The sequence below is a fragment of the Halalkalibacter krulwichiae genome, assembly GCF_002109385.1.
In the GTDB taxonomy this organism is placed as follows: Bacteria; Bacillota; Bacilli; order Bacillales; family Bacillaceae_D; genus Halalkalibacter; species Halalkalibacter krulwichiae.
In genome coordinates, this window is the sequence record NZ_CP020814.1 from 2,424,151 (window position 1) to 2,537,493 (window position 113,343).

A 113,343-nucleotide genomic window follows, 5' to 3' on the forward strand; every position below is an offset into this window, starting at 1 on the left:
GCGCGTTTCATTTCGGTTAGATTGTTCTATAAGAAATGTTTGAGTTCTGACATCTTGAGGACTAAATAGGAGAATACATTCACTTTCTTCACCATCACGGCCGGCCCGTCCTGCTTCTTGATAATATGCTTCAATAGTACGAGGGATATTGTAATGAAGCACATATCGTACGTTCGATTTATCAATCCCCATTCCAAAAGCATTTGTCGCAACAATGATTTTAATCTCATCATGAATAAATGCTTCTTGACTTCTTGACCGTTCTACTTCACTCATTCCGCCATGGTAAGCCGCAACGTCCAATCCTTGCTCTTTTAATTGTTGATAAATTTGCTCAACTTCCTTACGTGTTGAAGCATAAATGATTCCTGAATCTTTATTTTTTTTCGAGATGTAGGTATTAATAAATTGCTTTTTATTAATACCTTTCCTCACTTTGAACGTTAAGTTTGCTCTTTCAAATCCTGTTTTAACAACTTGCTCCTTATTGATTTGTAAATATTCTTGTAAATCTTGGCATACTTGTTCAGTTGCTGTTGCTGTTAAGGCAAGAACCGTTGGGCTTTGTTTTAGTTCCTGTAACCAACTGGTTATGGATAGGTAACTCGGGCGAAAATCATGTCCCCACTGTGACATACAGTGTGCTTCGTCAATTGCCACCAGAGAAATGTTCACTGAATTGATAAGTTGTTTAAATTGCATTTGATCAAGTCGTTCAGGTGCAACATAAATTAACTTATATTCTCCTTCTCGTATTTTAGTTTGTCTCTTTCGTTCTTCTTCTACACTAAGCGTACTATTTAAATAAGTAGCAGGAATATTCAACTCCATTAATGCATCAACCTGATCTTTCATCAATGAAATCAAAGGTGAAATAACAAGTGTAACACCTGGATTCACTAATGCTGGAACCTGGTAACAGAGCGACTTGCCACCACCAGTTGGCATGATACCAATTGTATCTTTCCCCTGAAGTACTAACTGGATGATGTTTAATTGTCCTTCTCTAAAAGAATGATATCCATATATTGAACGAAGCTTTTCTTGTGCTTGTTCAAGCAAATTCATACTCATTCCTACTCCCCCTTCTTGAATTGATACAGCAGGTCTTGGATAACTTATAAATAAAATTTAATTGAGGTGATATTATGAATATGACGTTAAAACAAAAGAACACGATTTGTTTAGTAATTGTTTCACTCATTATGTTAGCACCAATATTTATTACAATGTTTACTGATGTAAGATTTAATTCCGCGATTAGGATATTTCCACTGGATTTTTCCTTATATTTTGCCGTTTTATTAGGAGCCATTATTGTAAATTACTCCATGAGGTCGACAAAATTGTTAACAGTAACAATGCTAGCAACTGTTGGCGGACTAGCTGTCTATTTTTTTTGGTTCATCTAATTAAATGTCCATCGTAACATGTTCTCTATAGACGGTCGAGCTTTTTCACATGTTTGCAATAGCATCTTAACTATTAATTTGTTGCCCTTAGATCAACATAAATTTAGTTTAAAAAGTTCTTCTGAACAGACCACTTTTTAATATAACTATTTTTCTTCAATGGTTCGACGACAATTTGAAGGAAAATAGCTTAGAAAAAAGAAAAGAATGAAAAAAAGGTTAGAAAACTAGCCCCAATGTCCACAATGATGGTATAATTCATTCGATTATGGACTTTGGAGGCATACATATATATGATTACTGTTACGAGTGTCGGTTTACAATATGGCGACCGCAAATTATTCGAAGATGTTAACATTAAATTTACCCCTGGTAATTGCTATGGATTAATAGGTGCAAATGGGGCTGGTAAATCAACGTTTCTAAAGATTTTATCAGGAGAAATTGATCCTCAGCAAGGTGATGTGCATATGAAGCCAGGGCAAAGACTGGCCGTATTAAAGCAGAATCACTTTGAATACGAAGAGGAAGAAGTTTTAACAACCGTTATTATGGGGCATACTCGTCTTTTTCAAGTCATGCAAGAAAAGGATGCTATCTACATGAAGGAAGAGTTCTCCGATGAAGATGGCATTAAAGCAGCTGAATTAGAAGGTGAATTTGCTGAATTAAACGGTTGGGAAGCAGAGTCCGAAGCTGCTATTCTTTTAAAAGGTTTAGGCATTCCTGAAGAACTTCACACGAAAAAAATGGCTGATTTAGCGGGTGCAGAAAAAGTCAAAGTGTTGCTTGCTCAAGCTTTATTTGGAGAACCTGACGTTCTTTTACTAGATGAGCCTACCAACCACTTAGATATTAAAGCAATCGAGTGGTTAGAAGAATTCTTAATTAACTTTGAAAATACAGTTATTGTTGTCTCTCATGATCGTCATTTCTTGAACAAAGTGTGTACTCATATTGCAGACTTAGATTTTGGTAAAATTCAAATCTATGTTGGGAACTACGACTTCTGGTATGAATCAAGCCAGTTAGCTCAAAAAATGGCCCAAGACCAAAACAAGAAAAAAGAAGAGAAAATTAAAGAGTTGCAAGCTTTTATTGCTCGCTTTAGCGCAAATGCATCTAAATCAAAGCAAGCTACTTCTCGTAAGAAGTTACTTGATAAGATTGAGATTGATGACATTAAGCCTTCATCAAGAAAGTATCCTTATGTTCACTTTTCTCCTGAACGTGAAATCGGAAATGATGTCCTCCGTGTAGAAGGCATTTCAAAAACGATTGATGGAGAAAAAGTTCTAAACAATGTTAGCTTTGTAATGAATAAAGAAGATAAAATTTCCTTAGTTGGTGACAATGAGATTGCGAAAACAACATTATTTAAGATTTTAACTGGGGAAATGGAACCAGACAGTGGAACTTTCAAGTGGGGAATCACCACATCTCAAGCATACTTCCCTAAAGACAACTCCGAGTTTTTTGAGGGTTGTGATTTAAACCTAATAGATTGGTTACGTCAGTACTCTCCTCAAGATGACAGTGACACGTTTTTACGTGGATTCCTTGGGCGCATGCTTTTCTCTGGAGAAGAAGTAAAGAAAAAAGCGAACGTCCTTTCTGGAGGGGAAAAAGTTCGCTGTATGCTTTCTAAAATGATGTTAAGTGGTGCAAATGTTCTCCTTCTTGATGAACCAACAAACCACCTTGACTTAGAATCGATTACAGCTGTCAATAATGGCCTTATTAATTACAAAGGTGCAATGATCTTTACATCACATGATCACCAATTTAATGAGACAATTGCCAATCGCGTTATTGAAATTACCGCTGATGGAGTCATTGATAAGCAAATGAGCTTTAATGAATTTTTACAAACGACCAAGAAATAAATCCTCTTATTAACTGAGGCTGGGACATAACGAAAGTGTTTTATCGAAAATACGAACCATGACAACCTTTGTGTAGGAAATATACGCATGACTCCTGCTGATGATCAAAAGGCAAGGGTGAGCCCCACAGTGCGTGCGTTAGCACGAGCAAGCTCTCAACCGCCCGCAGAAAGAGGAGTATATTTAGAGCGGATGCTACGCTATTACGGTCGAATTGGTCGTCAATCAAAACTCTTTTGTCCCGGTCTCTTTTTTATTCACCTAACACCATTATAAATATGGTAGTAGAATAAACATGATATAGTTATTGGTTAGTGTATGAACTAAATAGTGAGGGTGGTCAATATGACTGTTCGGACAGCTTACTTGTTAGCAGCCTTAGGAGCTGCTTGTTGGGGCTTAATTGGGCTTTTTGTTCAGAATTTGTATAGTTTTGGATTGACCCCATGGGATGTTGTTGCGATTCGATCCATTTTCGCCGCTGTGATATTATTGATCTACATGCTTCTTGTAAAGAGACAACAACTCAAAATAAAAGTCAATCACCTTCCGCTTTTTATTGGTTCTGGAATTGTGAGTATTGTTTTTTTTAACTGGTGCTTTTTTACCGTAATGGAAGATGCTTCACTCTCATTGGCAGTTGTCTTGTTATATACGGGACCTTTATTTGTAACGATTTTATCAAGAATGTTGTTTAAAGAGCTTATCACTTTTAAAAAGATGTTAGCCATTCTTACGACATTAGCTGGCTGTGCGTTTGTCGTTGGTTTTTTGCCTTCTGCTAACACATTTATAACAGTATCAACTCTTTTAATTGGGTTAAGTTCAGGCTTCTTTTACGCACTTTACAGTATTTTCGCTAAATTAAGTAGCCGTTATTACGGTGCATTAACGATTACAGCATATACGTATTTTTGTGCTGCCTTATTTATGGTCTTCACTAGTGACTTCACTTACAATCTTTCTATTTTTCTCTCTTGGAGTGTCCTACTAAATAGTTTAGCTCTCGCTATAATTCCAACGATTATTGCGTTTCTGCTTTATACAAAAGGTTTAAGTTACATAGAATCAAGTCGTGCTTCGATTCTCTCGACAATTGAACCTGTTGTAGCTATTTATATAGGATTCATCGTATTTCAAGATGTTCTTACTCTGTGGCAATGGTTCGGGGTTATTCTTGTGATTGCATCAATTATTCTTGCTACTTCAACAAATAAAAAAGAAAATAAAAAAACAACGTCAGCTCATGCTTCTTAAAGCATTCGTCTCTGACGTTGTTTTCTTCTTTTTAACAATTGTAATGCGACCACTATCACAACAATCGCCACCAAACTATAGATCAAGTTCTGGACAAAACTAGTCCAGTCGGTAATGGACCTTCCATAATAAAATCCAATAAAAAAATAAATAGAAAGCCAAATGAAGGCAGAACTAAAGCTTATAATCGCAAAAAATCGATACGTAATACCTGACATTCCAATACTAAAAGGCACAGCATGACGAATAAATGGAAAGTAATAACTAAAACTAGCTGCCTTTAACCCATATTGATCTAGTAATTCTCTCCCTTTTTCAGCTCTAGAATACCAGATTGATTGTTTATTTTTATCTAGATTCGTAGAACTGTAAACTGCCTGACCAATGATATAAAGTAACGTTCCATGTAAAACAATGCTACTATACAAAACTAAAAATGTTGGAATTGGGTCTAATAATTTTGTAGTAGCCAATAATCCGCCACTCATTAAAAGTACTTCATTGGGCACCGGAAAGAAAAACAAACCAATTGCGACAATAAAGAATAAGGCAATGTACCCATATTGTCTAATAAAGTCTACAAAGATAAGTAGATCCACTTATTTTCCTCCCTTCAAATTAGAGGTTTCGTAGTTGATCTATTGTAAAAAATAAGACAGCATACTGCTGTCTTAACCTTTGAAATAATCTTTATAATAGCCACCGATTTTACCAGTGTTATCAATCACAAAATAAAATTCCTCGGTTTCATTTTTTAATTCATATGATTTTCCAGCTGTTAATGCGCGATTTACTAAGTACTTCTTTGCATCCGTGTGAATACACTCAACGGTGCGGAGTGTTTCACGCTCTGTCCACGTTTGATGAATCAAAACTTTCAGCTCACTTTCTAAAATAGATGTATAATTTCATTATAAAGACATTTCCTTAATTTGCAAACATTATCCCATCACGTAACGCAATTGTCATTTATATAGAAAAGAGACTAACGCAATTGTTAGTCTCTTCATTCTAATTAAATTAACCTTCTAACAAAAGATTTTCAGGATCTTCCAATAAATTCTTTACCGTCACTAAGAATCCAACAGCTTCTTTTCCATCAACAATACGATGGTCGTAAGAAAGTGCAATATACATCATTGGACGATTTTCAAAGCGCTCTTGATCAATTGCTACTGGACGCCATTGAATCTTATGCATTCCAAGAATTCCTACTTGAGGAGCATTCAAGATTGGAGTTGACATTAATGATCCGAACACTCCACCATTTGTAATCGTAAATGTTCCACCTTGCAGATCAGAGATTGATAATTTATTATCACGAGCTTTTTTACCCAATTCTCCAATTCCACGTTCAATACCAGCAAAACTTAGACGATCAGCATCACGTAATACTGGAACTACTAACCCTTCATCTGTTGAAACGGCACAACCAATATCATAGTACTTCTTAATTAGAAGTTCGTCGCCTTGAATTTCAGCATTTAATAACGGATATTCTTTTAAAGCAGCAACTACTGCTTTAGTGAAGAATGACATAAAACCAAGCTTCACACCATTTTTATCAACAAATGCATCTTTACGACGACTACGAACGTCCATAACTGCTGTCATATCAACTTCATTAAATGTTGTAAGCATAGCAGCTGTTTGCTGAGACTCAACAAGACGCTTGGCAATCGTTTGACGACGACGAGACATTTTCACACGTTCTACAGGCTTAGTTGGATCATCTGAAGTAACAGATGCTGCTGGAGCCTTTTTAGCTGGTGCTGGAGTAGAAGCAGCTGGTGCTGCATTATGTGATTCTACATCTTGCTTGCGTACTCGACCAAGTGGATCTTGAGTAGAGACTGCTTGTAAATCAATTCCTTTTTCGCGTGCTAATTTCCTAGCAGCTGGTGAAGCAAGTAGACGGCCAGCTTGAGGCGCTTCTTCTTTTTGTGGAGCAGGAACTGTTTCTTTTACTTCTTCCTTTTCAGGAGCTGGTGCAGCTGCTTCAGCAGGTGCGGCACCTTCATTTGCACTTGCACCTTCATCGATAACAGCAATTACTTCTCCAACTTCTACTGTATCGCCTGGCTCTCTTTTGAATTCTTTGATAACACCTGAATGTTCTGCAACAATCTCAACATTTACTTTGTCAGTTTCTAACTCAGCAATATATTCACCCTGGTTAACATGTTCTCCAACTTCTTTTAACCACTGAGCAATCGTTCCTTCTGTAATCGACTCTGCTAGTTCTGGTACTTTAATTTCAATCACGGAAAAGGCCTCCTCTTATTGTTTACGTGTCAACGATTCATTTACAATACGTTCTTGCTCTTTCTTATGAGCAACCGGATCTCCTTCAGCAGGGCTTGAACGGTGAGTTCGGCCAATATAACTTACAGCTGCCCCTTCTGGAGTGATCTCACGAATACGAGATTCAATATAAGGCCAAGCGCCCATATTTTTAGGTTCTTCTTGTACCCAAACAATCTCTTTTAAGTTTGTATAGCGTGCAAATAGTTCACGGATTTGTTTTTTCGGGAATGGGTAAAGTTCTTCCACTCTAGCGATATGCAGCCAATCCCAATCCTTATCTGTTTCTTTTTGAATACGATCAGATAAATCAATTGAAATTTTACCACTACTTAAAACAATACGCTCAACTTTATCCGTTTCGCTACCGAGTCCCGCCTGTTCAAAAACAGGTAAAAACTCACCTTCACTAAATTCAGAATGTGTTGATGCAACAACTTGATTACGTAATAAGCTCTTAGGTGTCATTATAATAAGTGGACGAACAGCATCCTTTTCAAGGATTTTCGCCTGTCTTCTTAAAATATGGAAATACTGCGCTGCAGAAGTACAATTTGCAATCGTCCAGTTATTTTCCGCTGCTAAAACTAGGAAACGTTCAACACGACCACTTGAATGTTCAGGACCTTGCCCTTCATATCCATGAGGCAATAGAATTACGATACCTGATTTTTGTCCCCATTTAGCACGACCTGCAGAAATCCATTGGTCAAATATTACTTGTGCACCGTTAGCAAAATCGCCAAATTGAGCTTCCCATAGTACTAATGTTTCAGGTGCTTGAACATTATAACCATACTCAAATCCCACTACTGCTTGCTCTGATAAAGGACTATTATACACAGCGAATGATGCATTTGCTTTTTCAAACGTATGAAGTGGAGTATGAAGCTCATTCGTTTTGCTGTCATGTAAAACTAAATGACGATGTGCAAATGTACCGCGCTCTGAATCTTGACCTGTTAAACGAATTGGTGTGCCATCGTGAAGGATTGTAGCAAATGCTAGTGTTTCGGCAAGTGCCCAATCGATTTTTCCGTTTTCATCAAATGATTGCAAGCGACGCTTTAAGATTTTTTCAAGCTTAGTGTTAGCTGAAAAACTTTCTGGCCACCTTAATAGATCTTCGTTGATGTCTTTTAATACATCTAGAGGAACACTTGTTTTCACTCTAGGTAGTCCGTTAACTACAACATCTGGTGGTGACATTTCTTTAATTTCTTTTGATTTGTTTTTAACAACATCATCATATTGAGATTGAAGATATTCTTGAATCTCTTTATCTAACTCATCACCGTATGTTTTTTCAATAACAGCTTTGTCTGCAAGTTGATTCGCATAAATTGCACGCGCTGTTGGATGCTTACGAATGATGCTATATGTGTGTGGCTGTGTTACAGCTGGTTCATCCATTTCATTATGACCTAGTCGTCTATAACCGATTAAGTCTATTAAGAAATCCTTTTTAAAACGCTTGCGATATTGTACTGCCAAATGAATTGCCGCAATACATGCTTCAGGATCATCTGCATTCACGTGAACAATTGGAATTTCAAACCCTTTTGCAGGATCACTAGCATATGTAGTAGAACGTGAGTCATACGTCTCCGTTGTAAAGCCAATATTGTTATTAGCAATGATATGAAGAGACCCGCCAGTCTGATAACCTTTCAATCTGCTAAGGTTTAATGTTTCTGTTACAATTCCTTGACCAGGAAAAGCTGCATCACCATGAATCAGAATTGAATAAGCTTTCGATACCGTTTGCTCAGGGAAACCTTTTGACGTTCGTACTTCTTGTGCTGCTCTAGCATATCCTTCAACAATTGGACTAACAAACTCAAGATGACTTGGGTTATTTGCTAGTGAAACAGTTGCTTCAGCCGTATTTTCTTCACGAATTTGACGATCTGCACCTAAGTGATACTTAACATCGCCCGTCCAGCCATTTATTCCTTTAGAACCTCCGGAAGGATCTTGATCCTTACTTGGTGCATGTAAGAATTCTGAAAAAATCATTTTATATGGTTTGCTCAAAGTATGTGCTAATACATTTAAACGACCGCGGTGTGCCATTCCAATTAGAACATTTTGAGTTCCTTCATGAACGACTTCACGAACAGCTTCATCTAACATCGGTACTAAAATGTCTAAACCTTCAATAGAGAAGCGTTTTTGTCCTACAAATGTACGATGAATAAATTTCTCAAATCCTTCAACTTGTGTTAAACGCTTTAACAGGTTAAGGCGTTGTTGTTTCGTCATGTTAGGCAGATACATTCCAGATTCAACCATTTTCATTAACCATTCGCGCTCTTCCATGTCGTGAACATGATTAAATTCAAAAGCTACCGTTTTTGTATAAACATCTTTCAGATAATTAATGGCATCTAAACCGTTTTTAACGTGTGCTGGTGCGTTCGTACAAAGCATATCTACAGGAACTTCCTTTAAGAATTCTTCTGTAAGATCATACTGACTAAGCTCCAACAAATGACTATTATTATCATTTTTAGTAATAGGATTAATATCTGATACTAAATGGCCTTTCCTACGTATCATATCAGCCAATTTCACAGCATTTACATATTTCCTTACCAAATCGGGTGAGGCAGCAGAAGCAATCGCATTGGCTACAGGTTGTGCCTGGTTTTGACTTTGAACTTGAACATCCGATGGTGGTGGACCCCAAATTTCAAATAACTCTCTTAGATCCTCTTCTACAGCTTCAGGGTTTTTTGAATACTCTTCATAAAGCTCAATTGCTACGCCAAGATTTGGACCATGAAACCCTTGCCATGGTTCTTCCGCTTTGTGCCCCTTGCTTGACATAATTTAATGACCTCCTAGTTTAACTTGAAGTTAAATCTATGAATTTTAAAATAATATAACGCTTTCATGAATATTTTAACATGTTTGACACAATTATTAAAGGTAATATTCATGAAAAATTCATTTTTTTTAGATCGATCTAACCCTCTTGATTCCTAAAATTTTAGAAAGTAGAATTAACTTCAGTACAATTGAAATTTTAAAACTTTTTATTCAGAAAATCTAGTTATTTCTGAGAAAAGCTTGAAAATTTTTCTACATTTAACCAAAACCTAACCAAAACCGTCTAAATTCAGGATGAAATCACAAAGGATGAAAAACTAATGATCGTAATCGACCAAACAAATAAGCAAATACTCTCAAGTTCATGTCTAAATTGCCAAGACCCGTCATTTCAGCCACCTAATCGTTCTTTTCCAACAATTGGATGTTGTTCACATAGCCCTAATTTCTACTTACTTGAAATAGCTAATATGTGCTGACAAGATCCAGTCTTTTTTTATTCAAAGATTCTGAATCATCCACAAGCAGAAATAGATCCCTTTTCAATCAAAATTCATGCGAATGTAAGCTCTCATTACATGCAAGAAAAGACTGAAGGACTTTCGGAAATGGAAAATGAGGATCTCAAGCTTTCTTATTCAACGTGCCAATTCTTTTATAATGGCTGTACTTTAAAACCATCATTTAAGAGTGCTGTATGTCGAACTTTTATTTGTATGACTATTGAAGAGTCACTTTCTGAGACTAAACAAGATGAACTTCAATACTGGAATCGAGTTTTTCAAAAGGAAGAAAAAGACTTCCAAGCCTTTCATGTAAAAGAATTACAAAAACGTAATATCAATCTATTAGATAATCCGCACAAGCTCATAAAGTATTTTCAAGAGGATGTATAAAGAATCTAAAACAATTAGGTGCTTTCTTTAACCCTAATTAGAAATGGGTAGCTATGACCTTGAGAGGAGTAAATCACTCTACTCAAGGCTTTTTAGCTATTCTCCATCATCTTGTTGAATAAACCAACCAATTAACTGCTTCTTTTCACTTTCTGTAAATTGATACAGTGGTGAATCGCAGCCCTCTTCTCTTAAAATGACTTGAAGCACCTCACCGGATTCTCCAACAATGATCAATGCTTCTGGTTCTTCAAGTTCATCCGGAACATCGCCATCAAATGTTACAACAAAGTGCTTCCACTGTTGTACAGAATAAGAATCAATTATCTCAAAATTCCGAAGCTTACATTCACTATATTTTTCAAAAGTTAAATCAATCATCCCTATATCTCACTTTCTACTTGATAATAATTGGTTTTCTCTCTTGTTACGTCCAAATAACCACCTATACTAGCTTCATTTTACCAGTTTGTCTCAACAATGCATAACTATTTTGTTTCGTTACATAATTGAATCATAAGATAAATAATGGAGTGATTAAAACAAATGGAAATGAACTTACCATCAAAAGAAAGTCAAATCCCTTGTTTAGTTAAAATTGAGCCTGAAAATGGAATCTATACATTACGAACCTTTGATACAAGCGGTCGTCAATTTTCAAATGGACATGAATTGGTTGCTTGGATCAAACGAAACTGGGAACCTATTCAATTTCAAAACCCTGATCAGTATATCCAGTTGTTACACGCAATTAAAGATGAATTAGCTGATTTATACGAGTAATAATCAGAAACGATTCTAGCATAGACAAGCAAAGCATATACTCTCAACACAACATTTGCTGAGGTGGGTATATGCTAGCTTTCATCCTTCTTCTACTCCTTTCTGTACTCGTAAGCATCGATGCTTTTGCAATTGGTTTCTTATTTGGATTAAAACGGATTCGGATACCACTCGTCATTATCGGACTCATTGCACTATTTTCAAGTTTCGTTATATTCTTTTCGATGGGAGTAGGACGGTTTATCGGGGAAATTATTCCTTCTTCTATCATTCAAACATTTGCTGGAATTTTGTTAATCGGCATCGGTTTATATAATCTTTTCTTTGATATGCCAGTATATCGCAAATCTTATTTTGTGATGATCGCTTTATTAATGAATGTTGATAGCTTAGGTTATGGAATTCAAGCCGGTCTCGCTGAACGCTCCTTTTGGTTTGCTCCTTTAGCTGGGATTATTATTTTTACTGCCTTTATTATTGGAATCATTTATGGGCATGAGACAAAAAGTCGCTTTATTCTACGTTATATGGCTGTTATTCCTAGTATGATCTTTGTTATTTTAGGGATCAGCAAACTCCTTGCATGAAACTACATAATACGCTTCATTGGCTTCCATTACTTCGAACGCTGTCTCATTTTATCAAAATATGCGCTTGCCTTGGAAATAATCGAGGATTGATATGCTGAAATGTTGCTTTTCCTAATATAATCATGCTAATAAATAAAAACAGATCCACTTAACAATCGTTAAATGGACCTGTTTTTATTTATAACTTTCACAATCAAATTCAAAAGGCTTGATCAACAGTTTTAACTCGATCGCTTCCATTTGGAATTGCTAAATCAGATGTTTGCGGAACTGCTAAAACGATTAAAGCAATGGCCACTATACCTAACATAGCTTTTTTCATAACCATCACCTCCTTCCCCCATTATTCAATTGTTCCAGAGGTAACTGTTGAAAGTAATAATCACCTGCTAATTCAAAATATTTACTTGATTTTTGAAAATAGAGATGTTCACCTGTCGCTAAGCCTCGATAATACTGTTCAAAACCATGAACATAATCGTTACCAATTCCAGCCTTTACTTCATCCAGTACAACCAAAGCTTTTTCTCTTTGATTCTTTTTAATCAAGTAAAAGACTAGCTCCAGTTTCTCGTCCATCCTTGTTTCATAATCTAAATTTAAATTAACTTTCTCTGACTCATTCCAATAACACAATGTAAAGTTCCTGTTCATTTGGGCCTGCGTCAATATTCTAGTATGTTGAATAAGTTGTGCAATTTGTATAGAAGCTTCAAAATGCTTGAGGGCCTGTTTTCGATCAGAAAGGATATAAGAATTTCCTAAATTGTTATAGGCGATTGCTTTCATAAGTGGTGTTAACGCAATTTCTAACAATTCTTTGCCGCAAGCTCTTGATTGTTCAAGCTCATTTTGATGAAGATGAATCGCTTGCATGATTAACTTTTGTCTACAAAGTAGTGATGTTTTCATAAATCCATCTTGGAGATTCGGAATTTCTACTTTAACAAGTTCACCCAACGAGGTCCTCATTTCAAAATTTTTCATATCATAATAATTATAAAGTTGAAAAACTTTAATCAAAGTCGATAATTCTTTTGATTGAACTCTCTTATAGGTTAATTGCTTAGTTACGTCAATTATATCTTTCTCTTGCTTATATACTAAATGATCAATTAAATATACCTCTGCCCACTCTCTGCTTTCTTCATTTGAACTCATTAAAAGCTTTTCCATTAACTTTTCAAGCAAATCTGATTTACCATTTATAACTAGATATTCCAAAGAAACTCTAGCTAGGTATGAATCTGGGTCAATATGAGCAACAAACAATTCTAGGTCATCAATCGAATTAAATAGATCTGCTGTTATTGTTTTATACATATACCAACCCCCTTAATTTTATTATTCAGAAACATAATGATGACTATTTCGGACACTTTACTTTTTTTTCCTTCTTTTTCTTCACCAAAATCTTTTTTAGGTCTTTGTACCCGACTATTTCATTATTCATTGTTTTCCTTTTTCTAGGTAATTAACTATACGAATCATTTCATAGTCGAATATGCTACTAAAGACTATACAGAAATGGGGGATCATAATGTCAGAACAACTCATTGTACCTTGGGATCTCGATGGTACTCTTGAAGATGACTTTTTTGTACCAGAATATATAGTTGATATGGCTCAAGTTGTCCTAACTCACTATGACTTAAAGGTCAGCCATCTCGAAGTTGTCACTACAAAAGCGGACAAAGGTGGCCTTATTTGGAAAATGGAAACTGATAAAGGTCCATTTAGTTTAAAAATCCTTCACAGGAGACCTGGACGAAGTCAATTTAGCCTTGGTGCACAAGAATATTTAGTAAAAGAGAAAGATGCTCGAGTTCCTCCTCTTTTCAAAACGAAAACAGGAGAAGATTATGTTGAAATGGGAGGAAAACTTTGGTTTGTAGCCGAATGGGTGGAACCTCTTTATCCAGTAGCAAATGATTTAGAGGGAGCTAAGTTACTCTGCCATGCACTCGGTGAATTTCATCGTCTTTCAAAAGGTTATGTTCCGCCAAAAGGAGCGGAAAAGCCAAGCCGCGTCCATCGTTGGCCAAAATCTTATGAGAAAGTCTTAAAGAAAATGGATTGGTTCCGCAAAATCGCCATCTCCTATCCTGAAATGCCGGCAAGTCAAGCTATCCTCAACCATGTCGATATGTTTGAACAACAAGCACATCAAGCACTTGAACAACTTAAACAATCTTCCTACTATGAGTTAGCAGCTAGAGGTAATACATCTTGGGGTCTCGTCCACCAAGATTACGGCTGGTCAAATGGTCAAATGGGGCCGAATGGAATGTGGATCATTGATTTGGATGGCGTTGCTTATGACCTTCCAATTCGAGACTTGCGTAAACTGATTACAGGCCAAATGGATGATATGGGTGTTTGGGATGTCAATTGGATGAAAGGTATGATTGAAGCGTATCATGAAGCGAACCCAATTGAAGAGGAACTATATGAGATTCTTCTAATTGATATGTCTTTACCAAACGAATTTTATAAAAACGTAAAAGAAATGGTCTATGAACCAACTGTTTTTCTAGACTCTGAAGTTGAAGCTCTTTGTAATCGAATTGCCGAGACAGATAAAACAAAATGGCCAGCAATTGAAGAGTTAAAAGAGTGGAAAGGAGTTCAGTCTAAATGAAAATTCTCATGATCTGTACCGAAAAACTGCCTGTTCCTGCAGTTAGAGGCGGAGCCATTCAGACTTATATTGACGGAGTCTCACCTACACTTGCTAAAAATCATGATCTAACGATTTTAGGAACAACAGATGACTCTTTGCCAAACGATGAGAAAGTTAACAACATCAGATATGTACGAACACCTGGTGGACTGTTAGAAGATTATCGTGATAATGTTAAGCAATTTCTTCAGTCATCAGAAGCTGAATCCTATGACCTAATTCACATTTTTAATAGACCTAGATTAGTGCTTGCTGTAAGAGAATGTGCCCCAAACGCCCGCATTGTTCTAAGTATGCATAACGATATGTTTAAACTAGAAAAAATCGACCCTGAAGAAGCTGAGGCTGCAATTGATCAACTTGATAAAATTATTACTGTTAGTGATTATATAGGGAAAACCATTTCAGACTTATTTCCAAAAGCAGCTGGTAAATTAAAGACCATTTATTCTGGTGTTGATATTGATCGTTTCGTCCCTCCTCATTCAAAAAAGGCATTAGAAATGCGTGAAGAGATTAGAAAAGAACACAATCTAAATGGCAAAAAAGTCATCTTATTTGCCGGTCGTCTTTCAGCCAATAAAGGAGCAGATATCCTCGTTCAAGCCATGCCACTTATCGCAAAGAAACACTCCGACATCGCTCTCGTACTCGTTGGAAGCAAATGGTTTAGCGTCAATGAAGTAAGTGACTATGTAGCCTATGTACGTTCATTAGCTGCTAGATTGCCAATACCAGTTGTTAATACTGGATTTGTTGCCCCAAGTGAAATACAAAAATGGTTTGCTGCAGCGGATGTTTTCGTCTGCCCTTCCCAATGGCAAGAACCTCTCGCAAGAGTTCATTATGAAGCGATGGCATCAGGACTACCTATTATTACGACGGCACGAGGTGGGAATCCTGAAGTTATTAACCCTAATGAGAATGGATATGTTGTTGAGAACCCTGAAGAACCACAAGCATTTGCCGACCTCTTAATTCCTTTACTATCCGACCCTAAACTAGGAAAGAAATTAGGACTGAATGGTAGAAAATTAGCCGAAGACAACTTCACTTGGAATCGTGTCATTAATGACATTTCGACTGTATGGGATGAAGTCGAACACAAAATAAAAAACAAAATTTCAATTACAGCTGAACAAGAAGCAGATGAAATCAAAGAAAAAATGATTGTAGATACTTTAGATGAGGAAAATAAGGTAACAACTAGTGAAATGAAAGAATTGGATGAACAGCCTACCATTATAGAAAGCGTAGAAGTAGTTGATGAGCTTGAAATGGTTGATGTTGAGACGAATGAACCTTCTACAGAACCTGAAGTTGAAGCTCCTGTAGGGTTTGAAGAGCTTGAATTAGTCGGAGAACCTAACAAAGAAGGAACGCTTGAAACCAAAGAGAAAGTAACGGAAACAGTCGATGATTCATTAGAAAAAGAAGAAGAACCTGTGGATATAAATGACTCATCACAAACAGAATATGATCAAGTGGTCGATCTTTCTAAGCATCGTGCAAAAACAAAAAAACCAAGAAAATTACAATTGTCAGACATTATAAACAACCCATTATTTATTGACTCGCTACTCTCAAATGTAAAAATGAAGACTGGAACAAGTCAAAACGATAATGAGACGGCGCAAAAGATTATCAGTGATTTCGAAAAGCTTCTAAAAGGTCAACTTGATTTGCAAAATCCTCAAACTACGAGAGAATATATTCAATCAATCAATGACATCACATCCGCTAAACTTTTTTACAAAATAGCCAATAAAAAAAGACGAAGAAGAAATAATTAATAGGATAAAACCTTTCCTTATCACTAAGGAAAGGTTTTATCCATTCATGAAACAATCTATTCTTTTATATTGCCTATTTGTTTTATATAATCAATTTCCCTCATCAAACCTTCTTTTAAACTAATACGCGGTTGATAGTTTAGCAATCGCTCTGCCTTAGTTATATCAGCCCACGTGTGCATTGGCTCTCCAATTGCTTTTTTCTCAAATTGGATTTTAATGTTCTTATTTAATAATTGCTCAAGTAATCTAATTACTTCTATTACAGAAGCCCTTTCTTTTCCCCCTATATTAATTGTTTCACCTACCACGTTATCAGCAAAGGCTACTGCCGCCGTAGCAGTTGCACAATCAGTAACAAAAGTGAAATCTCGTGATTGTTTTCCATTGCCAAAAATGTGTATTGGTTGATCTTCGAGGGCATGACGAATGAATTTATGAAAAGCCATATCACTTCTTTGTCTAGGTCCATAGACTGTAAAATACCTGAGAATAACAGTTGGTACTCCAAAGCTTTTCCGATAAACATGGCACAAATATTCGCCTGTTAATTTCGTAATACCATATGGGGAAAGTGGTTCAGGCTTTGCTTCTTCAGATACTTTCCCTTCTTTTTCACCATAAATGGATGAAGTAGATGAATAGATAAACTTGCTTAATGAAACATTTTTACACGCTTCCAATAATCGTTGGGTCACATCAATATTATTCCTTACATATTTTTTAAAATCTGTGCCCCAGCTAGAACGAACGCCCGGAATACCTGCTAAATGAAAGACATAATCTACTCCTTCTAAATACTTTTCCCAATCTATTGTCAAAAGGTCCTCTTGAATAAATTGAAATTGAGGGTTTGTTACGAGGCTTACAATATTTTTTTCAGTAATCAATTTCTTGGTAGGTCCAATGAAATAATCAATACCGATTACATTAACATTTTTCTGTTGAAGAAGTTGTTCACATAAATTTGAACCAATAAATCCAGCTGCACCTGTTACTAATATTTTCATGATCTAGCCACCCCTATATATGTTAACCCATGGTGTTTAATAACTCTTGGACTTAAACAATTACGGCAATCTAGTAATAGATCTCCTGCCATTCTATTTGTCACTTGATTCCAATCAGCCTGTAAAAAATGTGGCAAGTCTGTTGCGATGATTAATGCACTTGCATGTTCTACTGATTTATATAGATCGTCATGTAATGTAGCACTTTTAATATGTGTTACAACCGGATCATAGACATGAACTTCTGCTCCTTCTTCTACTAAACGTTCAATTAGTTTCATAGCTGGGGAATGACTATTATCATCGCTATTTGGATTGAAAGCCGCTCCCCATACCGTTATTTTCGTTGACTTTATTTGTTGTAGTTCTTTTAACTTGTCAAGATATACATCAACTAAACGATCATTAATTTTTTGGGCTGCTTGAAGGAGATAAGGAGGAGTGCCACGTTCTAAAGACTGGTTTCCAAGTGAAGCTAAGTCTAATGGAAGACAAGAACCACCATAACCTAAACCAGCTTGTAACAAATGAGGTCCAATTCTTGGGTCTGTCCCTAGTCCAAGGGCAACGTCATTAATATCGACTTTGTACGAATCACTAATTTGCGCTAGTTCATTAATAAAAGCCAATTTCACTGCTAAAAACGCATTAGATGCATATTTAATCATTTCTGCACCATTTAGATTTGTGATAATCATAGGGGCATCAATTTTCTGGTACAACTTCTGCAGGATCGTAATCGGTTTTGGATTATCGACACCTAATACAATTTTGTCAGGATGTAACATATCAGCAATCGCTGTTCCTTCCCTTACAAATTCCGGGTTCGAAACAACATCGAAATATTCTCTTCCAAGTCCCCCTTCTTCAAACATATTTATCATTTGTTCATTCGTTCCAATAGGTACTGTACACTTCGTTAGAATGACTTTATAAGAATCTATTAATGGAATAAGATCTTTTGCTACATCTAAATAAAAAGTTAGGTTTGTACTTTTATCCATGCCTCGTTCGGTTGTTACCGTGATAAAAACAATTGTACTTTTCTTCACCGCTTCCTTGAAATTTGTCGTAAATTTTAATGTCCCTCGTTCGGTATTTTTTAAAATAAGCGACTCTAAGCCAGGTTCGTAGATAGAGCTTTTACCATCTAGTAATCTCTTTATCTTTTCATTGTCATAATCTACACAAAACACTTTATGTCCAAAGTCGGCTAATACAGCTGAAGTCGTTAATCCAACATAATCTGCGCCAATCACACATACATTCATAGCTTCGACTCCTCACAATAAGATAAAACCCAATTTTTATATCTTATTAGAAGCCATAAAGATGAGTGTCGGCTAATAGCCTATATGTGTAAACGCCCTTTTAAAAATGGACTACTTCCAAATACTCATTTAAGAGAATAAGATATCAAGACTAATAAGCACTTTCAAAAAAGGGAGGGGAATCATGCATATTAAGAAGGCCATTATACCTGCTGCTGGTTACGGAACTAGAAGCCTCCCGATTACAAAAGTAATCCCAAAAGAAATGTTTCCGATTAAAGGAAAACCAGCTATACATTATATCGTCGAAGAAGCGATTACTGCTGGAATTGAAGAAATTTTGATTATCGTTTCCCGAAATAAAAATATGATTATTGATTACTTTGACCGATCACTTGAATTAGAATCGTTTCTAGAAAAGAGCAATAAGCTTCATCTATTAAAAAAGCTCTCCTTACCAAATATTCACATACAATATACACGTCAACCCTTTGCCCGTGGACTTGGTGATGCTATTTCATTAGGTGAGCCGTTTGTGAACAATGAACCGTTTGCTGTCCTGCTCCCCGATGACATCTTTTTAGGAGCTAGTTTAAATGAACTTATAGATGTATATAAAGAAACCCAAAAGAGTGTAATTGGAATACAATCTGTTGCTGAATCCGAGCTCCATCAATACGGCGTCATTGCTGGAAAACAACTAGGTACACATTTGTATCAAGTTACAGATCTTGTTGAAAAACCACAAACATCTCCTCCTTCGAAATTAGCAGTCGTCGGTCGCTATGTTCTAAATCCTGACATATTTACTTACTTACAAAAAGTAAAACCTGGTAGAGGTGGAGAGATTCAACTTACAGATGCATTGCAATTAATGGTTTCTGACCTCGACTGTTATGGCCGTGAATTAAATGGAAAACGCTATGATATCGGTAAGGATATTGACTATTTTGAGCTATTAAAAAAGGTATACAATCAGAATAATCATTAAAAAAACAGGTTCAACCACTTCCGTTGAACCTGTTTGCTATAAATTCTCTCGTCGCTTAAGAGTCCTTTTAATAAACTGCCAAGAGAAATATAATGCTATAACCATAAGCAACTTAATCGTAATCGCGAAAATGACCGTTTCTTTCGTCACTATTTTATCGCCTCTCTTTCTTAATAAGGATTGACGAGCTTTGTTTTTTCTATTCATCTAATAAATAAAAACACTAAAAGCAACAATCAAGCATAAATTGTCTAATTCTGAATATGATGCTAATTGTCATATACATTTGTTACGTTTACTTTTTTTAAAAATGGTTAAACTAGTAATGGAGGTTTCATTTACCTTAACATTAACTTAAACAGACACGTCAATATTCCTTTAAAGGAGCTGATTAGTATGAAGAGATTCCATGTTTTCGTAGAATTTATAAGCGGAATAAAAATTGATTTCACTACTAAGTCAGATATTAGAAAGGAAATGTTTCGCCAAAAGATTGACGGTGAGGATTGTATCGTAACAGATGACAATATTGTCTTAAATGTCTCTAAAATAAAGGCCTTAAAGATTCAAAAGGTTAACCGATATACAGCTTAATAACAAAGAAAGGCAGGAATCATTAGATTCCTGCCTTTCTACTTTTATCTATTATCTACCGTTTCCGGATACAAGTCATGGTTCATCATGCGGTATTCAGCCATTTTTTCATACTTTGTTCCAGGCTTGCCATAATTTGTATAAGGATCGATGCTAATACCACCACGCGGGGTAAACTTTCCCCATACTTCAATATATCGCGGATCCATTAACTCAATTAAATCATTCATAATAATATTCATACAATCTTCGTGGAAATCAAAGAACTGCAAACCTAGTTGTATCAACAGATTGAGAAATTACTGATTATGTTGGTTGCTTTTATGGTCACTTAATTTGAACAAATCATCAAATTTACTTATCGCTTCACGCTGCATAGATGGCAAAGCGTGGCTATAGACTCCTAGGGTAATATTCACATTTTTATGCCCCAGCCTCTCTTGAATTATCTTAGGGTTGACATTCTTAGAAAGTAAGTATGTTGAATGTGTATGCCTTAAATCATGCAATCTAATCTTTGGTAAATTTAATTGTTCAATTGTTACCTTAAAAGCCCTCCTGAAATTGTTAGGATGTACCCAATTACCAGTTTGTGTACAAACAACTAAATCATACTTGAGATAAGTATTACCTACAATTTTTATTTCATTTTCAAGGAACGATTTATGTTGCTTCAAAGACTCTACTAAAGAATCAGAAATATAAATAACTCTAATTGCAGAAGTGGTTTTTCCTTCATCAACAAAATTATAACTGTTATTATCATTTCTAGCTAATGTTTGTCGAACATATATCATTTTATTTTCAAGGTCAACATCTTTCCATCTTAGTCCAAGAACTTCTGACATTCTCATACCTGTTTGAATTGATATACTAAAACCTATGAAATGTCTGGTTATATTGAGAATCTTGTTCGGTGCATCTAAGAATTTATAAATATCTTCTTCATCCCAAACACGAATCTTTTTAACTTCTCTAGGTAGCGAGATATCTGACAAAACATCTTCCTTTAACAATCCTTTTCTCATTGCCTTTTTAAGCACCTCAGCAACTACCCCATAAGCTGATCTTATTGTTGCAGGTGCTAACCCTCTTTCTTTATGTAAAGTCATGATATAGCTCTGTATTAGCTCCTCGCCTATGTCCTTGACTTTGACTTCACCTAAATAAGGGAGAATATTGTAATTTAATTGTTCTTGATAATTCCTAATTGTACTTGGTCTTAATTTTACTTTCTTAGCTTCAAACCACTTATTAATAAAGGATTCAAGCTTGAAATTATTAGAGTTTACAACGTTATTGTTATTCTCTAAATCTAATTTCAATTTCGATAAAGCAAGTTCAGCTTCCTTTTTACTACTGAATCCCCTTCGTTTAAGTTGTTTTCTTTTTCCTGTCTCAGGATCTTTGGCTATATTTAATACAAAGTAATACTTTCCACTTTCATCTTTTTTTATAGAAGCCATAACGTCACCTCGAATGAAGTGACCAACTAACCGTTACTAATAAATTTTATCAAAATATCAAGCTGAAATATACTCCTCTAAATAATCAATATCTCCCATAACTTCTTTATAAGGAACATACTCACATCCTACACAATCATATTCCTCTAAAATCTCATCTTTTTTCATTGTTAATTTTAAAATAAACAACCCTTCTTCTACTTCCACAGCACCTTCAATTGAGTCTGGAAAATTTCTTAAATCCTCAAGTGTGTTAATTCCTTCGATTTTGTAGTTTGTCTTTTGCATTATTGATTGCCTCCTAGAATGTAATATTTTGATTTCTTAATAAAGAATATAACGGCAGACGATAAACGTCAAGAATTATTTCCCTGTTGATAAAAATAATGTATAATATTAATAAAGGATGGGGATATAAATGATTAAATTCAAATTAAGAGAATTATTACATAAGCATGATATCACTAGAAATGCACTTGCTCGTGAAGCTAAGGTTAGACCAAATCTTATTTATGAAATCTGTGATAACCAAACAAAGCGTATTGAGGTAAAAACATTGAATCAGCTTGTTTCAACCCTTAGAAAAATGACAAACACAGATATAAATATTACTGACATCTTCGAATATATTGAAGAAAAAACAAAAAACGACTAAATTATTAGTCGTTTTGAAAGCGATCAGCCGTTATTCTAAAATCTTCTAGTCGTATTAAAGTTTCTGTAAGCTCATCTTCGCCTGTAGACTCAAGCGTGAAGATGTTATTACGAAAAGTCATTATGGTACTCATTGTTTGTAGGATTATGATTCTCTCCTCTTGAGTGAAGCTGTCATGTAGTTCGTTTTGAAAAGTTTCTTCATTTACGAAATAAGTGGTTCTAAAGTGTGCAAAGTGCTCATTCTGCTCCTCTGCAGTATCTTCTTTTTTATCCATCATTTCCTCAATAATGTCAATTATCATATGAGCATCATTCCACAGATTTTGATCAATAGTATCAGGTGATGTTCCGTACACACTCTCACTTGTAGAAGTAGCTCCACAGGCTGAGAGAAATAATACAACAATTATTATTAAAGAATATACAAACTTAAACTTATTACTCATCTTAAAGACCCTCCTCGAAACCATCGAGCCAGTCCTTAACTTCCGGATAGTCCAATAAGTTCAACTCTAAAACTTGATTAGTATTCTCTCTGTCGATTTTTATCAAATGCTCTTTATTTCCTGCAATTACAATAAATTTATATGGGTAAGGAGTTGCAATTATTTCATTTACGTATCTTTTCTTTTCCTTAAAAAAGTAGTCATGAATTTTTAATGTATCCTCTGCTTCTAAATCCCAATCAATTTTTCCCTTAGTATCAATTAACTTTGGTTCCCCTTCCATCTTACTTTCTGTATTATCAGTGGCACCAAATTGCTTATTCGACAATCCCAAAGATTGTTTTAAAAGTTGATTAGTCTCCGTTTGCCTTTCAATTAATTCTGCAAAACCAATTAATATCATCCCCCCAACAAAAGCACTAGCAAAAATCAGAAAAAATATCCCCAAGAAACTTCATACCGAGTGGTATAGTACCCCACATCCACTGTACCGAACACGAATGCTAAAATTAATCCAGCTACCATTTCCCCAATTCCAATAAGGAAAAGTATTTTTGCTATCCTATTTTTATAATCCAAAAGAACCACCCCATATTTATTAATAATAAGAAAATTTTACCATATAAACTCAAAAAAAGATTTAGAAAATTGTAAAAAGTAAATGGGTGCTTTTTCTTTAAGCACCCATTTAGCAATTCACTTTATCCATTTTTCCATACATTCTTTTCCATCCACTCGTTATAGACTTCCTGTATTGTCCGGTTTTCCGTACACTCCCTCTCGAATACATTATTTTTAATATCATACTCAATCAATCTCTTCACATAGTCGGTAAAGTTATGTTGTAAAGCATGATCAAGTAAATGCTTTTCATTATCTTCAAAATGTACATGCTTACGCTTCATGTTGCATCTCTCCTTGTTTGATTCAACATGTTTCTAATTAGATCACTAATACTTTTCACTTGAATAACAGGAAATTCATCAACCTCAATTTTGTATTTTTTATTTGTAATAATTAATACATAAGGGAAAACAATCTCCCTCCCCTTTTGCCAACTTTCATTGTGCCAATCGTTACTATTGAAATATTCTTTATATCGCTGTATCTTTGCTTTCATTACCTTCTCAGAGTAAATAGAGTTTTGAATTTCCAAGAAAAATGGATAATGATTAAATTCAAAGAAAGCATCCGGCTCAACAGTACCTTTCTTCCCATACTTAGGCTCAGTATGAAACTCTTTTAGTAGTCCAGTAACTTTTAACTCTATATAAGGATCAGCAATACTTAAAAAATGATCGACTTTCTGAGAATCCTTTTTCATTCCTGAATTAGCTGGAAAATAAACATATGGCTGTCTGTTTACATTTGCTTTTATATACCCTCTATCTCTTAATCGTTTCAAAGCATAATTAGCATTAGTAATCGGATTCTTTAAATGACCATAAAACAGTTTTGCAACCTGATCACGACTTAAACAACGGAACTCTTCAAGGCTTCTCAAGATGCTTTTGTCTCGTTGCTTCACTACTTATCTCCTCCGAATAAGTCATCAATTGTCAATTTCTTAATCACAGGTTTTGATTGCTCTTTCTTTTCTTCGTTAGATTCAATTATTTCATTACAGTTCGGGAAACTCCATGTAATAGCTTCTCGCTTCACTTCTTCCTCTTTTCTCTTATATGGCTCCAATAACTTCTCAGCAATCTCTTCTTCTAATAACGGTGCTTGAACTTCCATTGCTTCATCTAATTTAAGAATGAAACGACCTTTATCTTCCATGCTAATTTTTTCAGATCCGATTGTATTTGTAATACGACTATTGATTAAATCAGCATGACGGAAGCCCATTCTAATAGTAATATTCTGCTTGATTAATCCGTTCATAACTTGAGCTTCTGCTCTTTGAGTTGCAAGCAATAAGAAGATACCAAATGCTCTACCTTGTGCTGATATGGTTTCGATTAAATTTATAGAGTCTTTTTTATCTTTTAGTTGTGCAAATTCATCAATTACCAAAAGAACATATGGAATTTTTTTATCATGATATCTGTCATTATATTTTTCAATACCAGTAAGCTTTTCTTGTTCTCCTATCAGTCTCTTACGATCATCTAATTCCTTCTTTACCGCCTTTATATTGTTATATATATCATCCATTTCACAAGCTATCTTACCTTGAACATGCTCGACATCTCCGAATAAATGAAACTCAGTAAACTTTGGATCACAAAGGTATAAATGAAGCTCACTGGACTTTTTAAATTGGATTAATGTAGCTAAGATTTGCCTAACTCCAGCTGACTTACCTGAACCATTTTCACCGGCTGCTAATAAATGAGGCTTACCATCTGCCATATCCCATACTATATATTCACCATCTAGGTTAACTCCACCGAATATAGGTAACTTCATTCCTTCAATCGCAGGTAAGAATTTTTTATAATCGTAAATGAATTTCTTTGGTATTGTTCTATTGCTAACTGTTAGCGTATATTTTTTTATAGAGTCAGTTTCAATTTTGAGAGTGCGTCCGAATACTTGATAAAAGGCGTACTCCTTTTTCTTTATCTCTTTAGGATCTTGACCATTTAACAGTGTAAAAACATACTCAATACGATTTTCATTAAATTTGATTGAATGAATTTTAGGATAGATACGCTTCTTATACTTTTCGCTTGTGTACTCCATATAAATACCTGATACATCAAACGCTTCAATTAACTTCTTCTGCAACAATTTCTCTTGCTTATCTGCCTTCATCTTCTCCAATAGCCTCATTAAATCACCTCAAATTAACGGATTTGTCAACACAAAGAGGATCAATCCACCAACTAACACCCATGGTAAAGCTATCTTTACATAGCCAACGATATCTTTTGCTAATTCCTGCTTACGCTCCATAATAAGTAATCGCTCTAATAAAGCGACACCAATCAACACTCCACCGACAATAAAGATCAACCCATAAGCCTGAGCAATTGGTTCAGGTGGATTTAACATTGAAGAAGGACTAAATATTGTTGAAGCTGGTAAAACAGAGAACAATGTTAACCCAACTGTTTTCTTCTTCTCTTTGAACGAGCCATCCATAAAATCACGGAAATTTATTCTTTGCTGTTCACTCATGTTAGCCTCCTAAAATTCCCATAAATTTTTTCGAAAATGATGTATAACCATTTCTAATTTGGGCAAACTAATAAGTTAGACCTCACAGTCAACATTGTTGCTTTTACCCCTCCTTCCTTCCCCTTGCGCTCCCCTTTCCTTCCTCCCCTCCACTTCGTTCTATTAACAAATCTACAAAACTTGCTACAAAGCCTATTGGACAAAATATTACTTTTGTATCTACTTCTGTTGTAGCAATAAAAGTAATTACTTTTGCTGATTTAATAGCTATATCTAGTGGACTAGATTAAATCTACTTTTGTAGTTGCTTTTGTTAAATTCTATTCACATTGCTTGTACACGTTTCACCATTTCATAAAATATTTTCTCCTCAAATGGCGAAACCTATTCAAGATTAATAGGAGGATTTAATTAACTACTTGTCTAATTATTTAGCTTAAGGAGTTGTTAAAATGTGGGGATTGAATAAGAAAAGATCTAAGATAGGTAAATTTATAGATGAACATGGTTTTACACAGGAACAATTATGTAAGGCAGCTAACATAGGAAGAAATACTGCAAGTCGCATTTGTTCTGACCCCGAATATATGCCAAGTACAAATACAATAAAGAAAGTAATGAAAGCCATAAGAGAAATCGAACCTAATGCTAAAACTGAAGACTTCTTTGATTTGTAGTGCGTTACCTATATAGGGTTAACGCTTTTTTATTTGGAGATAATATATATCGGTGATTAAAAATGATTGAATATATTGTCTTCTCTTCTCTAATTATTTTCACGATTGTTATTTTCATAAAGCACCTTATAGATACAAGAAATGATAAGCCTGATACCACTGCTAATGAATACTCTAAATGCGAGTCTCCAATTGAAAGACGTCTATATAATGCATTGGTCAATAATGGTTATGTTGTTAGAACTCAAGTACCTTGTGGTAAATACAGAATTGATTTGGCTTTAATCGGATCTAAATTAGCTATTGAATGCGATGGTAAAGCCTATCATAGTTCTCCAGCGCAGAAAGCCCATGATAGGCGTAAGAATGCTTTTTTGCGTAAACACGGATGGAAAGTATTAAGGTTCTCCGGAAAGCGTATATATAGGGATCTAAATGGTGTATTAAGGAAGATTGAAAACGAAATATAAATGGAGATTTAAATGAATGACATAGAACGCAAAGTGAAACAAATCATACAAAACTTACAGATTACCAAAGGGAGAAATCCTACAATTGAAGAGTTAATGCAATGGACAGGTAGAAGCAAGAAGGATTTACTGGAGATATTGAAGAGTATCGGATTCAGATGAATTTTCCGGTTCAGTCTTAATTAGAAATTAAAAAGACCTCTAAAAGAGATTGAGGTCTTTTTAATTTCATTTCAAATTCATTAATTAGATTTTCTAATTCTTTTTTCATAGGACATGCCTCCTTTTCTTAATAATAGCTAAAAAGAGGCAAGTTTCAACAAAATAGCTGATTTTCTGACATGATTTCTATTAGATAGACTTTCACTTGAAATATCACTCCTTTCTAAAGAAATTGAACAATAAAAAACACCTATAAGGAATAGGTGTCAATTGAAGATTTTCTCTAGCTCTTCTCTTTTATTTTCAATGCTTAAAAATATTTCCTCAATTTGATAATTGTTAACACTGCTTTCTTTGTATGTGTTAATCATAATAAATATATCCGCTAAGTTTTCTAAGATAGCTACTTCTTTTTCTGTTAAGTCATCTGAACCTAGATACTTAACATAAAGTTCTTGAAACTGTTGTTGTGCCTCTTCACTTGGAAATTCAGATTCCCCTGAAATGAAATCTTCAAGCGCTCGGTAGGATTCCGAGGAAACAGTCCAAATCTCACCTCTAACATCTGTAGGCTTCTCACCAGCAGACACCCCACATGCCGACAACAACATCAAGAACACAATTACTATTAAGATGCTTCTTTTAGACAAGTAAATTCCCCCTCTCATACTAATTTTCTACAAGTGTTGAATCAAAAAATTCATAATTAGCAAAGTCCAATTGTGTTATAGACTTCTTGAAAATCCCTTTTTCATTGGGGTTTAATCCACCACTTCCTGGAATTGGTATTAATGTAGAATCTACTATGCCTCCACTATTGTCATATAAAGCAACTTGAGCATAACCCATAATTTTTTTACTATGTTTATTTGTTATTTCACCAGTCATTTCATACCAACCGTTTATACTATTTTTACTAACAGTTACATTTTTAAATTCTAATTGTGAAAATAGATCAACTTCATTTGCGCTTACATTTTCGTATTCATAGGAACTTAACTCTGAGACCCTTTTATCACTTGTGTTACTACATCCAGCAATCATGAGTAAAGCAAGTAACAAAGTATGTAGTTTCAAAAACATCTTCCTTTTCACCAATATTGCACCTTTATTTTTGTATTCCAAAAGAACCACTCCTTCAATTAGCAATATATGAAAATTTTACCATAACCCTATATAAAGTAGAACTATTTTACTAGAAATATATAACACCATATTGTAATTAGTCGTTAAAAGAAAAAAGGGTTTACCTCAATAGCTACTCAAAGTAACTAGCAAGGTAAACCCTCAAAAAAACATGTGTATTTGGTTCGATTCTCCACTTTATAGGTCATATTAGCAACGAAAATAATCTTCAAGTATAAATACAAGGGTAAACACTTCCCTAACTCACAAGTCCAAATTTTCTGTAATATGGTACATGAAATTATATACGTGCTAAACGCTGTGCAACTCGTTTTCTCGCAATCGGTAATTTATACTGAAGAGCAATTACCTTACCATCCTTCTCATATGTAGCCATCAAGTGAAAATCATCATAATAGCGCTTAATACGATTCATAACATCTTTACTCTCCGTATAAATCACGTAATGATACTGGTCTAACTTCCATGCTTCTGTCATAATATCACCTCCTCCTTAAACAAAAAAGGCTTACCCACTGGAATTTCCCAATGAATAAGCCAATAGACTACTTAGAACCAAAGTAGCCACCTTTACTCTTAATTTTATTTACCATGCGGTCTATAACTTGATCTGCACCTTGTTTATCTGAGCTGTGAATCGTGTTGTGCATTTCAATGTTAAAATGATATGTATTATTATTTGAGGTTGAATTATTCGTATTACTAACGTTATTCCCTTCAATTCTTTCAGCTAACCTTTGATAAACTGCATCTGCAAATGGATCCATTTGTCTACCAACGAGAGGAACGATTGCCTCTTTTCCCGCTTCACCGAGTCCCGCTATAGTTGGCTCATCAAAGAAACCACCATTTTTATGCCATTGTACGTCAAATGAAGGATATGGTACACCCCAGCTATTCTTCTTCATATCTACAGATACTTTTGGTATTTTAAGCTCAGGCAAAGACCATTCAAAATCAAAAGCAGACTTTATCCTATCTATTGCTGTTTGAACTGCCTCTCTTGCTGCTTCTACCGGTGTTATAATTGCTTCTTTGATGTTATTGAAGATTCTTTTCGCTGTAGAATAAATGTTTTCGAAAATATCAGACACTCGCTCTTTCATAGTATTAAAGGTACTTCGGACAGTATCACTAATACCTGAAGTTATCGTTGATACACTTGAAGAGATAGCATTCCAAATATCAGAAAAAGTCTTTTGAATAGACGATAGAGCAACAGAAATAAGTGTTTTCAATACGTTCATGGCTTGTTTAATTATGCCTTCTAATACCGACATCACTCCACTGGTAATTTTCTTTATACCCTCGAAGGCTTTATTCCAATCCCCTTGTAAAATTCCTAGCACCGTCTGAACAATTCCTTGAATAACGGATAATACTCCCTGAATCACAGTTTGGGCATTTTTCATTGTATTTTGAATGTACGAGAGAATTGCGCTACCATACTTATCCCATAAATCAGATACAATCTCTAATACTGTTTGTGTTATCTCACTTATAGTCTGCATGATAGATTCGATCGTGTCTCTCATACCAGAAAAGGAACCATCTGAATTCGAGCGCATTTCTTCGAACTTTGTCTTTGCCCAATCAATAATTCTTCCTATAAATTCAAATACTGTATTCATTGCATCTTGAAGCTTAGGAAGTATCTTTTCAGCAAGGTTTATCATGGCTTCACCAATAGGCATAAGTCCAACCATTGCATTATTTTTCATGATTTGAAAACGCTCACCAAGCGTTAGAGTATCTTCTCCAGCTTTTTCAATGGTTTCAGAAGAGTTAGCAAGTGTTTCCTGTAATTCTTCAATAGAAAAAGCTCCTGATTGAATCATTTCAGCCATTTCAGGTCCTGCTTTAGCCCCAAATACCTCCATGGCTTTAGCTGTAGCTTCCCCAGCATCTTCCATGTTTTCTATCTCATCAATTATCTGTGGCAATACTTCTGCTGGGTCTTTACCATCCTTAGCAATATTAGCTATTCCTTTTGAGAAAGCTGACATAGCTTTATCAGCATCATAACCCTTAGCCTCAAGATTCCCCATCAAAGTAGCTGCTTCATCGTACCCTAATCCTGCTGTACGCATAGTAGCACCATGCTTATCCATTTGAGACATGAGGTCTCCCACACCAGCGCCTGTTGTTTGAGCGACATTCCATAAGAGATCCATCTTGTCCATAGACTCTTCAGCACCAATGCCCCAAGCTTCAAAACCACGACTACCACTTTCAATAAGTTGACTAGAAGCTTCACCAGAAATACGAGATAAATCAAGATAGCTCTTTGATAGATCTTCTAATACTCCACCAGTTTCACCAGTACGAGTATTTAAGTCTGCAAGAGCTGTAGCAACTTCCTCTGCATCTTGAGGTACTTCTTTAAAAACATTTTTAAAGCTATCCTCTAGATCACTCAGCGCATCACCTGTAGCCCCTGTGCCTTTCCTGATTATGCCTGAAGCTTTTTGAAACTCTTGACCAGCATTAAATGAAGCCGTACCTATACCAACTAGCGCTGCACCTAAAGAAGCTACCGCCCCAAGAGCTAGACCTCCAAGGACTTTCCCCATCTTAGAACCTTTTTTTTCTGTCTCTTTTTCTGCATTAGCTAACCCTTTTTCAAGTGAAGAACTATCAACAGAAATTTTTGCTTGATATTCCCCTAAATTATATGTACTCATTAGTTATCACCTCCTCCAGTTTTTGAAGTGGTGTAACCTGTGATTGCTCTAATAGCAGATAGATCAGCATCTTTTCTTGGATTCATATATCTACGTGCTTTGTCTAAATACTCTCTACCTTCTTCTGACTTCTTTAACTCTTTAACATGGCATTGTTTGATATATGCGAGAAAATGACTGTGAGGCATTTGTAGGATGTATTCATGAGAGAAGTTGTAGTAAGAGGCTAATAGAGCGAAGTCGCTGAACAATTCATACTCATCATTAAAAGAAGCCGTATCCCCTTTATCTGAAGGAAGATACGGCACTTTTAGTTTTTTGATTCAGCATTTTCAACTACTTTAGATTGATAAATTTGTACAATACGTCTCATTTGAGAAACACTAACATTTTTCTCAACAAATTCCTCTGTTACGTCTTTAGACTCATCCTGACTTAAAATCAAAGTAACCATTTTTACGAACGATCCAAACTGTGCTTTATTCGTTTTGGCTTTTAAAGCCTTGTCTTCAAAATCTAAAAGTTGATTTACAAGATGTACACTAGGCTCAGGTGGTATAGTAAATTGATTGTCCTCAGCAAATTTTAAAATAAGTGGTTCTTGTGTTAGTAATGAAAGATCAATAATATTTGACATAAAATACACTCCTTATGATTGTTTTTCATAAATAAAAAAGAAGGGTTTCCCCTCCTTAGATTTCTTCTACAATTTTTACAATGTTACCGTCTTTACGGTTTGGATCAGCAAGTAATCTAAACTCAAAAGTAAAGACTGATTCAGACTCAGGATTAAATGTAAATTGAAGTCCTGATCTATTTTGCGCCTTATACATTTTTAGCTTCAGTTTCTTCCCATCTTGTCGCTTAGTATGTACGAATAGGAGTTGTTTTGCTGGCACGGTAAGTTTACCACCAATACCAAGAGTACGCTTTGTTGCATCCTCACTATAGTAAGTGGATGAAATTTCGTTCAATACTTTTAAATCTAGCGTACAAACACCAGCGTTAAAAAGAACTTCTTCCGAAGTCACAAAACTAGCTATTGTTTGGTTAAGTTTCCCCCCATTTACATCGTACCAGTTTTGAGTATAATTTAACGTTGATTCACCAGAACTTTCCCCTATTTTAAGCATATCTGCTTCAATTTCTTCATCTGTACTTTCGTCAATATCAACACTTTCAGGGAGGATAAAAAGCTCTCCCGCTCCAAAAAGAATTGAATTATTATTTGTATTATCTGACATTAATTAGTCATCCTTTCAGTGTAATTAAGTAATATTGATTTTGTTCAAACACTTTTTCATTTTCATGAAACAAAAAAGACCCACCTGTCATAAGCTGGGAGTTTAAAATTATTTGATTGTTTACTATGTTAGATGGACGATCATTAACTTTCTTTTTGAAATCAAGTAGCTCAATTAATCGACTAGTAATATCGTTTAATTGTTGCTCATCGGCTGTCACAAGCGTAACTTGTACTCTATGCTCATTTGCTACTTCCCTTTGAGATAAAGGTACAACGTTATAGACAATGTAAGGATAATCAATAAAACTTCCTTTTTCATTTAGTTGCTCCTTACTAAATGCTTGAGGTCGACCGAAGAAGATCTTTAACTTATACTCAAAAGGATAATGATCAAGCAACTCACTAAGTTTTTCATCAGAAGTTAGATACTGAAAGAAGGTAATATTCATTTGGGACTCATCCCCTTAGCAATAATCTGTTGCATATTGCTTTGATTCTGCTCAATTGCATCACGTATGTATGGTTGTCCAGTAATATTACGAACAACACTGCCCTCATGTACAACTTCAGCATATTCAACATTATTAGTACCAACTTCAACATCTGAAGAGTCTTCATTATGTTTAACTTCTGAACCTGTGCTTCTCCTAAGATGACCAGTCTCACCAACTGGTGCTCTCATCTTACTTTCACGTTCCATCAACATACCAATCTCATTAGCTACCTTTTCACGTTTGCTTCTTACGTCTTTAATAGCTTGCTGAAATTTTAAGTTTTTCATTAGTTAGCCCCCTTTCTAATAAGGACTTCATAATGCTTATCATATTTCATAATTTCAGTAACCTTATAAGACTCCTCTAGATACTCAATATCTGAAAGAATTTTCAAATCCTCATTTGGTTTACAGAATACACGATTTGTAACTTCAACAAACACACCATAAGTACGTTCTGCTAAAGTATTAGAATATGGTTCAACTTCACCCTTAAATGGAGACTTAATTGTTTCAGGATCACCATAGATTGGACGACCAAAAGGATCATAATCAATTACTTGACCATTTTCTTCAGTAACGATATACAAAGTTTTAGTAAGTCTCATACAAATCTCATCCTTCTATTTTCATTTAATCTACGAATAATATCAGGAGGAAGATCATCTCTATAAGATTCACTTAAACTACCCTTACCTTCTGAAACAATATTTTCAACACCTTTATTTCGATAGTTGAAAACTGCAATATCCTCAGCTAATTCCTCAAGGGAAGAATTTAGCTCTTTTACATTACAATACGTTAAGACATGATTAGTAGCCCTTGTTAGATAGATCAGAAGAACATTATCTTCACTATTATCATTATCTTTTAAGTCTAACAGGGCTTTTATATTAGCTATAGAAGGCATAATTTAACCCCCTATTCCTTAGGCTTCGTTTTAGTAACTCGCTTAGTAGTTGCTGCTTTGCTTGTAGACTTAACTTCCCTTACCTCTTCATAATTAGCATCTTTTTTACAACGCTTAATATGATCAGGATCTACTACTTCCCAAACGAGACCAGTTAGTTTATTTTTAAATTTCAATTACATCACTCCTTACTATTAAAAAAGAGATAGAGCAAAGCCCTATCCCTCATGTATTTGATTATTGATTAGTAATAGTAGCCGTAAGAACCGCTAAAGCTTCTGGACGAATTACTTCAGCACCGTATACAAATAAACCACGAACACCATCAGCAAAGCTATTTTCTAAGCGCATTGCCTCTGTCTTCTCAATCTGCTTACCATAACCAATAGCTTGCTTATTTAGTGCCATAATTTTTAACTTACCGTTAGTATTTGGCAATTCTTCAGATACAACAACTTGCATGCCGTTTATCTTCTGCCCTTCAACTACACCATTTTCAAGAACAGTAGGATTCTTTGTGAAACGATCATCTTTGGATAATAGTCCCAACACTTCTGATTCAATAATGACAAAGCGATTAGCTTTAGGTACTTTCTTTTTTGAAAGCTTAGTACCAAGATCAACAATCTTGTCATAAACATTAAGTTTATCTAGTGCGACCGGTTCAGCATCACTTCCAATAACATTATCTTCATGAGCACCAGTGTATAGACCGAGAACAAATGTATCAATTTTTTCTTTTGCATTATCCGCTTCTTGTTCTGTATAAGCGCTTAACACATCCCCTTTTGCTTGAACCGCATCCACGTCATCACAAGTAATAGCAAAGTATTTCTTTTGATCCATGTGTAGTTCAACAGGAGTTGTACTTACTGAATTCCAATCAATAGAACCTTCATAATCTTTAAGTTCCGAAGCTCCAATACGGTTAAATATAATTTTATTACCTTCAATTCGTACTGGTGGAGTAGTAATAACCTCCGCTACTGAAGCCTTTGTATAATTTGCTAATAAACGAGAGTCCCATACTGCTGGAATAAATGATTGTACTGACATATTAATATCACCTTTACCTTTTCTAATTTATGTATAGTGCTTATTTAACGTCTAGCCCGAAAGACAATTATTATTGTGCTAATGCTTCATCAACTAATGATTGATCAAGCTTGCTAATTTCTTCTACTGACATTGATTGAAGTTGTTCACGAGTAATTGTTGTTGGTTTATCTCCATCTTTTGGAGTAAAACCATTAGACTTTAATTTCTCATTCACAACTGTTTGAAGATGACTAGACCAAACATCTTTTAAACTTGCCAAGTTAGCCTCTGTTGCCTCTTTACTCTTTGTACCTTTTTCATCATCTTCACTTTCTATTTTGATAAAATAGTCTATAAGATCCGTAGGCAATGAATTGTCTGAAGCAAATTTAAAAGCTGAATTACGAAGAGTCTCACGTAATTTATCCTGTTCTAACTTTTGAAATTTTCGTTCTAATTCTTCATATCTCAAATCTTTATCATCTTTATTACTAGTTCGCTTAGTTAACTCATCAGTAATAATTTTTTCAAGGTTGTTGCTTTTCCATGATTCCAATCCACGACTAAAGTAACTATCTAAACGTGGTTGTAAAAGCTTCTTCCCATCCTCTGTATCAAGAAAAGTTGTTACTCCCTCAGGTGTTACTTGAGATAACCCCTCAAGGTATGCTTTCACTTCTTCTTGATCTTTGTTTTCTTCTAAAAACTTCTTAATTTCTTCTAATGTCATAATTAGCCTCCTACCCTTTATGTCCGAAGCCATAAAGTGCAACATTTTTGTTTTTCACGCTGTTCTTTTACGTCTGCAACATGAAAAAAGACATAATAAAAAAGCTAACCAAATTGATTAGCTTTTGCCCATTCCTCATACGTTTGATAAGGAATGTTTTCCCTTGTTTCATTGTCTCTTCTGATATTTGTACCACCTTCAATAACTGGGACAATATCGCATTTACAATTTGGATGATACGGAACAACAGGACGAATTGAATCATTAAGATCAAAGATTTGCCCATCTAAGTCGGCACAATCAGCACATGTATTAGCTTCAAGAGTAGCCAACCATTGAACCTGTTGAATTCCATTCTCTTCATAGACCTTTTCTCTTGATTCAGTGATTATATGCGCTGTTTCAGTACGTACTAACCTTTGAGACTGATAAGCCTTGCTATCAAACTGCTCATCAAACACTTTTGCAATCTTTTCTAGCTTATGACCTTCTCTAATTCCCCTTTCAAGGTTAGTAGATAAAGCCTCTTTTAATGCTTGCTGATTTCTCCAAATACGCTCGGAGAAGTGCGCACCTGACCAATCTTGATTAATAAAACTATCAAGAACAGATTGATTTTCTCGTTCAAAATTAATACCAACACCTATATTTTGCTCTAGAGTGTAAGCACTTCTATAATACGATTCAGTGAACGCTGCACCTAGAATAGCTGTAATAGTAACAACTTCAAAAGTTGAAATAGTATTTAATTCTTGATCAAGTTGCTCTTCAAATTGAGACATAACACCAGTAAGATAGACTTGGTTATAGTCAATCACTCCATCCTCTGCATAGTCCATATATAATGAAGCAAGTAGTTGTTTGACCTTCTCTTTACTACCTTTATACTGATTTAAGACAACATCATAATCATTATCAGATTGCTCCAATAACTCTTCTAGGATTTTTAATAAATCATCATTCAGCGCCATTGTTACTACCTAATATTTGTTGGTTACGATTTCTTAAATCTGCATCTAATCCAGTAGAATCAAGTCCATTTTTGAGTTTCTTAATTTCAAGCGAAGGTTCTTGGATTTTTGGATGCCAACTAAGGAGCGTTTCTAGGGGGACTATATTTACTAATTTAGCAATTTGATCTGTGATTGCTGCTTCATCTGCAGGAATATCCCTCGAAAACTTGAACGAAATGTCTGAAGGCTCATAATCCTTACCTTGTTTATTTAACATAGTAACAATCATGCGAATACGCTTTCTAAGTGCTTTCTCCATCTTACGTTCTTTCATACTACTTTTAGTTTCGAGTCCGAAAAGGTGAAATTTAAGTGCCTGACCTGACAAATTACTGGAGAATTTAGAAGATGTTAAACGAGGAGTATCTGATTGCTCATGAATTAAATGATCAAGTGTTTCGTATAAATTATTTTGAAACTCTGCATTAGCATCTTTCGTTAAAAACTTGGCTTGCCCAACGTCATCTAACAAAAGAACTCCATCTTGTTTCATTTTCTCAATATCTTCTTTTTCTGTGGCTTTATACCCTGCTAAGATTAAATACGCATTTACAAAACTTTCATTGCTATTAATCGCATCTGAAAGTAAAGTGTTTATTGCATCTACTTGAGTAATAATTTCCTCAAAATCGCCTTGTTCTTCTTCATTATTTAGGTAAATCGTAATTGGCACTTCACCAAAATAATGCTCAAGATCATTTTCATTATTATCTGAAACGTATGTATTCCCACCATCACTAGAAATAAAGTGATATATTCCATTTTCATCATATACTTCTACCTTTATTTCCTTTGAATTATCATCTTTTTTCAATTCCCAATAACGTAAACCAAAGAGAATATTATTTTTACTATCTCTTTCAATGTACATTTCAAGTGGACTGTAATGATTAAATCGTATGTTTCCATTCCTATCAATAAAGTAAAGCTCATAGCATTTACCGTATATCGAGAAAGTCTTAATGATTTCAGCGTTTGTATCTTCTTCATTATTAAGATAATTAATCATCTTTATGTCATTCAAGAAATTTTGATTTCCTGATTGTGATACATAAGCTAATGGCATAGAAGCAAAATAGCCTAACATGGTATTGATAATCTTCTTTGGATAAAGTGTAACTACCTTATTGTTCGGCTTATGTTTGTCCGGCAATTTCCGTGACAAGATTTTATGCTTGCCTATATAATAATCAAATAACTTTTGATACCTGGGTAATTCAAGCTTATGCTTCTTAATAGCTTCTTTAATTTGATTGCTTGTAACCAATGCCTAACCTCCTATATTCCTAACATTTTTCTATCTATCGTTTGAATGCGTTTATTCCCTTTTAGCATCTGAACAGCACCAAATAAGCTATCTGGACAATCATCAAATTTGGATTTAGAAGAATAATCCTTTATTTGAGTGTTGTACGTATGATTATCAGAATTGAAAAGAATGTCACCTGAGTTCACTTCCGGCTGTAATGATTCAATTCTAGATTCTTTCTTTCCTTTTGAATGCACACCAATAATAGGAAGGTACAAACTTTCCTTCCATAGCGCTTCTTCAAATTTTTGTTTCATGTATGACTGTGCTTGAATCGTTTCAAATCCAATACGATCAACAGGAAACGTATGTATTTTCTTCGCTGCTATTTTGAATAGTTCATCAGGTAAGACTTTGTGCATAGAACCATCAAGAATATATTTTTGTTTCGTTTTCGTATGTTCTCCAAGAATGGTTATTGCGCTAAAGTCATTCCTTTTACCAGCTTTAATGGCTGGATCTATATACATAACAATATCTAATTCATTTAACTCAGGTAGAGACTTCCAATATTGAATCTTTTGGAATATGTATTCACCTGCAGATTTAGGTTGATTCATTAACTCTTTCCAAAATGATATCTCACCATCATCTATTTTCTTTTTCATTAAGTCATAGTAAGTCCAACGTTCATTCCATAAAACTTGAGTACCTTTTAACATTTCCTCTTTATGCTCATTGAAATAAGAAAAAGCTGTTTCTTCCCTATCCTCATCTTCCCTATTTGTATAGAGTGATTCCCAATGGCTCCATAAATCTAACGCATCACTAAAAGTAATGACCGCTTGCTTTCTAACCTTTTTCCAACCAGTAGTATCAGGATCAAGAATGTCTGAAATTAAATCATCTTCTGATAAAGTTGTCCCTACTAGGAGATAGTTAGAATAAGAATCACCTAAATTAAGAACCGATTCTTTGAATAAGTTTTTAACCTTTTCATTCTTAGATTCAGATTCAACCATTCCATCAGTAACCATATCATCACAAAGACAAAGCTGTGGTCTAAGACCTTTCCATTTGATCCCCCTGAGAGTTCCAAGGATACCTCTAGCCATGATACATGAATCATTCTTTAGCCATATCTCTTGCGCTGACCACTTTTCACTAGACTTTAATTCTCCAAAGTCTTCAATAATTGCTTCATTAGAAGTTACCTCAGCCTTAATATCATTCATTAATGCTACTGCTAAATCATCTGAAGCAGAAAGTAATAAAATGAATCGAATACGCTTGAAAAGGATTAAATGAAGAGGTGTAAGGAAGGAAACTATAGTGGATTTTCCGTGATTACGTGGGACTGCGTAGATTAAACGTTGTCCTTCTTTATGGAGAAGATCATCTAACTCTAATAATAGTTCACGTTGAAACTCACCAAATTCTCTCCAGAACACTTTAGGAAAGTAAGCTAATGCAAAGTACTCAGCATCTATTTGTGCGAGCTTTTTCCGTAAACCATTCTGACCAATGAGATTATTTTTGTGTGAAATGAGGAGTTGTTCTATTTCAGAAGGAGAGAAATGTTTTTGAAGATATGTGAGAAGAAGTTGTTTTTCATTTGTGCTTAATGTGCTCAAGCGTTCACCTCCAATTTTTAAGGGTAGAAAATACCACAAATTTTCTTAATGTGACTGTTGCAGGGATATTTGACTCAAGAATAGAATACCCCTACCTCTATTAATTTGAACAAAAAGAAAAGCCATCACTTATCTGTGACCGCCTTCTTCTTGGCTCTAATTAATGTACTTTTACTAATTCCTGTTCTTTCTTCTACTTGCTTATAAGAGTTAGTTTCTAATAGCTCTAGAGCGTGCTCTATTTGCTTCTTACTATACTTGTTTGGTCTTCCTTCTCTGAAGTCCTCACGCTGCTTAGCAATAGCCTTACCTTCTTGTGTACGTTCCACTATCATATCACGCTCAAACTCAGCAAATGAACTCATAATGTTAAAGATAAGTCTACCTGTTGGTGTATCTTCCACTAGCCCCATATTAAGCACATGAACCTTTACACCCTTTTCAAATAACCTTTTAACTGTTTGAATAGCATCTACTGTGGAACGTGCAAAGCGGTCTAATTTAGTTACAACAAGAGTATCACCTTTACTTAATTTAGAAAGCAACTCCTGAAATTGTGGTCTATCTGATTTAGTACCAGTAAACTTTTCATCATAGATAATTTCACAACCTTCATTCTTTAAAGAATTGATCTGCGATTCTAAATCTTGACCAACTGTTGATACTCTTGCGTAACCATATTTCATTTAAAGCACCGCCTTATCAGCATATATTTATGACACTAAGTAATGACACCTTTGTATATACTGATACTACTACACTGAATTGTCAGTGTCAATACCTTTAAGTTATGACACCGATAAGAACAAAAAAATATTACTCTTCTTCCTTCTTATCCTTCAACATATCCATAAGCTCATTGTAATCTTCGTCATTGCTTTTCTTATCTTCAATGATTAAAGTCTTACTGTTAAGCCCAGCCTTCTCCAAGATTGACTGAATAGCTTGTAAACGTGCATAGACTGTTTTGTTATCCTTAATCTCACCATTTGCCATTTTAACAAGTTCTTTAGACAGTTTCTTACTTGATACCTTAAATGTATTAAGAGCATCATGTAATGATTCAGTTGCTAAAGAATCTATGTATTCTTGTGCCTCCGGTTTCTTCAAAAGATTATAAATTGATTTACGATCAGCATAGCCACACTCCTCAGCAATCTGTTGTACAGTGTGCATACCTTCATAATACATTCTGATAGCTTTTAATTGATTATCTTTTAACATACCCTCACCCCCTATATTGTGTAAAATCGAGAACCTATTTGCCCTATATTTATCTTAAACTCAAATCAATTCATGCTATAATTGTACTGAGGTGATTGAATGTCTTCATACGTTATTATGACTAATAGACAAATGGATAAAAAGCTCACCATTTACTATCCTATAGAACAATATAAAGAATACGCAGAACTAATTGAAACTCACTTATCAAAAAAGTCTCAATGGTTTGCAGATGAAGCTAAAAAATTATCACCAGAAGAATATGAAGAATTTGAGACTTTTTATTCTGATGATTGGTACAACCATAGATTTGTTTATTCTCAAACGCACCGTAAATCTTTATTTAATACCATATACTCATTCCTTGAAAAGACACTTCTTAATATTTGTCAGAAACAGGACAAGTCTAATAAGTCTCTAGTTAAATATAGCGATATTAATGGTAAAGGAATAGATAAATCCAGAACATACTTAACAAAAGTAATAGGTATCAATATCCCTCAAACAGACTGGGAAATACTAAAATCTTATCAATCAATAAGAAATTCACTCGCTCACAATGATGGGGAAAATATTAGTCAGAATGATAAAATCCCTCCAGCAATTCGTAAAGTTGAATCGATTCGTATCGAAAACGACAGAATTAAATTAGATCCAGAAGCTTGTGAGAAATTTCTAGATAAGATTGAAAACTTTCTTAGTAACATCCATGACCAATGCTACAGCACAGAAAAGGAGTAACCTCAATTACCCTTTTCTTCATTTTTCCTCACCTATCCGCTTATCCATCTTCTTATCAATCATCCTAAACAAACTCCTCATCACTATCTTCTTTCCCTCTTCATCAGAGCTATCATGAATCCTTACTAACTCTCTAATCTGTTGTTCAAATAAATCTGACATATTCTTATATTCACTCATGTTTAATTCCTTCCATATAAAAAAGCACCCCAAACGGATGCCGATTTTCTAACTATCATCTCTTTCAAAAATAGCAATATTAACATCTGTATTTCCCTCATTAATTTGAGGAATAAAGCTATGCAATCTCCAACCACCTTTAGTGTGATCATTTAACTCAAATTCAAGGTCTCTAAATGACTTCTTACTCTCTACAGGGTTCAATTTTACCGTTTTATACTCCAAGTTATTCATCCCTTTCCAAAAACCTTATGGAAAAGTTTACCACAAAATAACTTATAATCCTAATTACTTATTCTCCTACAACTTCAATAGATGAAATATGACTCGGATTAATCATAATGGTTTCCTCTTCATCTAAGAATAAAAAGGTATTCTTCAACACTCTAACTTTCCCACCCATAGGCACACCATTTTCATTATAGAAGCTCTTCAAAAGTCCTGAATGACTCTCAATATTGTTTACTATGTATTCTTTGCCACTGTCCATAATTATCTTATATCTCATACAATCATCTCCTTATTAATAACTTTCCTACATATTGTCCAAACGCTCACCCTACCCAAAAACCAAAACACATAGCACCAATACTAGCTATAGTAATAGCTGTAAAGTTAATTCGTCTATCCTTATCGGTCTCACCAATTGCACCTAAACCGAACAATATCATAAATATAAACAACAATACCTGAAACGTTAACAGCATTATAAATATGCTCCAATCCAGTTAAACTCTATACCCTCATCTACTACTACAAAGCTCTGTAATGGTTGGTCTTCCTCATCCATATTAAATCCTTGATTAGCCTGCAAGAAAATTAATTCCTTACCATTAATCATCACTTGTGTATCTGCTCTATTCAAGAAGCTAAATTTGTATAAACGCTTACGCTCTGGTATTACCTCTTGATTTGCTGTACTTGTTTCTAGTCGCTCACTACCCAAATAACCTATTCCAATTCTCATTTATAACAGCTCCTTAGTTTGATTCATACTATTATTAAGTGGACTTTACAGGATTCGAACCTGTGACCTATCGCTTATGAGGCGACTGCTCTGACCAACTGAGCTAAAAGTCCAAAAAGAAAAAAGCTAATCACTTAGCTCAATCATCATCATCTTCAAATTCTTCATCATTACACTGGGCATACCAGTAATCAAGAATATTTATTCTATCTTCATCGCTTAACAATTGATCCTTCTCAAGCTCTTCAGCTAACTCTTCGAAGGCACTAGCTTTCAATACTGAATAACTCTCTTTATTCACCATTCAAAATACCCCTTATCGCTTCTCGTTCTTCTTCCTTTAATCGCTCCATTTTATCAATTAAATTGGCAAATACCTCTAAGCTTTCAAGGAATTGTTCTTTTTGACCTTGACTCAATGTTAGGGTTTTCACTTTATCTAGTGATTTCCAATCATCCAAACCACTACATTGACCACATTCCCAGTCATATAATTCATCATCTGTAATCTTTAAGTTACATACGTTACACTTGTAGCTCATTATTCAATCTCTCTCCCTTGCTCCACTTTGTATGTTTATTAAAATTCGTTTGATTCCCTCATTGCATTTATCACAATTATCAGTAATGCACATACAACGACTACAATAATTAATGAAGGACTGTAAATTCTTCTGTTCCATCTATCTCAGCTACTTTCCTAATTTCTAATTTCAACCATTCACCATTTTTGATTTCTGCAAGTGCTATTTGATAATAATTACCTTTGATTGGCTCATAATTTTCTCTAAAAGATTCATTAACACTTTCAATCTTAGCTACTTCTTCAATACATCGCTCTTCATTTTCAGCCACAAATAAACGAACGTCATCAACAGTATCTAAATGTTTAGGAGTAACAAGATACAAGTATTTCTTATTCATTATCCCAACTCCTTAACTCTCAACTTCGGTGTGTACTTCTTTTTAAATCTCTTCTGCTCTTTTTCAGTCTTATCTAAATATCGTTTAACAGCTTCAAGCTCTTCAGCGCTCGGCTCTTCGTAGACTTCTTCTGGAGATGTCCCTCTAGGTTGTTTAACCTTTTCAGTAGCATCAACTTCAATGCTCACAGGTGCGACAAGAGGCTTATCTGAGTTTTGAATATATGCCTTTATGTAATCCAATTCTTCTAAGATCTTCTCATTTTCATCCATTAGCCTACTTATAAAAGGGAATATACCGCCAAATAAATTGTTATTTGCTTCATTTACCTTTTTATACAATAATCTGTCAAGCTCATAAAAACTCATTGCTGAAACTTTATATTCTCTGTCTGATTTTCTCATCATCATCTATCCTTTCGGCTCAAATTTAAATTTATAAAACTAAGAGGATTTTGTTTCGAGGAACACACGAACAGAGCTAGATACAAATGACCTAGCTCACTGTCTCTCATGTGCTATAAAAAATAAAAATAACATTATTTGGAGGAATAAATAATGAAATCGTAGCAGATTCTCTCTATTTATTCGTTTGCTCATCGTTTTATTTAATGTCGGACGATAGCAGGGGCGCACTGTAATAAAACCAGCCGATACCGACAAGAAGCCTAATTAACTTTCACACGTTTCATTACAAATTGATCCGCTTGCTCAATAATGTCTTTAATTTTATTTTCATTGCTAATAGATAGCCTTGTTTTATTCCGAAAAAACTGTGATACTGCTGCTTGTGAAATCCCTAATGAATCAGCAATTGTTTTATTTTTTATCTCCTTCTTCATCGCTAGGAAACGTAATTCCTCTATCTCTTCAATCGAAAGTCTCAACTCAACTCCCTCCTTTAAACGTAAATTTTATATTTTAACTTTACTTATTAAGCGTAAAAAAGAGAACAGGAGGAGACGTTACTAAACCTGTTCTTCTAAAGACTTAGTAAGCTGGCATACTTACTAAAGTTATAATCGTTACATGGAAATGGGGGAAACCAACTTAAAGCTTTACATCTGAAATTATATATAGTACAGTATAATTACGAGGTAAGTTTAATGTTATTTAATTAACAAAAAAAGAAGAGTAGTACTACACATCGTATAGACTATCATACCACTCTTTCCATATAGGGAACTTTTTTCAATCAAAAAAACCTCAAAAATCTAGCTTAAACACTAGGTTTTTTGAGGTTCCATTTTTTAAAGGTGTGAATTTTTCGGCTTGAAGGCATTCAAGAATACCTCTTTTTGTGTTGAATGCAACACATTTAGCAATCTTATAGCATCTTCACTGTTATCTTTAACCATTCGCATTAAGATGGCACACATCGTATCTTCCTTTACATGGAGTTTTTCTACATGAAAATTGTAATATTTAACAATATTTTTTATACGATTGTTCCGCTCATCCTCATCATTAATACTACTATACACACTTTTTATATCGCTACTGTATTTCTTGACATTATCTCTAATCTTTTTTTGCTGGTGGCGATTTGCTTGTTTCACTTTATGTATCACTAACAAACTTCTAAAATCAATATCTTCTCGCTTAGTTGCATATTTAAGATAACTTAATTCTTTGACAAGATAATCCATCGGGCAATCGTAATAGCTAATCCTATTCCCTATTGTGTTACTTTCGCTTATGAATTGCCAAAACTTAGGCTTCCTTTCAGCTAATTCGGGTAACTCTTCAATATGTTCGATCTCATCTTGTATGTTTATTTTATATAACTTTTTACTTAAATCGATAGCCACTCCTGACAAAACCGTTAAAACACCCGTCTTCTGTAGCAGTCTTTCCAACTTTCTACCTTTAAGACCTTTTGATTTCAAATGCCAATATGTAGACAAACAAAATTGACCCAAATTAACAACATCCCCTATTTTTTTTGAGCTTTTAGCTAATATATTGTCAATCTCACTCATGCTCAGTTTATTTAGTTTGTATTCCTTCTTTTCACTTTGTAACTTGTTAATACAAACTCGATATTCCTTTTTACACGCTTGAGCAATGATTTTTAACTTTTCGCTATCAATTAAAAGCACCGTATCAGAGTCATAATCACTACCGGATAACGTATCCTGCAAAGGAAATTCCCATGCATTTACGGCAACAATATTTTTACTGAAATTAAAATACTCTTCAATCTCTTTATTATATGTATTCTTAGCTAATAGAACGTTACTAGGGCTAGTATTAGGGTTTCTGAAGCCAACTAGATCAACTCCAAAGTCAAACATTGTTGTAAATATTTGATTACCTCGAAGGGATAACTCAGGATTTTTAACATTAAACTTACCAATGCTATGCAATAACATTTCATAAGGATTTCCGATCATAACGCAATAGTCTGCTTTAGGAATACGCACTTTCCCACTTTTGACTTTCTTTCCATAGTCATAAATTTCTTTAGAGCGGAACTCCCTAAAAATTTCTGTATGTACAATATCGTTATTTCGTCTATATAAATCAATTAACATTTGATGACTATTCATTTCATTAGTGTTCTTTTCAAGATGCTCAATAAAATGCTCATCACTTTCTTTAAGGTTCATTATGTATTCTTTTTCATAGCCTGCTAATTGAGCAACATCATCTTTATTTAACGGTAAGCAATTTACCATTTGATAAGAAAGGGATTGAAGGATATTTCCCTTTTCATCTGTTCCATGTTTTGATTTCTTTTCATGCTTACAAACCCCAAAAATAATACCTTCTGAGCTTACTAAGCCCTTCCAATGAGAAAACATTGCATTATTTAATCTTCTCATAACTTCTTTGTCCTTTAGGTTTTCACCTTCTTCAGCAAAAACATTACTGAATTTAAGACATTTCAGACTAGAAGGAGTTGTTATCATATGCACGTCTTTAGCAAGGATCTCATTACCAAACATGTCTGTAAGCTTCCATTCATTATATGGAGTATCATCTGGACATTTATCCTCAAGAAACTTTTGTATCTTAGTATTGAACGCTGCAGATTTAAAGAAATGGTGACGTAACAACTTCATTGAACCAGCGTGATCAAAATACTGTTCATCAAGTAATGATTGTCCATCGAATAGACTGTTGCTAACCTTAACATTTTCCTTGAAGCTGTCTAGTAACCCTGTCTTCTTATCGGTTCTTACAACATTGCAAATCTCATCAAATTCACTATTGATATCATCTACAACAAGAATGTTTTCAGGGTTTATCTTGATCGTCCCTTCTATGGATGAACCAACAAGAGACTCATAAGAAAGCAAACTAGCTAAATCAATTGGTTGATTATCCTGAAAAGGTAGGTACATCCTAGACCAATTTATCATTTCATTATAAAGTTCTTCACGAATTGCTAATACTTGACCAGTTCTACTTTTAGAACTAGATCGTTTGTACACCTTATAAGTGATTACCTCAATTTTATTAGTCTTTATATTTTTAAACTTCAATGTGAATCCATTCTCATAAAGATGCTCCCTTAACTCATCATTCTTAAGTTCTTTCCACTTCTCTTTGTAGGTTTGAGGATCTTCCTTCTCTTCAGAAATATGTTTAATAAATCCCTTTAGTTTCTCCTTGTATCCTTCCAACTTTTCTTTCTTTTCTTCTGTTTCAGCTTCAGCAATCTTTTTATCTAGCTTTCTCATTTTACTTTTACAAGCTTTAATAATCTGGTCGCCCGATTTAACTTTCTGTTTGAATTTTACATTGATTATGTCATTGCTAATTTCTTTATCACTCGTTTTAACAGTCATCGTTGATAAACCTTCTTGCTTCAATTTAATCAACTCAAGACTATGAGGTATCATACCAACGTAATTAAGATCAATTTCTTTATCTCTAATCATATTGCCGTAAATGTCGTTCGCTTCAAGTGAAAGTATGTAAACTTGCTTGTTGTTGTTTTCTGCCATTAAGTCGACTCCTTCTATTTTCAATTGATTAAATTATGTATGTAAAAAGAACACTTCAAAATACCTCTCACAATTGTCCAAGCGTGCCCTTCGCGCGGACACATTGAGTACTGATTATTATATTGGTTATGGATTGGTTATAGATTGGTTATTATTACTGGTTATACATTTAACTCTTACTAGTGTTAAAACCATGCTGCAAAGTTTTTTCGTAAGATGCATTTCAAAATATGTAAGATGCAAAAGTTAAACATGTAAGATGCATTTATTAATTCGTAAGATGCATAAGTTGAACATCTTATGCCCCAAGGGATTCAAGCTTCCATTTATCAGCTTTTTCAGCAATCTTGTCATCATGTACGAAATACTTATTATTCCATCGAATAAATGTCTCAATCTCTTTGCCTTTATCAGTAACATCGATACCATTTGACTCTAAGTAATTTCTTTGTACTTTCATCAAGTTCACTTTATCTAGTATTTTTATATATTTAATAATCGTTGTTCGGCTATTTCCTGTGTCTTCTGCAATTAATTCCTCAGATGGATATGCATAATGATCCCAAAGAAACTTTGTTCTATCTATGTAACTCTCTAAGTAATACATGATTCTGACACCTGTATAGCCAATCTTATCTAACACGTATCTATCAATTAATCTATGTGTAAGTTGAGTAAATTTAATAGGATTTTCCTTTTTTCTAGGTATGTATTCAGGATTAATTCTTACTGGTAATGGGTGAGTCTTGGGTAAATTCTTGATCTCATTACGAATAAGACCTCTCTTATGTAAGCTATTCCAGCATTTTTTAAATGTCCTATTATCTTTGAATTTTAAGAAGTGCATTAACTGCTCGTATTCTTTAATAACATACTCCTCTCGCTGTCCATGCCTTTGGTATAATTGCACCAATTTAACATACAGGACAAATTCTTTGTCGTTAATCGTCTTATCTCTAACAACCTCAGAAGCTATCTGAATCTTAAATGCATTAGCCTTCTGACCATCAGATTTCTTAGGTGGAGTAACAGGTGTGATATCTTTAGGTGGATTTTCTCTAAGATATTCCTCTTCAGATTCTAGCCATACAGTATATTGTTCAGCTAACATACGTTGATATTCAGGATCATTGTGTAATTGTTCTTGTTGCTCTATCCAGTGTGCTTCCGCCTCTTCTAACTCACGTATCTCAACTTCCCATAATCTATATAATTCTTTATCTAAAATGCTGTTATGTATCATTCGGTAATAGCCTTCATGCTCATACTCAAGTAAGTATTCTGTCTCTTGCCAATCAATACGATATTTCATGCCTTCTTTTTTGTTGAATTTCATTGTTTGAGATTCCGTCAATTGATTACCTCCAATTTTAGATTATTTATTGTTTTTATATTGATCTAATACTCGTTGCAAACACTCTGATTTAACAAATAACGAGAACATCTTATTTGTTGTCGGATGTAAGCCAGTAGTAATTGAGTAAATACCATTTTCCTTAAGATACTTTGCCACGTTTTTGTTATAGACAAATACAAAATCTGACTTATTCATTCAATTCCTCCATTCGTAATCATTGTTAGTTGTGATTAGAGGGCGAGTTAGCCCCCTTGTTATGTATTCAAACCAGCTTCTTTCTTAAACGTTCCTTCACATCAACAATAGTTTCACAAGTTTTTTTCAAATCTTCCTTACTCATAACCTTTTCATCGTGAAAATCATCAATAATTTTCAATTCTGCTTTTGATAAATTCAACATGTCATTTAAGATATTTACATTTCTCTCTAGTTTCTTTAATTGTTCATACTTATTTTTCATTATCGAACTCCCCCATTCATCATTTTCATTTCTTCCTCTAACCATTTTTCTGTTTGTTCGTCGGCTCCAAATTCTACAAGACATGTCTCAATTTCACCTAAGCAATCCTGAAAGTTCGAATCCACTTTTAACCCCTTTAAATGGGTTACATAAGAATCATGTAAATCTTCATTTTTTTCAAGAAACTCATTAAAAATTGCATAGTCCCTCTGAAGACTCTCCTTCTGTTTAATCAGCATTTTAATAAATCCTGACTGCATACCTACTAACTCCATTAATTGATCCTCATTCGTCATTTCTCTTTCCACTTGTTCCATATTCGTTGAATCTGCGTTATAAATTTTCATTCTGTATTACCCCCAAATTTTATTTTTAGTTTTATGTACTGTACATTTTCTCTGAACAAACTCACGTACAACTTAAGACGAATCAATTTTAAAACCCATGAAATCACCTCCTTAACTTAGTAAAATTAATTCATTAACAGATAATAATATTATCCTGTTAATCTATTGCATTTTAGGGCGACCTGATGTATATTATTAGTACAAACAAATACAACATTTACACAACGAGCTTATCCTACCTAAGGTTTTGAATCTTAGGGGTTAGTTTGAAGTTATCAAAGATCAACTTTTCGAGAAAATAAATATAGTTAAAATTGTCTAGTTATGAAATAATATACACTAGTATATTTGTGTTTGTCAATAAAAAATATAAAGTTTGATAGATTCATAATAAAAATTGCTCTACATATGCCTCTTCTGTTTCCAATGTATTATCGTATTCCTCTGTTAGATCGTTTAATGCTTCGAGATCTGATTCAGTTAGAGCTTGATATGCTAGTGCAAGTTGTGCTGTGATTGATTGAGACAAAGTAGTATCACCTCCTTTACCCTAAACTTGTACTACTTCAAATGAGTTAAATGTTTCTCTGATACCATCTACAATTCGTTGCTTGTTCTCTTCTCTTGATTGCATCAACGCAGAAGTGTAAGAAACGCTCAACTCTCGTATAATCTCTAGAAAACTGCTTAGAGAATGCTCTTGATATAGTTCATAAATATCTTTAATAATCCTATAGGATTGAATCGGTGATAATAAATCATCCCAATACATTGTAAAGTCTTCAGCATCTAAATCGTTTAAGTGTTCCACAGAGATAATTGTTTCGACATTATCATCTATTGTCATAAAAGTATTTTCCTTAATTACAACCTTATCATTTAACATTTGTTCACTGTAATAGTAATAAGTCTCTTCCTCTTCATTAAAACTTCTGTTCATTTCTCCAATTTTCAACATTATAATTCCTCCAATTAAATAATTTTGTGTTTTTTTAATACAATGAATAGATCTTTCCATAGTTCATCTTCATTTTCATCTATATTTGATTGCCAAGAACTATCTCTTAAGTACAGCAAGTTAAGAAACCTTCTTAATGTATATATTTTTTTGAAATCATGATCATGCTTAAACCACCTCCTTTAGTTGTTGAATGTTTATTTCTTACTCTTAATTGGTATTGTAACTCCATGCTCCATGAGTAGTTCTCTCATATCATCGGCTAACTTTTTTAATTTTGAATTATTAGCAATTGAAGGTTTATTTCCAAATATACAAAGAGCTTCCATCATCACTTGTAATACCTCTATATGCTCCAATTCACCTTTTTCAAAAACCCTGTTAAAATGCTCTAAAATTTCCATGTAAGATGCATTTCGAATTACACTCATTAATTCATTTAAATTTTCATTGTCATCATTATTTACTTCGACTGGCTTGAATAACATATTTTCAGTTTGTAATAATAACTCTTCTTTTACCCTCTTGTACCTTAAATATTTCCTTTCTGTTTCATAAGGATCAATTGTTACTTCATAGTAAAAATGCTCTTCTTCTTCATAATCAAACCCTGTTTCAGTTATCGTTTGCATTTCTTCTTTAGAAAGCTTGTCATAGTACGCTAGTTCAACATCAATTATTTCGACTCTATTTAATTCTTTTTGAAAATAACTAGAAGGCAAGTTAAAAATTTGAGAAAGTTGTTCCAATCTTTCTTTAGGTATTTTCTTTTTACCTTTTACCCAATAATTCATACTCGCGGGACTAACTCCTAGTTCTTCTGCCAATTCTTTATATTTCATTTTAAATGTTCTTGGTATATATTCAATTCCAAGCAAAGACTCACCCTCTAATCAAGCTTTTTTTCTAACTTAAATAGATTGTAATATAGATGGAGAATAAATGCAATACTTTTTAAGTTAATTTTTTAACCTTTTATATTAATCTAATTCAAATCTGCATTGTGGTATACCAGCTTCCCCATTCCATAATAACAATACTGAACACAAAACAAAGCACGATAACACTGCTTACGACAATAAATAACTCAGTTGAATCCATACGTTTGAAACAAGCTCGTATCAGCCTCATACAGCATTCACCAACCAACTAGGAGGATTGCTAACTTCTCTCCTTCTCTGCTCAATCATAGCCCTCTCAAACGCAGAATACACATAGCCTACAAAGTCCTTTTTGATTCTGTTTCGTTTCTTGTAAAACACACACCCTTTGAACGTGGTAATAATAGTGCTAAGACTACCTAGAACATCATGTGTGCCTGTTTTATCTGCTGCAAGCAATACCTTTCCCCATAGTTTGAATATCATGTCAGCACCGTAGAATGGCTTTGTAGCTTTAACAAATTCACTTGGAATATGATTCGGAACAAATGATTCATTTAATTGCTCAAGTTTCGGTTCTGCTTTACGTATTGGTTTGGAAGTATTAGATTGTTTTTGAGTTTTAATTAAGCTAGTCTTTCTGTCATCCCCTTTTTCACTTTCACTTTTTACGTTGGCACAAGGTAATATAATGAAGATATTAGCTCCCTGTTTAGCTCTGTTTGATTTGGTAAGGGTATAGGTCTCAACCACTTGAAGAACTCCCAGATCAACTAATTTAGCCGTATATCGTGAAATCGAACGCTCAGATAGTTCAAGTTCATTTGCTAGCTCTGATACCTTTCTCCAACAAGCACCAGTATGAGTATCAAAAGTTGAGTATTGAGACAATAATCGAAGGAATTGACGCTCATTACGGTTGAGTGATGGATTTTTACAATGTGCGTTAAGATGCTTGTTCATATCTGATACATTAGTAAACTGTTTGAACTGACGTAGTTTTTGAAACTCATTTTGTTTGATCATGATTCTTTTTTGCATGACAAATAGCCCTCCTGTATTGGTAGTTTTCAAAATTAGCAATACGAGCAGAACTTGACCTTAAGATTATAGTTTTATAATATAAGGTTAGTTATTTTTGTGTCTGCTCGTATGCAGATGTACGACAGTTTGAGTTGCAGCTCAAGCTGTCTTTTTTTTTGAGGAAAATAAAAAAGAGCACCCTTTACATTGTAAAAGGTACTCTTATCACGGTATTTAGTTGGTCACTTCTTTTTCATTTTAATATTTTACTGGTCACCCAAATGGTCACCTTTCTACTTTTATCTATTATCTACCGTTTCCGGATACAAGTCATGGTTCATCATGCGGTATTCAGCCATTTTTTCATACTTTGTTCCAGGCTTGCCATAATTTGTATAAGGATCGATGCTAATACCACCACGCGGGGTAAACTTTCCCCATACTTCAATATATCGCGGATCCATTAACTCAATTAAATCATTCATAATAATATTCATACAATCTTCGTGGAAATCTCCGTGGTTACGAAAACTGAATAAATATAGCTTTAACGACTTGCTTTCAACCATTTTGATATCAGGAATATAACTTATATAAATCGTTGCAAAATCCGGTTGATTTGTCTTCGGACATAAGGATGTAAATTCAGGACAATTAAACTTTACAAAGTAATCGCGATTTGGATGGTTGTTTTCAAATACTTCTAATACTGATGGATTATATGAGAAGTCATAATTTGTCCCTTGATTTCCTAGTAGTGTTACACCTTGTAAATCTTCATCTTTTCTACCGCTCATAAGTGGCACCTCCTATTTTATACGCCGCGCTTATTCCCCCAAAGAAGGGTATGAAGCTGTGGCAATACTCGAGCATTATTCATACTCACTGATTCAGTTGTTTTTTCTATCAACCATTCATAACGATTCAACAAATTTGATAAGAGTGTTTCATTGTCATCCGTCTCAACCGAATTATTTCCAATTTGTAAGAAAAAAGGGACCGACGGATAACGCTTGTGAATCATTTTGGCATAAGTGAAGTCTTGATCATTAAACACAACTACTTTTAAACTCACATTGTGACCAGTTAATTGTTCAATATAATAATCTAGCTTTTCAAAATCCGTTTCCATGTTTGAACTGGGCGGCTTAGGCGAAATTGTGACATCATCAACGAGCATCATCCAATTCTGCCAAATCGACCCTTGTGTTTCAATTGCTACTTTCCAGCCTTTTTGATGACACGCTTCTACTAGCTCTCCTATGCCTTTATGAAGAGCTGGATTTCCACCAGATATCGTTACATGAGAGAAACGCTCTCCACCAACCTCTTCAAGTTTACGAATAATTTCATTTACATTCATTAATTGGCTTCTTAGCGTACCATCCCAAGTAAAGCTTGAATCACACCATGAACAAGAATAGTCACATCCTCCTGTTCTGACAAACATTGTCTTTTGACCAATAACCATACCTTCACCTTGAATGGTCGGCCCAAAAACCTCCATAACCGGAACTTTCATTATAACTCCTCCGGCTTAGGACGATACACAACATAACTTGTCGGTGTTTCACGAACGACTACCTGCAAACACTTAGGTTGGTGAGGCAATTGTTTTAATTCGGTTTGAATCGCTGTCCAAATTTGCTCTGCTACTCTTTCAGTAGTTGGATAAACCTCTTTATATTCAGGATGATCATTTAAGACGCTATGATCATATCTTTTGTGTACGATATCTTTAATTCTTTTAAAGTTAATTAAAAAGCCTAATTCATCTAAAGCATCGCCCACAACCGTAATATTAATAAAGTACGTATGACCATGCGTATGTTGACATTGACCAGCAGCATCGTCTGAAATAAAATGAGCCGCTGCTAAATGCATGTCTTTATTTAATTCATATCGATAATGATGGTGAATTTGAGGATAAAATTGCTGCATCATAGCTTTGTCCCTCCTTGTTTCTTTTCAAGATAAGATTCTAAGCCTTTTTTTCGTAAATCACAGGCAGGACAATTGCCGCAACCATCACCGCGAATTCCATGATAACAAGTTAACGTCTTCTCTCTAACAAAGTCTAGAGCATTGAGCTCGTCTGCTAACTTCCATGTCTCCGCCTTATTCAACCACATTAACGGTGTATGAATGACAAATTGCTCATCCATTGCTAAATTTAACGTAACATTTAATGATTTGACAAAACTATCACGGCAATCTGGATAACCGCTAAAATCAGTTTCACAAACTCCTGTAATGATGTGACGCGCTCCAATCGTTTGAGCATAAACAGCAGCGAAAGATAGGAATAGGTGGTTTCGACCAGGAACAAACGTTGAAGGCAGTTCTCCCTCTTCTCCTGCTGTCACTTCAATATCCTTACGAGTTAGAGCATTAGCTGATAATTGGTTAATCAACTTCATATCTAGTACATGAAAGGACACACCTAATTCTTCCGCAATTTCACGTGCACAATTAATTTCATCAAGATGGCGTTGTCCATAATCAAAAGTAACCGTAGCTACTTCTTTGAATTGATCAAGCGCCCATAATAGGCAAGTCGTACTATCTTGGCCACCACTAAATACGACTACTGCCTTCTCATTTCTCATGTCTCATTTCTCCTTTTTAGTTCGTTCTGAACTGATTCTTGAAGAAAAAGCATTCGATCACTCCTAATGGGTATATTCATCCTTCTTCAACATATTATTCTTATAAAGGAGAATACTAAATGCAGGAAGGATAAACATTGTCTTTCTCTTTGGAACGACAAGAAAACCGTACTCAGCACGTACAGTTAGCACCTTAGTTTTTTTATAGAGGGAGTTCGCGAACCTCTTTTCTTATTTCCATATAGTATCATAGCATAAGCTTAACTAAACCGCTATTCTTTTCACTTGCTTATAATATTGATAAAATATAATTGGTAAATCATCTACATAATAGAAATGAGGAATGTTTCATGAGCAATTTCCAAGAAAAATTAGAGAAATACGCCGAGCTTGCAGTCAAGGTTGGAGTTAATATTCAAAAAGGACAAACACTTTGTGTTCGTACTCCTATTTCAGCGGCAGAGTTCGTACGAATGGTTGCAAAAAAAGCCTATGAAGCAGGAGCAAAGCATGTTCATGTTGAGTGGAGTGATGAAGAGCTGACAAAAACGAAATTTGAGATAGCTCCAGACGAAGCTTTTCATGAAGTACAAGAATGGGTCGCAAAGGGCTATGAAGAAATGGCAGAAAACGGAGCTGCCTTCCTTAGTATTACAGGATCTGATCCCGATTTATTAAAAGACGTCGATCCTGAACGTGTATCAAATGCGAATAAAGCAAGTGGTAAAGCAATGCAAGGCTTTCGCTCTTATATTATGTCTGATAAAATCAGCTGGTCCATTGTTGCTGTTCCTTCAGAAGGATGGGCAAAAAAGGTATTCCCTGATGCAAATGATGCAGTAGAGCAACTCTGGGAGGCCATTTTCTCAGCTACCAGAGTAAATGAAGCTGACCCTGTTGCAGCATGGCAAGCCCACCTAGACCTTTTAGATGAAAAAATGAATACATTAAATGAAAAGCATTTTCATGCTCTTCATTACACGGCAGAAGGAACCGATTTAGTAATTGAGCTTCCAGAAACTCATCTATGGGTTAGCGGCGGCAGTGTCAACAAAGAAGGAATTGCTTTTGTTGCCAACATGCCAACAGAAGAAGTATTTACTTCGGCAAAGAAAACGGGTGTAAATGGAACGGTATTAAGCACAAAGCCTCTTAATTACGGCGGGACACTTATTAACAACTTCTCTTTAACATTTAAAGACGGTAAGGTTATTGACTACAAAGCAGAGGAAGGGTACGAAACGTTAAAACGTTTATTGAGTACTGATGAAGGATCAAGTTTTATTGGTGAAGTAGCCCTTGTTCCGCATAAATCACCAATTTCAGATACAAATATTCTTTTCTACAATACATTATTTGACGAGAATGCCTCAAACCACCTCGCCCTAGGTTCTGCCTACGCATTCTGCATCGAAGGCGGAAAAGAAATGTCAAAAGAAGAACTCGAGAAAAACGGCTTAAACACAAGCTTAACGCATGTTGACTTCATGATGGGTTCAGCGGATATGAACATCGACGGGGTGTACGAAGACGGGAAACGTGAGCCGATCTTCCGTGATGGGAACTGGGCTATTTAAATAATAGTGATAGGAAGCTGATTAGCATAATCTCTCAGCTTCCTTTTCTTTGTATACAGATATTTATTTCCCTACATTTACCATTATGTTTCCTCTTTTTTTGGGAAACTTACAAAAAAGGAGGAATTTACATAGCTGAACCTTATTTATGTCCTAATTGTAAGACAAATCGTTCTCGTTTTAATTTGATCCAGCAAGTTGTTACTCCCGTAAAAATTGATTCGAAGAGTGGTGACGTTCTAGAGCAATATCAAAACAATGAAGAAGGACCACTGCACATGCCGTATCGTGGACCTGAACTTCGTGTTCAATGTGCAACATGCGGATTAATTGAAGACGAGAGAATGTTCATTAAGAGAGCACAACAACAATAAGGATCCCTAAAAGGTCATATGACCTTTTAGGGATCCTTTATATTTCGTTCTACTATTGTCCAAATAATGCAATTGCTTGTTTTCCTAATAAAAAGCTACCTATTGCGTAGGCTTCAACTTGATCTCTTACTTTTAACGTACTCGTTGTCGTCCCATCGTAAACTTGTAATTGATATGACTCATACGTTGGTTCTTCTGCAAAAGCTGTACGTAAAAATCTAGACGTCTCAGCAAGACCATGGTTACCACGATACATCACTTCATAAAAGGATATAAACCCATGCATTACACCATTATAACGGATGGCCTCAACAGGTACTCCATGCTCAAATAATTTCTCAGCATAAGCTTCTCCTTCATCCCTTAATGGATCAAATTCAGCGGTAATTACGATTGCGGGTGGTAATCCGTACAAATTAGATGCATCTAAAGGTGAAGTATATTCATGGATCCACATTGATTCATCAGGAGTATAAGTTTCACGAGCTCTGAGCATCACGTTTCGAGATAATAAATAATAGCCACTATCATATTTCAGTCTAGAGTCAAATTCAATATCTTGAAATGTTGTTAATGGGTACAACAATGCCTGAGCTTTAATATTTGGGCCATTCCGGTCTCTTGCCATCAACGTTACTACTGTAGCAATATTGCCTCCAGCACTATCACCCGCAACAGCAATATTTTCCACATCACCACCAAGCTCCTCCGCTTGATTATACGCCCAAACGAGCGCATCATAACTATCTTCTATCGCAGCTGGAAAAGGATGAGCAGGTGCTACTCTGTATCCAACGGCGATCACTATACTATTAGTTCTAGCTGCTAACGAGCGAACGATATTGTCATGAGTATGAATATTTCCATACCCTTCCATGAATGCCCCGCCGTGATAATAAAGAATGATCGGATGTGGGCCTTCTGCTTTAGGTTTGTATATTTTTGAATCAATACTACTTCCATCAGATACTGGAATTTCAATCATCTCACTTGTAAACTTTGAAGTTCCTCTTGAAGAAAAGAATTTAGGAGCTTTCATGTCAGGAGTTACTAAATTGTGGTGAATTGCATGAAGTAATACCGCAGTTTTAGGCGGTACCTTCCCAGCTTCCGTATGAGCCAAATAATGAACATAAAGCACAACAAGTAATGAGCTCATAATTAGGCCAAGTGACGCAACCATCATCCATATTCTAAGCTTTTGACATATCCTCTTCACTGCGCCACCCCCTTGGTTTTTATTATATCAAAAAAGGATTAGACACGTAAGAGATTCTATCAATATTTTCTGCATTTTTACATAATTCGTATGATTATTGTATTCACTTGAACCTTTATCGTGATCATGACAACCGTTTACTTCCAGTTAGATGAAATAAATTCATCCCTCCCTGATTGTAACCGTTCTTCCTTATATTCAGTTGGACTTTTTTTATAGAAGTCTTGATGATACTCTTCAGCAATATAGAATGGCTCAGCCTTCCTAATTTCTGTGACAATCGGTTTGTTAAATCGGCCACTTTCTTCAACTTGTCTTTTTGAATGTTCTGCAGCTTTTTTTTGCTCATCATTATGGTAAAAGATCGCTGTACGATACTGTGATCCGCGATCATGAAATTGACCATCAGGATCTGTTGGATCAATTTGCGGCCAATATAATGATAGAAGTTTTTCGTAAGAGAACTGAGACGGATCGTATGTAATTTGAACTACTTCTAGATGATCACTTTCTCCGCTTTTAACGTCTTCATAAGTTGGATTTGGAATATGTCCACCCATGTAACCGGATCTCACTTTGATAATACCAGGTTGCTGATCAAAAGGCTGAACCATACACCAAAAACAACCTCCTGCAAATGTAGCTTTCTCATATTTAGTCTCCTCCATATTCAGCCCTTCTTTCATAATTGGTTACAAAAGTATATCACAATAAAAATCGTTCTGTCCTAAATTGAGTACTCATTAAAAACATCATTTCAATTAGAATGACAGTAAACCTTTGTAAACTACCAATTCCTTGTACTTACTCTCTCCTGTTACTAAAGATCCATTCTTCAATTGTTAATTTTTTATAACTAGGTTATCGCCCAAACGATGTGTCGGCAGATGCATAGTATAACAGTGGATTTTGATATATAAGGAGGTCATTTAAATGCAACACCAGCCAGCAAGCCATGGGGATGCTACAGCTCGTCCTCAGATGATTTCTAGTGTGGATCCTTTTGTGTTTCAAACTCTCCAATCCGTAATGGGTTGCCACATCGTCATTCAAACGACAAAAGGGATCGTCCGGGGTACTGTAACTGATGTTAAACCGGACCACGTTGTGATATCAGCACATCACCATACTTTTTTCGTTCGAATTCAAGAAATTGTTTGGATTATGCCTTCATAGTAAATAAAAAGAGACTGATCCGTAAGGTGTTTTGTTTACATGTACCTTTTGGAACCAGTCTCTTTTATTTTGAAAACACTGAATGAACTTACTTATTCCCCTTCATAAACAAATTCAATTTCATCATTTTTTCGGCTATATTTCACTTTCAGATCATACCCTTTGAAATACCAAATATCTTCTTCAGAAATATAGAAATGGATTCCATCCACGACCTCTTCCACGCCAATATCAGAAGGAATTTCTGTATCATGACTAATTCCTAAAGAAAACCCACTTTGTATCGAACCACAACCACCATATCTTGCAAAAAAGCGGATGTACTCTGTTTTTTCATTTAGATTAAACTCTTCTTTAAACCACTGAATTGCCGGTTTTGTAATGTGTATATTCAATGAGCTTCACTCCTTTAATCCTCTATATGATACCAATTTTAATAAGCATTTGTCTATGTAGAAGAAGGTTTCTCGTTAATAGAGAGCCTATTTAATTACGAATTAAGAAAGCGACGTTCAATATCATAACTTCACTCTCCACCATTGCCCCAAAAAAGTTTCTCTCTGTCAACTTTTTTATATCAACGCATACCATATAAAAAAGAGAGGAGTACACAACATGAGTATCGAAAAAAAGACAATCTATTACGCTCAATTGTTTAAAAAGATGGGAATTCTTACAGAAGAACAGAAGAAAGAATTGGTAAAAGCATTAAATGAGAAGTAGGAAAAGCCTGACCTAATGCATAAAAGACCACCCATCGATCTATAAATATTAGGTCAGGCTTAAGGATACTACAGCAGATAACGATCAATCATTTCTATCAATTTCACAATTTCAGGCTTACTAATTTGAACATCCGCACCTACCTTTTCACCTTTATGATATAGATCACTTGTAATTAGAGATGAAAAGATAAAAACAGGTATATGATTTAGCAATTGATTTTCTTTTATTTTCAACGTTAAATGATGTCCGTCCATTTGAGGCATTTCGATATCAGAGATAATTAAGTCGACATATTGTTTTACATCTTTCCCCTCTTGTACAAGTTCATTTAAAAAGGTCCAGGCAGCTTTCCCGTTTTCAAAGAATTGTAAGTTGTTATAGCCAGCTTCTGATAATGTATCTTTTAGTAATTTACGTAAAGTTATTGAATCTTCAGCAATTAATAAACGTTTATCGGAACGTTCACGTGTACCAAGTGACTTTACTTGTTCAACGGACAAGCCAGATTCAGGATGAATATCAACAACAATTTTCTCAAAGTCCAAGAGCAGGGCCAAGGTGTCATCAAGCTTAACAATTCCTATTGTTTCCCCAGCCTCGCCTTGAGATAGCTCAGATGGCTTCTCGATCTGTTCCCACGAAATACGATGAATACGGGATACACTATGTACATGAAAGGCTACTTTTATTTGATTTAATTCAGCAATAATAAACTTGTCCTGTTCTGGATACATAGACTTAGGTAAATTAAGAACTTTTGCTAAATCAACGACTGGAATTACTTCCTGACGCAGACGTATAATACCTTCGACATTTTTGTGAGTGTTAGGTGTAGCTGTAACAGCTATTGGATTAATAATTTCCCTTACTTTCAAAACGTTTATACCAAACGTACTCTGACCAACTGTAAACATGACAATTTCAAGTTCGTTCGTACCACTATCTAATAGGATGTTGTTTTGTTCCAACATATTTACCTCCGAAGAATTGATTACCCTTAACTATTACGAATTACCTATAATTTTATATTTAGCTGTTTAAATCAGCAAGTAGGTTTTTAGGCATAAAATTGACAGAATAAAGGCTACTGATAAAAGCATTAAAGCCTTTATCAGTAGCCTTTATTGAAAATTGATTAAATATGAATAGTAATCTCACTATCTTCACGGAGGTTCTCTAATAACTCAACCGTTTGCTCTTGCTCTCTGTCTCTTACTAAATTGTATTCTAGTTCATCTTTATAATCTTCAAAATCTGGTACTTCTGTTTCTTCATCGACCATAGCTACCCTCTCATCATAAGCAGATTGTAACTCCTCTTCAGATGGTGAAGTTACATTAATGTTGGTCTCAATATATTTATCTCGTTTAATGAAATCAATGACATCAGCTCTAAGCTCTTCCATCGTCACACCTTGCTCGTCCAACAACTCTTGAAGCTGTTCTTCTGTTTCCATTCCCATTTGACCGATAAGTTGCTCAATTTCTTTATCAATTTCTTCATCCGTTACTTGGATATCTTCTTCATTTGCTGCTTGAATAATGAGTCTTTCATTAATAATTTGTTGAATCAAGCTATCTTCAACCATCTGTAAATAACTAGCTCCCTCTTCGCTTTCTAAGTCAAATCCCTGCATCGCAAGCTGAGATGCTTGTTGCTCGAGGTTTGCAACATAAATGTCTTTATTTATATCTTCACCGTTTACTGTTGCAATCACATCCGGAATATTTTCTGTATCAAGGATTGCTTCAATATCTTGCTCTGTTGCCACTCCTTCTTCGGGTGCAACAGTCTCTTCTGTTTGATCTGAATCATCTCCACCACAAGCAGCTAGTCCAAAAGCTAGTGCAATTATACTGACAACCTTTGTCATTTTCTTCAATCTTCTCAATCCCCTTTCTTATCTCTAAAACCTGTAGCTATTGTATCACAAACAAAATTGGATTTCAGGTTGGACTATGTCTTAAAGCCTATGGATTTAATAGAAATGACTTAATTATGAAAACTTGTGGAAGTGCCTTCTCTTTCAAATGCTTGCTACAAAAGAACCTTAGACAACTAGTAACTCAAGATATCAAAAACTTTGTAATTATCTCGTTTGACAAAGTCTAGTCAACGAATATTTAGCGTTTATAAAGAAATAGGATGACAGAAAGATTTTTTAACCTTACCGTCATCCTATCTTCTTATAACCTTAGCAACAATCTTGGCCACCGCCACGCATTACTAGCCCTGCTTGACCATTTTCTTCTTCATAGTCTAAAGTTAGATTTTCTACATGGGGAACTACATCTTTTTCTATCGCTACCTTAATGCCATTAATAACTTCTTGTTGATCCGATTCTGCCGGCTCATCCAGAGCTAGCCCTAGTTTCGGACCACCTCAACCCATACCGGCAAATACTACACGAACTGTTTTAAGTCCGTGTTCATTCATCGTCTCTTCAAGAAATGTCTTGGCGCGATCTGTAATGTTCATATCATCACCTCATTTCTTACTCACCCTATTATAACGAATTCTTCCAAAAATATCATTTAAGTCGCTCAATTAATTTTTTGAAATTGCCTTTCAAAAACTGATTTAATTGAGTAGATGAATAATACTTAGCTAATTCATTTACAAGGTGCTCATACTCCCCACTATGAGATAAATAGGGAATCTTGTCTGTAATTCCATCAAAATCTGAACCAAAGCCAATGATATCTTGAGCTCCTAGTGAGCAAAGATGATCGATATGACTCAACACATCTGATATACTAGCATGTTCTTCTTTAACAAAACTAGGACAAAATACAACTCCTATATAGCCTTGTTTCTTTATTAATGCCATGATTTGATCATCATTAAGGTTTCTAGGATGATCACATAGCGATCTAGCATTAGAATGAGAAGCGATTGGAAATCTAGCTAGCTCCATTACATCCCAAAAGCCTTTGATGCTAAGATGGGATACATCGGTAAGTACACGATTTTTATTATTCAAGCGCACGAGCTCTTTACCTAGTAGTGTAAGACCAGCTCCTCGTGGTTCTCCTACTCCATCTGCACATAGGTTTGCTTGATTCCAGGTTAACCCCACTGATATCACACCTAATTGATGCAGAATTTCAAGTTTTGTAAGGTCATCTCCTATTGCATCTACCCCTTCTAGCGTCAGTACTGCTCCTATTTCATCTTCTTTTAATTGCTCCAATTCGGACCATTGTTTAATATGATGTATTTTCGTACTTGCTCCCAGAACCTTCTTATGAAAAAGTTCGATTTGTTCTAAAACTACTTGGAATTTTTGATCCTGTTTAATAAATGGTTCTACGAAAATAGCGAATAACTGAACTTTCACATTACCAGTTTTAAGCCTATTTAGATTCGTGTCTAATTCAGGTGATTCAAAATTACGACTAGGATCTTCCCAAAGCTTCAATAATGCATCACAATGCGTATCGATAATCCCTAGGTTCATCATCGTTTCCTCCTTTGAAAATGAGTATTAGACCTTGCACACTTACTCTCTATCTTCATACATATATACTAATTAATGAATGACAAAGAGGTGACACTGTATGTCTGATCAACAACCTTGGTCAAAAAAACTTCCTCAAGGATATCAAGACATATTAAAAACAATAGACAGTTTTTTTCAGCAAACATATGAAAACATTCAAGATAACCCTTTGTTCCAGACACCCATTCCAGTCCACGTGTTTGAAGACAAAGATAATTACATTATTGAAGCTGAATTACCAGGAGTTGAAAAAAGACAAATAAGTTTAGATATTTATAGGCAAGCCATACGAATTCAAGTAACTGAGGATGAACGGACTGAGATTATAGATGAGAAAACAGGGATGCTTGAACGAAGAGGAAGAACTCAAATTAGGCAACGTGTCATCCCAGTTCCCTTTAATATACAGGAACAAGATGTCAAAGCCTTATACAAAAATGGCTTACTGCGCATTACAATTCCAAACAAGCGCAAAAGAATTCCTATCGAGTAAGGAGGCAAATAACAATGTTTCAACCAAATTATCAAAGACCTATGAACCCACACTATCCACACCCTCAAAGCTCTTTTCAACAACGACATTACGTAAATCAGCGCCCTACACAAATGCAAAGGTTCCTACCACAACAGCAGCAGAAACCTTTGCAAACACCTAACAGGCACATGGGCCCACAGCAATTCCAAGGCTATAAGCCAAGTAAAGCTTCTTTTCTAAAAGCTGCCTTCACAAATGAAAATGGCACCTTTGATATGAATAAAACAGTTAATACTGTTGATCAAGTGATGAAAGCAGTCAACCAAGTATCACCAATCGTTAAACAAGTTAGTAGTTTCTTTACGAAGAAATAATTAGACTCGCTTCATCTGTAACGCATATGCTAAAGTTTGATTTGCGTTAAGTAGCTTAAGCCCTTGGGATGGTACAAAATCGATCTTTATAAACTGACCAACTTCATCACTAGCTTTTTGATCATAAATAAATAATACACTTTCCACTTCGACACGTGCATCTGTTTCCCTCGGCTCATCCAGAGCGAGGTCGTACTCAATCATCGTACTTCATTCAAACGTATCAATCGCTCGAATGCGAATGGCCTTTTCCATAAGGTCTAATTGATTTAAATACTCAAGGCCGCGATCTGTCACTATTACTTCCATTGTAACCCTACCTTTCTTTCAATCTCTCGTATTCTAGTAATGCGAGAGATTGTTTCATATTCTATTTTCTTTTTTTCTAAAGTCCATACTTTATTCCAAGAGAACACTTGCCTCAAGTGTAATGCTTCCCGACCTTTTTCGTAAATGTAAATTGGCCTAGTTAAAGTTGGAACTCCAATTTTAACAGACCTATAACAGTCCTTCTTGTTCAAAAAGATATTCATATGGAATGTCAAGAAATAAATATAATTGATCCGAAATCGGATAGGAATAAGTCCGAATACGCTCATCCCGTTCAATATCTGTATATAGGTCAGACAAGAAGCCTCTTTTTTCAATATTCATACGTACAATATTCTCAAGAAAATACGGACGCCAACTCCAGTTTTTCATTCTGCCTTCTTTTTTAAGCTTCCAGTGACTTCCATGTTCTTTTTCAATATTTGAGGATTGTTGGAACCCCTCAGCATCGCATATGTAGATACGGAAAGCAAAACGGTCCATTTCATTAGCTATTTTTTGAATCATTTCATCATACGGGTCTTCTGGCTGTATTTGTTTCATTGACTGTTTAATGGAAGTACTAAGTTCATTTGAAAGAGCGAATTGAGCTTCCATTTTTTTTCGTTCATATACGATAAAATGGTGAAATAGTTTTTGCATTTTTTCTTTGCAACAATTCACGTCAACAAAGTTCGGATGTGGGGCATGCAAATAGAAACCTTGATAATAACGGCCACCATTTCTCCAAGAATAATTTAGTTGATTGAAATTAGATACAGATTCAAATAATAATGTCGCTCCTAATTTACGAGAAAGCATCGAGAGCGGTTGATGTACCTCAGCATAGAGATGAGGTAGCTCCTCATCTTCCATAAATGTTAAATCGACTTTTATAATATTCGGTTTTAACTTTGCAATTAAATCTAAATTATTGCCATTATGACGAACTCCATCAATAGCTAATTTAATACCCAAGCTTTGAATGTAGTAAAATAAATGTTTATGCCCATCTATTTCCTCCATCAAATCGTCTTCTTTAAATTCTAGTACAATTTGTTGGTTATCGAGTCCGAGTTTGTTATAAGCTTCAAGTCGCTGTATAAATGTTTCTCCATTATCTTTTACAAAAAGAGTCGCATCGTAGTTGAAAAATAAAATAGCTGTCTGATCTGTTCCAAGATACATATCAAGGGCAAGCTTTTGTACATGATCATCCATTTCCAAGCGATACTCATCCGGAATGCTATTATCTTGGAAGAACGAACCTAGACTCTGAACGCCATCGGCTGTCTGAATTCGCGCTAGTACTTCATATCCAACGACAAGTTGTTTATCTGCACTAAATATTGGCTGAAAGTATGGAATGACTTTATCTTTATTCATAAGTACATCTAAGGGGTCCATTTTCCCACCTCCTACTGACAAAGACATTGCTTGTTCACAATAGCAATCAAACGTTTAACGCATCTATTATATCATAGCTTTCAATGATTGGTGAGAAACAAGGTTCGGTTGGCATTCTTAACTCTTTTTATCTTTACGTTTACAGCCACTAATAAAAATCGATTGAGTTATGAAAATGAACTCAATCGACATGTCTTTAACGCTTTACGTAATTGCCAAGGTCATATGGCGTTTCTTGATAAACATAATAGTTTAACCAATTTGTAAACAGTAAGTTCGAATGGGCTCTCCATCTTAATCTTGGAGGCAATTTATCATTATCTTGTGGAAAATAATTATGTGGCAGATCAATTTTTAAACCTTTCTCAAGGTCTCGTTCATATTCTTCTTGAAGAGTAGTTACATCATATTCTGAATGACCCGTCACAAAAATTTGTTTGCCATTTTTCGAAGCGACGATATAAACACCAGCCTCGTCAGAAACACTTAAAACTTCAAGATCATTCACTTGTTCAATGTCCTCTCTTCGAACATCTGTGTGACGAGAATGCGGCGCTAAAAATTCATCGTCAAAGCCTCTAAGCAACTTAACGTTTTGTTTTTCAACCGTATGATCAAAAACACCGAAAAGCTTCTGATCCAATCTGTACTTATTTATACCATAATGATGGTACAGTCCGGCTTGCGCTCCCCAACAAATATGCAATGTCGATGTTACATTATCAACACTCCAATTCATTATCTCTCTTAGTTCCTCCCAATAAGTTACTGCTTCAAATTCCAACTTCTCAATTGGAGCACCAGTTATGATCATTCCGTCAAACTTTTGATTCTTCACTTCGTCAAACGTTTTATAAAAGGCATGTAAGTGCTCATGCGATGTATTTTTTGATACATGAGTATTAGGGTACAACAACGACACTTCTACTTGTAGAGGACTATTACCAAGCAAGCGGAGAAGCTGTGTTTCCGTTATCTCTTTAATTGGCATCAAGTTTAAAATGACAATCTTTAATGGTCTAATATCTTGTGAATAAGCACGACTTTCATCCATGACAAAGATATTTTCTTCATTTAGAATTTCTTTAGCTGGTAAGTGATCTGGAATTTTTATAGGCATTTTTCAAAACTCCTTTTACGAGGTTCAAACTATTTTTGTATGTAAAAAGTTTGATCTAATCATACTAATTTATGATACGATCAGATTACACTAAAAAAAACATAACATTTCGATAATTTAACTTATCATGAAACAAGAATTTCTGCAATTATTTTGCCATAAAAAGGATGTTGATGATGAAAATCAGATTAGAGTGGCAGTACCAAGTTCTAAAAACGAAGCAGTCTTTTTCTATGAAATCGGATTGGATGCCAGTCGTGCATGCACTCATGCTTAGTGATGACCTAGAAAGAACTGGACGTTTAAAATCAATTGATTACTTTGACGATCGGGATACTAGATGGACTAAAAAAGAATTAGTAAAATTTTTGAAGCAATTTGAAACAGAGCCTCATGATGTGAAAGCATATATTGACGGCGGTTTTGATAGAATAACTAAAGCTGCGGGCGTTGGTATTGCGATCTACTACAATCAAAATCATAAAAACTGGCGTTTACGGTTCAATGACACTTTAGAATTATTAGAAGATAATAATGAAGCAGAATATGCAGCCTTATATCTATTACTCCGCCAACTTGAAGAGCTTGGCGTGCACCATCAAACTATATCCGTTTATTCCGATTCTATGGTTGTCGTTAATCAAGCTTCAGGTGAATGGCCATGCTATGAAGAACATTATGTAAATTGGTTAGAAAAAATTGAACAACTCGCAACGAAGTTAGGCTTAAACATTCAGTACGAATTAATTGAGCGAAACTTAAATAAAGAAGCAGACCAATTGGCTACACAAGCGCTAGAAGGAACCATGATTGAAAGCACAATCGAAAAACAATAATTTTCATCAACTACAATGCAAGTAGAAAACCCTGCTAGAGATTAATGAACTCATAGCAGGGTTGGATTAGCTTTTCAATAAAGGTTAACCATTAACGATAGTTAATGAATTGAACATCGATTGACAAATCTGCTCCTCTGATTGCAGCAATAATCTTTTGTAATTCATCACGACTTTTTCCCGTTACTCGAATTTGATCATCTTGAATTTGACTTTTGACTTTTACACCACTATTTTTAATAATCGTATTAATCTTTTTTGCTTGCTCCTTGTCAATTCCTTGAATTAACTTTGCACGTTGACGGACAGTACCACCAGAAGCCCCTTCAATCTTACCGTAATCTAAGTTTTTTATCGAAACATCACGCTTTATTAACTTACTAATTAAAACATCTTTTAATTGATCTAACTTATATTCATCATCTGAGATTAATACAAGCTCTTCATTATCTAATGAAATGCTGCTTTTACTTCCTTTAAAATCATAACGATTTGTAATTTCTTTCGTAGCCATCGTAACAGCATTTGTAACTTCAGCCATGTCAATTTTTGATACAATATCAAAAGAACTGTCTTTTGCCATCATGAATCCCCCTGGTTATTATTTCCTTAATTATAAGGAAATCAGAAAAGTTCTTCAACTAAACAACTTCCCTGATTTTCCGGTAATTATTTTTATAAACTATTTCACAACAATATTATCCTTAACCAAGATTGTCCAGCTTAAACAAACGTTCAGCCAAATGATTAGAAAGTCTACTCATTCCTAATGGTTCGCGCACGCGGCCATATTCCTCATGGTGAAAATCAGATCCGCCGGTTCGATAAAGCTTTAATCCTAGTTTTAAATCAATGTCATTCGCAAGTTGTTCATAACGCTTGACGGCTTTCTCATCATGATCACGGTGATATACTTCGATACCATCAAGACCCCAATCCCGTACCCAGTCGATAAGGTCCTCATCTACTCCATAATAATCAGGATGAGCAACAATCGCGATTCCATTTGTCCTATGGATCCAATCAATCGCTTCTTTAACAGTCATTTCTTTGTCCTTCTCTACATAGCCTGGCTTTCCCTCCGCTAAATAGTATTCGAAAGCTTCTGCAACATCTTTTACATACCCCGCTTCAATTAAAGCTTTTGCAACATGTGGGCGTCCGATGCTACCACCATCTGTGTGTTTGAGGACTTGTTCCGGAGTGATCATTATATCGACTCGAGCTAATTTATCGACGATTTGATCCAAACGCTTTCTTCTTAACTGCTTCTGTTCTGATAACATTGATTGTAACTCTTCATTCTTGTAATTAAATTGGTAGCCTAATATATGTACACTCTTCCCTTTATACTTTGTTGAGAATTCAATCCCTGGTATAACTTGAAGACCTAATTCTTTCCCTTTACTAATAGCTTCATCAATTCCATCTACACTATCATGGTCCGTTAAAGATACGATTTCAAGGTTCACTTTTTTGCACTTTACCATTAATTCAGACGGCTTATAACCACCGTCTGAAGCTGTTGAGTGCATATGAAGATCACTGTTTTGACTGGTCATCATTCTATTTCTCATCCCTTATTTTTCTACTGATACTTCCCATATAACTTGTCCTGTACGTAAATGATCTGTGTAAACTAATTCAAATTGTTCACCATTTGGAACAACAAATGCTAACTCTCCCCTTGTTGACCTTCCTGGATGCAACTGTCCGCCAATTATACCTTTCGTCTCAATTGATGTGTCAATGCTATGAGCAAACCCTTCCTCATCAACTAACGTTATGTTATAGGAGGAAAACTCATGTACCGTTTCTTTAACATTATTAAAAGTTAAATCAACAATGACAAATTGGTGCTCAGGATCTTCTTCAACTGATTCAACTCGAGCTTCATTCAGACTAATTTCTAATCCATTTATTTCACGTAACTCCCCTTCAGTTTCAGGAGTATTTTTAGCTTCTGATGTTTCCGTATCAAAATAAGTAATGACACTATAACCAGCTAGAACAGCTAAACATGAAATTAATCCAAAAAGAAGAACTACTTTCCCTTTCATCACTTTCTCTCCTTACCCATTCATTCAATATGTGTCTTCGTACTATAACAGACACTCGAACTAAAAATATGATGAGAAGAGCACAATTATGACAACTACTTTATTCCTTCCACCATGAATCAAACATAGTTACAGGTGTTTGACGCTTATGCTCAGTTAGCACATAGCGCTTTTCAATTTTTTCTGCTATCTCACTTGCAACCTCTTTTCCTTCCAAGTAATCATCAAGTTGATCATAGGTCATTCCAAGAGCCACTTCATCTGGTAAGCCAGGCTTATCATCCTCTAAATCAGCGGTTGGAGCTTTTTTAAACAAGTGCTCAGGAGCACCTAATTCAATTAATAATGATTGACCTTGTCTTTTCGTCAATCCAAATAAAGGGGTTAAATCACACGCCCCATCTCCGTGCTTTGTAAAAAATCCTGTAATGGCCTCTGCAGCATGATCTGTTCCAATAACAAGACAACCATAATGCGCAGCTAAGTCATATTGTACCTTCATACGCTCACGAGCTTTTGTATTTCCTTTATTAAAATCTGAAAGCAACTCCCCACCAGTCGCCTTGCTGAACGCTTCAACAGAAGCATCAACGGCTTCTTTTATGTTAACGGTTATGGCTTTCGTTGGTTCAATAAAGCGAATCGCATCTTGAGCATCCTCTTCATCCTGCTGTGTACCGTAAGGAAGTCTAACAGCATAAAAGGAATACAGTTCCTCTTTCTGATCACTATTTAATTCGTTAATTGCTATTTGTGCTAATTTCCCCGCTAACGTTGAATCCTGCCCACCAGATATTCCTAGAACATAGCCATTAGCACCAGTATGTAATAAGTAATCTTTTAAAAAAGAAACACGTTTTCTAATCTCTACCTTAGGGTCAATTGAAGGTATTGCTTTTAAATCAGAGATGATCTTCGCTTGGTTTATTGACATAATATTCCCTCCTATCAATACAATACATTTATTATAACAAGTTCTTATTCATTGGTCGAAGGATTGCCTAAATTTAAAAGTTGCTCTAATTTCCCTTCTTTTTTTAAGATGTCTTTCTGTCTTTCCCCTAATAAATCAAAATGAGGATACCCCTCTCTCTTATGAATCCACTCGGGTTTGAGTCCATATTGTTTGCCCCACTTTATAAGTTTATCAAGGTCAGAGCTAGCAACTTTGGTTACCGTTGTGCATCCTGGAAATCGGTCATCCAGCCAAAAGTGTGTTAGAAAGGCTATCTCTCCTTGCTCTGCATGTTGCTTCCATTGTTTAAGGATAGCCTTATTGATCCCAAATGCCATTTAAATCACCCAATAAAATCATTTGTTAAATTATAGCACAGGTTAAGTCCCCATTACATTTAACAGCATTTCATATAAAAAAGAGGTTGTCATCGATATGACAACCTTGAAGAATGACTCCTAAAAATTTAAATAATTATTTATCATCTTGATATCCATTTTTTCGTGCTTGCATCTCGTCAGCTATTTCAGCTTCAAACCCACGAATGCTTTCTATTCGACGTTGATTCTTTTCTTTAATTGATTGCTTTTGTTCCTCTTTCATCTCCGTATGAGCAAGAGATTCTTCAGCTGCTTCGATGTTATGTTCCGTGTTCTCTTTCATTTGTTGCAATTTCTCTACATTATCATTTCGATTATCTGGTTTTGCCATGATCGGTTACCCCTTTTCAAATTAGATTGCTTTCGCAAGCTTAGTATGGATAACCGGAACATGCTTATACACATTATCATTATTTTTTTATTTCTTCATATTTTTGAAACCATTCAGGAAATGCCTTCTTAAATGCAGTTGGCTTAAACGATTCTTTTTTCACAATAATATGAGTTGTTGAGCCTTCCGCACAAACCTCATTATTGCCATTAACAATTTCATAACCATAAATAGTTTTGATTCCATCGTTTAACTCGACCCAAGTTCTAACAAATGCTTTATCTCCATAACGGATTGGCTTTTTATATGTGGCTTGCACATCATATACTGGTGCATAATATCCCGCTTTTTCCATTTCGATGTAACTATATCCTACATCTTCAATAAAACCGCCTCTACCAAGCTCAAAATACTTTAGATAATTGGCATGATAAATGACCCCCATCATATCCGTATCTGCATATAAAATTTGAATCTCTCTTTCAGAAATAAACATTATTTCCTCTCCTATCCTTCAATATCAGTAAGCGATAATTGGTCAATATCTACCTTTTCAATCTCTGCCAATTGTTTATCGTTCAACTCATGTTCTATTGTGACTAATCGCAATGATTGAATTTGCGCCAATTGATCAAAAATATCTGCTGCAAAGCGACCATTTGCTGGATGTCCTTTTTCAGGAAACACTTTTGTTAAATGCTCTTTCGCTCCATCTGCAAAATAATAACCGTGCTGTGCAGCTCTCTTTTCAATGATTCCAAGTAATTCTTTTTTTGTATAATCAGGAAAAGCAATATGCTTTTTAAAACGTGAAACGAGGCCAGGGTTGCTATTTAATAATTGATTCATTTCGTTGGCGTAACCAGCTAAAATGACCACAAGATTTTCTTCGTGTTCAGTCATTTCCTGTACTAACGTATTAATCACTTCTTTTCCAAAGTCACTTTCTCCTCTGGAAAATAACGAATATGCCTCATCAATAAATAATACACCGCCAAGAGCGTCTTTTATCTTTTCCTTTGTTTTTTCTGCAGTTTGTCCAACATATCCTGCTACTAAATCTGCTCGGCTGGCAACGATTAGATGGCCTCTTTTTAACAGTCCAATTTCTTTCAAAGACTTAGCAAATAGCTTTGCAACTGTTGTTTTACCGGTACCCGGGTTACCAGTAAATACAGAATGGACTTGAAGCGGGAGTGCTTGCAATCCTTTGTCACGTCTTAACTGCTGGATTTGCACAAAAGATGTTAATTGTTGTATTTCTTTTTTCACTTGTTCAAGGCCAATTAATTTATGAAGATCTTCAATCGCATGTTCTTCTTTCCTGCTCGTTGTTAATTCTTTAAAATCTTCTGCTTGCAATAAAACAAAATCTTCTAATTTGTTTTGATCAAGTACTACATTTGCCCCTTTTTCAAATATGGCATCTAAGATAATATTTTTTGCTGTTCTAGCATTGCCAAAGGAATCATCTACTTGCGTAAGCTCTAATCTTTTTTTGAATTCTTTCTTTGCCATTGAGGTTAATAAGAAATCATTCTCAATAGCTACCAATTCACCAATCTCAAGTAACTCATCAAGCGTATAATTATGAATCTCAATGTGATTAAAATCTGGAAAGCGGCTTCTTAGTCCAGGATTAGCACGTAGAAACTTTCTCATTTCTGCGGGATAACCCGCTAAGAAGACTGCAAAATGACCCTCATGTTGTTCATTAGTCATAGCGGAAACAAGTGTATCAATCGCAACCTGCCCATAATCATTGCCACTAGCTCCCTCTCTTCGTAAGCTATAAGCTTCATCGATAAACAATACGCCGCCCTTTGCTCTTTCAATTGCTTTCATTGTATTTTCCTCTGTCTGACCAACAAACGCTCCAACAAGTTGGGAACGATCAACTTCATATACTTCATCACGCTCTAATAACCCGAGCTCGTAATAAATTTTGGCGATTAAGCGAGCTAAATGAGTCTTGCCTGTACCTGGATTCCCTTGGAGTATCATATGTAAATTGATTCCATCCTTTGTATGAAATCCTTGTTTCATTCGCTCTTTTTGATAATGAAGAAACTGATAGAGCTTTTTAATCCGATCCTTTACATCTTCAAGACCGATCATATATTGAAGTTCATCTAAAGCATTTTTTTCCTGTTTTGTTTTAGTGAACTCAGTTAATTCTTCATTCCAATTACATAATAATTGCTCAATCTCTCTTGTAGCCTTTGTAATTTCTCCAAATTGTGAAGCTGAGTAATAGACTCCTGTTAAAGAATTAGCATAATCCCTTGCCGATGTTAAAATCGTTTGGAATGGTCCTTGCAATTGCTGCATAAGCCTTGTTGTTTCCTTAATCTTTGTCTCTTTCGCTGAATGGTGTGCATAAGCGATTGATGGTTGTATTTGTGCCAAAAATCGTTCGTGTTCTTTTGAAAATTGAAAGAAACACTCTGCAATCTTTTCATACTCTCTCGCTGTTTTCTTTTTGGCCGAACCATGATCTGTTTCTCGTATCTGCGGAAATTTATTAGGTATAGGGATCTGCTTAAGGAATTCAATAAATTGATCAACCTTTAATTCATGGGCTAATATATTTTCGTTATCTTCACGAATGGCCTCTTTTGTCCAACGCTCGATTAAATGATCTATTTTCCCAATCCTATTTAAACGTGCTTCTGCTAATTTCGAAAGAAGTACCGATTTGAAATGTTTACGTTTCTTTTCTTCAAATTGGCTCTGTTCCAGTAGTTCGAGAAGTTCCCATGCTTTTCCTTCATGAAAGCGTTCCTTACCTAGATAAACTTGTTCGATCCATGATCGTATCATCTCATCTGTCCAGTTTTCCTGCAGCATGCTTTTCTTCCTTTCTACTAAATCATGTTCCTTATCTTACCATGATTTATCCAGTGTTTACATGTTCGTGTTGTGGTTTCTTTTCACGCTTAATTGAAGTACCGACATATACTCCCGTCACCACCAAAGTTGCTCCAATTACCGTTGTAACGGTTAATTCCTCTCCCAAGAAAATAGCCGCCATCATAACAGCAGAAACAGGCATTACATTGATAAAGATCGCTGCCTTGCTAGCACCAATCTGTTGTATTCCATAATAGTACAAGATAAACCCGATAACCGTTACAAACAGACTCATATAAGCAATCGCGAACCATGAAGCAGGTGTGCTTGTTGCCATGTGCGTCCAAGGTTTTTCGAATAAAGAAAACGGCAATAAAAATATGGTTCCAAATGCAACAGCATAAGTTGTTGAAACAATGGAACTAAATTTCCGTAACACAATTCTTCCTAACACACTATAAACGGCCCATGTGATAACTGCAAACAATAGGATTAAATCAATCCACTCGAATTCAAACAAAAGGATTACTGACATCTTTCCTTCTGTAATTACAATAATGACCCCTAAAAAAGCAAGAAATAACCCAGCGACATTCCTTTTTGTTATGACCTCTTTTAAGAAAAGACCAGATAACAGCATAATAAGCATCGGATTCGTTCCTATAAACAAAGAGCTCTTAATGACCGGTGCGTATTTACTCGCTAAGAAAAAACAAATATTATAAATCGCAATACCTGTCAGCCCTAAAAGAGCAAATAATAACCAATCCTTTCTCGTTATCTTAGGGATGTTCTTCTCAACTAACCACATAATCGGAAACAAGAAAAGGGCCGCCCCCAAAAAACGTAAAAAAGCAATTGTTGCAGGCTCGAAACTCTCAATTGCCACCTTTCCTGCTATAAAGCCACTCCCCCATGTACTTGTTGCAAAAATTAATAATGCATAAATTAGCCAACGTTTCTTTTTTGTCATGCAATCCTCCATTATTTCCAAAACCGAAAGATTTCTCAACTGTAAAGGAGTGCCCTACACTAATGGCAGTACACTCCCTCTTCCATAATATTTCTAGCATATGTTTCAATTAGTTGTCCGTCACTAGCTAAAAAGTCAATTGGATGTTGATCAGCCCAGTCTTCATTTGTTGACACTACATTTATAAATACATTTTGTTCAAGTTCAGCTATATATGAACCACCTTCATAATGAATTTGTACACGTGCTATTTCGCTAGGCTTCCGTATCATCCCAAAAGTAACATACGTAAAAGTATTTGAGCCGTTGTGCCAATTCCCACTACGTACACGGAACGTACGAATTTTTTGATCTTCTTCAATAACAGCTGTTCCACCAATTGTTAGCATTGCATTCGGCAGGCGGTTATAACCTCCTTCTGTTGAAAGGAGCTTTTCAGCCACCAAGTCAGATTCGTCTACCATATAGATGACGTAGACTTCCTCATCTACGTATTCAGAATGTAACACGTCAATATGCGTATCGGCCCCATAGGTTTGTTCGACGGCTTCTTCAATGCTCCCATAAACCGTGAGATCTCTCTCACCTTCACTAACATCAACACTCCCCATCAGTCCTACATAAATGAAAACAATGCTTATTAAAAAAAATGAAGTAGCTTTCCTATATTGGTAAGAGCGAATTAAACTATAGCTTGCATACGTAAATAGCCCGACAGCAATCGCCAATAGAACAAACGTAGCTGCCGTCATGACAATTTGAACCATTTGTACATTCAAGGATTGTTCAAGAAATATGTTCATCAAGAAAGAAACTGATTCTGTTTGTAGTACTTGAGCAACCTCATGGGGAGGGGTTTGCTCTGTCATAATAGCTGACAGTAGAAAAATGACGAAAGCAAAGAGTGATTCAATTCGAAAAGACTTAATCTGATTTGTCGAAGGCCCCACTCTCACTCTTAAACCAAGTATAAGATGATGTAGTCCAAACAGAAGTAAAGGCAAAAACAATAAATGCTTAATGAATAATATTTGTCCATATGAAAGGAGCCAAGATTGAACATATTGAGGTACAATGGCTGCCATTAATAAGAAACCAGATCCAATAAGAACAATAACCGCGAAAACCGCAGTTACCGAAAACCACCTATAAAAGGACTGGTGCTGCTCCCATTCTCGAGCAAACCATGCCACGATAGCCAAAACCCCAATCCAAATACTCACTGCTAATAAATGCAAAGCGTTCCCAATAAAACCCACCCAACCAGCAACGGCTGATCCATGACTTGACCAACTGGCTGCAAGGACGAGACCAACTACAAGAAACACCGAAAAACGGCTCCACTTTTCAACCGGTGTTGAAAAGATGATTGCCACCGTTAAAAAAATTGAGACAAGAAAAGCCTGGCCTGCTGAATACTCAAATACCACAGTTGCAATTGACTCCAAAAGAGGAATGGAAAATTGAACGTATAATGTTTCAATTAATCTAATTACTGGCACAAATAATAAGACAGGAACAGCAGCAGCCACTCCTTTAATAAGTCGAACAGACATATGAATGGAAGGACGTTGATTTTCAGGGACTGATTTTAATAGAAAGTACCCCATCAATAAAGAAAAACAAAGATATAACAAAAAATTAACCAACGAAACAACCATTAGAACATCCTCTTAATGATAAATCTGCCCACAAAAATCAGAGCAATCACACCCGTAATAATAAGCGGCCATAACATACGACCTAACGAGGATTCTACTTCCTCTTGTTGATCGATCGCTATTTCAGTGTTATCTTCATTAACAATATTTTCTTGATTGATTTCGTCTACAGATTCATTGAATTCTTCAACCTCTTCTTCCGGAGCGGCCTGCTCAAATGGTAACACTTCAAAAGAAAATTCTCCTTCTGTTTGATGGGTATCTTCCCCAAGTGCTCTCCATTCAACTAAATAAGTACCTGGAGCTAACGGATCATTTAATGACAAAGTTAAAAAAGGACTCTCAACATTAATATTAGCTATCTCAACTTCTTGACCCTCTTCATTAAAAACAGATGCCGTACTAACGGACTCAATTCCAGCATTAAAGACCAACTCAATCTCTTTTATTGGCTCGGCTATCTCCTCTTGATCTTCCGGGTAAGACTCAGTCACGTACGAGTGAGCACCAACTTGAATGGGTAACAATAGTAAAAAAATAAGTAAAAAGATCAACACTACTTTTTTCATCGAATCACCTTCCCTAGTAAACCTATTAGTTTTAAATATTTTAACAGATAACCGTAGTTACGCAAAGTCTAACCATTAAGTTACCGGAGGACAAGCCTTGCATTTTATGAGAAAATAAGAAGGTAGAAAGGAAGGCGTTTTTTGATGAGGAAAGGTTTCGTACTATTTACTTATTTGTTCATTGCATTAGTCATGTACTTATATGGAGAAGATTTATTACATTGGATTCAACAAGGCGGGGCTGAGTATATGCTTATAACTGCATTACTCGCAACTTTCTTTTCGCTATTTCCCATTATTCCTTATCCGATTATTGGCGGAGTTCTTGGAGCAGCATATGGGCCTATTGCAGGTAGTACCGTTACTTGGATAGGTTCGTCTCTTGCTTCTATTTTAATGTTTGCATTTGTCCGTTATGGTTATCAAGATTGGGGCAAGAAATGGCTTTATAAGTATCAGCGTCTCTCAAAAGTTACTATTATGTTTGAACGTAATGCATTTATGACAATCTTCTTAACAAGATTGATTCCTGTTATTCCCTCAATCATTGTTAACATCTACTCCGCTTTAAGCAGAGTTTCATTTTTACGTTATGCACTCGCCTCATCGCTTGGCAAAGTCCCTTCGATGATCTTGTTTGCAACAGTTGGTAACTCGATCGTCAACAACCCTAGCGATTTGATTTTTGTTACACTCTTTTATGGAACATTCCTATTAATTGTTTACATCTCATTTAAACTATTTAACCGCCATTATTCATTGAGAGGATAACAATATGGAAGGCAATGTTAAGGGATTTGAAATCCCAACATTGCCTTTTTACCTTTTTATATTCTAAACTTCAAATTATACGGACAGTTACGTACGTATATAAACAACCCGTCTTTTGAGCCACAGTACAATATAAAACACCATGTATCCAATTGTCGCACCTAATGTATTCAAAATCACATCATCGATGTTAGCCACTCGATGCGTGAAAAGAAATTGACTTACTTCTATAAGAAGAGAAGTAAGAAAAGCGAGTAGCACGACTAAAGAAAGCCTACGTAACTTCTTCGAAATGAACGGTAACAAAAAACCCATTGGCAAAAATAAAACAATATTCCCAACTAATATTCGAATAGGGTCCATAATTGTCGGGCTGAAAACAGCAATTCTATATATGCTTCGAAACGGAATTATATTGTAATTTCTTCCTCCGGGACCTGTCGGGCCAAGAGAAGCTCCGTAATTCCAAGCTAACAACGTAACATAAAATAAGGCCATTAAATACGTGCATAACAACAATTTACGTATGAATTGTTGCTGTCTCATGAATCCTCGTCCCCCTCATGTATGACATCACTTCTTTTCATTATTCCGGTTATTCTTTGGATTGACAAGCATTTTTCATCGACAACTTTTTAAAAAACACGAAAGAAAACCCCGAAGTATAAACTCCAGGGTTTTTCGTATTATCCTTTTGGGGAATATAATCAGGTTGCTCATTACTTTTTTGGGCCATTTTCTTTCCGTTATTTGCCTTTGATTTGACAGGTTGCATTCCAAGATGATCTGGACGGAATTGTGCGAAATGTGACTTTGTACTTTTCATAAGTAACCCCTCCCTCAATAATAGGTTACCTCTAAAAAGCCATCTTATTCATAGCTCAATTTGTTTTACTGCAGAACGTCTTTTTTCCCACCGTTCTTCGATGCGATCCAGTGCTTCTTTATCATTCATTAACTTCTCCCGATTTTCTCTAACTAATTCCTCAAATGACAATTTTCTGACTCTTCTCAAGACAAACACTCCTTTGTTTTTATACAATTATTGACGAAAAGGAGTGTTTTTATACAATTATTTTGGGCTGACGTAAATTTGACCAGATTCGTCTATCGTCATTAAGAAAATCTGTTTAGGATTAGCAAAACCTCGTTGATGAACTTGTTCTCGTAACCAATCGAGTGTGCCAAATTTCTTCACATTAGCCTCTATGATTTGTCCATCTTCAATCAACACAGATGTGTACCCTTTAGAGGGCACATTTTTTTGCATGTCATTTAAAGTTACTGTTTCATAACTTGATTTCTTAATAACACTTATTGCTCCGTTCATTTCTAAAATTGCATAATCGACTTCAGATAGATCGCTCGCACTATTTTGACGTAGATCCATTAAAAAAGCTTCCAGCGTTATTTTGGCTTTTCTTAGTTCCTTATGCAATATTTTTCCATGCTTCATTAGAATGATCGGTTCATCCTCTATGATACGGCGGAAACGTGGTGTTTTAAGAGCCAAAACTGACAAAGAAAGATGTAGACCGGCTGTCATTGCAGCCGCAGCTGCAGGACCAGCAAGAGGCAATTCACCATCCGTTAATGGTTCACCTAAAATGTCTCCAATTACAACTCCAAATATAAAATCTAAAGCATCAATGGAACTCATCGAACGCTGACCTAACACTTTCACAATTAAAAATATATAAACATATACAATCGTAGCACGAATCATGAATGCATAAACTGGTAAATTTTCAGCCCCTTGCCAAAAATCAAACAATTGGACTTCCTCCTCTTATAAATTCTTAAAACAACGACCAGAAGAGTGAGTATAAAGAATCATTTACTCACCCTGTCTTTTCGTACACATTCTGGTGTTGATTATTTAATGTTAGGAGTGATTATTTCGATTCATTTTTTCAGCTTCACGCTCAGCATAAGATTCAAATTCAGTTTCTGGATGATTTGTTTTACCATATTTTTTTGCATTGTTATTACGTTGAGCATTTGCATTTCCCTTTTTTTGTCGTCCCATTTAATTTCCCTCTCTTTCCTAAATTATCTTTTCTAGAATGTGTACCTTTATCAGTTATATAAGTGAGAGTTAATGGAAATATGGTATGTGAAATTATTATTTGAAATGCAAAAGAGGTCTTCTTTCTTTAAGAAAGAAGACCTCTTTTCGTATATTAATTAGCAAGCTTATTACGAAGTACCATTTGTAAGATACCACCGTGACGGTAGTAATCCATTTCAACTTCACTATCAAAGCGAGCGATAACTTCAAATTCTGTTTGCTTACCATCTTTATCAGTTGCAGTTACTTTAACAAGATCACGTGGCTTCACATCGTCTGTAATAGCAACAGAGATTGACTCTTCACCCGTTAATCCAAGAGATTCAGCGCTATCGCCTTCCTTGAATTGAAGTGGAAGAACACCCATAAGAACAAGGTTACTACGGTGAATACGCTCATAACTTTCAGCGATAACTGTTTTAATGCCAAGAAGGTTTGTTCCTTTAGCTGCCCAGTCACGCGAGCTTCCCATACCGTAATCTTTACCTGCTAGAATTGCTAAGCCTGTATCTTGCTCTTTGTATTTCATTGCAGCATCGTAAATAGACATTACTTCGCCAGTTGGCCAGTAAGTTGTATACCCACCTTCTGTACCAGGAGCGATTTGGTTACGAATACGAATGTTTGCAAATGTACCTCTCATCATTACTTCGTGGTTACCACGACGTGAACCATAAGAGTTGAAATCTTTCGGCTCTACCCCTTTAGAAATTAAATATTTCCCAGCTGGAGTATCTTTACCAATTGCACCTGCAGGTGAAATATGGTCAGTTGTCACTGTATCGCCGAACTTACCAATCACACGAAGGCTAGCTAAAGGCTTAATATCTTCTGGATTTGGAGATAAGTTCTCAAAGAATGTTGGGTTCGCGATGTAAGTAGAATCTTCATCCCACTTATAAAGAGCGTCATCCGTTGTTTCAATTTGATTCCAACGAGGATTGCTCGCAAATACATTCTCATACTCACGACGGAACAATTCAGGCGTAACAGTTTCGTGAACAACTTTAGCAATCTCATCTGCTGTAGGCCAGATGTCATCGAAGTATACGTCCTTACCGTCTTTATCTTTACCTAGAGAATCGTTACGTAGGTCGATATCAACCGTTCCAGCTAATGCATAAGCAACTACAAGCGGTGGAGATGCAAGATAGTTTGCTTTAACTAGTGGGTGGATACGTCCTTCAAAGTTACGGTTTCCAGAAAGAACTGACGTTACTGTTAAGTCGTTGGCAGCAACCGCTTCTTCGATTTCATCTTCTAACGGACCAGAGTTACCGATACATGTTGTACAGCCGTATCCAACAATGTTGAATCCAAGTTTCTCCATGTATGGTAATAAACCAGAGTCTGTTAAGTATCCTGTTACAACTTTTGAACCAGGTGCTAATGATGTTTTAACAAATTCAGGTACTTCAAGACCTAATTCAACTGCTTTCTTCGCAACAAGACCAGCTCCGATTAATACGTAAGGGTTAGAAGTGTTTGTACAGCTCGTGATCGCAGCAATTGCAATTGACCCCGTTTTCATAACTGTTTCACGGCCATCATTAAATTTAACTGAAACTTCCTTATCAAATTCATCTTCTGATAATCCTAAACCTTGAGTTCCTTGTGGTGCAACAACTGCATCACGGAAAGATTTTTGCATGTCAGTAAGGCGAACTAAATCTTGTGGACGTTTCGGACCAGAAAGATTCGCTTCGATTTCAGAAAGGTCAATTTCAACTACGTCTGTATATGTTGGATCAGGAGTTTCTCCTGGTACATAGAACAAGTCGTTAGCTTTTGAGTATTCTTCAACAAGCTTAATTTGATCTTCAGAACGTCCTGTTAAACGCATGTAGTTTAACGCTTCTACATCTACTGGGAAGAATCCGCAAGTTGCACCGTATTCAGGAGCCATGTTTGAGATCGTTGCACGATCTGCTAGTGGCATTTCTGCTAAACCAGGGCCGAAGAACTCTACGAATTTACCTACAACTTTTTTCTCACGTAAAACTTGAGTAACTTTTAATGCTACATCAGTAGCTGTCGTTCCACTTGGTAACTTACCTGTGAATTTCACTCCAATAACTTCTGGTACTGGGAAGTATGAAGGTTGTCCAAGCATTCCTGCTTCCGCTTCAATACCACCAACACCCCAGCCAAGAACACCGATACCGTTGATCATTGTAGTGTGAGAATCTGTCCCAACTAGAGTATCAGGGAATGCTACTGTTTCACCATCTTGCTCAATTGCATGAACAACATTAGCAATGTACTCCAAGTTAACTTGGTGAACAATTCCTGTTGCTGGTGGTACAGCACGATAGTTATCGAAAGCCTTTTTCGCCCAGCTAAGGAATTGATAACGCTCTTCGTTACGTTGGAATTCTAAGTTCATGTTGAAATCTAATGAATCTAAAGTACCAGCTTTATCAACTTGTACCGAGTGGTCGATAACAAGATCAACTGGAATTTCAGGATTGATTTGATCTGGGTTTCCTCCCAAGTCTGCCATTGCTTTACGTAAAGAAGCAAGGTCTACAACTGCAGGTACACCCGTGAAATCTTGTAGAATGACACGAGAAGGCTTGAATGGAACATCAATCTCTTTTAATTCGTTTGTTCCCCACTTCGCTAAGTTTTCTACATGTTCTTCTTTGATGACATAACCATCATATTGACGAAGTACTGATTCTAGTAATACCTTAATTGAATATGGTAGATTTGTTACTTTCCCTAAACCAGCATTTTCTAATGCCTTTAATGAATAGTAATTAACGGTCTTCCCATCCAGAGAAAAGGATGACTTTGCTTTGAATACATCTGTTTTAGTTGACATATGTAAAAACCCCTCCTTCACAAGACTATAATACCTCAAACTGTCAGATTTGTCTAAACAGACCGACTAGCCAGTCGATCAGAAGCACCATAGTAAGCGCTTTTATAGTTAGCAATAACAGTCCCCTTATTAGAATAGCAAAATTTGTCTAAAGAATAAATATATTTTTTACTCCTTTGCAAAAAAACTTTACATCCGCCTGATCAGACCTACTTTATTCATAGAGATCTACTTGAATAATCTTATTGAACTGGACAAAAATTATAACCAATAGGAGGTGTTGAAATGGCTAAACGATCACATCAAAAAGATAAACGCATTATCGAAGGCGAACAATTTCAAGAAGGAACGGTAAATGAACCACTTACTGAAATGGAACGTCAAAACAATAAAAAAACAAAGAAACGCCACTAATGAACAAAGACTCAAAAGGTTAAATCCTACTAACCTTTTGAGTCTAGCTTACTCCCCTTGCTTTTTCACTTGTAAATCTGCCTCGTGCGAATTAATATTCCCTAAAGCTTTTTGTGCTAACTCAACCGCAGTTCGATCTGGCTTCATCACCCAATTTTTTCGTGTTTTTTTCACTACATTACCCCTCCATCCAACTCTCAATTATGTTATTACGAGGCATCGAATTTATACGTATAGTGTTTTTATATTCAGCCATACTACAGTCGAGGAGGGATTCAAATGACAGAACGTAATACTTTTAAAGACCAACGTAGAAATCAACCTAAAAATGCACATAATGGGCAACCACAGCCTCTAAGTGGTTCTAAAAAAGTAAAGAAACATAACCATGTTGGACAAACGGACGGAGAAGGTTGACGTTCGTCATGATAAAAAAGGCTGTCACAACGAATAGGAAATGACAGCCTTACAATTATTTATTTCCCATTTCCCTTTCAGCACGCAGTTGCCTCCGCTTTCTTCTTTGTTCAAAGCGTTCCTCAGCTGTGTTATAATGCCACTTTTCTTCTTCTGTTTCTGGAATAACAGCAGGAACCGGTGTCGGTTTCCCATTCTGATCGAGAGCAACAAATGTTAAATAAGATGTAGCGGTTAAACGTCGTTCTCCTGTAACTAAATCTTCAGCTTCAACTTGTACGAAGACTTCCATTGACGTTTTTCTAGTAGATGAAACAAATCCCTCTACACATATAGCCTCACCCGTTTTAATTGGTGAAATAAAATCTAGACTATCACTCGAAGCTGTAACCACCATCGCTCTAGCATGCCTCATCGCAGAAATGCTTGCAACCTTATCTACGTAGGCCATCACATTTCCTCCAAAAATCGTTCCATGAAAATTTGTATCCGGAGGTAAAACGATATCCGTTAACACCGTCCTTGACTTTGATGCAACTTTTCCATCCTTCAAGCTATTTCAACTCCTGTTCAATTTCAATAAACCTGTTAAGTAAATCTGGAAATTCATCCTCTTCAACTGTGCGGAAATCAAGGGCAAATTGCTCTTGAATGATTCGACCAACCACAGCTGGATTTCCGTTTCTTAATTTATCATGTAATTGCTGTGCTTTTATTTTACTGTTTGAGATAAGCAACAGTGTAGTTTTCAGCTCTACCTCTGGCATTGTCCCGCCACCGACCTGAGAGACACTTTCTTTTTGGTCCGTTAGCCAAAATGGAGATAAGTTGGTTTCAAACGTCTTGATTTTCGTATTGATTTCTTCCCATGTCTGTTTAATTGCTTTTAAAGTAGGTAACGTTTTTGGAGCTTGTCCTGTTGCAAAAGCTTTTAGGGTTGCTTCAAGAGCGGCTAGTGTCATCTTATCAACCCGAAGCACACGAGCTAATTGATGCTTCTTTAAAAGATCAATCCACTTTTTCTTCCCTGCAATTATGCCTGCTTGTGGTCCCCTAATAGTTTGTCACCACTAAATGTGACTATATCAACTCCACGTTGCAAGGCTTCTGCTACGGTCGGTTCATTACCAATACCATCAAGCTTCAGATCATAAATGGCGCCACTCCCCAAATCCTCATATAGGATGAGATCATGTTGTTTGGCTAAAGGTTCTAGTTGAGTGATTTCGACTTCTTTTGTAAAACCAATAATTTTAAAATTACTTGTATGAACCTTCATGATCATAGCTGTTTCTTCAGAAATTGCATGTTCATAATCATACAAATGTGTCTTATTTGTTGTACCTACTTCTACTAATTTTGCACCACTTTCTTCCATAATCGATGAGACACGAAAGGAACCGCCGATTTCTACGAGTTCCCCCCTTGATACAATCACTTCTCTTTCCTTTGCGAGCGCCTTTAACACAAGGTATACTGCTGCTGCATTATTATTGACTACCATAGCCGCTTCAGCACCAGTTGTTTCTCTAACGATTTCTTCAATAAGTTCATGTCTAGAACCACGCTGTCCTTTATCTAGATTATATTCAAGATTTGAGTAAGAGCGTGCCGTCTCCACAACTTGCCGAATCGCATCTGAGCTAAGCCTCGCTCGACCAAAGTTAGTATGCAAAACAGTTCCCGTGCCGTTAATAACACGTCTTATTTTTGTGCTAGTATATTCATTTAGACGCTCTTCTAAACTGTCGAAAATAGCAACATCCAAACCAACAACTTCTAAGTTCTCTATATCTAACAGGTCAGCCAAGATACCTTTTCTAATATCTTGAACAGCTTCCTTTAACCAATCGGTCAGTTTTTCCTGCGAAATAGCGTGTTGTTCATGCAAGCTTATAAAACGTTTATCTTGTTGGAGCTCATGAATAGCTGGAAGCTGTCTTAAAATAGTATGCAAATTTTGTACCACCCTTCTTCAACTAGGGTGATAATACAATATGGACAAATTCATAAACTTCGTGAACCCTGGTCCAGATTATTCGATGACACCCTATATTTATTCACAATAATCATCATTTTAATGATTTCTTTTCATCAAGAAACGTTCCATCTACTTTCTTAGAGTAAATTCTTCTGTCATTAACAGTCACGTTACAAACTCTACCACTGCTCGTATTGAGCATAACTTCCTTTATTTCTTCTCAAAAATGATCGGGATTTCGTCCGTGAAACATTCGGCCTTTGGTGCAAAGTTTCACATCGTGCAAATCGATTGAGACTTTGTACTCCATCCGATTCAAACTCCTTTACTTTATTTTCACATCTATTGTAGGATAATACGAGTAAGGATGCAAAAAAATTGATACGAATAGGCACACTATACACGTTGTGATGTTTAAATAGGAGGTGTCCTCATTGGACAAAAGAGAGCAAATCCGCTTAACTTCATTCTCAACAAAAGCTGGTTGAGGATGCAAAATTGGTCCTGAAGACCTGACGCAAGTTTTGCGTCACTTACCCAAACAAACGCATGACCCTAATTTACTTGTAGGTTTAGATACATCAGATGATGCCGGTGCATATCGTCTTACTGATGATCTTGCGATGATTCAAACAGTTGATTATTTTACCCCAGTTGTCGACGACGCCTATATGTTTGGACAAATCGCTGCAGCTAATGCCCTGAGCGATGTATATGCAATGGGAGGAAAACCGAAGACAGTGATGAATATAGTTGGTTTCCCAATTAAAAAGCTACCTCCTGAAATCTTAGCTGACATATTACGTGGCGCAGCAGATAAGACAAAAGAAGCTGGTGCAATTATCGTCGGTGGTCATTCAATTGATGATCAAGAGCCTAAGTTTGGTTTATCTGTAACGGGTCTTGCCCACCCTGATCGTATATTTAAAAATGTTGGAGCTAAACCTGGAGATATCTTGATTTTAACGAAACCAATTGGAGTTGGAATTTTAACAACAGGAATCAAGCGTGAAGCTGTTACATCTGAGCAAGAAAAAGCTGTAACTGAAACAATGGCTTTATTGAACAAGCAGGCAGCTGAAAAGTTAGAAGGATTGCACCCGAATGCGGTGACAGATGTAACTGGGTTTGGATTGCTAGGTCATAGTTACGAAATGGCTAAAGGCAGTGATGTAACATTTGAACTTGTTCTTGACCAAATCCCACTGCTTGAAGGTACAAGGGAACTTGCTGAAAAGGGGATTGTACCAGGTGGATCAAAAGCTAACGAGCGCTGGCTTGATGGTTGTGTTGACTACGCTGAGACAATTACAGACGTTGAAAAAGCCATTCTTTGCGATGCGATCACATCCGGAGGCTTACTGATCAGTTTACCAGCTAATGAAGCAGAGGATTACGTCCACTCAATGAATCAAGACGGAGCACACGCATCAATCATTGGAAAAGTAGTAACTAAACAGAACAAATCTATTAGTGTTAAGTAAAATCAAAAAACACGAATCTGCATAGCTAAATAGGCATTAATTACGATAAAAAATGACACCCCGTTTGTTGACTTTAACAATCGGGGTGTTTTTTTTAGGTTAAAAATTGAGGCAGCAGCAAGATACAGACGAAGAAAAGGCACGAAGAACAGTTGGTTTCTGTTTACTCCGTGCCCTTAATTTAAACTTTACAAATTTGATAAAGCAACCTAAAGTAGCTCCCTTTACTTATTTTGAAGTGTTTTTACTAACGCTTTATATCCCGAGCGGGTTAAATTATATTCCTCATCAACGTAATTCCCTTTTAGCAAGGCTTGAACAGTTTGTTCTGAAAGCGATGAAGAGATGACCAATTGTACCTCTTTATTAAGTGATGCCATGTTTGCATGCTCTAATTTGTCTGATTCGATTGAAGCTGCAATTTCTTTCATTGGGTCCGCTTTGACGAAATACTTCTTTGTCTCGAGCACAGCTTGTTGCAACTTACCTTTAACAATCAATAAATCTTGAACGAGATCTGAGCGTTCAGACTCTTTTTGTTTAATTCGTTCACGGTAAGTTTGCTTCTCTAAGTCATTTAATTCGGCTTTCGTAAACAATTCCTCTAACATTTGAGTTCGATCTAAATCAATCTTCTCAAGTTGTTGCTCTTTTTCTGTAACAGTCTTCTCAAAAATTTGAGTTTGCTGATCTTCAATTTTTTCTTCAACTACAAGGTTCTGCTCTTGTTGCGGTATTCCTTTTAATTGGTTGATTTTACGATTTAAATAATAAGTTGCTCCAATTAAAAACAAAACAACAAACGACCGAAAAAACACCTCACTCTGAACGACGTTGTATATCACCACAACACTTAATGCAATGCAAACAAGTAAAATTCCCTTATTTATTATTGAATTTGAATTAAATACATTTGTTATCTTCTTCCTTACCTGTTTTTGTTTTTGACGCATAGGTTTACTCCTTTTATCTGCTGACAGATTTTATGATCAAACGATATTTTATCATAAACATCCTGTGACAAAGGATCTATTTTTTGTCCCGATTTAGTTTTATTTAAGAGCATATACAAAAACAAGCAATAAATCATCTGATTTATTGCTTGTCCTATGATAGTGACGGACGATTTACTGGTAAATTTCAGCAAAAATACGTTCATCTATTTCCTCTGGCTTCCCATCAAAAACGACTCTTCCATCACGCAATCCAATAATTCGGGTAGCGAATTCTTTTGCTAAATGAACATCATGAACATTTATGATCGAAAGTAGTTCTCTTTCTTCATGTATTTTTTTTAACAATCCAAAGATTCTTCTTGAGGTTGTTGGGTCTAAACTAGCAACAGGCTCATCTCCTAATAAAAGCTTCGGATCTTGTAGCAGCGCTCTTGCAATACCAACTCGCTGTTTTTGGCCACCACTTAAAGCCTCCACTCGCTTATTGGCATGATGCTCTAACCCGACTTCTTCAAGAGCCAATAGGCCGCGACTTTTTTCAGATTCAGAGAAAAGCCCAAGTAAATTTTTATAAGCAGGCCTTCTCCCAAACGAACCGGTTAGTGTATTTTGAAAGACGGTCATTCGAGGAATTAAGTTAAAATGTTGAAAAATCATTACCATCTCTGATCGGATTTTTCTCATTTCTCCTTCTGGTAACGTTGTAAGTTCCATCCCTTCCCACTTAACCTGTCCAGAAGTTGGCTCGTGAAGGCGATTTATTGATCGAATAAAAGTCGATTTTCCTGCACCACTCTTTCCTAGAATACAGACAAAATCGCCTTTTTCAAGGGTGAGGGAAATATGGTCAAGAGCATTTTCACTAGATCGTGGGTATTGCACAACTAAATCTTTTATATTAAGCATAATTTCCCCCTATATGACTGTTGCCCGAATTCGTGCCCCTACAAAGTCAACGACAATAACCAAAATCATAATTAGAATAATGTCAAGTGCAACTGCGGTATAGTAAAAGCTTTGAAAATGATTAAACAACTGTTGACCAATACCTCCACCACCAATAAATCCTAAAATTAATGAAGTACGTATTGCTACTTCAAATCGATAGAAATATTGCGACAATACGTTTGGCCAAATTTGAGGTATGATTGAGAAAATTTGTGCAACCCATTTGGTTGCCCCAACAGATCGCATCGCTTCTTGAGGACCATGATCAGCAGATTCAATTAGCTCTGAAATTAATTTCCCTAATACACCTATATTATGAAGGATAATCGCAAGGACAGCAGCAAAAGGGCCTAATCCAAAAGCGGAGACAAAAATTAACCCAAACACAATTTCAGGTATAGAACGGAGTGCACTTAAGCTCCCTCTAACTGTTCCATACATCGTTTTCGTACCACTGGTATTTTTCGCCGCAAGGAAACTAAGAGGTAAAGCGACAAGTAACGCAAGAAATGTCCCCAAAAAGGCCATCGCTAATGTCACGAGGCTATGATACGCCATCATCGGAAAAAGGGACCACTCAACAGGAAAAAAGCGAGTGGTCACCATATCTATTATATTTCCGATTTGCGTAAGCTTCCTCCACTGGAAATCGGTCATATCCATACTCCACCAGAGTGCAACTAAGATGAGTAGAATATAAGCAATGTAGCGCCTACGAAACCAAACCATATGAGACCCCTATTCCAGTGTCAGCATATCGAATTCTCGAGCTGCTTCTAATACATCTGCATATTGACTATCATCAGCTTCTACAAATCGAGTTGCTCCACCAAAAATGCGAAGAATGGCTTCGTCCTCAATTTCTGCAAACGCAAGCTGCAAATCTTCAATGAGGGTATCACTTGTTTGAGCTGGAACAACCCATGGATACTGATACAATTGTTCAGATTGCCAAAGCACTTTAATATCATCTCGAAGCGTTCCATCGTTTTCTTCATCAGTCTGCATTAATGCTTCTAGAATCGCGCTGTCAACTGCACCTGCGTCTACTATTTGATCCTGGACAAGTGTCGTTACAATATCATGAGAACCTGCAAACTGAATTTGGTTAAATTCATGCTTGTCTTCACTTTCATAATAGCCTAATTGACGCAAATGCAACCCTGGTATTAAATGTCCTGATGTTGAAGAAATACTAGCAAACGCTAAATCGACTTCTGCTCTGTCCTCAAGTAAATCATCTAAATCTTCCCACTCACTGTCCGCATGTGTAATGATGTAAGAATAGTAAAAAGGACTTCCGTCTACTTCTTGAGTAATAATAGCCTTTGCTCCACTTTGCTCATGAGCTATTAAGTACGTAAGAGGACCTAAAAACGCTAAATCAATATGATTATAATTTATTGCTTCTACAACAGCATTGTAATTAGGGTATTGTTCAACGATAACATCACGTTCTAAACGTTCTGTTAAATGTGTTTCTAAATTATCTAACCCTTGTTGCATTTCACCCATTGACTGCGAAGGAATCACGGCAATTTTAAACTCGCCATCTTCTTGCTCAGTAACAGGCGCTTCCGTTTCCTCATCAACTGTTGGCGACTGTACAACTTCATCAGGGTCATCCGCTGCACCACAGCCACTTAATGCAACAAGCATTCCTAATGATATCAACCATTTTTTCATATACTCTCCACCTTTTGCTTTCTTTTTTAAAGTAAAATTTACCACTATTCGTTTTAAGATGTAAAGTAACTTGTCTTAAGATAAACAGTGCGTATACACTTCTAAATATTGTTCCATCTCTTTCTCAAGAGAATGATGTTCTCTAACATACCTTGCAGCATGTTGACAGATGTCATTTCTTTTTTCAATCGATTTAACAATCTTCACTAACTTATGTGTAAATTCAGCTGGGTTCTCAAATAACACACCTGTCTTGAAATCTTCAATGACACTCGCGTTTCCAGCGTTATTTCTCGCAAAGACCATTTTACCAAGTGACATTGCCTCAAGGACGGCAGCTGACTGACCTTCAGAAATCGAAGTATTTAAAACATAATCAGCTTTCTCGTATATGCCAACCATTTCTTCAATAGGAATTTCCTTTAAATAATGAAACCACTTGTGCTGTTTTTCTTTCATTAAGACATCTTTATACAGACTGTCATCAAGGGCTGGTCCAACAAGATAGAAAGCTAAATCAGGCCAGATGTTTTGCAAACTTTGCAACTCGTCCCATAAATAAAAAATATCTTTAACAGGTCGTAACCCGGCAGGCAAAAGAAATGTTGGAAAACCATCTAACTCATCTGTTTCAACTTCACTTTTGGGTAGTTCAACACTTTGAGGTATAACGAAAATTCGATCTTGAAGCTTGTCATTCGCCTCTATAATTTTTCGCTTGCCATCGTTACTAAATACGGTGATTCCACAAGATTTATCAGCAACTGCATTCATCAGTTTTGCTGCTTCAGGATCCTTTAAATCTTCGTTCACATCCGTTCCACCAGACGTTAGAATATAAGGCTTGTTAATGACTAAATGAGGAAGGTGTGTAAACCATTCTGCAAATCGTTTCAAGTGCAAAATATGATAAAGATCAGCTCTAAGGAAATGATCTTCCCACTTTTCATTCCACTCTTGTTCCTCATACGCAAAGACCCATACGGTAATACCCCAATCTTTAAGTCCTTTAACAATTCGCTTAGCAGTCGTCGCGTTCCCACGATTTTGCTCATAATAAGGAGTAAAAAACAAAATGCTAGGTTGATTAACTGAGCCAATTTTCAATTTCAGTCACTCTCCATTTCCGATCTTGCTCCTTACGAACCGTTAACCCTAACTGATCTAACTTTTCGAGAAACGGTACTAAATATTTTCTTGATAAACCCGTGATCTCTTTTGCTTCTTTCAATGTGAATGTATCATTTGTTTGTTCATACAAGCTTTTGACCGCTTTAGTGAATGGGTCCGTGTGAATAGAAAGCTTTTCATCAATTTGATAAAGATACTTTTGCTGATGAAAATAAAACACTAGTTCTTCATGCAATTCTTTCGGTATTTGTTGGTTCGCCAAATGCTCTTGTAACGCCGTTACCTTTAGTCCTTCTTCTCTAATTATCTTTAACACTTGAGCAACACGCTTTTCCCACTTCGCTGGTGGATGCGGAAAGTGTCTAGAACTCGCAACAAATGGACCATAAACAACCAAGTTACGATTTGTCTCTAGTTCCAATATCCATTCAACAAGACGTTTTGGATAAGTCGGTTCATATGTTTGAATAATCTCGGCTTTCTTCATTCCTTGACGAAGTGGAAATTTAGCATGATAACGCTCTAAATCAGCTTGAATGAACTCTTTAAGTGACTCCAAAACCTGTTCACTAGTAACTTCACCAGAAGGCAATGTTATAAACTTATCCCGCTCATTTAATAGGTGGACTAATTCCTCTTCTGAGAGATTAATTTCTTTACTTAAAGCTTTCACTGTTATCATTTTCTTATCCGTTATAAGCTGGAAAACTCTTTCTTCTGGGGTTGCAACCATTTTTTCTTTGAGATTTGAAACCGTCTCTTGTCCAAATCGATATTTCTTTCCATTAGGATCAATAACGAAGCCCCCACCTATTGTTTCGGTTGGAGTTGGACGTCTAATAATAAAACGATCTCCACGTCTTGTAACAACCGGTTCGTTTAAGCGGAGCTGGCAAACGACTTCTACATTTCCATCTACCAATTCATTTCGATCAAAGAAAACAATTTTCCCATATACTTCCGAGGTCCCAATATGTAATTTAACTGCGCCTCGCTGCTTAATATCATAACGAAGCTTAGACACAGTAGTAAGAGCTACATCAATCGTCTGTGTTGTTTCATAGAATCCACTAGCAACCAGGACATCTCCCCGCTTGATTTCCTCTTTCGAAACACCGCCAACATTGATAGCAACCCGCTGACCAGCGCGTCCTGATTCACGAGGTTGATGATGCACTTGTAACTGTCTAGCTCTGACCCGAATTTTTTGCGGCAATAGCTCAAGTGTTGCACCTTCATTCACTGTACCTTCATAGACCGTCCCGCGTACAATAGTACCTTGTCCATGTACAGTAAATACTTGATCTATTGGCAGTCGGAAAGCGCCGCTAGCATCACGGCTCGCACGACCTTCTAACTCTTTTATAATTCCTTTTTTAAGATCCTCGATCCCTATTTGCTTGAGACTATCTACAAAGAAAAGTGGGCTTTCTTCTAAAAAAGTCCCCTCAACACTTTCTCTAATATCGAGCTCAACTAACTCCTGCATTTCTTTATCAATACGATCTATTTTAGTTACGACAATAAGACCATTCTCAATTCCTAATAGTCGAAGAATATCCATATGCTCACGCGTCTGCGGCATAACTCCTTCATCACCAGCCACAACTAACATTACTAAGTCAATACCCGCGACACCAGCAATCATTTGCCGAATAAAACGCTCATGACCGGGAACATCAATTAATGAAACTTCCATATCCTCATTTAACTTTAACGGTGCATAGCCAAGCTCAATCGAAATATTCCTCTCTTTCTCTTCCTTTAATCGGTCTGTATCGATATTTGTTAACACCTTTGTTAAAGTTGTTTTGCCATGGTCTATATGGCCTGCCATCCCAATTGTATAATGATTCATCACCAATTTTCCCTTCTATTCACCATTAATCACATTGTTTTATCATACTATATCAGGATTATCGAGACAAAAGAAAAAGTCGAAGGTAGTTTCTCAGAGGCCGCCATGTAAACAATTATCTAGTATAGGTTAAAAAGAAACTACCTGTTTTTCACCTCAAATGAAAAACAGGTAGCGAGTGAACATTCTATAGTAGGCTGAAACGCTTGATATCTTCGTAAATACCTATCAAGGTGCAAAGGGAACAAAGTAACGAAACATTATACTAATAAAAGAAAAAGCTGAAATGGTTGCCATACAGATGATGTGCGAAAGCAAATAAATCCATTTCCTCTTTCCTGATATGTATAATGAAAAGACAAAACCAATTAAAGGAGTTACTAACAAAAAGAACAAACTAAAAGTTATCAACGCATTACCAATAGTTAAGAAAAATGTAGAATTGGAGTCACCAAACGATAAAAAGCTAATCAAAGCAACAAAAAGAGCGACAGAAGAAACTAACGTTACGAGTGCGATTTTCAAAGCATATTTTCTCATTAAAAACTACCCCCTTAACACCATTTATTATTAGCCAACTACAAACATGTTTCACGACATTATAAATCTATTAATTCACTATATGAAATATCCTTTTATTTGTAAAATATAAAAATTAAAAAAAGATGTTACAGTCGATTTCCTTTTGTAACATCTCCTCCATATTAAACTAACTGCCACGTATTGTATGATTATTTTTTTGATACGACAATTGAGTCAGGATGATTGCTTCTCTTTGAAACGATCTCCCCCCTCTTAATGACTGTGTTTGCATGATTGACTCCATAATGATACGGGAGGTACTGATAGTTTGGTACATCCCAAATCACTAGATCAGCTTGGCGACCTATAACTAGTTGACCGGCAACATCGCCGCGATTAATGGCGTGTGCGGCATTGATCGTTACTGCGTTCCAAATTTCTTCAGGTGTCATTTTTAATTTTAATGCTGCAAACGACATAATCAACTGGAGATTCTCTGTCGGGCAGCTGCCTGGATTAAAGTCAGTCGCTAGTGCAACGATTACACCTTCATCAATCATCTTTCTAGCCCGTGCAAACGTGTCTTTCCCAAGATAAAAAGTTGTTCCAGGTAATAAGACAGCAATGGTTCCTGATTCAGCCAACCGTTTTATGCCTTCATCAGAGGCACCGACGAGGTGATCGGCTGTTACAGCACACAATTCACAAGCTAATTCTGTACCACCTAAAGGGTCGATTTCATCTGCATGAATTTTCAAATCAAACCCTAACGCCTTTGCCTCTGCTAAATACTTTCTTGATTGCTCTACTGTAAATACACCTGTTTCTGTAAAAATATCTACAAATTCAGCGAGCTCTTCTGTTTTTATTTGACCAAGGATTGCTAGCATCTCTTGCAAAAAGGCTTCAGGTTCTTCTTTATACTCTTTTGGAATCGCATGCGCCCCTAAAAAGGTTGATACTAAATCAATCGAATGCGTTTCATTAAGCTGCTTTGCGACCTTTAATTGTTTTAATTCTGTTTGCCGATCTAGACCATAGCCACTTTTTGCTTCTATCGTCGTTACTCCATGTGATAGCATTCGATCAAGATGAAATCGGGCCTTTTTATATAAATCCTCTTTTGACACGTCTCTTGTCTTTGTCACAGTTGAAAGAATGCCCCCTCCTTGCTTTAGGATATCAAGATATGGGATTCCTTGCTGTTTTAACGTCATCTCATGTTCACGTGAACCACCAAACACTACATGAGTATGTGGGTCAACTAAGCCAGGTGTGACAAGTTTTCCTTCACAATCAATGATGATGTCAGCCTTAAAGTCATTCCTAGAATCAGACGTTCCGATATAGGCTATCTTTCCTTTCGAGATCGCTACTAACCCATCCTCAATCATAGGCAGCTTCTGCATCTCTTTTCCTGCTCTTGGCCCTAATGACTCCATAGTTAATAATTGACCGATATTTATAAGCAATATATCAACATGTTGCATAAATTTTCATTCCCCCTTAATGGTTCTATTTATTCATTGGGATGACAATCCCTTTCTCTTTTGCGACCTTCTGCGCGAGCTCATAACCAGCGTCTGCATGACGAATGACCCCCATCCCTGGATCTGTAGTCAGGACACGTTCTAACCTTTCTTCTGCTAAATCTGTACCATCTGCAACAACAACCATCCCTGCATGTAGCGAATAACCCATACCAACACCCCCCCGTGGTGAACAGAAACCCAACTTGCACCAGCGGATGTATTAACTAAAGCATTTAGGATCGCCCAATCTCCTACTGCATCACTCCCATCTAGCATCGCCTCTGTCTCACGATTTGGTGAAGCAACGGAACCACAATCCAAATGATCACGTCCAATAACGATCGGTGCCTTTAACTCCCCTTTTTTGACAAGCTCGTTGATCGCCATCCCCATTTTCTTTCGCTCACCATAGCCTAACCAGCAAATTCGTGCTGGCAAACCTTGAAACGACACTTTCTCTTGTGCCATTTCAATCCAGCGAAGGAGCGCTTTGTTTTCAGGAAATAGCTCTTTAATTAATTGATCAGTACGATAGATGTCTTCTGGATCACCCGATAAGGCTACCCAACGAAAAGGTCCTTTTCCTTCACAAAACAATGGACGAATATAAGCTGGGACAAAACCTGGGAAAGAAAATGCATCTTTTACTCCCTCGTCTTTGGCAACTTGACGAATGTTATTACCGTAATCGAATACAATTGAGCCTTTTCTTTGTAAAATCAGCATCGCTTCTACATGCTTTTTCATGCTTTGACATGATAGTTGCACATATCGATTTGGATCATCTTCCCGAAGTTTGCCTGCCTCTTTTAAAGAGAAACCCTCAGGTACGTATCCGTTCAGAGGATCATGCGCACTCGTTTGATCTGTTACAATATCAATATGAACTCCACGGGCAATTATTTCATGATAAATAGCTGCAGCATTGCCAACTAAACCAATAGATAATGACTCCCCTTTCACCCTTGCACCTTGTGCCCACGCTAACGCATCATCTAGAGAGTCTGTAATTCGGTCACAGTATTTTGTGTCAATTCGCTTCTCAATTCGCTCACGGTCGACATCAACGGCAATCACAACACCGCCGTTCATTGTGACTGCTAGTGGTTGAGCGCCGCCCATTCCCCCAAGGCCTGCCGTAAGTGTCAAAGTTCCAGCTAGACTATTACCAAAGTGCTGTCGAGCAATCTCAGCAAATGTTTCATAGGTTCCTTGTAAGATGCCTTGTGTTCCAATGTAGATCCAACTTCCTGCTGTCATCTGCCCATACATCATTAGTCCTTCTTTGTCGAGCTTATTAAAATGTTCCCAATTTGCCCACTTTGGGACTAAAACTGAATTAGATAACAAAACGCGTGGTACATGACGATGTGTCTTAAACATACCAACTGGTTTTCCTGATTGGATGAGCAATGTTTCATCCGCTTCTAATTGCTTTAAAGCTTTAACAATCGCATCAAATGATTCCCAATTTCTCGCTGCCTTTCCAATTCCACCATAAACGATTAAATCTTCTGGTTTTTCAGCGACCTCAGGATCAAGATTATTGCAGAGCATCCTTAGAACCGCTTCTTGCTCCCAACCTTTGCATTCTTTTTCTGTTCCTTTTTTTGCTTGAATCATGCTTTTATTAAACTTCATCGCACTCTCTCCTTATAATTGAATTTCATCTTTCGTTTTTTCATGAAACAAGAATAAATCTTCTTTCAACCAATGATTAAGAGTTTCTATATCTTTTGAGAAAACTCTGTCATTTGTTATCGATGGAACTTGCTTCCGTGCTATTTCTAAAAACTGTTTAGTCGAAGAAGCCAGCTTATTCGTTCCTCTTATTTCCATCGCTTGCATTGCACAAATTGCTTCAATCGACAAGACACGGCGAACATTTGAAATAATTTGATATGCATGTCTCGAACCAATCGTTCCCATGCTGACATGGTCTTCTTGATTAGCTGATGATGGAATTGAATCGACACTGGCCGGATGAGCTAGTGTCTTATTCTCTGAAACAAGTGATGCTGCTGCATATTGCATAATCATTGCACCCGATTGCAAACCAGGCTTTGGACTTAAAAATGGTGGTAAATCATTCAGTTGTGGATTGACAAGTCGTTCAATTCTCCGTTCAGAGATATTGGCTAATTCTGCCATCGCAATCTTAAGAAAGTCCATTGCAAAAGCTATCGGCTGACCATGAAAATTTCCTCCCGATAACACTTTTTCGCCATCATTGAAAATAAGAGGGTTATCGGTTGCTGCATTCATTTCAATTTCTAGCTTTTCTTTGACATAATTGAGTGTTTGCCAAGTAGCACCGTGCACTTGCGGAATGCAACGAATCGAGTAAGCATCTTGTACTCTCATTTCACCTTGCTTCGTCGTTAATTTGCTATCGGCTAGATACATCCGTATCCGTTTAGCCACTTCGACTTGCTCCTTATAACCTCTTGCAAGATGAATATCCTCATCAAACGCATCAATAATTCCGCGTAATCCTTCAATTGTCATCGCCGCAATTATTTCCGCTTGATATGCTAGTTTTTCTGCCTCTAAGAAAGCTACTACTCCCATCGCTGTCATCGCTTGCGTTCCGTTGATAAGAGCTAAGCCTTCTTTAGCTGACAATGTAATTGGGAAGAGACCTTCTCTCGTTAAAGCGTCAATAGCAGACGTTCTCTTCCCGCGATAATAAACCTCTCCCTCTCCAATTAGTACGAGTGCTAAATGTGAGAGAGGTGCTAGGTCACCACTCGCACCAAGCGAACCTTGCTGTGGTATCACAGGGTGAATTTCCTTATTAATGAGATCTAATAACCTTTCGACAACAATGGGTCTGACCCCTGAAAACCCTTTCAGCAATGCATTCGCTCGAAGCAGTACCATAGCCCTTGAGACAACCTCTGGAAAAGGATCTCCTACCCCACACGCATGCGACCTTATTAAATTTAATTGCAACTCTTCCACATTTTTTTTGTCAATGAACACATCACTAAACTTCCCGAAGCCCGTTGTAATCCCGTATACAATTCGGCCTTCCGCAACGATCTTCTCGACAGCTTTTCTACTCGCTTCTACTTTTTTCAGGCTTTCGTGTGAAGCCATTACTTGTTCTTTATCGTAAAGGACTTTTTTTACTTCCGTTAGATTTAACGTTTGACCATTTAAAGTAACCATTGCTTTTCTCCTTTCATCTCTTTAATAAGATAAAGAGGCAATAGAAAAGGGGACTATATCCATGAAATCAATTTTTTGATTTCAAGATATAGCCCCCTATTCACTAAATAACTATGGGCAGTTATATATGATTAATGCCTAACCCTATTGCCTCGTGCTCCGAACCTTTCACAGGTGCTCCGATTGTTCCATATAAAGACACCGCAAGCCAATCTCCTTCATGCTCGTTCTCGTATGGATTTCCTCTTAGTACAGCAAAGGTTAAACCAACTGTTCGATGGACTGAGCCTAATTGCACTTGACCTCTAGTAACCCCGTGTAATGCCTCTATAATGGCATGGTACAAAGCATGTGACTCCCGATAAACATCTGTTTTAATTATTTGATTTTTCTTAGCTGCCGTTTCAATTGCTGCTACTACTTTATGGGCTTCCATTGAACCAACTTTACCAAGACAAGCCTTCCAATTAGACTTTTCAAGCTTAGAAAGCTGATGTAAAGGATCCTCTGAAAGCAACAAAAGTATTGCATGTCGACCAATTCGACGATCTTTATCTAATCCCATTTACCAACAACTCTTTCACGTTACTAATAAAAATCTAATGTCTACTAACTACTTTAATTGTAAGCGCTTTAATGATTTGTGTCAACAAATTTTTCCAATTAAATATGGTAAATGAAATTTTAGTTATAAGTATCCTTCTTGAAATAATCATTTGAACAAGGTATAATACTCTTTGTCACATGGGGCTGGCTGCGACACTGGTGTTCGTCATGGTCTTCAAAACCACTCGGGAGGCGCGTGCCGTCTCCGGTAGGTTCGATTCCTACACAGTCCCGCCAAAATCTTTTCGCGTCAGAGTTCGTTAAGATTGGCTCTCAAGAGTTTAATTAAATATAAATGACAAAGTCCAACACAGTTTTATAAGAACACTATTAGAACCTGTAGTCACCTAAATAGGGGGCTATTTTTTATATGCTTTAATTTAAATAAATAGATATATGAAAAAATTGTAAGTAACACATAATAAAACTCGTCAGTTAGACGAGCTTTATTATTTCCTCTTTCATTCAAAATACTTTTTTACAAACTCATATTCTTTTAACTCAATACGTTTACGATTGTTTCTCTGTCGTTACGTGTTTGATAACGGTACTCTTCTTGATAATTTTCCGAACCTTTTCCCGTAATGATCATACCATCTCCTTCTTTTAAAAGAGATAGTACATATACTATCGCTTCCGTTCTATCGTCCATAACAACAATATTTTCGTATGGCTTGCTTAGCTCTCTTAATTCTGCCAACATCAGTTCGTTACCTGTCCCATTTAAATCATCCAATGTTAGAAATACATAGTCGCTAAGGCTTTGACTGATTTGAACCATCATTTTTCTTTTGGAACAATCTCTCTTCCCCCTAAAACCAAAAATATGATACAAATTTCGTGCTGTGCATTCTTTTGCTGTATTTAACGCGTACTGAAGACCATCAGGAGTATGCGCATAATCTAAGAATGCCTTTGCACCATTTGGTATTGTTACTTCTTCAAACCTTCCAGGGACGCCTTCAAATGTTTCTAATGCCTCTATTACTTCTTCTGGAGAAAGACCTATCTCTCTTGCACATATATAACTACCTATCGCATTATAAACATTGTGTTCACCTTGGATGTTCATTTTAATGACATATTCTTTCTCATTGTCATCAATCACTAAGTTTACATCAGGAACAGTACTATAAGATTTTAAATAAATTGGTTCTCCGCCCTTAGATTGTCCAAATGAAACCGATGGAACCAACTCTTCAGCTAACTCTTCATGCAATCTCTCTCCCCAAGAACAATAGGTCCCAACGATCCCTTTGCCTTGATCCTTTAGACATTGAAATATTTTTTTCTTAGTTTGATAATAGTCTTCCAGATCTTTGTGGTAATCTAGATGCTCATGACTTAAATTCGTAAAGAGTGCATAATCAAACATGGAACCATGTACACGATATTGATCTAAACCGTGTGATGAAACTTCCATTACGACATATTCATCTTCACTTTCATGAAGCATTTCTTGTAGCAAAATCGCATCCGGAGTAGTTAAATTAGATTCTCTCATTTCTCCATTTATCACATATTCAACTGTTCCTAATCTTGCAACCGATTTTCCATTATGCTCCAAAATATGATGTAACAAATAAGAAGTTGTCGTTTTTCCATTTGTTCCTGTAATACCAATCATTTTATGTTTGTTGTGAGGCTTGTCGTAGAAATGATTTACCAATATTAACAATGCCTTTCTTGAATTATCCACTTTGAAATAAGGAACCGTCACTATCTCCTTGAGGTTCTTTTCCCCAATAATCGCTACAGCTCCATTTTTAATTGCAGACTGAATGAATTTGTGACCATCTGCTTCATATCCTGAAATGGCAACAAATAAGTTCCCATCTTTTATTTTTCTTGAATCGAGTTGAATTCCCGTTATGTCGATATCCTCGTCACATTGTTTTTTTAAGGGTTTTAACAAATCATTTAACGTTTTATTCATGTATTTTCACCCTCGGTAATCGTAATAATAGTAGCTTTATTAATGTGTACAGTTAACGATTAATTTACTCGAGAGTAACAATTTAATTGACAACAAAATATAAAGGTGAAATGTTGCACTATTCGCTTTAGAAACATTTAGATCAAACGAAAAATAAGCGAACGAAAGATCTCCTTAAGCTCGCTTACTCTTTCATTTTCAATTAAAAAATAAGGTGTGCAATTCCTACAATGATCGGCAAAGTAATAAGAGTTCTAATGAGAAAGATTAAGATAAGATCAGTAAACTTTACTGGCAATCTTGAAGCTAGAATTAATCCGCCGATTTCTGACATGTAAATTAATTGCGTGACAGATACACAAGCAATGATAAATCTTGTTAGATCACTTTCAATTCCACTGCCTATAACTGCAGGCAAAAACATATCAGCAAAACCAACGACCATTGTTTGCGCTGCTGCATGAGCCTCAGGCACTTGCAGTAAAGTAAGGATTGGGACAAATGGAGCACTTACAATAGCAAACAGTGACGTATGTTCAGCTAGAATGAGCGCCGTTGTACCAATCGCCATAATAACTGGTAATACAGTAAACCACATATCCAATACGTTTTTTAAGCCACCTTTAAAAGTACTAGCTGCACTATTATTTTGGTGAGCTCTTTTCAAAGCTTTTGATAAGCCATATGAAAATGGATTTTGTCCTTTTAATGAGTTTTCATCAAACCTTGCTTTGTTTTCAGTAACATATGTATCTGACTTTCGAGATAGTGGTGGAATTCTCGGCAGAATAATGGCAGCCGTAATCCCTGCTACAACAATCGTAAAATAGAATGCAAGAAATAAATGTTCTAAATCCATATAAGTTAAGATTACGATACTAAATGTAATCGAGACTACAGAAAAAGTCGTACAAATGACCGCCGCTTCTCTCTTCGTATAAAAACCTTCTTCGTATTGTTTATTTGTTAGTAACACACCAATTGTTCCATCTCCCATCCAAGAAGCTAAACAATCAATAGAAGAACGGCCAGGAAGCGTAAATAACGGTCTCATAATTTTATTGAAAAGTACACCAAATAGTTCCAATAAACCAAAATTTAATAGCAACGGTAGAAATAATCCAGCAAATAAAAAGATTGTAAATAGTAAAGGAAGAAGTTCATATAATAATAATCCACCTGTATCCTCCGACCACACCACTTCAGGACCTACTTGAAGCAAAGTCATAACCGCGAACATAAATCCAATTATTCTAACTAACAACCAGATAGGATGAACAAGGAACAATCCTTTTAAAAAACTACTCTTAATCAAAAAATTAGGTTTCCATATCGTTGCGGCACAGGACATCATGATAATAAATGCTAAAATGGTTGTTAAGATCAAAGGTAAAGTTTCTATTAATAGACCTTCCAACAGCTTGGCCATAAAAGCTACAGGTATTGTTATACGACCATCTATTTGGATTGGTATCATAAACAAACCTATACCTAGCAAGGAAGGTATAAGAAATAATAAGTAGTCTTTTAAATCATTACTTTTTTCTTCTTCATGTTTTTTTACTTTTACCTCTTCTAATGCCATTAAACATCCCCCTTAGTATCTTAATTTACAAGATTAAAGTAATTTCTTTCCTAATAAGGATGTAACTAAAGCAACCGCCACATCAGCTGTTTGATTTCTATTATCTAGAATTGGGTTTATTTCTACAAATTCTGCAGAGGTAATTAATTCTGATTCAGCTAACAATTCTAGTGCTAATTGACTTTCCCTATATGAAATTCCACCAAGTACAGGTGTTCCTACTCCAGGCGCTTCTAATGGATCAATTCCATCTAAGTCAAAACTTAAATGTACTCCATCTGTACGACTAGCTAGATAATCGATCGTTTCTTCAATGACCCTCGTCATTCCAAGTCGATCTATTTCATGCATTGTATAAACTTTTATCCCTTTTTCCTTAATTAATTGTCTTTCCCCATCATCTATTGAACGAGCACCAATAATGACAATATTTTCAGGATTTATTTTTGGTATAATATCCCCTATCTCTGTCAACCTCTCATGTCCGACTCCTATGTTAACAGCTAAAGGCATTCCATGGATATTACCAGATGGAGACGTCTTATCTGTGTTTAAATCAGGATGTGCATCATACCAAATGACCCCAAGATTGTTATAACATTTTCTAATACCTGCAATTGAACCAATACTTATACTATGGTCCCCCCTAGAATTAGCGGGAAACTTTGCTCAGATTCTATGTTTTCAACACCTTTACACAGTTCTTTGCTAACTTTAATAACTTCCTCCAAGTTTCTTAATTGACCTGCTTCTTTTTCACTAGCAGCTGGGCGATTGATTGGAATATCGCCATAGTCTTTCACGTCGTAACCTAATGATTCGATTTCTTCAATTAACCCAGCATACCTCATCGCACTTGGTCCCATATCGACTCCACGGCGCTTTTGTCCTAAGTCCATAGGTACACCTATTATTGATACTTTATCAAATTTTTTCATAGTTACTACACTCCTCAGAAATTAAAGTGACTTACGTGTAATAATACGAATGCAATAACTATGCCAAAGCCGAAACATACAAAACGCTATGAAATCTATTTATATAAACTGAATCGCAATAAAAATATTAGTCTAATAGGCAAAAAACCTATCTATTTGTCAATTTTTTTGACTATTAGATAGGTTTTTTAACAAATATTGATATTAAAGAGCTGTGCATTTGACACAAACCATTTCAATACAGTGGAGAAACTTAAAATTTATGTATAACGTCACTTTGTTATTCATTTATCCTTTCTCCTCAATTAATTCCCAACCTAAAAAAGAAACACATTTTATTTATGTGTTCCTGTGGGGTTATCGATTTTACACTTTTATAATGCAAAATAGATAAGGGTATATTCTACTTTAATAATCCTTCAACCGCTTTAAGCCACGTTTTAGCCATTAACATATTTCCGATTGAACTCATATGAACACTATCAGTTGTCAACTGATGTGTTGAACCAGATTGTAAAAAAATAATAAACGCTTGATGAGTCGGGATAACAGTTGCTTTAAAATGATCAGCCAGCTCATTTACAATTTTCACATAATCTATTAACAATTTATTCCCTGTTGAATCAATTTGCTCACCAATGATTGTTGGTTCCATGAGTATGATCTTTGCATTCGTTTGTTCTTGTACTTTTGTTACTAAATCTATGTAATGACTTTTAAATAATTCTGGTGTTACTTGTTCTAGGTCGGGACGGTCAAGTTGTCTCCAAACATCATTAATTCCTATTGAAATAGATACAAAATCAGGCTTATGGTTGAGTACATCTTCTTGCCATCTTGCTACAAGGTCGGTAATGCGATTCCCACTTATTCCAACATTTACAAACTGAAAAGGTATAGCAGGATAAGATGCTAGTAAATAATCACGCACAAGACGTACATAACCAGTCCCTAGTCCTTCCTGATCTTCTAATCTGCCACAATCTGTGATGCTATCTCCAATAAATAATATCTTCACTTTCAATTATGAACATCCTCTCATTCATAGACTTTTTTCTCCTGTTCAAATTTTTCAACTCTTTGATTACTAACCATCAATACATTAGCCAATAAGACAATGCAACTGGCCAAATTCTTAATTAGCTTTGATAACTTCAACAATTCCTTTCCTTTCTCCTTCTTCACTAATATAGATGACTTAAACAAAATCGCAAGCCAAGCTTCATAACTAGTGTTGAAAATCTAATTTACTAGAGAAAGCCATAATTAAAGGGAACTTCGAATAACAGAAGTTCCCTTTAGTATCAATTATATGTCTTTTGTTAAAACTTTATTTTCACGAAAACAAATCCTTTAACCGACCCCAAAATCCCTTTTCTTCTTCAATGACTTCTTCCATCGTTTCTTGCTCTTCTTTTTTAACACTCTCCGTTTTAATGACAAATTGAACAGAATTCACTTTTTCATTTTCGCCAGAAACAAAAGAAATAGCCTCAAAATCAGATTTATCATATTCAGAAATCATCTTATCGATTTCTTCTTGGATCTGTTCCGGTAAATCATTTGTTGATTTATAAAGTTCGCCTGTACCATCGAGGAGTTGCCCTACTCCATCTTCTAACTCTGTCGTACCTCCATTTAATTGGACGATGCCTGAATGTAGCTCATGATATGAACTTGATAATGTATCAACACCATTCGTATATTTAATTAAGCCACCATGAAACTGTTCGTAATTGGCAGCAAGCGCTGCAAGTCCTTCTTGTAGTTGAGTCAAACCATCTAATCCATCCATGCCTTCTAATGAAGATGAAAGCCCTTGGGCAATTGAAGTAAGGGTCGTTGCCATCTCCATACTCGCTCCACTTACTTCACCTAATGTCGTATCAACTACTTGCAAGCCTTCTTTTACAGCCGAGTATGTGCCTTTAGCAACACGTGCAGCGGAATACGTTTCAACTAACTGATCGAGTACGGCAGGATCCGCACCACTGCTGTATAAATCGTTTATTTCATTTTCTGAAACGTTATATTCAGGAATATTTCTCATTGCCTCATCCAATGTGGTGAGCACGATTGAATAATTCTCTTGAAGGAGAGATAATCCATTTGCTGTTTCGGTAAGACCATCTGCAATTTGCGACAACCCTTTTGGGAGCTCACTTAATTCGCTCAAGTCAAGTTCGTTGTCGTTTTTCGATATATTTTTCGTGATTGTGGAAAGTGCATCATTAATTGAACTAGATGCCTTAATAAGCTCACTAGAAGCTCCAGTCATTTCTGACATTCCATTTTTATACTGCTCAGAACCATTTCGCAAGCTAATAACGCCATCATTTAATTCAGAGACACCACTCTTTAGGTCAGCCACTCCATCATTAATCTCTTTTATCGCGTCGGTTAACGACTTCATATCCTCTGTCATTTTTTCAGCATCAGGTGCATCAATTGACATAGATGATGGTAGAGCCGCTATCTCAATACCTTCAAATTCAAAGTCCCTCACATCCGCTGTAACAGCAAAGTTTCCTTCTTGTTCAGGCAGCACAGTGAACGTAATTTGCTTATCCGTCCCAGCGTTAGCAATTACTCCATCAGAAGCCTCAATATTTTGGTAGAATTCCGAATCGAGAGTTAAAGAGATTTGCAATAAATAGTTATCGAAAAATATAGTCTCCCCTTGCTCATTTCGGGACGTATTTATAGTAATCTCTAAATGACCATTTTCACCTACATTTTCAGCTGGATTCATTTCCTTCCCATCTAAGAAGTAAACAATTTCAAGGTCCCATGGGAGTTCTAATTCATTCGTGTTTCCTTGATAGTAAAACTTACCTTTTGACGCCTCGATATAGACTTTATCGTCAGTCTGAGTTAGATCAGACAAATCGGTTAAGTTTTTCAAACTATTGTACGAACCATAATCGATTATAGTCCCAGCTTGTGTCACATCTAAAGTATTCACTACGTAAATTTCATTTAATTGACCATTAGCCTGCAAAGTTGCATAGACAACTTCATCTTTTGATGAGATCTTCCCATCCGTTTGTTCATTTACTTTCTCTTCTGTTGAAACTGACTTTTGTGAAGCATCAGCAAGAAATGAAGGTAAGATTAGCATCATTGCTAGCGGAACGATCAATATTCGTTTTTTTCTCATCATCATTTCTCCTTATAAAAGTTTGCTTTATATGTTGATTTTCCAATAATCTTATCCATTATTAATAACAAGGCTGGTAAGAAACAGACGACCATGACAAAAGCTAATAAAGCTCCTCTTCCAAGCAACAATCCGATAGAGGAAACAATTGGATTAGATGACGTAATCCATAAAATAAAGCCTATGCTCGAAAGAATGGCAGCTGAAATTGATATAGAAAACGTTTTTTCATCCAAAGTTTTTTTGACTGCTTGCATCGCAGTCATTTCTTTACGATACTCCTTGTATGCCTCTGTAAATAAAATGGCATAATCTACTGTTGCAGCAAGCTGTACTGTACTAATGATCAAATACCCAACGAATACTAATGAAGTATCCGTAAAATAAGGAACCGATAAATTAATCCAAACAGCAGACTGTATCGTTAAAAGTAACACAACAGGGATGGAAATTGATTTAAACGTAATAAATAATACGATTGCTATCGTCACAACAGTCAACACATTCACAACCGTGTTATCACGTTGCACTGTATTTTTAATATCATATAATGTAACACTTTCTCCTAGGCTAAGCGTCTCATCCCCATAATAATCCGAAGCTATATTCTGAACCTTTTCAACTATTGAAAATGGAAGATCTCCTTCTTTCGCAGCATTAGTGTTTATAATAATCCGACTATAGTTTTCCGAGAAAAATTCATTTGTTATGGATTTATCCAGATACTCTGGCGGGATGACATGACCAACTGCACTAACGTAAGAAATAACACTTGTAACATGATCAAGCTCCTGTATATCCCGAACCAGTTCAGTTTCTTTAGCCAGATCACCTTTAGGAACTAGTATTACGATTGGTGTTAATTCTCCAAAAGCTTCCTCGATTATGAGGAAATCACTACCTGCTCTAGTTGTTTCTGGTTGGTCTCCAAGACCATACGTAAAAGTCGTGTTGCTTTGTGCTAAAAAGGTAGGAATAAGGATAGCAAAAACGATGATTAAACTTGGAATTCTAAGCTTAATGACATGGTTTCCAAACCCTTTAAAACTTGGAACAAAATTTTTGTGAGTAGTTTTATCCATCCATTTATAAAAAACCAACGTTAAAGCTGGTAAAAACACCATCACACTAACAAAACTTAATAAGATCCCTTTCACTAAATTCAATCCAAGGTCAGATCCAATTTCAAAGTTCATTAACATTAAAGCTGTAAAACCAAAAAAGGTAGTTGCTGCACTAGCCGTTATAGCAGGAAAAGACTTCTTCATCGCCAGCTGCATTGCCTCGTTGGGACTATTTGTTTTCTTCCGATACTCATGGAAACTATGCAGAAGAAAAATAGCATAATCTAACGATACCGCGAGTTGCAAAATCGGAGCAACTGATTGAGTAACAAAGGAAACTTCTCCAATCAATATGTTCGTCCCCATATTGATCAACACGGAAACACCTATAGCTGTCAGGAAAAACAAAGGTTCTACCCACGAAGTAGTTGATATAACTAAAATAAAAATGATAATAGGAACGAGTAGTGCTGCTGCATAAAAAGACTCTGTTCCAGCCATTTTCTGTGAGGTAGCTGTATCTAGTGCTTCACCAGCAACTGCATCATCCTCACCAATTAATTCATAGATGGCATCAGTTGCTGTAACTTCGCTTCCTTGGTCAATACTTAAAGAAAACAAGGCATTACCATCTTTATAATAGGATTCAATCATTTCTTGATCGACCATTTCTAATGGAATTGTTAAATCCATCACATTATCAAGCCAAGTGATATCCGATACTCCTTTAATAGAAGCCAACTCTTCTTTATACATAAGTGCTTCCTGTACCGATATATCATGAATCATAACCCTTGTATTAGGAATAGAAGCGGTAAATTCCGTTTCCATAACTTCTAGAGCTTGTGTAGATTGAGCCTCATCTGGTAGATAATCTACCATATTGTAATTAACAGAAACAAAAAATTGCGCTACTGCTGAAATGATTGCAATTAGCACAAAAGTAAATACAATTAGCTTTTTATGTTTTAGAATTCTAGCTGCGATGCCAATATCCATTCACCCTCTCTTGCGTTACACGCATTTTCACCTTACTATTATATAAACACAGTGTTGTTTATTCAACGAACAGTTTCTTATCATTCGTCTAATTGACAACAGATTAGCAAGTTATGTTGGATATCTTTTTAAAATTCTCAAAAAGGATGTTTTATATTGGTTACAAAAATGGACAGACGTAAAAAATATACCCGTATGGTGTTAAAAAACAGCCTAATGACATTATTAAAGAAAAAACAAATATCTGCGATAACGGTAAAAGAAATCTGTGAAATCGCCGACATTAACCGATCCACTTTCTATTCTCATTACTTAGACCACTATGACCTACTCTATAAAATTGAAGAAGAAATTATTGAAGATATGTATAAGACACTAAGTTCATATAACTTTACGAAAGAAGAAGAAACATTACAAATGACCAAAAAAATACTAGAGTATATTGCTTCTAATTATGAGATTTGTCAAACGCTCTTAGGTGAACATGGTGACAGAAGTTTCGAGAAGCGAATCATGGGAATTACTCAACAATTTACAATGAAAAACTGGACAACCTTTAACGATATTGATCCAAAAGCATCAGAATACATTAGTTTATTTATTGTAAGTGGAAGCATTCATGCTATTAAAAGTTGGTTAGACAATGGTATGGATCAATCTCCAACCGAAATGGCCGAAATGATCATAAACTTTACAAATAAAGGGCTCCCTTCTCTCTACTAAACCGAACACCTCTCCATTATTGAAAATTGGAGGGTGTTTTCTTTTTTGTAGAATGATACCATGATAAATTGCAAATAATGAGATCGTTCCTATTTATTGAAGAGGTGAGACCTTGATTAAGTTAAAGAACATATTATACATGATTTCCCTTATCCCCCTTCTTTCCTTGTACTATCCCTTAACAGCACAAGCTGACGTCACACCTTTCTGTGATATTGTCATTGACGTTGGCCATGGTGGGATTGACGGAGGCACGAGCGCAAATGGCATTTTAGAGAAGGACCTTAACTTAGCTGTAGGAATCAAATTGTTTAATGAATTAAACAAAAAGTCCTTTAATGTTGGGATTACAAGAATCGATGATTTTACTTTAAGTGATGATAGTCCTTTTCCAACACTTAGCAGACATTTGCGAGATTTAAAACAGCGGAAGTTAATTGCTGACGAACTCAACCCACAAATGTTTCTCAGCCTCCATGTAAATTGGTCCAAAAATAAAACACTACGCGGGCCTTTGATTATTTACCAAGTGACCGAAAAGAGTTACCAACTAGCTAATCTTATTCAAGATCAATTAAATGATTATTATGGCGTGAAAAAGTATCCTCAAAAAGGGAATCCTTACTTTCTCATGAAGCACTTAGAAATGCCTTCAATTATAGTGGAGTTAGGGTACATTAGTAATTATAAGGATTTTCAAATCTTAACTGAGGAATCTACTCAAGATGAGCTCGCAATGTCGATCGTTCGAGCAATTGAAGAATATATGTTGCTTTATCCCGCAGAATGAGGTTCTTACAATGTTGATTTTGAGTAATTTATAGGTTGCTTGTCGAATATGATAGGGGCTTCGCATGCAAACCTTAAAGAATAAACAACTTTTGCATTTCCAGCAAATACACCTTCTACCTGAGAAAACTAATTCTCATTTTCTCAGGTTCAGCTCTTGCTAGAGGAAGAAAGAATAATAAAATGGTTAAACTCATATAGTCAATTGTAATAATACACCTTACGATGACGAAATGAGGGTTGAAGTATGATCAATTTTGCTTCCTTTCGCGGAATAATTACGATGATCAGTGATTTTGTTACAGGACAAAACGGACCAAACGAAGGTTGCTTCAAAATTATCTCAGTTAATAACGGCAACGGAGCCACGGTTCACTTTGTCGTTTCTCCTTCTACTTACTTTGTTGATCATATTACGGTGCAAGTAGGCGATTTGATAACTGGCTATTATGATGCAGATGCACCTGTACCTCTTATATATCCTCCACAATATCAAGCACTTGTGATCGTTCAAGATAACCCTTACCAAAATGTCAAAGTAGACTATTTTAATAATCAGTTAATAAGCAGTGACGGGCTTTTACAAGTTAATTTGTCGCCATACACCCAAATAGTCCTGACCAATTCACAATCTTTTTCCCGTTCCCCAGCAAACAGAAACTTAATTGTTTTATATGGGCCATCTACAAAAAGCATCCCTGCACAAACAACACCATCAACCATTATTGTCATGTGTTTGTCTAACCCATAGTAAACTTGCTAATTTATATCTCGGTTCTCGCTCTCTTTCACTTAATTAAGTAGATGACCTCAATTGGGGTCATCTACAAATCCTCTTTTAAGCTTAATTCTCTATAGAAGTAGCCATTCACCATTCACGATAACCACCACTCCTTTCTAGTTTACATAATAAAAATAAAGTAAACTGGAATTTTTACCTTGTCTGAATTTTTGTAAATATAAATTTATTTATGATCTACTCCTATATTTCGTTTCTCTAAAGTGTTACAATCTATAAAAAAGATAAAGAGATAGTATGGGGGATTACATTATGAGTGGAATACGTTCTTTTAGTCAATTTGTAAGTAAATATTTTGCGGTCATTGTTATCGCTATTAGTGTGATTGCTTATTTGTCACCTAATACATTCACCTGGATTGCACCGCATATTACATTGTTACTTGGGATTATTATGTTTGGAATGGGTTTGACGTTAAAAGTAACTGATTTTAGCGTCGCCTTTAAGAAGCCCATTCCAGTTATTATCGGGGTTATTGCACAATTTGTGATTATGCCGCTTGTAGCTTTTGGATTAGCGATCGCCTTAAATTTACCACCTGAGTTAGCAGCTGGACTTGTATTAGTCGGGGCATGCCCTGGAGGAACAGCATCAAATGTCATGGTGTACTTAGCAAAAGGAGATGTCCCAGTTTCCGTTGCAATGACTTCCATTTCAACATTACTTGCACCGATCCTTACTCCTTTTATTTTATTTATTTTGGCAGATCAATGGTTACCTGTTGATGCAGGGGCGATGTTTACTTCTATTATTAAAGTCATTATTATTCCAATTGCCTTAGGAATTCTTTTAAGAAGACTAATGCCCAATTTTGTTGATAAAAGCACTGCCGCTCTGCCACTAGTTTCAATTGCTGCAATTCTTGCGATCGTATCAGCTGTTGTAGGTGCAAACAAAGAAAACATTGCTACAACTGGTTTGTTACTTTTCATTGCTGTAATGCTTCATAACTCAATTGGATTGTTATTAGGTTATGTTACAGCAAAACTTGTTGGTCTAGATGAAGCGAAACG

133 protein-coding genes, 2 tRNA genes, 4 pseudogenes and 1 riboswitch (2 of these 140 cut by a window edge) are annotated in these 113,343 nt (G+C 35.9%); of the genes and pseudogenes, 30 read left to right on the top strand and 109 right to left on the bottom strand.

The window, feature by feature from the left end; genetic code table 11:
• Positions 1-1,074: the 5' portion of a DNA helicase RecQ gene (gene recQ / locus BkAM31D_RS12175; RefSeq protein ID WP_066149501.1), read on the bottom strand. It extends 1,047 nt beyond the left edge of the window; 1,074 of the gene's 2,121 nt are visible here — the first part of the coding sequence; its start codon is at positions 1,072-1,074; its stop codon lies off the left edge, out of view.
• A 74-nt stretch (positions 1,075-1,148) separates the two neighbouring features.
• Here recQ and BkAM31D_RS12180 point away from each other — a divergent pair, with 74 nt between their 5' ends.
• The 3 genes from BkAM31D_RS12180 to BkAM31D_RS12190 all read left to right on the top strand — a co-directional run bounded on the left by BkAM31D_RS12180 (position 1,149) and on the right by BkAM31D_RS12190 (position 4,555).
• A complete protein-coding gene (locus tag BkAM31D_RS12180; protein WP_157076736.1) occupies positions 1,149-1,412 on the top strand; it encodes a hypothetical protein in 264 nt (87 codons plus the stop codon).
• A gap of 293 nt (positions 1,413-1,705) precedes the next feature.
• A complete protein-coding gene (locus tag BkAM31D_RS12185) occupies positions 1,706-3,298 on the top strand; it encodes an ABC-F family ATP-binding cassette domain-containing protein (RefSeq protein WP_066149508.1) in 1,593 nt (530 codons plus the stop codon).
• Between the two features lie 345 nt (positions 3,299-3,643).
• Positions 3,644-4,555, top strand: coding sequence for a DMT family transporter (locus BkAM31D_RS12190; RefSeq protein WP_066149512.1), 912 nt, complete (start codon positions 3,644-3,646; stop codon positions 4,553-4,555).
• Here the strand turns inward: BkAM31D_RS12190 and BkAM31D_RS12195 are convergent.
• From BkAM31D_RS12195 to BkAM31D_RS12210, 4 genes are all read right to left on the bottom strand, one after another.
• Positions 4,552-5,154: a DedA family protein gene (locus BkAM31D_RS12195; RefSeq protein ID WP_066149514.1), complete on the bottom strand. Its 603-nt coding sequence runs from the start codon at positions 5,152-5,154 to the stop codon at positions 4,552-4,554. The two genes, BkAM31D_RS12190 and BkAM31D_RS12195, sit on opposite strands and share 4 nt — an antisense overlap.
• A gap of 72 nt (positions 5,155-5,226) precedes the next feature.
• Positions 5,227-5,427 (bottom strand): DUF6501 family protein, encoded by a 201-nt coding sequence (locus BkAM31D_RS12200; RefSeq protein WP_066149516.1) that lies wholly within the window; start codon positions 5,425-5,427, stop codon positions 5,227-5,229.
• 148 nt (positions 5,428-5,575) lie between these two features.
• The gene (odhB, locus tag BkAM31D_RS12205) at positions 5,576-6,820 is read right to left on the bottom strand and encodes a 2-oxoglutarate dehydrogenase complex dihydrolipoyllysine-residue succinyltransferase (RefSeq protein WP_066149519.1); all 1,245 of its coding nucleotides are present in this window, start codon (positions 6,818-6,820) and stop codon (positions 5,576-5,578) included.
• 15 nt (positions 6,821-6,835) lie between these two features.
• Complete coding sequence (locus BkAM31D_RS12210) at positions 6,836-9,691, bottom strand: 2-oxoglutarate dehydrogenase E1 component (RefSeq protein ID WP_066149522.1); 2,856 nt, start codon at positions 9,689-9,691, stop codon at positions 6,836-6,838.
• Positions 9,692-10,302: 611 nt separating this feature from the next.
• Here BkAM31D_RS12210 and BkAM31D_RS12215 point away from each other — a divergent pair.
• Positions 10,303-10,590 (top strand): hypothetical protein, encoded by a 288-nt coding sequence (locus tag BkAM31D_RS12215; RefSeq protein WP_066149525.1) that lies wholly within the window; start codon positions 10,303-10,305, stop codon positions 10,588-10,590.
• A gap of 96 nt (positions 10,591-10,686) precedes the next feature.
• Here BkAM31D_RS12215 and BkAM31D_RS12220 read toward each other — a convergent pair whose 3' ends face one another.
• Positions 10,687-10,971 (bottom strand): hypothetical protein, encoded by a 285-nt coding sequence (locus BkAM31D_RS12220; protein ID WP_066149529.1) that lies wholly within the window; start codon positions 10,969-10,971, stop codon positions 10,687-10,689.
• A gap of 165 nt (positions 10,972-11,136) precedes the next feature.
• Between BkAM31D_RS12220 and BkAM31D_RS12225 the strand changes: the two genes are divergently transcribed.
• Positions 11,137-11,373: a hypothetical protein gene (locus BkAM31D_RS12225; protein ID WP_066149532.1), complete on the top strand. Its 237-nt coding sequence runs from the start codon at positions 11,137-11,139 to the stop codon at positions 11,371-11,373.
• A gap of 71 nt (positions 11,374-11,444) precedes the next feature.
• Positions 11,445-11,960, top strand: a complete 516-nt coding sequence (locus tag BkAM31D_RS12230; protein WP_066149536.1) for a manganese efflux pump — start codon at positions 11,445-11,447, stop codon at positions 11,958-11,960.
• Positions 11,961-12,162: 202 nt separating this feature from the next.
• Here the strand turns inward: BkAM31D_RS12230 and BkAM31D_RS24370 are convergent, their stop codons facing one another.
• Both BkAM31D_RS24370 and BkAM31D_RS12235 read right to left on the bottom strand, forming a co-directional pair.
• Entirely contained in the window at positions 12,163-12,285 is a 123-nt protein-coding gene (locus BkAM31D_RS24370; RefSeq protein WP_257391566.1) for a hypothetical protein, read from the bottom strand.
• Positions 12,286-12,290: 5 nt separating this feature from the next.
• The gene (locus BkAM31D_RS12235) at positions 12,291-13,286 is read right to left on the bottom strand and encodes an AimR family lysis-lysogeny pheromone receptor (RefSeq protein ID WP_066149539.1); all 996 of its coding nucleotides are present in this window, start codon (positions 13,284-13,286) and stop codon (positions 12,291-12,293) included.
• A 217-nt stretch (positions 13,287-13,503) separates the two neighbouring features.
• Here BkAM31D_RS12235 and BkAM31D_RS12240 point away from each other — a divergent pair, with 217 nt between their 5' ends.
• The gene (locus tag BkAM31D_RS12240) at positions 13,504-14,604 is read left to right on the top strand and encodes a CotS family spore coat protein (protein WP_066149542.1); all 1,101 of its coding nucleotides are present in this window, start codon (positions 13,504-13,506) and stop codon (positions 14,602-14,604) included.
• Positions 14,601-16,439: a glycosyltransferase family 4 protein gene (locus BkAM31D_RS12245; protein ID WP_084371957.1), complete on the top strand. Its 1,839-nt coding sequence runs from the start codon at positions 14,601-14,603 to the stop codon at positions 16,437-16,439. The genes BkAM31D_RS12240 and BkAM31D_RS12245 overlap by 4 nt, the downstream gene beginning before the upstream one ends.
• A gap of 56 nt (positions 16,440-16,495) precedes the next feature.
• On the opposite strand, the gene BkAM31D_RS12250 is transcribed toward BkAM31D_RS12245, so the two are convergent.
• Together BkAM31D_RS12250 and BkAM31D_RS12255 are read right to left on the bottom strand one after the other, a co-directional pair.
• Positions 16,496-17,449, bottom strand: a complete 954-nt coding sequence (locus tag BkAM31D_RS12250) for an NAD-dependent epimerase/dehydratase family protein (protein ID WP_066149545.1) — start codon at positions 17,447-17,449, stop codon at positions 16,496-16,498.
• A complete protein-coding gene (locus tag BkAM31D_RS12255) occupies positions 17,446-18,720 on the bottom strand; it encodes a UDP-glucose dehydrogenase family protein (protein ID WP_066149548.1) in 1,275 nt (424 codons plus the stop codon). Before BkAM31D_RS12255 ends, BkAM31D_RS12250 begins: the two co-directional genes overlap by 4 nt.
• Before the next feature lie 184 nt (positions 18,721-18,904).
• On the opposite strand from BkAM31D_RS12255, the gene BkAM31D_RS12260 reads away from it, so the two are divergent.
• Both BkAM31D_RS12260 and BkAM31D_RS12265 read left to right on the top strand, forming a co-directional pair.
• On the top strand, positions 18,905-19,711 hold the full coding sequence (locus BkAM31D_RS12260; protein WP_066149551.1) for a UTP--glucose-1-phosphate uridylyltransferase: 807 nt from the start codon (positions 18,905-18,907) through the stop codon (positions 19,709-19,711).
• Positions 19,712-20,107: 396 nt separating this feature from the next.
• Positions 20,108-20,305, top strand: a complete 198-nt coding sequence (locus tag BkAM31D_RS12265) for a hypothetical protein (RefSeq protein WP_066149555.1) — start codon at positions 20,108-20,110, stop codon at positions 20,303-20,305.
• Between the two features lie 44 nt (positions 20,306-20,349).
• On the opposite strand, the pseudogene BkAM31D_RS12270 reads toward BkAM31D_RS12265, so the two are convergent.
• The 3 genes and pseudogenes from BkAM31D_RS12270 to BkAM31D_RS12280 all read right to left on the bottom strand — a co-directional run.
• Positions 20,350-20,565, bottom strand: a pseudogene (locus BkAM31D_RS12270) (tunnelling fold family protein); the annotation flags it as partial.
• A 39-nt stretch (positions 20,566-20,604) separates the two neighbouring features.
• Complete coding sequence (locus tag BkAM31D_RS12275) at positions 20,605-21,771, bottom strand: site-specific integrase (protein WP_066149558.1); 1,167 nt, start codon at positions 21,769-21,771, stop codon at positions 20,605-20,607.
• A 57-nt stretch (positions 21,772-21,828) separates the two neighbouring features.
• Positions 21,829-22,059, bottom strand: a complete 231-nt coding sequence (locus tag BkAM31D_RS12280; protein WP_066149561.1) for a hypothetical protein — start codon at positions 22,057-22,059, stop codon at positions 21,829-21,831.
• A gap of 130 nt (positions 22,060-22,189) precedes the next feature.
• Here BkAM31D_RS12280 and BkAM31D_RS12285 point away from each other — a divergent pair, with 130 nt between their 5' ends.
• Positions 22,190-22,426 carry a helix-turn-helix domain-containing protein gene (locus BkAM31D_RS12285; protein ID WP_066149564.1) on the top strand — a complete coding sequence of 79 codons (237 nt, stop codon included), beginning with the start codon at positions 22,190-22,192 and terminating at the stop codon, positions 22,424-22,426.
• 4 nt (positions 22,427-22,430) lie between these two features.
• Here BkAM31D_RS12285 and BkAM31D_RS12290 read toward each other — a convergent pair whose 3' ends face one another.
• The 6 genes from BkAM31D_RS12290 to BkAM31D_RS12315 all read right to left on the bottom strand — a co-directional run bounded on the left by BkAM31D_RS12290 (position 22,431) and on the right by BkAM31D_RS12315 (position 26,003).
• Positions 22,431-22,874: a hypothetical protein gene (locus BkAM31D_RS12290; RefSeq protein ID WP_066149566.1), complete on the bottom strand. Its 444-nt coding sequence runs from the start codon at positions 22,872-22,874 to the stop codon at positions 22,431-22,433.
• A gap of 1 nt (position 22,875) precedes the next feature.
• Positions 22,876-23,277 carry a hypothetical protein gene (locus BkAM31D_RS12295; protein ID WP_085449796.1) on the bottom strand — a complete coding sequence of 134 codons (402 nt, stop codon included), beginning with the start codon at positions 23,275-23,277 and terminating at the stop codon, positions 22,876-22,878.
• Between the two features lie 298 nt (positions 23,278-23,575).
• Positions 23,576-23,779 (bottom strand): hypothetical protein, encoded by a 204-nt coding sequence (locus BkAM31D_RS12300; protein ID WP_066149572.1) that lies wholly within the window; start codon positions 23,777-23,779, stop codon positions 23,576-23,578.
• Positions 23,776-24,402 carry a replication-relaxation family protein gene (locus BkAM31D_RS12305; RefSeq protein WP_066149575.1) on the bottom strand — a complete coding sequence of 209 codons (627 nt, stop codon included), beginning with the start codon at positions 24,400-24,402 and terminating at the stop codon, positions 23,776-23,778. Before BkAM31D_RS12305 ends, BkAM31D_RS12300 begins: the two co-directional genes overlap by 4 nt.
• Positions 24,402-25,655 (bottom strand): FtsK/SpoIIIE domain-containing protein, encoded by a 1,254-nt coding sequence (locus tag BkAM31D_RS12310; RefSeq protein ID WP_066149578.1) that lies wholly within the window; start codon positions 25,653-25,655, stop codon positions 24,402-24,404. Before BkAM31D_RS12310 ends, BkAM31D_RS12305 begins: the two co-directional genes overlap by 1 nt.
• Positions 25,656-25,664: 9 nt before the next feature.
• Positions 25,665-26,003: a hypothetical protein gene (locus BkAM31D_RS12315; RefSeq protein WP_066149582.1), complete on the bottom strand. Its 339-nt coding sequence runs from the start codon at positions 26,001-26,003 to the stop codon at positions 25,665-25,667.
• Positions 26,004-26,455: 452 nt separating this feature from the next.
• Between BkAM31D_RS12315 and BkAM31D_RS12320 the strand changes: the two genes are divergently transcribed.
• From BkAM31D_RS12320 to BkAM31D_RS23585, 3 genes are all read left to right on the top strand, one after another.
• Positions 26,456-26,680 (top strand): helix-turn-helix domain-containing protein, encoded by a 225-nt coding sequence (locus BkAM31D_RS12320; RefSeq protein ID WP_066149585.1) that lies wholly within the window; start codon positions 26,456-26,458, stop codon positions 26,678-26,680.
• 62 nt (positions 26,681-26,742) lie between these two features.
• Positions 26,743-27,150, top strand: coding sequence for an endonuclease domain-containing protein (locus tag BkAM31D_RS12325; protein ID WP_066149589.1), 408 nt, complete (start codon positions 26,743-26,745; stop codon positions 27,148-27,150).
• 12 nt (positions 27,151-27,162) lie between these two features.
• The gene (locus BkAM31D_RS23585; protein WP_157076737.1) at positions 27,163-27,312 is read left to right on the top strand and encodes a hypothetical protein; all 150 of its coding nucleotides are present in this window, start codon (positions 27,163-27,165) and stop codon (positions 27,310-27,312) included.
• Between the two features lie 266 nt (positions 27,313-27,578).
• Here BkAM31D_RS23585 and BkAM31D_RS12330 read toward each other — a convergent pair whose 3' ends face one another.
• The 19 genes from BkAM31D_RS12330 to BkAM31D_RS12415 form a co-directional block, all read right to left on the bottom strand.
• Entirely contained in the window at positions 27,579-27,962 is a 384-nt protein-coding gene (locus tag BkAM31D_RS12330; protein WP_066149592.1) for a hypothetical protein, read from the bottom strand.
• Positions 27,963-27,981: 19 nt separating this feature from the next.
• Positions 27,982-28,437, bottom strand: coding sequence for a hypothetical protein (locus BkAM31D_RS12335; protein ID WP_066149595.1), 456 nt, complete (start codon positions 28,435-28,437; stop codon positions 27,982-27,984).
• Between the two features lie 301 nt (positions 28,438-28,738).
• Positions 28,739-28,936, bottom strand: coding sequence for a hypothetical protein (locus BkAM31D_RS12340; protein WP_066149598.1), 198 nt, complete (start codon positions 28,934-28,936; stop codon positions 28,739-28,741).
• A 67-nt stretch (positions 28,937-29,003) separates the two neighbouring features.
• A complete protein-coding gene (locus BkAM31D_RS12345; RefSeq protein WP_066149601.1) occupies positions 29,004-31,142 on the bottom strand; it encodes a phage tail tape measure protein in 2,139 nt (712 codons plus the stop codon).
• Entirely contained in the window at positions 31,142-31,393 is a 252-nt protein-coding gene (locus tag BkAM31D_RS12350) for a hypothetical protein (protein WP_157076738.1), read from the bottom strand. Before BkAM31D_RS12350 ends, BkAM31D_RS12345 begins: the two co-directional genes overlap by 1 nt.
• A gap of 59 nt (positions 31,394-31,452) precedes the next feature.
• Entirely contained in the window at positions 31,453-31,779 is a 327-nt protein-coding gene (locus BkAM31D_RS12355) for a hypothetical protein (RefSeq protein ID WP_066149607.1), read from the bottom strand.
• Positions 31,780-31,834: 55 nt separating this feature from the next.
• The gene (locus BkAM31D_RS12360; RefSeq protein ID WP_066149609.1) at positions 31,835-32,386 is read right to left on the bottom strand and encodes a hypothetical protein; all 552 of its coding nucleotides are present in this window, start codon (positions 32,384-32,386) and stop codon (positions 31,835-31,837) included.
• Between the two features lie 7 nt (positions 32,387-32,393).
• On the bottom strand, positions 32,394-32,837 hold the full coding sequence (locus BkAM31D_RS12365; RefSeq protein ID WP_066149611.1) for a hypothetical protein: 444 nt from the start codon (positions 32,835-32,837) through the stop codon (positions 32,394-32,396).
• Entirely contained in the window at positions 32,834-33,169 is a 336-nt protein-coding gene (locus tag BkAM31D_RS12370; RefSeq protein WP_066149614.1) for an HK97 gp10 family phage protein, read from the bottom strand. The genes BkAM31D_RS12365 and BkAM31D_RS12370 overlap by 4 nt, the downstream gene beginning before the upstream one ends.
• Positions 33,169-33,489, bottom strand: coding sequence for a hypothetical protein (locus tag BkAM31D_RS12375; protein ID WP_066149617.1), 321 nt, complete (start codon positions 33,487-33,489; stop codon positions 33,169-33,171). Before BkAM31D_RS12375 ends, BkAM31D_RS12370 begins: the two co-directional genes overlap by 1 nt.
• Positions 33,486-33,791, bottom strand: a complete 306-nt coding sequence (locus BkAM31D_RS12380) for a phage head-tail connector protein (protein ID WP_066149619.1) — start codon at positions 33,789-33,791, stop codon at positions 33,486-33,488. The genes BkAM31D_RS12375 and BkAM31D_RS12380 overlap by 4 nt, the downstream gene beginning before the upstream one ends.
• 11 nt (positions 33,792-33,802) lie before the next feature.
• Complete coding sequence (locus BkAM31D_RS23955; RefSeq protein ID WP_169801072.1) at positions 33,803-33,967, bottom strand: hypothetical protein; 165 nt, start codon at positions 33,965-33,967, stop codon at positions 33,803-33,805.
• Between the two features lie 61 nt (positions 33,968-34,028).
• A complete protein-coding gene (locus tag BkAM31D_RS12385; RefSeq protein ID WP_066149622.1) occupies positions 34,029-34,847 on the bottom strand; it encodes a phage major capsid protein in 819 nt (272 codons plus the stop codon).
• A gap of 70 nt (positions 34,848-34,917) precedes the next feature.
• Positions 34,918-35,559 (bottom strand): DUF4355 domain-containing protein, encoded by a 642-nt coding sequence (locus tag BkAM31D_RS12390; RefSeq protein WP_066149624.1) that lies wholly within the window; start codon positions 35,557-35,559, stop codon positions 34,918-34,920.
• A gap of 104 nt (positions 35,560-35,663) precedes the next feature.
• Complete coding sequence (locus tag BkAM31D_RS12395; protein WP_066149627.1) at positions 35,664-36,530, bottom strand: minor capsid protein; 867 nt, start codon at positions 36,528-36,530, stop codon at positions 35,664-35,666.
• Positions 36,517-37,839 (bottom strand): phage portal protein, encoded by a 1,323-nt coding sequence (locus BkAM31D_RS12400; protein ID WP_066149631.1) that lies wholly within the window; start codon positions 37,837-37,839, stop codon positions 36,517-36,519. The genes BkAM31D_RS12395 and BkAM31D_RS12400 overlap by 14 nt, the downstream gene beginning before the upstream one ends.
• 11 nt (positions 37,840-37,850) lie before the next feature.
• Positions 37,851-39,455, bottom strand: coding sequence for a phage terminase large subunit (gene terL, locus BkAM31D_RS12405; RefSeq protein WP_084371959.1), 1,605 nt, complete (start codon positions 39,453-39,455; stop codon positions 37,851-37,853).
• A gap of 125 nt (positions 39,456-39,580) precedes the next feature.
• On the bottom strand, positions 39,581-40,141 hold the full coding sequence (locus tag BkAM31D_RS12410; protein ID WP_066149633.1) for a recombinase family protein: 561 nt from the start codon (positions 40,139-40,141) through the stop codon (positions 39,581-39,583).
• Positions 40,142-40,271: 130 nt separating this feature from the next.
• A complete protein-coding gene (locus BkAM31D_RS12415) occupies positions 40,272-40,679 on the bottom strand; it encodes a helix-turn-helix domain-containing protein (protein WP_066149636.1) in 408 nt (135 codons plus the stop codon).
• Between the two features lie 99 nt (positions 40,680-40,778).
• On the opposite strand from BkAM31D_RS12415, the gene BkAM31D_RS12420 reads away from it, so the two are divergent.
• Positions 40,779-41,420, top strand: coding sequence for a hypothetical protein (locus BkAM31D_RS12420; protein ID WP_066149640.1), 642 nt, complete (start codon positions 40,779-40,781; stop codon positions 41,418-41,420).
• Positions 41,421-41,438: 18 nt separating this feature from the next.
• Here BkAM31D_RS12420 and BkAM31D_RS23590 read toward each other — a convergent pair whose 3' ends face one another.
• The 24 genes from BkAM31D_RS23590 to queC all read right to left on the bottom strand — a co-directional run bounded on the left by BkAM31D_RS23590 (position 41,439) and on the right by queC (position 55,081).
• On the bottom strand, positions 41,439-41,600 hold the full coding sequence (locus BkAM31D_RS23590) for a hypothetical protein (protein ID WP_157076739.1): 162 nt from the start codon (positions 41,598-41,600) through the stop codon (positions 41,439-41,441).
• Between the two features lie 48 nt (positions 41,601-41,648).
• Entirely contained in the window at positions 41,649-41,825 is a 177-nt protein-coding gene (locus BkAM31D_RS12425) for a DUF4177 domain-containing protein (protein WP_169801074.1), read from the bottom strand.
• A gap of 67 nt (positions 41,826-41,892) precedes the next feature.
• Complete coding sequence (locus BkAM31D_RS12430) at positions 41,893-42,108, bottom strand: hypothetical protein (RefSeq protein WP_066149643.1); 216 nt, start codon at positions 42,106-42,108, stop codon at positions 41,893-41,895.
• A gap of 46 nt (positions 42,109-42,154) precedes the next feature.
• Positions 42,155-42,307 carry a hypothetical protein gene (locus BkAM31D_RS23595; protein ID WP_157076740.1) on the bottom strand — a complete coding sequence of 51 codons (153 nt, stop codon included), beginning with the start codon at positions 42,305-42,307 and terminating at the stop codon, positions 42,155-42,157.
• A complete protein-coding gene (locus BkAM31D_RS12435; RefSeq protein ID WP_066149646.1) occupies positions 42,307-42,567 on the bottom strand; it encodes a hypothetical protein in 261 nt (86 codons plus the stop codon). Before BkAM31D_RS12435 ends, BkAM31D_RS23595 begins: the two co-directional genes overlap by 1 nt.
• 39 nt (positions 42,568-42,606) lie before the next feature.
• Positions 42,607-42,680 (bottom strand) — tRNA-Ile (locus tag BkAM31D_RS12440).
• 26 nt (positions 42,681-42,706) lie between these two features.
• On the bottom strand, positions 42,707-42,871 hold the full coding sequence (locus BkAM31D_RS23600; RefSeq protein WP_157076741.1) for a hypothetical protein: 165 nt from the start codon (positions 42,869-42,871) through the stop codon (positions 42,707-42,709).
• Complete coding sequence (locus BkAM31D_RS12445) at positions 42,861-43,109, bottom strand: hypothetical protein (protein ID WP_066149650.1); 249 nt, start codon at positions 43,107-43,109, stop codon at positions 42,861-42,863. Before BkAM31D_RS12445 ends, BkAM31D_RS23600 begins: the two co-directional genes overlap by 11 nt.
• A gap of 109 nt (positions 43,110-43,218) precedes the next feature.
• Positions 43,219-43,491 carry a hypothetical protein gene (locus BkAM31D_RS12450; protein WP_066149653.1) on the bottom strand — a complete coding sequence of 91 codons (273 nt, stop codon included), beginning with the start codon at positions 43,489-43,491 and terminating at the stop codon, positions 43,219-43,221.
• Entirely contained in the window at positions 43,491-43,901 is a 411-nt protein-coding gene (locus tag BkAM31D_RS12455) for a hypothetical protein (protein WP_157108286.1), read from the bottom strand. The genes BkAM31D_RS12450 and BkAM31D_RS12455 overlap by 1 nt, the downstream gene beginning before the upstream one ends.
• A gap of 257 nt (positions 43,902-44,158) precedes the next feature.
• Complete coding sequence (locus tag BkAM31D_RS12460) at positions 44,159-44,377, bottom strand: hypothetical protein (RefSeq protein ID WP_066149659.1); 219 nt, start codon at positions 44,375-44,377, stop codon at positions 44,159-44,161.
• Positions 44,378-44,740: 363 nt separating this feature from the next.
• Positions 44,741-47,446 carry a hypothetical protein gene (locus BkAM31D_RS12465; RefSeq protein ID WP_066149662.1) on the bottom strand — a complete coding sequence of 902 codons (2,706 nt, stop codon included), beginning with the start codon at positions 47,444-47,446 and terminating at the stop codon, positions 44,741-44,743.
• Between the two features lie 298 nt (positions 47,447-47,744).
• On the bottom strand, positions 47,745-48,800 hold the full coding sequence (locus BkAM31D_RS12470; RefSeq protein WP_066149666.1) for a hypothetical protein: 1,056 nt from the start codon (positions 48,798-48,800) through the stop codon (positions 47,745-47,747).
• Positions 48,801-48,821: 21 nt separating this feature from the next.
• The gene (locus tag BkAM31D_RS23605; RefSeq protein ID WP_157076742.1) at positions 48,822-48,998 is read right to left on the bottom strand and encodes a hypothetical protein; all 177 of its coding nucleotides are present in this window, start codon (positions 48,996-48,998) and stop codon (positions 48,822-48,824) included.
• 67 nt (positions 48,999-49,065) lie between these two features.
• Positions 49,066-49,263, bottom strand: coding sequence for a hypothetical protein (locus tag BkAM31D_RS12475; RefSeq protein WP_066149669.1), 198 nt, complete (start codon positions 49,261-49,263; stop codon positions 49,066-49,068).
• A complete protein-coding gene (locus tag BkAM31D_RS12480; RefSeq protein ID WP_066149672.1) occupies positions 49,263-49,610 on the bottom strand; it encodes a hypothetical protein in 348 nt (115 codons plus the stop codon). Before BkAM31D_RS12480 ends, BkAM31D_RS12475 begins: the two co-directional genes overlap by 1 nt.
• A 385-nt stretch (positions 49,611-49,995) precedes the next feature.
• Positions 49,996-50,139: a hypothetical protein gene (locus BkAM31D_RS23610; RefSeq protein ID WP_157076743.1), complete on the bottom strand. Its 144-nt coding sequence runs from the start codon at positions 50,137-50,139 to the stop codon at positions 49,996-49,998.
• Between the two features lie 21 nt (positions 50,140-50,160).
• Entirely contained in the window at positions 50,161-50,550 is a 390-nt protein-coding gene (locus tag BkAM31D_RS12485; protein WP_157108287.1) for a hypothetical protein, read from the bottom strand.
• A gap of 215 nt (positions 50,551-50,765) precedes the next feature.
• Entirely contained in the window at positions 50,766-51,446 is a 681-nt protein-coding gene (locus BkAM31D_RS12490) for a helix-turn-helix domain-containing protein (RefSeq protein WP_066149678.1), read from the bottom strand.
• A 249-nt stretch (positions 51,447-51,695) separates the two neighbouring features.
• On the bottom strand, positions 51,696-52,490 hold the full coding sequence (locus BkAM31D_RS12495) for a helix-turn-helix domain-containing protein (protein ID WP_066149683.1): 795 nt from the start codon (positions 52,488-52,490) through the stop codon (positions 51,696-51,698).
• 281 nt (positions 52,491-52,771) lie between these two features.
• Positions 52,772-53,269 (bottom strand): preQ(1) synthase, encoded by a 498-nt coding sequence (gene queF, locus BkAM31D_RS12500; protein WP_066149686.1) that lies wholly within the window; start codon positions 53,267-53,269, stop codon positions 52,772-52,774.
• 17 nt (positions 53,270-53,286) lie between these two features.
• A complete protein-coding gene (gene queE / locus BkAM31D_RS12505) occupies positions 53,287-53,997 on the bottom strand; it encodes a 7-carboxy-7-deazaguanine synthase QueE (protein WP_174521896.1) in 711 nt (236 codons plus the stop codon).
• Positions 53,994-54,416, bottom strand: a complete 423-nt coding sequence (gene queD, locus BkAM31D_RS12510) for a 6-carboxytetrahydropterin synthase QueD (RefSeq protein ID WP_066149691.1) — start codon at positions 54,414-54,416, stop codon at positions 53,994-53,996. Before queD ends, queE begins: the two co-directional genes overlap by 4 nt.
• Positions 54,413-55,081, bottom strand: a complete 669-nt coding sequence (gene queC / locus BkAM31D_RS12515; RefSeq protein ID WP_066149694.1) for a 7-cyano-7-deazaguanine synthase QueC — start codon at positions 55,079-55,081, stop codon at positions 54,413-54,415. The genes queD and queC overlap by 4 nt, the downstream gene beginning before the upstream one ends.
• Positions 55,082-55,268: 187 nt before the next feature.
• Positions 55,269-55,313, bottom strand: a riboswitch (PreQ1 riboswitch).
• A 118-nt stretch (positions 55,314-55,431) separates the two neighbouring features.
• Here queC and BkAM31D_RS12520 point away from each other — a divergent pair.
• A complete protein-coding gene (locus BkAM31D_RS12520; RefSeq protein WP_066149697.1) occupies positions 55,432-56,658 on the top strand; it encodes an aminopeptidase in 1,227 nt (408 codons plus the stop codon).
• A 131-nt stretch (positions 56,659-56,789) separates the two neighbouring features.
• On the top strand, positions 56,790-57,032 hold the full coding sequence (locus BkAM31D_RS24375) for a DNA alkylation repair protein (protein WP_066149700.1): 243 nt from the start codon (positions 56,790-56,792) through the stop codon (positions 57,030-57,032).
• Positions 57,033-57,084: 52 nt separating this feature from the next.
• Here BkAM31D_RS24375 and BkAM31D_RS12530 read toward each other — a convergent pair whose 3' ends face one another.
• Both BkAM31D_RS12530 and msrA read right to left on the bottom strand, forming a co-directional pair.
• Positions 57,085-58,251, bottom strand: coding sequence for an alpha/beta hydrolase (locus BkAM31D_RS12530; protein ID WP_235820244.1), 1,167 nt, complete (start codon positions 58,249-58,251; stop codon positions 57,085-57,087).
• A 137-nt stretch (positions 58,252-58,388) separates the two neighbouring features.
• Entirely contained in the window at positions 58,389-58,919 is a 531-nt protein-coding gene (gene msrA, locus BkAM31D_RS12535; RefSeq protein ID WP_066149702.1) for a peptide-methionine (S)-S-oxide reductase MsrA, read from the bottom strand.
• A 265-nt stretch (positions 58,920-59,184) separates the two neighbouring features.
• On the opposite strand from msrA, the gene BkAM31D_RS12540 reads away from it, so the two are divergent.
• The gene (locus BkAM31D_RS12540; RefSeq protein ID WP_066149705.1) at positions 59,185-59,427 is read left to right on the top strand and encodes a YuzF family protein; all 243 of its coding nucleotides are present in this window, start codon (positions 59,185-59,187) and stop codon (positions 59,425-59,427) included.
• A 92-nt stretch (positions 59,428-59,519) separates the two neighbouring features.
• On the opposite strand, the gene BkAM31D_RS12545 is transcribed toward BkAM31D_RS12540, so the two are convergent.
• The 5 genes from BkAM31D_RS12545 to BkAM31D_RS12565 all read right to left on the bottom strand — a co-directional run bounded on the left by BkAM31D_RS12545 (position 59,520) and on the right by BkAM31D_RS12565 (position 63,617).
• Complete coding sequence (locus BkAM31D_RS12545; protein ID WP_066149708.1) at positions 59,520-59,822, bottom strand: HesB/YadR/YfhF family protein; 303 nt, start codon at positions 59,820-59,822, stop codon at positions 59,520-59,522.
• Between the two features lie 396 nt (positions 59,823-60,218).
• Positions 60,219-61,124 (bottom strand): chemotaxis protein, encoded by a 906-nt coding sequence (locus BkAM31D_RS12550; protein WP_066149711.1) that lies wholly within the window; start codon positions 61,122-61,124, stop codon positions 60,219-60,221.
• Positions 61,125-61,288: 164 nt separating this feature from the next.
• On the bottom strand, positions 61,289-62,026 hold the full coding sequence (locus tag BkAM31D_RS12555) for a SurA N-terminal domain-containing protein (RefSeq protein ID WP_235820288.1): 738 nt from the start codon (positions 62,024-62,026) through the stop codon (positions 61,289-61,291).
• Between the two features lie 321 nt (positions 62,027-62,347).
• The gene (locus tag BkAM31D_RS24960) at positions 62,348-62,632 is read right to left on the bottom strand and encodes an iron-sulfur cluster biosynthesis family protein (RefSeq protein ID WP_084371961.1); all 285 of its coding nucleotides are present in this window, start codon (positions 62,630-62,632) and stop codon (positions 62,348-62,350) included.
• Between the two features lie 52 nt (positions 62,633-62,684).
• Positions 62,685-63,617: a dipeptidase gene (locus tag BkAM31D_RS12565; RefSeq protein ID WP_066149718.1), complete on the bottom strand. Its 933-nt coding sequence runs from the start codon at positions 63,615-63,617 to the stop codon at positions 62,685-62,687.
• Between the two features lie 97 nt (positions 63,618-63,714).
• Between BkAM31D_RS12565 and BkAM31D_RS12570 the strand changes: the two genes are divergently transcribed.
• Both BkAM31D_RS12570 and BkAM31D_RS12575 read left to right on the top strand, forming a co-directional pair.
• Entirely contained in the window at positions 63,715-64,149 is a 435-nt protein-coding gene (locus BkAM31D_RS12570; RefSeq protein ID WP_066149721.1) for an Hsp20/alpha crystallin family protein, read from the top strand.
• A 14-nt stretch (positions 64,150-64,163) separates the two neighbouring features.
• Positions 64,164-64,505, top strand: coding sequence for a YppG family protein (locus tag BkAM31D_RS12575; protein ID WP_066149725.1), 342 nt, complete (start codon positions 64,164-64,166; stop codon positions 64,503-64,505).
• Here BkAM31D_RS12575 and BkAM31D_RS12580 read toward each other — a convergent pair whose 3' ends face one another.
• The 3 genes from BkAM31D_RS12580 to metA form a co-directional block, all read right to left on the bottom strand.
• Positions 64,506-64,709, bottom strand: a complete 204-nt coding sequence (locus tag BkAM31D_RS12580) for a hypothetical protein (protein ID WP_066149728.1) — start codon at positions 64,707-64,709, stop codon at positions 64,506-64,508.
• Positions 64,710-65,003: 294 nt separating this feature from the next.
• Positions 65,004-66,221, bottom strand: a complete 1,218-nt coding sequence (locus BkAM31D_RS12585; protein ID WP_066149731.1) for an EAL domain-containing protein — start codon at positions 66,219-66,221, stop codon at positions 65,004-65,006.
• Between the two features lie 196 nt (positions 66,222-66,417).
• Positions 66,418-67,341: a homoserine O-acetyltransferase MetA gene (gene metA / locus BkAM31D_RS12590; RefSeq protein WP_066149734.1), complete on the bottom strand. Its 924-nt coding sequence runs from the start codon at positions 67,339-67,341 to the stop codon at positions 66,418-66,420.
• A gap of 173 nt (positions 67,342-67,514) precedes the next feature.
• On the opposite strand from metA, the gene BkAM31D_RS12595 reads away from it, so the two are divergent.
• Positions 67,515-68,177, top strand: coding sequence for a reverse transcriptase-like protein (locus BkAM31D_RS12595; RefSeq protein ID WP_306807388.1), 663 nt, complete (start codon positions 67,515-67,517; stop codon positions 68,175-68,177).
• 91 nt (positions 68,178-68,268) lie between these two features.
• Here the strand turns inward: BkAM31D_RS12595 and BkAM31D_RS12600 are convergent, their stop codons facing one another.
• From BkAM31D_RS12600 to BkAM31D_RS12650, 11 genes are all read right to left on the bottom strand, one after another.
• Positions 68,269-68,760 carry a YajQ family cyclic di-GMP-binding protein gene (locus tag BkAM31D_RS12600; protein WP_066149740.1) on the bottom strand — a complete coding sequence of 164 codons (492 nt, stop codon included), beginning with the start codon at positions 68,758-68,760 and terminating at the stop codon, positions 68,269-68,271.
• A 121-nt stretch (positions 68,761-68,881) separates the two neighbouring features.
• A complete protein-coding gene (locus tag BkAM31D_RS12605; protein ID WP_066149743.1) occupies positions 68,882-69,742 on the bottom strand; it encodes a PHP domain-containing protein in 861 nt (286 codons plus the stop codon).
• A gap of 15 nt (positions 69,743-69,757) precedes the next feature.
• Entirely contained in the window at positions 69,758-70,237 is a 480-nt protein-coding gene (locus tag BkAM31D_RS12610; RefSeq protein ID WP_066149746.1) for a DUF4352 domain-containing protein, read from the bottom strand.
• A 100-nt stretch (positions 70,238-70,337) separates the two neighbouring features.
• Positions 70,338-71,171 (bottom strand): NAD(+) synthase, encoded by an 834-nt coding sequence (nadE, locus tag BkAM31D_RS12615; RefSeq protein ID WP_066149749.1) that lies wholly within the window; start codon positions 71,169-71,171, stop codon positions 70,338-70,340.
• A 44-nt stretch (positions 71,172-71,215) separates the two neighbouring features.
• Positions 71,216-71,530, bottom strand: a complete 315-nt coding sequence (locus tag BkAM31D_RS12620; protein ID WP_066149752.1) for a hypothetical protein — start codon at positions 71,528-71,530, stop codon at positions 71,216-71,218.
• A gap of 136 nt (positions 71,531-71,666) precedes the next feature.
• Positions 71,667-71,903 (bottom strand): small acid-soluble spore protein Tlp, encoded by a 237-nt coding sequence (tlp, locus tag BkAM31D_RS12625; protein ID WP_066149755.1) that lies wholly within the window; start codon positions 71,901-71,903, stop codon positions 71,667-71,669.
• A gap of 79 nt (positions 71,904-71,982) precedes the next feature.
• On the bottom strand, positions 71,983-72,399 hold the full coding sequence (locus BkAM31D_RS12630) for an acyl-CoA thioesterase (protein WP_066149758.1): 417 nt from the start codon (positions 72,397-72,399) through the stop codon (positions 71,983-71,985).
• Between the two features lie 11 nt (positions 72,400-72,410).
• On the bottom strand, positions 72,411-74,753 hold the full coding sequence (locus tag BkAM31D_RS12635) for an AAA family ATPase (protein ID WP_066149761.1): 2,343 nt from the start codon (positions 74,751-74,753) through the stop codon (positions 72,411-72,413).
• Positions 74,754-74,799: 46 nt separating this feature from the next.
• Entirely contained in the window at positions 74,800-75,729 is a 930-nt protein-coding gene (locus BkAM31D_RS12640; RefSeq protein ID WP_066149764.1) for a DMT family transporter, read from the bottom strand.
• Between the two features lie 59 nt (positions 75,730-75,788).
• Positions 75,789-77,390 carry a CopD family protein gene (locus tag BkAM31D_RS12645; protein WP_066149768.1) on the bottom strand — a complete coding sequence of 534 codons (1,602 nt, stop codon included), beginning with the start codon at positions 77,388-77,390 and terminating at the stop codon, positions 75,789-75,791.
• Entirely contained in the window at positions 77,390-77,959 is a 570-nt protein-coding gene (locus BkAM31D_RS12650) for a copper resistance CopC family protein (protein ID WP_066149771.1), read from the bottom strand. Before BkAM31D_RS12650 ends, BkAM31D_RS12645 begins: the two co-directional genes overlap by 1 nt.
• Positions 77,960-78,103: 144 nt before the next feature.
• On the opposite strand from BkAM31D_RS12650, the gene BkAM31D_RS12655 reads away from it, so the two are divergent.
• Positions 78,104-78,730 carry a TVP38/TMEM64 family protein gene (locus BkAM31D_RS12655; RefSeq protein ID WP_306807389.1) on the top strand — a complete coding sequence of 209 codons (627 nt, stop codon included), beginning with the start codon at positions 78,104-78,106 and terminating at the stop codon, positions 78,728-78,730.
• Positions 78,731-78,817: 87 nt separating this feature from the next.
• Here BkAM31D_RS12655 and BkAM31D_RS12660 read toward each other — a convergent pair whose 3' ends face one another.
• The 6 genes from BkAM31D_RS12660 to acnA all read right to left on the bottom strand — a co-directional run bounded on the left by BkAM31D_RS12660 (position 78,818) and on the right by acnA (position 83,628).
• Positions 78,818-79,276 (bottom strand): VanZ family protein, encoded by a 459-nt coding sequence (locus tag BkAM31D_RS12660; protein ID WP_066149776.1) that lies wholly within the window; start codon positions 79,274-79,276, stop codon positions 78,818-78,820.
• A 49-nt stretch (positions 79,277-79,325) separates the two neighbouring features.
• Positions 79,326-79,556 (bottom strand): acid-soluble spore protein N, encoded by a 231-nt coding sequence (locus BkAM31D_RS24875; RefSeq protein WP_085449797.1) that lies wholly within the window; start codon positions 79,554-79,556, stop codon positions 79,326-79,328.
• Between the two features lie 48 nt (positions 79,557-79,604).
• Positions 79,605-79,745, bottom strand: coding sequence for an FbpB family small basic protein (locus BkAM31D_RS12670; protein ID WP_084371963.1), 141 nt, complete (start codon positions 79,743-79,745; stop codon positions 79,605-79,607).
• Between the two features lie 57 nt (positions 79,746-79,802).
• Positions 79,803-80,504 carry a DUF421 domain-containing protein gene (locus BkAM31D_RS12675; protein ID WP_066149782.1) on the bottom strand — a complete coding sequence of 234 codons (702 nt, stop codon included), beginning with the start codon at positions 80,502-80,504 and terminating at the stop codon, positions 79,803-79,805.
• A 111-nt stretch (positions 80,505-80,615) separates the two neighbouring features.
• A complete protein-coding gene (gene ypzF, locus BkAM31D_RS23960) occupies positions 80,616-80,759 on the bottom strand; it encodes a protein YpzF (protein WP_169801076.1) in 144 nt (47 codons plus the stop codon).
• Positions 80,760-80,913: 154 nt separating this feature from the next.
• Positions 80,914-83,628, bottom strand: coding sequence for an aconitate hydratase AcnA (acnA, locus tag BkAM31D_RS12680; protein ID WP_066149786.1), 2,715 nt, complete (start codon positions 83,626-83,628; stop codon positions 80,914-80,916).
• Positions 83,629-83,913: 285 nt separating this feature from the next.
• Between acnA and sspO the strand changes: the two genes are divergently transcribed.
• A complete protein-coding gene (gene sspO / locus BkAM31D_RS12685) occupies positions 83,914-84,042 on the top strand; it encodes a small acid-soluble spore protein SspO (RefSeq protein ID WP_084371965.1) in 129 nt (42 codons plus the stop codon).
• Positions 84,043-84,090: 48 nt separating this feature from the next.
• On the opposite strand, the gene BkAM31D_RS24385 is transcribed toward sspO, so the two are convergent.
• A complete protein-coding gene (locus BkAM31D_RS24385; protein ID WP_257391567.1) occupies positions 84,091-84,216 on the bottom strand; it encodes a hypothetical protein in 126 nt (41 codons plus the stop codon).
• 105 nt (positions 84,217-84,321) lie between these two features.
• Between BkAM31D_RS24385 and BkAM31D_RS12690 the strand changes: the two genes are divergently transcribed.
• The gene (locus tag BkAM31D_RS12690; RefSeq protein WP_066149789.1) at positions 84,322-84,459 is read left to right on the top strand and encodes a small acid-soluble spore protein P; all 138 of its coding nucleotides are present in this window, start codon (positions 84,322-84,324) and stop codon (positions 84,457-84,459) included.
• A gap of 55 nt (positions 84,460-84,514) precedes the next feature.
• Here BkAM31D_RS12690 and BkAM31D_RS12695 read toward each other — a convergent pair whose 3' ends face one another.
• Positions 84,515-85,012, bottom strand: a complete 498-nt coding sequence (locus BkAM31D_RS12695; RefSeq protein ID WP_066149792.1) for an acyl-CoA thioesterase — start codon at positions 85,010-85,012, stop codon at positions 84,515-84,517.
• A gap of 1 nt (position 85,013) precedes the next feature.
• Positions 85,014-86,428: pseudogene (gene selA / locus BkAM31D_RS12700) on the bottom strand (L-seryl-tRNA(Sec) selenium transferase).
• A gap of 446 nt (positions 86,429-86,874) precedes the next feature.
• Here selA and selD point away from each other — a divergent pair.
• Positions 86,875-87,924 (top strand): selenide, water dikinase SelD, encoded by a 1,050-nt coding sequence (gene selD / locus BkAM31D_RS12705; protein WP_084371967.1) that lies wholly within the window; start codon positions 86,875-86,877, stop codon positions 87,922-87,924.
• A 224-nt stretch (positions 87,925-88,148) separates the two neighbouring features.
• Here selD and BkAM31D_RS12710 read toward each other — a convergent pair whose 3' ends face one another.
• From BkAM31D_RS12710 to hutP, 11 genes and pseudogenes are all read right to left on the bottom strand, one after another.
• Positions 88,149-88,877, bottom strand: a complete 729-nt coding sequence (locus BkAM31D_RS12710; protein ID WP_066149806.1) for a hypothetical protein — start codon at positions 88,875-88,877, stop codon at positions 88,149-88,151.
• A 174-nt stretch (positions 88,878-89,051) separates the two neighbouring features.
• Positions 89,052-89,786 carry a phosphonate ABC transporter ATP-binding protein gene (gene phnC / locus BkAM31D_RS12715; RefSeq protein ID WP_066149809.1) on the bottom strand — a complete coding sequence of 245 codons (735 nt, stop codon included), beginning with the start codon at positions 89,784-89,786 and terminating at the stop codon, positions 89,052-89,054.
• A 9-nt stretch (positions 89,787-89,795) separates the two neighbouring features.
• Positions 89,796-90,557 (bottom strand): phosphonate ABC transporter, permease protein PhnE, encoded by a 762-nt coding sequence (gene phnE, locus BkAM31D_RS12720; RefSeq protein WP_066149812.1) that lies wholly within the window; start codon positions 90,555-90,557, stop codon positions 89,796-89,798.
• Positions 90,558-90,566: 9 nt separating this feature from the next.
• Positions 90,567-91,514, bottom strand: coding sequence for a phosphate/phosphite/phosphonate ABC transporter substrate-binding protein (gene phnD, locus BkAM31D_RS12725; RefSeq protein ID WP_066149815.1), 948 nt, complete (start codon positions 91,512-91,514; stop codon positions 90,567-90,569).
• Positions 91,515-91,589: 75 nt separating this feature from the next.
• Entirely contained in the window at positions 91,590-92,621 is a 1,032-nt protein-coding gene (locus tag BkAM31D_RS12730) for a glycosyltransferase (RefSeq protein ID WP_084371969.1), read from the bottom strand.
• The gene (gene selB / locus BkAM31D_RS12735) at positions 92,602-94,503 is read right to left on the bottom strand and encodes a selenocysteine-specific translation elongation factor (protein ID WP_066151066.1); all 1,902 of its coding nucleotides are present in this window, start codon (positions 94,501-94,503) and stop codon (positions 92,602-92,604) included. The genes BkAM31D_RS12730 and selB overlap by 20 nt, the downstream gene beginning before the upstream one ends.
• Positions 94,504-94,731: 228 nt before the next feature.
• Positions 94,732-95,043 (bottom strand): hypothetical protein, encoded by a 312-nt coding sequence (locus BkAM31D_RS12740; RefSeq protein WP_066149818.1) that lies wholly within the window; start codon positions 95,041-95,043, stop codon positions 94,732-94,734.
• 191 nt (positions 95,044-95,234) lie between these two features.
• Positions 95,235-96,515 (bottom strand): imidazolonepropionase, encoded by a 1,281-nt coding sequence (gene hutI, locus BkAM31D_RS12745; protein ID WP_066149820.1) that lies wholly within the window; start codon positions 96,513-96,515, stop codon positions 95,235-95,237.
• Between the two features lie 115 nt (positions 96,516-96,630).
• Positions 96,631-98,198: pseudogene (gene hutU, locus BkAM31D_RS12750) on the bottom strand (urocanate hydratase); the annotation flags it as partial.
• Between the two features lie 12 nt (positions 98,199-98,210).
• The gene (gene hutH, locus BkAM31D_RS12755) at positions 98,211-99,731 is read right to left on the bottom strand and encodes a histidine ammonia-lyase (protein ID WP_066149825.1); all 1,521 of its coding nucleotides are present in this window, start codon (positions 99,729-99,731) and stop codon (positions 98,211-98,213) included.
• Between the two features lie 121 nt (positions 99,732-99,852).
• A complete protein-coding gene (gene hutP, locus BkAM31D_RS12760) occupies positions 99,853-100,296 on the bottom strand; it encodes a histidine utilization transcription antiterminator HutP (RefSeq protein WP_066149831.1) in 444 nt (147 codons plus the stop codon).
• A gap of 181 nt (positions 100,297-100,477) precedes the next feature.
• Here hutP and BkAM31D_RS23615 point away from each other — a divergent pair.
• Positions 100,478-100,574: transfer RNA gene (locus BkAM31D_RS23615), tRNA-Sec, on the top strand.
• 259 nt (positions 100,575-100,833) lie between these two features.
• Here the strand turns inward: BkAM31D_RS23615 and BkAM31D_RS12765 are convergent.
• The 6 genes and pseudogenes from BkAM31D_RS12765 to BkAM31D_RS12790 all read right to left on the bottom strand — a co-directional run bounded on the left by BkAM31D_RS12765 (position 100,834) and on the right by BkAM31D_RS12790 (position 110,019).
• Positions 100,834-102,273, bottom strand: a complete 1,440-nt coding sequence (locus BkAM31D_RS12765) for a UDP-N-acetylmuramoyl-L-alanyl-D-glutamate--2,6-diaminopimelate ligase (RefSeq protein ID WP_066149834.1) — start codon at positions 102,271-102,273, stop codon at positions 100,834-100,836.
• A 202-nt stretch (positions 102,274-102,475) separates the two neighbouring features.
• Positions 102,476-103,858 (bottom strand): YjiH family protein, encoded by a 1,383-nt coding sequence (locus tag BkAM31D_RS12770; protein WP_066149837.1) that lies wholly within the window; start codon positions 103,856-103,858, stop codon positions 102,476-102,478.
• A gap of 33 nt (positions 103,859-103,891) precedes the next feature.
• Positions 103,892-104,796, bottom strand: a pseudogene (gene rocF, locus BkAM31D_RS12775) (arginase).
• A 403-nt stretch (positions 104,797-105,199) separates the two neighbouring features.
• Positions 105,200-105,820 (bottom strand): SGNH/GDSL hydrolase family protein, encoded by a 621-nt coding sequence (locus BkAM31D_RS12780; RefSeq protein ID WP_066149846.1) that lies wholly within the window; start codon positions 105,818-105,820, stop codon positions 105,200-105,202.
• 312 nt (positions 105,821-106,132) lie between these two features.
• On the bottom strand, positions 106,133-107,962 hold the full coding sequence (locus tag BkAM31D_RS12785) for a YhgE/Pip domain-containing protein (RefSeq protein WP_306807391.1): 1,830 nt from the start codon (positions 107,960-107,962) through the stop codon (positions 106,133-106,135).
• A complete protein-coding gene (locus BkAM31D_RS12790) occupies positions 107,959-110,019 on the bottom strand; it encodes an efflux RND transporter permease subunit (RefSeq protein WP_066149851.1) in 2,061 nt (686 codons plus the stop codon). The genes BkAM31D_RS12785 and BkAM31D_RS12790 overlap by 4 nt, the downstream gene beginning before the upstream one ends.
• A 156-nt stretch (positions 110,020-110,175) precedes the next feature.
• Here BkAM31D_RS12790 and BkAM31D_RS12795 point away from each other — a divergent pair, with 156 nt between their 5' ends.
• From BkAM31D_RS12795 to BkAM31D_RS12810, 4 genes are all read left to right on the top strand, one after another.
• On the top strand, positions 110,176-110,742 hold the full coding sequence (locus tag BkAM31D_RS12795) for a TetR/AcrR family transcriptional regulator (RefSeq protein ID WP_157076745.1): 567 nt from the start codon (positions 110,176-110,178) through the stop codon (positions 110,740-110,742).
• Between the two features lie 112 nt (positions 110,743-110,854).
• On the top strand, positions 110,855-111,532 hold the full coding sequence (locus tag BkAM31D_RS12800; RefSeq protein ID WP_066149854.1) for an N-acetylmuramoyl-L-alanine amidase family protein: 678 nt from the start codon (positions 110,855-110,857) through the stop codon (positions 111,530-111,532).
• 246 nt (positions 111,533-111,778) lie between these two features.
• Entirely contained in the window at positions 111,779-112,282 is a 504-nt protein-coding gene (locus BkAM31D_RS12805; protein ID WP_066149859.1) for a hypothetical protein, read from the top strand.
• Positions 112,283-112,582: 300 nt separating this feature from the next.
• On the top strand, positions 112,583-113,343 hold the 5' portion of the coding sequence (locus BkAM31D_RS12810; RefSeq protein WP_066149862.1) for a bile acid:sodium symporter family protein. It continues 208 nt past the right edge of the window; only the first 761 of its 969 coding nucleotides appear in the window; the start codon lies at positions 112,583-112,585; its stop codon lies beyond the right edge, outside the window.

What these genes read in the sequence shown, in the direction of transcription:
- BkAM31D_RS12310 (WP_066149578.1), bottom strand. Translation starts at nt 25,655, where the DNA reads ATGAGGCTATTGGAGAAGATGAAGGCAGATAAGCAAGAGAAATTGTTG.
- BkAM31D_RS12585 (WP_066149731.1), bottom strand. Translation starts at nt 66,221, where the DNA reads ATGGACCCCTTAGATGTACTTATGAATAAAGATAAAGTCATTCCATAC.
- BkAM31D_RS12540 (WP_066149705.1), top strand. Translation starts at nt 59,185, where the DNA reads ATGCAACACCAGCCAGCAAGCCATGGGGATGCTACAGCTCGTCCTCAG.
- BkAM31D_RS12805 (WP_066149859.1), top strand. Translation starts at nt 111,779, where the DNA reads ATGATCAATTTTGCTTCCTTTCGCGGAATAATTACGATGATCAGTGAT.
- BkAM31D_RS12485 (WP_157108287.1), bottom strand. Translation starts at nt 50,550, where the DNA reads ATGAACAGAAGTTTTAATGAAGAGGAAGAGACTTATTACTATTACAGT.
- BkAM31D_RS12365 (WP_066149611.1), bottom strand. Translation starts at nt 32,837, where the DNA reads ATGAATATTACCTTCTTTCAGTATCTAACTTCTGATGAAAAACTTAGT.
- BkAM31D_RS12375 (WP_066149617.1), bottom strand. Translation starts at nt 33,489, where the DNA reads ATGAGACTTACTAAAACTTTGTATATCGTTACTGAAGAAAATGGTCAA.
- BkAM31D_RS12495 (WP_066149683.1), bottom strand. Translation starts at nt 52,490, where the DNA reads ATGCAAAAAAGAATCATGATCAAACAAAATGAGTTTCAAAAACTACGT.
- BkAM31D_RS12620 (WP_066149752.1), bottom strand. Translation starts at nt 71,530, where the DNA reads ATGGCATTTGGGATCAATAAGGCTATCCTTAAACAATGGAAGCAACAT.
- BkAM31D_RS23605 (WP_157076742.1), bottom strand. Translation starts at nt 48,998, where the DNA reads ATGAATAAGTCAGATTTTGTATTTGTCTATAACAAAAACGTGGCAAAG.
- BkAM31D_RS12635 (WP_066149761.1), bottom strand. Translation starts at nt 74,753, where the DNA reads ATGCTGCAGGAAAACTGGACAGATGAGATGATACGATCATGGATCGAA.
- BkAM31D_RS12645 (WP_066149768.1), bottom strand. Translation starts at nt 77,390, where the DNA reads ATGGTTGTTTCGTTGGTTAATTTTTTGTTATATCTTTGTTTTTCTTTA.
- BkAM31D_RS12315 (WP_066149582.1), bottom strand. Translation starts at nt 26,003, where the DNA reads ATGAGTGAACAGCAAAGAATAAATTTCCGTGATTTTATGGATGGCTCG.
- BkAM31D_RS12220 (WP_066149529.1), bottom strand. Translation starts at nt 10,971, where the DNA reads ATGATTGATTTAACTTTTGAAAAATATAGTGAATGTAAGCTTCGGAAT.
- BkAM31D_RS12660 (WP_066149776.1), bottom strand. Translation starts at nt 79,276, where the DNA reads ATGAGACAGCAACAATTCATACGTAAATTGTTGTTATGCACGTATTTA.
- BkAM31D_RS24875 (WP_085449797.1), bottom strand. Translation starts at nt 79,556, where the DNA reads ATGAAAAGTACAAAGTCACATTTCGCACAATTCCGTCCAGATCATCTT.
- BkAM31D_RS12790 (WP_066149851.1), bottom strand. Translation starts at nt 110,019, where the DNA reads ATGGATATTGGCATCGCAGCTAGAATTCTAAAACATAAAAAGCTAATT.
- BkAM31D_RS12190 (WP_066149512.1), top strand. Translation starts at nt 3,644, where the DNA reads ATGACTGTTCGGACAGCTTACTTGTTAGCAGCCTTAGGAGCTGCTTGT.
- BkAM31D_RS12595 (WP_306807388.1), top strand. Translation starts at nt 67,515, where the DNA reads ATGATGAAAATCAGATTAGAGTGGCAGTACCAAGTTCTAAAAACGAAG.
- BkAM31D_RS12325 (WP_066149589.1), top strand. Translation starts at nt 26,743, where the DNA reads ATGATTGAATATATTGTCTTCTCTTCTCTAATTATTTTCACGATTGTT.
- BkAM31D_RS12480 (WP_066149672.1), bottom strand. Translation starts at nt 49,610, where the DNA reads ATGAAAATTTATAACGCAGATTCAACGAATATGGAACAAGTGGAAAGA.
- sspO (WP_084371965.1), top strand. Translation starts at nt 83,914, where the DNA reads ATGGCTAAACGATCACATCAAAAAGATAAACGCATTATCGAAGGCGAA.
- BkAM31D_RS12370 (WP_066149614.1), bottom strand. Translation starts at nt 33,169, where the DNA reads ATGAAAAACTTAAAATTTCAGCAAGCTATTAAAGACGTAAGAAGCAAA.
- nadE (WP_066149749.1), bottom strand. Translation starts at nt 71,171, where the DNA reads ATGTCAATAAACCAAGCGAAGATCATCTCTGATTTAAAAGCAATACCT.
- BkAM31D_RS12785 (WP_306807391.1), bottom strand. Translation starts at nt 107,962, where the DNA reads ATGATGATGAGAAAAAAACGAATATTGATCGTTCCGCTAGCAATGATG.
- BkAM31D_RS12385 (WP_066149622.1), bottom strand. Translation starts at nt 34,847, where the DNA reads ATGTCAGTACAATCATTTATTCCAGCAGTATGGGACTCTCGTTTATTA.
- BkAM31D_RS12570 (WP_066149721.1), top strand. Translation starts at nt 63,715, where the DNA reads ATGTCTGATCAACAACCTTGGTCAAAAAAACTTCCTCAAGGATATCAA.
- BkAM31D_RS12770 (WP_066149837.1), bottom strand. Translation starts at nt 103,858, where the DNA reads ATGGCATTAGAAGAGGTAAAAGTAAAAAAACATGAAGAAGAAAAAAGT.
- tlp (WP_066149755.1), bottom strand. Translation starts at nt 71,903, where the DNA reads ATGGCAAAACCAGATAATCGAAATGATAATGTAGAGAAATTGCAACAA.
- BkAM31D_RS12240 (WP_066149542.1), top strand. Translation starts at nt 13,504, where the DNA reads ATGTCAGAACAACTCATTGTACCTTGGGATCTCGATGGTACTCTTGAA.
- BkAM31D_RS12565 (WP_066149718.1), bottom strand. Translation starts at nt 63,617, where the DNA reads ATGATGAACCTAGGGATTATCGATACGCATTGTGATGCATTATTGAAG.
- ypzF (WP_169801076.1), bottom strand. Translation starts at nt 80,759, where the DNA reads ATGGGACGACAAAAAAAGGGAAATGCAAATGCTCAACGTAATAACAAT.
- BkAM31D_RS12445 (WP_066149650.1), bottom strand. Translation starts at nt 43,109, where the DNA reads ATGAGCTACAAGTGTAACGTATGTAACTTAAAGATTACAGATGATGAA.
- BkAM31D_RS12290 (WP_066149566.1), bottom strand. Translation starts at nt 22,874, where the DNA reads ATGAGTAATAAGTTTAAGTTTGTATATTCTTTAATAATAATTGTTGTA.
- BkAM31D_RS12210 (WP_066149522.1), bottom strand. Translation starts at nt 9,691, where the DNA reads ATGTCAAGCAAGGGGCACAAAGCGGAAGAACCATGGCAAGGGTTTCAT.
- BkAM31D_RS12320 (WP_066149585.1), top strand. Translation starts at nt 26,456, where the DNA reads ATGTGGGGATTGAATAAGAAAAGATCTAAGATAGGTAAATTTATAGAT.
- BkAM31D_RS12185 (WP_066149508.1), top strand. Translation starts at nt 1,706, where the DNA reads ATGATTACTGTTACGAGTGTCGGTTTACAATATGGCGACCGCAAATTA.
- BkAM31D_RS12180 (WP_157076736.1), top strand. Translation starts at nt 1,149, where the DNA reads ATGAATATGACGTTAAAACAAAAGAACACGATTTGTTTAGTAATTGTT.
- BkAM31D_RS12410 (WP_066149633.1), bottom strand. Translation starts at nt 40,141, where the DNA reads ATGAAATATGGTTACGCAAGAGTATCAACAGTTGGTCAAGATTTAGAA.
- BkAM31D_RS23600 (WP_157076741.1), bottom strand. Translation starts at nt 42,871, where the DNA reads ATGGTGAATAAAGAGAGTTATTCAGTATTGAAAGCTAGTGCCTTCGAA.
- BkAM31D_RS12395 (WP_066149627.1), bottom strand. Translation starts at nt 36,530, where the DNA reads ATGGCGCTGAATGATGATTTATTAAAAATCCTAGAAGAGTTATTGGAG.
- phnE (WP_066149812.1), bottom strand. Translation starts at nt 90,557, where the DNA reads ATGGTTTGGTTTCGTAGGCGCTACATTGCTTATATTCTACTCATCTTA.
- BkAM31D_RS12640 (WP_066149764.1), bottom strand. Translation starts at nt 75,729, where the DNA reads ATGACAAAAAAGAAACGTTGGCTAATTTATGCATTATTAATTTTTGCA.
- queC (WP_066149694.1), bottom strand. Translation starts at nt 55,081, where the DNA reads ATGAGAAATGAGAAGGCAGTAGTCGTATTTAGTGGTGGCCAAGATAGT.
- BkAM31D_RS12285 (WP_066149564.1), top strand. Translation starts at nt 22,190, where the DNA reads ATGATTAAATTCAAATTAAGAGAATTATTACATAAGCATGATATCACT.
- BkAM31D_RS12245 (WP_084371957.1), top strand. Translation starts at nt 14,601, where the DNA reads ATGAAAATTCTCATGATCTGTACCGAAAAACTGCCTGTTCCTGCAGTT.
- BkAM31D_RS12250 (WP_066149545.1), bottom strand. Translation starts at nt 17,449, where the DNA reads ATGAAAATATTAGTAACAGGTGCAGCTGGATTTATTGGTTCAAATTTA.
- selB (WP_066151066.1), bottom strand. Translation starts at nt 94,503, where the DNA reads ATGAATCATTATACAATTGGGATGGCAGGCCATATAGACCATGGCAAA.
- queF (WP_066149686.1), bottom strand. Translation starts at nt 53,269, where the DNA reads ATGAGCGGTAGAAAAGATGAAGATTTACAAGGTGTAACACTACTAGGA.
- BkAM31D_RS12275 (WP_066149558.1), bottom strand. Translation starts at nt 21,771, where the DNA reads ATGGCTTCTATAAAAAAAGATGAAAGTGGAAAGTATTACTTTGTATTA.
- phnD (WP_066149815.1), bottom strand. Translation starts at nt 91,514, where the DNA reads ATGAAAAAATGGTTGATATCATTAGGAATGCTTGTTGCATTAAGTGGC.
- BkAM31D_RS12430 (WP_066149643.1), bottom strand. Translation starts at nt 42,108, where the DNA reads ATGAGATATAAGATAATTATGGACAGTGGCAAAGAATACATAGTAAAC.
- BkAM31D_RS12235 (WP_066149539.1), bottom strand. Translation starts at nt 13,286, where the DNA reads ATGTATAAAACAATAACAGCAGATCTATTTAATTCGATTGATGACCTA.
- BkAM31D_RS12520 (WP_066149697.1), top strand. Translation starts at nt 55,432, where the DNA reads ATGAGCAATTTCCAAGAAAAATTAGAGAAATACGCCGAGCTTGCAGTC.
- BkAM31D_RS12215 (WP_066149525.1), top strand. Translation starts at nt 10,303, where the DNA reads ATGGAAAATGAGGATCTCAAGCTTTCTTATTCAACGTGCCAATTCTTT.
- BkAM31D_RS12380 (WP_066149619.1), bottom strand. Translation starts at nt 33,791, where the DNA reads ATGCCTTCTATAGCTAATATAAAAGCCCTGTTAGACTTAAAAGATAAT.
- BkAM31D_RS12345 (WP_066149601.1), bottom strand. Translation starts at nt 31,142, where the DNA reads ATGAGTACATATAATTTAGGGGAATATCAAGCAAAAATTTCTGTTGAT.
- BkAM31D_RS24370 (WP_257391566.1), bottom strand. Translation starts at nt 12,285, where the DNA reads ATGAAAAAAGCTATGTTAGGTATAGTGGCCATTGCTTTAATCGTTTTA.
- metA (WP_066149734.1), bottom strand. Translation starts at nt 67,341, where the DNA reads ATGCCTATAAAAATTCCAGATCACTTACCAGCTAAAGAAATTCTAAAT.
- hutP (WP_066149831.1), bottom strand. Translation starts at nt 100,296, where the DNA reads ATGGGATTAGATAAAGATCGTCGAATTGGTCGACATGCAATACTTTTG.
- BkAM31D_RS12710 (WP_066149806.1), bottom strand. Translation starts at nt 88,877, where the DNA reads ATGCGTCAAAAACAAAAACAGGTAAGGAAGAAGATAACAAATGTATTT.
- hutI (WP_066149820.1), bottom strand. Translation starts at nt 96,515, where the DNA reads ATGCAACATGTTGATATATTGCTTATAAATATCGGTCAATTATTAACT.
- BkAM31D_RS12455 (WP_157108286.1), bottom strand. Translation starts at nt 43,901, where the DNA reads ATGATGATGAGAAAATCAGACAGAGAATATAAAGTTTCAGCAATGAGT.
- BkAM31D_RS12390 (WP_066149624.1), bottom strand. Translation starts at nt 35,559, where the DNA reads ATGACATTAGAAGAAATTAAGAAGTTTTTAGAAGAAAACAAAGATCAA.
- hutH (WP_066149825.1), bottom strand. Translation starts at nt 99,731, where the DNA reads ATGGTTACTTTAAATGGTCAAACGTTAAATCTAACGGAAGTAAAAAAA.
- BkAM31D_RS12580 (WP_066149728.1), bottom strand. Translation starts at nt 64,709, where the DNA reads ATGATTGAGTACGACCTCGCTCTGGATGAGCCGAGGGAAACAGATGCA.
- BkAM31D_RS12225 (WP_066149532.1), top strand. Translation starts at nt 11,137, where the DNA reads ATGGAAATGAACTTACCATCAAAAGAAAGTCAAATCCCTTGTTTAGTT.
- BkAM31D_RS12415 (WP_066149636.1), bottom strand. Translation starts at nt 40,679, where the DNA reads ATGTTAAAAGATAATCAATTAAAAGCTATCAGAATGTATTATGAAGGT.
- BkAM31D_RS12300 (WP_066149572.1), bottom strand. Translation starts at nt 23,779, where the DNA reads ATGAAGCGTAAGCATGTACATTTTGAAGATAATGAAAAGCATTTACTT.
- BkAM31D_RS23595 (WP_157076740.1), bottom strand. Translation starts at nt 42,307, where the DNA reads ATGCTGTTAACGTTTCAGGTATTGTTGTTTATATTTATGATATTGTTC.
- BkAM31D_RS12265 (WP_066149555.1), top strand. Translation starts at nt 20,108, where the DNA reads ATGAAGAGATTCCATGTTTTCGTAGAATTTATAAGCGGAATAAAAATT.
- BkAM31D_RS12420 (WP_066149640.1), top strand. Translation starts at nt 40,779, where the DNA reads ATGTCTTCATACGTTATTATGACTAATAGACAAATGGATAAAAAGCTC.
- BkAM31D_RS12340 (WP_066149598.1), bottom strand. Translation starts at nt 28,936, where the DNA reads ATGACAGAAGCATGGAAGTTAGACCAGTATCATTACGTGATTTATACG.
- BkAM31D_RS12295 (WP_085449796.1), bottom strand. Translation starts at nt 23,277, where the DNA reads ATGATATTAATTGGTTTTGCAGAATTAATTGAAAGGCAAACGGAGACT.
- BkAM31D_RS12260 (WP_066149551.1), top strand. Translation starts at nt 18,905, where the DNA reads ATGCATATTAAGAAGGCCATTATACCTGCTGCTGGTTACGGAACTAGA.
- BkAM31D_RS12280 (WP_066149561.1), bottom strand. Translation starts at nt 22,059, where the DNA reads ATGCAAAAGACAAACTACAAAATCGAAGGAATTAACACACTTGAGGAT.
- BkAM31D_RS12475 (WP_066149669.1), bottom strand. Translation starts at nt 49,263, where the DNA reads ATGAAAAATAAGTATGAACAATTAAAGAAACTAGAGAGAAATGTAAAT.
- BkAM31D_RS12740 (WP_066149818.1), bottom strand. Translation starts at nt 95,043, where the DNA reads ATGAGAAAATATGCTTTGAAAATCGCACTCGTAACGTTAGTTTCTTCT.
- BkAM31D_RS12575 (WP_066149725.1), top strand. Translation starts at nt 64,164, where the DNA reads ATGTTTCAACCAAATTATCAAAGACCTATGAACCCACACTATCCACAC.
- queD (WP_066149691.1), bottom strand. Translation starts at nt 54,416, where the DNA reads ATGATGCAGCAATTTTATCCTCAAATTCACCATCATTATCGATATGAA.
- BkAM31D_RS12550 (WP_066149711.1), bottom strand. Translation starts at nt 61,124, where the DNA reads ATGTTGGAACAAAACAACATCCTATTAGATAGTGGTACGAACGAACTT.
- BkAM31D_RS12605 (WP_066149743.1), bottom strand. Translation starts at nt 69,742, where the DNA reads ATGATGACCAGTCAAAACAGTGATCTTCATATGCACTCAACAGCTTCA.
- msrA (WP_066149702.1), bottom strand. Translation starts at nt 58,919, where the DNA reads ATGGAGGAGACTAAATATGAGAAAGCTACATTTGCAGGAGGTTGTTTT.
- BkAM31D_RS23590 (WP_157076739.1), bottom strand. Translation starts at nt 41,600, where the DNA reads ATGAGTGAATATAAGAATATGTCAGATTTATTTGAACAACAGATTAGA.
- BkAM31D_RS12690 (WP_066149789.1), top strand. Translation starts at nt 84,322, where the DNA reads ATGACAGAACGTAATACTTTTAAAGACCAACGTAGAAATCAACCTAAA.
- BkAM31D_RS12360 (WP_066149609.1), bottom strand. Translation starts at nt 32,386, where the DNA reads ATGTCAGATAATACAAATAATAATTCAATTCTTTTTGGAGCGGGAGAG.
- acnA (WP_066149786.1), bottom strand. Translation starts at nt 83,628, where the DNA reads ATGTCAACTAAAACAGATGTATTCAAAGCAAAGTCATCCTTTTCTCTG.
- BkAM31D_RS12610 (WP_066149746.1), bottom strand. Translation starts at nt 70,237, where the DNA reads ATGAAAGGGAAAGTAGTTCTTCTTTTTGGATTAATTTCATGTTTAGCT.
- BkAM31D_RS12435 (WP_066149646.1), bottom strand. Translation starts at nt 42,567, where the DNA reads ATGAGAATTGGAATAGGTTATTTGGGTAGTGAGCGACTAGAAACAAGT.
- BkAM31D_RS12355 (WP_066149607.1), bottom strand. Translation starts at nt 31,779, where the DNA reads ATGTCAAATATTATTGATCTTTCATTACTAACACAAGAACCACTTATT.
- BkAM31D_RS12655 (WP_306807389.1), top strand. Translation starts at nt 78,104, where the DNA reads ATGAGGAAAGGTTTCGTACTATTTACTTATTTGTTCATTGCATTAGTC.
- BkAM31D_RS12255 (WP_066149548.1), bottom strand. Translation starts at nt 18,720, where the DNA reads ATGAATGTATGTGTGATTGGCGCAGATTATGTTGGATTAACGACTTCA.
- BkAM31D_RS12650 (WP_066149771.1), bottom strand. Translation starts at nt 77,959, where the DNA reads ATGAAAAAAGTAGTGTTGATCTTTTTACTTATTTTTTTACTATTGTTA.
- BkAM31D_RS12630 (WP_066149758.1), bottom strand. Translation starts at nt 72,399, where the DNA reads ATGTTTATTTCTGAAAGAGAGATTCAAATTTTATATGCAGATACGGAT.
- BkAM31D_RS12555 (WP_235820288.1), bottom strand. Translation starts at nt 62,026, where the DNA reads ATGACAAAGGTTGTCAGTATAATTGCACTAGCTTTTGGACTAGCTGCT.
- BkAM31D_RS12230 (WP_066149536.1), top strand. Translation starts at nt 11,445, where the DNA reads ATGCTAGCTTTCATCCTTCTTCTACTCCTTTCTGTACTCGTAAGCATC.
- BkAM31D_RS12600 (WP_066149740.1), bottom strand. Translation starts at nt 68,760, where the DNA reads ATGGCAAAAGACAGTTCTTTTGATATTGTATCAAAAATTGACATGGCT.
- phnC (WP_066149809.1), bottom strand. Translation starts at nt 89,786, where the DNA reads ATGCTTAATATAAAAGATTTAGTTGTGCAATACCCACGATCTAGTGAA.
- BkAM31D_RS12465 (WP_066149662.1), bottom strand. Translation starts at nt 47,446, where the DNA reads ATGGCAGAAAACAACAACAAGCAAGTTTACATACTTTCACTTGAAGCG.
- BkAM31D_RS12765 (WP_066149834.1), bottom strand. Translation starts at nt 102,273, where the DNA reads ATGAATAAAACGTTAAATGATTTGTTAAAACCCTTAAAAAAACAATGT.
- BkAM31D_RS23585 (WP_157076737.1), top strand. Translation starts at nt 27,163, where the DNA reads ATGAATGACATAGAACGCAAAGTGAAACAAATCATACAAAACTTACAG.
- BkAM31D_RS12450 (WP_066149653.1), bottom strand. Translation starts at nt 43,491, where the DNA reads ATGAATAAGAAATACTTGTATCTTGTTACTCCTAAACATTTAGATACT.